General features: G+C 61.5%; 101 protein-coding genes (2 of these 101 running past the window's edge). 40 read left to right on the forward strand and 61 right to left on the reverse strand.

The window, feature by feature from the left end; genetic code table 11:
- The 7 genes from RIE53_06005 to RIE53_06035 form a co-directional block, all read right to left on the reverse strand.
- Positions 1 to 215: the 5' end (the start) of a Do family serine endopeptidase gene (locus tag RIE53_06005; GenBank protein MEQ9104233.1), read on the reverse strand. It extends 1,348 nt beyond the left edge of the window; only the first 215 of its 1,563 coding nucleotides appear in the window; it begins with the start codon at positions 213 to 215; the stop codon falls past the left edge of the window.
- Positions 216 to 311: 96 nt separating this feature from the next.
- Positions 312 to 1,781 carry a UDP-N-acetylmuramate--L-alanine ligase gene (gene murC / locus RIE53_06010; GenBank protein MEQ9104234.1) on the reverse strand — a complete coding sequence of 490 codons (1,470 nt, stop codon included), beginning with the start codon at positions 1,779 to 1,781 and terminating at the stop codon, positions 312 to 314.
- A gap of 10 nt (positions 1,782 to 1,791) precedes the next feature.
- Positions 1,792 to 5,580: an efflux RND transporter permease subunit gene (locus RIE53_06015; GenBank protein MEQ9104235.1), complete on the reverse strand. Its 3,789-nt coding sequence runs from the start codon at positions 5,578 to 5,580 to the stop codon at positions 1,792 to 1,794.
- 5 nt (positions 5,581 to 5,585) lie between these two features.
- Entirely contained in the window at positions 5,586 to 6,725 is a 1,140-nt protein-coding gene (locus RIE53_06020) for an efflux RND transporter periplasmic adaptor subunit (protein ID MEQ9104236.1), read from the reverse strand.
- Positions 6,718 to 8,364: a TolC family protein gene (locus RIE53_06025; protein ID MEQ9104237.1), complete on the reverse strand. Its 1,647-nt coding sequence runs from the start codon at positions 8,362 to 8,364 to the stop codon at positions 6,718 to 6,720. Before RIE53_06025 ends, RIE53_06020 begins: the two co-directional genes overlap by 8 nt.
- Positions 8,361 to 9,035 (reverse strand): TetR/AcrR family transcriptional regulator, encoded by a 675-nt coding sequence (locus RIE53_06030; GenBank protein MEQ9104238.1) that lies wholly within the window; start codon positions 9,033 to 9,035, stop codon positions 8,361 to 8,363. Before RIE53_06030 ends, RIE53_06025 begins: the two co-directional genes overlap by 4 nt.
- 73 nt (positions 9,036 to 9,108) lie before the next feature.
- A complete protein-coding gene (locus RIE53_06035) occupies positions 9,109 to 10,185 on the reverse strand; it encodes a mannose-1-phosphate guanylyltransferase (GenBank protein MEQ9104239.1) in 1,077 nt (358 codons plus the stop codon).
- A gap of 208 nt (positions 10,186 to 10,393) precedes the next feature.
- Here RIE53_06035 and RIE53_06040 point away from each other — a divergent pair, with 208 nt between their 5' ends.
- Together RIE53_06040 and RIE53_06045 are read left to right on the forward strand one after the other, a co-directional pair.
- Positions 10,394 to 10,900 (forward strand): hypothetical protein, encoded by a 507-nt coding sequence (locus tag RIE53_06040; protein ID MEQ9104240.1) that lies wholly within the window; start codon positions 10,394 to 10,396, stop codon positions 10,898 to 10,900.
- Between the two features lie 85 nt (positions 10,901 to 10,985).
- Positions 10,986 to 11,174: a hypothetical protein gene (locus RIE53_06045; GenBank protein MEQ9104241.1), complete on the forward strand. Its 189-nt coding sequence runs from the start codon at positions 10,986 to 10,988 to the stop codon at positions 11,172 to 11,174.
- Between the two features lie 40 nt (positions 11,175 to 11,214).
- On the opposite strand, the gene RIE53_06050 is transcribed toward RIE53_06045, so the two are convergent.
- From RIE53_06050 to RIE53_06085, 8 genes are all read right to left on the reverse strand, one after another.
- Positions 11,215 to 12,474, reverse strand: coding sequence for an endonuclease/exonuclease/phosphatase family protein (locus RIE53_06050; protein MEQ9104242.1), 1,260 nt, complete (start codon positions 12,472 to 12,474; stop codon positions 11,215 to 11,217).
- A gap of 9 nt (positions 12,475 to 12,483) precedes the next feature.
- Entirely contained in the window at positions 12,484 to 13,737 is a 1,254-nt protein-coding gene (locus RIE53_06055; protein MEQ9104243.1) for a hypothetical protein, read from the reverse strand.
- A 2-nt stretch (positions 13,738 to 13,739) separates the two neighbouring features.
- Complete coding sequence (locus tag RIE53_06060) at positions 13,740 to 14,759, reverse strand: PorV/PorQ family protein (protein ID MEQ9104244.1); 1,020 nt, start codon at positions 14,757 to 14,759, stop codon at positions 13,740 to 13,742.
- On the reverse strand, positions 14,759 to 17,668 hold the full coding sequence (locus RIE53_06065; protein ID MEQ9104245.1) for a TonB-dependent receptor: 2,910 nt from the start codon (positions 17,666 to 17,668) through the stop codon (positions 14,759 to 14,761). Before RIE53_06065 ends, RIE53_06060 begins: the two co-directional genes overlap by 1 nt.
- A complete protein-coding gene (locus tag RIE53_06070; protein ID MEQ9104246.1) occupies positions 17,665 to 19,278 on the reverse strand; it encodes a hypothetical protein in 1,614 nt (537 codons plus the stop codon). Before RIE53_06070 ends, RIE53_06065 begins: the two co-directional genes overlap by 4 nt.
- A gap of 67 nt (positions 19,279 to 19,345) precedes the next feature.
- A complete protein-coding gene (locus tag RIE53_06075) occupies positions 19,346 to 21,013 on the reverse strand; it encodes a T9SS type A sorting domain-containing protein (GenBank protein ID MEQ9104247.1) in 1,668 nt (555 codons plus the stop codon).
- 51 nt (positions 21,014 to 21,064) lie between these two features.
- Positions 21,065 to 21,535 carry a hypothetical protein gene (locus tag RIE53_06080; protein ID MEQ9104248.1) on the reverse strand — a complete coding sequence of 157 codons (471 nt, stop codon included), beginning with the start codon at positions 21,533 to 21,535 and terminating at the stop codon, positions 21,065 to 21,067.
- 24 nt (positions 21,536 to 21,559) lie between these two features.
- Positions 21,560 to 23,728: a hypothetical protein gene (locus RIE53_06085; GenBank protein MEQ9104249.1), complete on the reverse strand. Its 2,169-nt coding sequence runs from the start codon at positions 23,726 to 23,728 to the stop codon at positions 21,560 to 21,562.
- A gap of 163 nt (positions 23,729 to 23,891) precedes the next feature.
- Between RIE53_06085 and RIE53_06090 the strand changes: the two genes are divergently transcribed.
- Positions 23,892 to 24,563, forward strand: coding sequence for a class I SAM-dependent methyltransferase (locus RIE53_06090; protein MEQ9104250.1), 672 nt, complete (start codon positions 23,892 to 23,894; stop codon positions 24,561 to 24,563).
- 32 nt (positions 24,564 to 24,595) lie between these two features.
- Here the strand turns inward: RIE53_06090 and RIE53_06095 are convergent, their stop codons facing one another.
- On the reverse strand, positions 24,596 to 25,231 hold the full coding sequence (locus RIE53_06095) for a DNA-3-methyladenine glycosylase (GenBank protein MEQ9104251.1): 636 nt from the start codon (positions 25,229 to 25,231) through the stop codon (positions 24,596 to 24,598).
- A 70-nt stretch (positions 25,232 to 25,301) separates the two neighbouring features.
- Here RIE53_06095 and RIE53_06100 point away from each other — a divergent pair, with 70 nt between their 5' ends.
- Positions 25,302 to 25,973 carry a sulfite exporter TauE/SafE family protein gene (locus RIE53_06100; GenBank protein MEQ9104252.1) on the forward strand — a complete coding sequence of 224 codons (672 nt, stop codon included), beginning with the start codon at positions 25,302 to 25,304 and terminating at the stop codon, positions 25,971 to 25,973.
- A 55-nt stretch (positions 25,974 to 26,028) separates the two neighbouring features.
- On the opposite strand, the gene ccoS is transcribed toward RIE53_06100, so the two are convergent.
- Genes ccoS through ccoN form a run of 8 tightly spaced genes read right to left on the reverse strand, consistent with a single transcriptional unit; the run spans position 26,029 to position 33,771 of the window.
- On the reverse strand, positions 26,029 to 26,256 hold the full coding sequence (gene ccoS, locus RIE53_06105) for a cbb3-type cytochrome oxidase assembly protein CcoS (GenBank protein ID MEQ9104253.1): 228 nt from the start codon (positions 26,254 to 26,256) through the stop codon (positions 26,029 to 26,031).
- Positions 26,253 to 28,850, reverse strand: coding sequence for a heavy metal translocating P-type ATPase metal-binding domain-containing protein (locus tag RIE53_06110; GenBank protein ID MEQ9104254.1), 2,598 nt, complete (start codon positions 28,848 to 28,850; stop codon positions 26,253 to 26,255). Before RIE53_06110 ends, ccoS begins: the two co-directional genes overlap by 4 nt.
- On the reverse strand, positions 28,772 to 29,284 hold the full coding sequence (locus tag RIE53_06115; protein ID MEQ9104255.1) for a FixH family protein: 513 nt from the start codon (positions 29,282 to 29,284) through the stop codon (positions 28,772 to 28,774). Before RIE53_06115 ends, RIE53_06110 begins: the two co-directional genes overlap by 79 nt.
- Before the next feature lie 31 nt (positions 29,285 to 29,315).
- Positions 29,316 to 30,743, reverse strand: coding sequence for a cytochrome c oxidase accessory protein CcoG (ccoG, locus tag RIE53_06120; protein MEQ9104256.1), 1,428 nt, complete (start codon positions 30,741 to 30,743; stop codon positions 29,316 to 29,318).
- A gap of 55 nt (positions 30,744 to 30,798) precedes the next feature.
- A complete protein-coding gene (locus RIE53_06125) occupies positions 30,799 to 31,464 on the reverse strand; it encodes a c-type cytochrome (GenBank protein MEQ9104257.1) in 666 nt (221 codons plus the stop codon).
- The gene (locus tag RIE53_06130) at positions 31,457 to 31,630 is read right to left on the reverse strand and encodes a hypothetical protein (GenBank protein ID MEQ9104258.1); all 174 of its coding nucleotides are present in this window, start codon (positions 31,628 to 31,630) and stop codon (positions 31,457 to 31,459) included. The genes RIE53_06125 and RIE53_06130 overlap by 8 nt, the downstream gene beginning before the upstream one ends.
- A gap of 8 nt (positions 31,631 to 31,638) precedes the next feature.
- Entirely contained in the window at positions 31,639 to 32,325 is a 687-nt protein-coding gene (gene ccoO / locus RIE53_06135; GenBank protein ID MEQ9104259.1) for a cytochrome-c oxidase, cbb3-type subunit II, read from the reverse strand.
- Positions 32,326 to 32,337: 12 nt separating this feature from the next.
- Positions 32,338 to 33,771, reverse strand: a complete 1,434-nt coding sequence (gene ccoN, locus RIE53_06140; GenBank protein ID MEQ9104260.1) for a cytochrome-c oxidase, cbb3-type subunit I — start codon at positions 33,769 to 33,771, stop codon at positions 32,338 to 32,340.
- A gap of 188 nt (positions 33,772 to 33,959) precedes the next feature.
- On the opposite strand from ccoN, the gene RIE53_06145 reads away from it, so the two are divergent.
- Positions 33,960 to 34,631: a response regulator transcription factor gene (locus tag RIE53_06145; GenBank protein MEQ9104261.1), complete on the forward strand. Its 672-nt coding sequence runs from the start codon at positions 33,960 to 33,962 to the stop codon at positions 34,629 to 34,631.
- 5 nt (positions 34,632 to 34,636) lie between these two features.
- Here the strand turns inward: RIE53_06145 and RIE53_06150 are convergent, their stop codons facing one another.
- Both RIE53_06150 and mdh read right to left on the reverse strand, forming a co-directional pair.
- On the reverse strand, positions 34,637 to 35,395 hold the full coding sequence (locus tag RIE53_06150; GenBank protein ID MEQ9104262.1) for an FKBP-type peptidyl-prolyl cis-trans isomerase: 759 nt from the start codon (positions 35,393 to 35,395) through the stop codon (positions 34,637 to 34,639).
- A 135-nt stretch (positions 35,396 to 35,530) separates the two neighbouring features.
- Positions 35,531 to 36,463, reverse strand: a complete 933-nt coding sequence (mdh, locus tag RIE53_06155; GenBank protein ID MEQ9104263.1) for a malate dehydrogenase — start codon at positions 36,461 to 36,463, stop codon at positions 35,531 to 35,533.
- Between the two features lie 167 nt (positions 36,464 to 36,630).
- Here mdh and RIE53_06160 point away from each other — a divergent pair, with 167 nt between their 5' ends.
- The 3 genes from RIE53_06160 to RIE53_06170 are packed head-to-tail and all read left to right on the forward strand — an operon-like array spanning position 36,631 to position 41,075.
- Positions 36,631 to 38,040, forward strand: a complete 1,410-nt coding sequence (locus RIE53_06160; GenBank protein MEQ9104264.1) for an alkaline phosphatase — start codon at positions 36,631 to 36,633, stop codon at positions 38,038 to 38,040.
- 5 nt (positions 38,041 to 38,045) lie between these two features.
- Positions 38,046 to 39,728 (forward strand): DEDD exonuclease domain-containing protein, encoded by a 1,683-nt coding sequence (locus tag RIE53_06165; protein MEQ9104265.1) that lies wholly within the window; start codon positions 38,046 to 38,048, stop codon positions 39,726 to 39,728.
- A 27-nt stretch (positions 39,729 to 39,755) separates the two neighbouring features.
- Positions 39,756 to 41,075 (forward strand): hypothetical protein, encoded by a 1,320-nt coding sequence (locus RIE53_06170; GenBank protein MEQ9104266.1) that lies wholly within the window; start codon positions 39,756 to 39,758, stop codon positions 41,073 to 41,075.
- Between the two features lie 15 nt (positions 41,076 to 41,090).
- Here the strand turns inward: RIE53_06170 and glgA are convergent, their stop codons facing one another.
- Complete coding sequence (gene glgA, locus RIE53_06175; protein ID MEQ9104267.1) at positions 41,091 to 42,506, reverse strand: glycogen synthase GlgA; 1,416 nt, start codon at positions 42,504 to 42,506, stop codon at positions 41,091 to 41,093.
- A gap of 9 nt (positions 42,507 to 42,515) precedes the next feature.
- Between glgA and RIE53_06180 the strand changes: the two genes are divergently transcribed.
- Positions 42,516 to 43,502: a M14 family zinc carboxypeptidase gene (locus tag RIE53_06180; GenBank protein ID MEQ9104268.1), complete on the forward strand. Its 987-nt coding sequence runs from the start codon at positions 42,516 to 42,518 to the stop codon at positions 43,500 to 43,502.
- Here the strand turns inward: RIE53_06180 and RIE53_06185 are convergent.
- Both RIE53_06185 and RIE53_06190 read right to left on the reverse strand, forming a co-directional pair.
- Positions 43,483 to 44,025: a nucleoside recognition domain-containing protein gene (locus RIE53_06185; GenBank protein MEQ9104269.1), complete on the reverse strand. Its 543-nt coding sequence runs from the start codon at positions 44,023 to 44,025 to the stop codon at positions 43,483 to 43,485. The genes RIE53_06180 and RIE53_06185 overlap by 20 nt on opposite strands.
- A 1-nt stretch (position 44,026) precedes the next feature.
- Positions 44,027 to 44,986 (reverse strand): nucleoside recognition domain-containing protein, encoded by a 960-nt coding sequence (locus tag RIE53_06190; protein ID MEQ9104270.1) that lies wholly within the window; start codon positions 44,984 to 44,986, stop codon positions 44,027 to 44,029.
- Between the two features lie 295 nt (positions 44,987 to 45,281).
- Between RIE53_06190 and RIE53_06195 the strand changes: the two genes are divergently transcribed.
- Together RIE53_06195 and RIE53_06200 are read left to right on the forward strand one after the other, a co-directional pair.
- Complete coding sequence (locus RIE53_06195; GenBank protein ID MEQ9104271.1) at positions 45,282 to 46,409, forward strand: glycosyl hydrolase family 18 protein; 1,128 nt, start codon at positions 45,282 to 45,284, stop codon at positions 46,407 to 46,409.
- Positions 46,406 to 47,614: a glycosyl hydrolase family 18 protein gene (locus RIE53_06200; protein MEQ9104272.1), complete on the forward strand. Its 1,209-nt coding sequence runs from the start codon at positions 46,406 to 46,408 to the stop codon at positions 47,612 to 47,614. Before RIE53_06195 ends, RIE53_06200 begins: the two co-directional genes overlap by 4 nt.
- Here the strand turns inward: RIE53_06200 and mce are convergent.
- Positions 47,571 to 47,984 carry a methylmalonyl-CoA epimerase gene (gene mce / locus RIE53_06205; protein MEQ9104273.1) on the reverse strand — a complete coding sequence of 138 codons (414 nt, stop codon included), beginning with the start codon at positions 47,982 to 47,984 and terminating at the stop codon, positions 47,571 to 47,573. The two genes, RIE53_06200 and mce, sit on opposite strands and share 44 nt — an antisense overlap.
- A 28-nt stretch (positions 47,985 to 48,012) precedes the next feature.
- Between mce and RIE53_06210 the strand changes: the two genes are divergently transcribed.
- From RIE53_06210 to RIE53_06235, 6 genes are all read left to right on the forward strand, one after another.
- The gene (locus tag RIE53_06210) at positions 48,013 to 48,984 is read left to right on the forward strand and encodes a cation diffusion facilitator family transporter (GenBank protein MEQ9104274.1); all 972 of its coding nucleotides are present in this window, start codon (positions 48,013 to 48,015) and stop codon (positions 48,982 to 48,984) included.
- The gene (locus tag RIE53_06215; protein MEQ9104275.1) at positions 48,981 to 50,387 is read left to right on the forward strand and encodes an FAD-dependent oxidoreductase; all 1,407 of its coding nucleotides are present in this window, start codon (positions 48,981 to 48,983) and stop codon (positions 50,385 to 50,387) included. Before RIE53_06210 ends, RIE53_06215 begins: the two co-directional genes overlap by 4 nt.
- Before the next feature lie 4 nt (positions 50,388 to 50,391).
- A complete protein-coding gene (locus RIE53_06220) occupies positions 50,392 to 51,663 on the forward strand; it encodes a transcription antitermination factor NusB (GenBank protein MEQ9104276.1) in 1,272 nt (423 codons plus the stop codon).
- Between the two features lie 61 nt (positions 51,664 to 51,724).
- Complete coding sequence (locus RIE53_06225; GenBank protein ID MEQ9104277.1) at positions 51,725 to 52,786, forward strand: PorV/PorQ family protein; 1,062 nt, start codon at positions 51,725 to 51,727, stop codon at positions 52,784 to 52,786.
- A gap of 9 nt (positions 52,787 to 52,795) precedes the next feature.
- On the forward strand, positions 52,796 to 53,800 hold the full coding sequence (locus RIE53_06230; protein ID MEQ9104278.1) for a glycosyltransferase family 2 protein: 1,005 nt from the start codon (positions 52,796 to 52,798) through the stop codon (positions 53,798 to 53,800).
- Between the two features lies 1 nt (position 53,801).
- Positions 53,802 to 54,563 (forward strand): TonB family protein, encoded by a 762-nt coding sequence (locus tag RIE53_06235; GenBank protein MEQ9104279.1) that lies wholly within the window; start codon positions 53,802 to 53,804, stop codon positions 54,561 to 54,563.
- Between the two features lie 4 nt (positions 54,564 to 54,567).
- Here the strand turns inward: RIE53_06235 and RIE53_06240 are convergent, their stop codons facing one another.
- The 4 genes from RIE53_06240 to RIE53_06255 are packed head-to-tail and all read right to left on the reverse strand — an operon-like array spanning position 54,568 to position 60,009.
- Entirely contained in the window at positions 54,568 to 55,962 is a 1,395-nt protein-coding gene (locus RIE53_06240; protein MEQ9104280.1) for an RsmB/NOP family class I SAM-dependent RNA methyltransferase, read from the reverse strand.
- Entirely contained in the window at positions 55,959 to 57,866 is a 1,908-nt protein-coding gene (locus tag RIE53_06245; GenBank protein MEQ9104281.1) for a hypothetical protein, read from the reverse strand. The genes RIE53_06240 and RIE53_06245 overlap by 4 nt, the downstream gene beginning before the upstream one ends.
- Positions 57,867 to 57,895: 29 nt before the next feature.
- The gene (locus tag RIE53_06250; GenBank protein MEQ9104282.1) at positions 57,896 to 58,495 is read right to left on the reverse strand and encodes a hypothetical protein; all 600 of its coding nucleotides are present in this window, start codon (positions 58,493 to 58,495) and stop codon (positions 57,896 to 57,898) included.
- Positions 58,492 to 60,009, reverse strand: coding sequence for a hypothetical protein (locus RIE53_06255; GenBank protein MEQ9104283.1), 1,518 nt, complete (start codon positions 60,007 to 60,009; stop codon positions 58,492 to 58,494). Before RIE53_06255 ends, RIE53_06250 begins: the two co-directional genes overlap by 4 nt.
- 154 nt (positions 60,010 to 60,163) lie before the next feature.
- On the opposite strand from RIE53_06255, the gene RIE53_06260 reads away from it, so the two are divergent.
- The 5 genes from RIE53_06260 to RIE53_06280 all read left to right on the forward strand — a co-directional run bounded on the left by RIE53_06260 (position 60,164) and on the right by RIE53_06280 (position 66,796).
- On the forward strand, positions 60,164 to 61,573 hold the full coding sequence (locus RIE53_06260) for a sugar transferase (GenBank protein MEQ9104284.1): 1,410 nt from the start codon (positions 60,164 to 60,166) through the stop codon (positions 61,571 to 61,573).
- Positions 61,574 to 61,577: 4 nt separating this feature from the next.
- Complete coding sequence (locus tag RIE53_06265) at positions 61,578 to 63,683, forward strand: dehydrogenase E1 component subunit alpha/beta (protein ID MEQ9104285.1); 2,106 nt, start codon at positions 61,578 to 61,580, stop codon at positions 63,681 to 63,683.
- Between the two features lie 29 nt (positions 63,684 to 63,712).
- On the forward strand, positions 63,713 to 65,089 hold the full coding sequence (locus RIE53_06270) for an alkyl hydroperoxide reductase (protein ID MEQ9104286.1): 1,377 nt from the start codon (positions 63,713 to 63,715) through the stop codon (positions 65,087 to 65,089).
- Positions 65,090 to 65,156: 67 nt separating this feature from the next.
- The gene (tpiA, locus tag RIE53_06275; GenBank protein ID MEQ9104287.1) at positions 65,157 to 65,912 is read left to right on the forward strand and encodes a triose-phosphate isomerase; all 756 of its coding nucleotides are present in this window, start codon (positions 65,157 to 65,159) and stop codon (positions 65,910 to 65,912) included.
- Positions 65,913 to 66,052: 140 nt separating this feature from the next.
- A complete protein-coding gene (locus tag RIE53_06280; protein MEQ9104288.1) occupies positions 66,053 to 66,796 on the forward strand; it encodes an SDR family oxidoreductase in 744 nt (247 codons plus the stop codon).
- Here the strand turns inward: RIE53_06280 and RIE53_06285 are convergent.
- Both RIE53_06285 and RIE53_06290 read right to left on the reverse strand, forming a co-directional pair.
- Positions 66,780 to 67,058: a zinc ribbon domain-containing protein gene (locus tag RIE53_06285; protein ID MEQ9104289.1), complete on the reverse strand. Its 279-nt coding sequence runs from the start codon at positions 67,056 to 67,058 to the stop codon at positions 66,780 to 66,782. The two genes, RIE53_06280 and RIE53_06285, sit on opposite strands and share 17 nt — an antisense overlap.
- 105 nt (positions 67,059 to 67,163) lie before the next feature.
- The gene (locus RIE53_06290) at positions 67,164 to 69,977 is read right to left on the reverse strand and encodes a serine hydrolase (protein MEQ9104290.1); all 2,814 of its coding nucleotides are present in this window, start codon (positions 69,975 to 69,977) and stop codon (positions 67,164 to 67,166) included.
- Positions 69,978 to 70,090: 113 nt separating this feature from the next.
- Here RIE53_06290 and RIE53_06295 point away from each other — a divergent pair, with 113 nt between their 5' ends.
- Positions 70,091 to 71,452 carry an MFS transporter gene (locus tag RIE53_06295; GenBank protein MEQ9104291.1) on the forward strand — a complete coding sequence of 454 codons (1,362 nt, stop codon included), beginning with the start codon at positions 70,091 to 70,093 and terminating at the stop codon, positions 71,450 to 71,452.
- A 30-nt stretch (positions 71,453 to 71,482) separates the two neighbouring features.
- On the opposite strand, the gene RIE53_06300 is transcribed toward RIE53_06295, so the two are convergent.
- From RIE53_06300 to RIE53_06320, 5 genes are read right to left on the reverse strand one after another with little or no spacing between them, the layout of a single operon-like run.
- Positions 71,483 to 72,301, reverse strand: a complete 819-nt coding sequence (locus tag RIE53_06300; protein ID MEQ9104292.1) for a mechanosensitive ion channel — start codon at positions 72,299 to 72,301, stop codon at positions 71,483 to 71,485.
- A 4-nt stretch (positions 72,302 to 72,305) separates the two neighbouring features.
- Positions 72,306 to 72,518: a hypothetical protein gene (locus RIE53_06305; GenBank protein MEQ9104293.1), complete on the reverse strand. Its 213-nt coding sequence runs from the start codon at positions 72,516 to 72,518 to the stop codon at positions 72,306 to 72,308.
- Positions 72,515 to 73,573, reverse strand: a complete 1,059-nt coding sequence (rlmN, locus tag RIE53_06310) for a 23S rRNA (adenine(2503)-C(2))-methyltransferase RlmN (GenBank protein MEQ9104294.1) — start codon at positions 73,571 to 73,573, stop codon at positions 72,515 to 72,517. The genes RIE53_06305 and rlmN overlap by 4 nt, the downstream gene beginning before the upstream one ends.
- Positions 73,573 to 74,406: a heme o synthase gene (gene cyoE / locus RIE53_06315; GenBank protein MEQ9104295.1), complete on the reverse strand. Its 834-nt coding sequence runs from the start codon at positions 74,404 to 74,406 to the stop codon at positions 73,573 to 73,575. The genes rlmN and cyoE overlap by 1 nt, the downstream gene beginning before the upstream one ends.
- A gap of 56 nt (positions 74,407 to 74,462) precedes the next feature.
- The gene (locus tag RIE53_06320) at positions 74,463 to 75,398 is read right to left on the reverse strand and encodes a COX15/CtaA family protein (protein MEQ9104296.1); all 936 of its coding nucleotides are present in this window, start codon (positions 75,396 to 75,398) and stop codon (positions 74,463 to 74,465) included.
- Between the two features lie 136 nt (positions 75,399 to 75,534).
- Here RIE53_06320 and RIE53_06325 point away from each other — a divergent pair, with 136 nt between their 5' ends.
- The 6 genes from RIE53_06325 (at position 75,535) to RIE53_06350 (ending at position 82,009) form a co-directional block, all read left to right on the forward strand.
- The gene (locus tag RIE53_06325; protein MEQ9104297.1) at positions 75,535 to 75,978 is read left to right on the forward strand and encodes a hypothetical protein; all 444 of its coding nucleotides are present in this window, start codon (positions 75,535 to 75,537) and stop codon (positions 75,976 to 75,978) included.
- A gap of 135 nt (positions 75,979 to 76,113) precedes the next feature.
- Positions 76,114 to 77,967, forward strand: coding sequence for a protein translocase subunit SecD (gene secD, locus RIE53_06330; GenBank protein ID MEQ9104298.1), 1,854 nt, complete (start codon positions 76,114 to 76,116; stop codon positions 77,965 to 77,967).
- A 19-nt stretch (positions 77,968 to 77,986) separates the two neighbouring features.
- The gene (gene secF / locus RIE53_06335; GenBank protein MEQ9104299.1) at positions 77,987 to 78,889 is read left to right on the forward strand and encodes a protein translocase subunit SecF; all 903 of its coding nucleotides are present in this window, start codon (positions 77,987 to 77,989) and stop codon (positions 78,887 to 78,889) included.
- A 42-nt stretch (positions 78,890 to 78,931) separates the two neighbouring features.
- Positions 78,932 to 79,273, forward strand: coding sequence for an STAS domain-containing protein (locus RIE53_06340; protein ID MEQ9104300.1), 342 nt, complete (start codon positions 78,932 to 78,934; stop codon positions 79,271 to 79,273).
- Between the two features lie 68 nt (positions 79,274 to 79,341).
- A complete protein-coding gene (locus RIE53_06345; GenBank protein ID MEQ9104301.1) occupies positions 79,342 to 80,616 on the forward strand; it encodes an adenylosuccinate synthase in 1,275 nt (424 codons plus the stop codon).
- Between the two features lie 28 nt (positions 80,617 to 80,644).
- The gene (locus RIE53_06350) at positions 80,645 to 82,009 is read left to right on the forward strand and encodes a HAMP domain-containing sensor histidine kinase (protein MEQ9104302.1); all 1,365 of its coding nucleotides are present in this window, start codon (positions 80,645 to 80,647) and stop codon (positions 82,007 to 82,009) included.
- 12 nt (positions 82,010 to 82,021) lie between these two features.
- Here the strand turns inward: RIE53_06350 and RIE53_06355 are convergent, their stop codons facing one another.
- Complete coding sequence (locus RIE53_06355; protein ID MEQ9104303.1) at positions 82,022 to 83,116, reverse strand: hypothetical protein; 1,095 nt, start codon at positions 83,114 to 83,116, stop codon at positions 82,022 to 82,024.
- Positions 83,103 to 83,915 carry an SAM-dependent chlorinase/fluorinase gene (locus tag RIE53_06360; GenBank protein ID MEQ9104304.1) on the reverse strand — a complete coding sequence of 271 codons (813 nt, stop codon included), beginning with the start codon at positions 83,913 to 83,915 and terminating at the stop codon, positions 83,103 to 83,105. The genes RIE53_06355 and RIE53_06360 overlap by 14 nt, the downstream gene beginning before the upstream one ends.
- 132 nt (positions 83,916 to 84,047) lie before the next feature.
- Between RIE53_06360 and RIE53_06365 the strand changes: the two genes are divergently transcribed.
- A complete protein-coding gene (locus RIE53_06365) occupies positions 84,048 to 84,431 on the forward strand; it encodes a YraN family protein (protein MEQ9104305.1) in 384 nt (127 codons plus the stop codon).
- Between the two features lie 13 nt (positions 84,432 to 84,444).
- Here the strand turns inward: RIE53_06365 and RIE53_06370 are convergent, their stop codons facing one another.
- Together RIE53_06370 and RIE53_06375 are read right to left on the reverse strand one after the other, a co-directional pair.
- Positions 84,445 to 85,551: a carboxypeptidase-like regulatory domain-containing protein gene (locus tag RIE53_06370; protein MEQ9104306.1), complete on the reverse strand. Its 1,107-nt coding sequence runs from the start codon at positions 85,549 to 85,551 to the stop codon at positions 84,445 to 84,447.
- A gap of 44 nt (positions 85,552 to 85,595) precedes the next feature.
- Complete coding sequence (locus tag RIE53_06375; protein MEQ9104307.1) at positions 85,596 to 87,566, reverse strand: AMP-binding protein; 1,971 nt, start codon at positions 87,564 to 87,566, stop codon at positions 85,596 to 85,598.
- A gap of 123 nt (positions 87,567 to 87,689) precedes the next feature.
- On the opposite strand from RIE53_06375, the gene RIE53_06380 reads away from it, so the two are divergent.
- Positions 87,690 to 89,009 carry a hypothetical protein gene (locus RIE53_06380; GenBank protein ID MEQ9104308.1) on the forward strand — a complete coding sequence of 440 codons (1,320 nt, stop codon included), beginning with the start codon at positions 87,690 to 87,692 and terminating at the stop codon, positions 89,007 to 89,009.
- A 313-nt stretch (positions 89,010 to 89,322) separates the two neighbouring features.
- Here RIE53_06380 and RIE53_06385 read toward each other — a convergent pair whose 3' ends face one another.
- Positions 89,323 to 90,489, reverse strand: coding sequence for a hypothetical protein (locus tag RIE53_06385; protein MEQ9104309.1), 1,167 nt, complete (start codon positions 90,487 to 90,489; stop codon positions 89,323 to 89,325).
- 13 nt (positions 90,490 to 90,502) lie between these two features.
- Entirely contained in the window at positions 90,503 to 91,651 is a 1,149-nt protein-coding gene (gene hppD / locus RIE53_06390; GenBank protein ID MEQ9104310.1) for a 4-hydroxyphenylpyruvate dioxygenase, read from the reverse strand.
- 119 nt (positions 91,652 to 91,770) lie between these two features.
- On the opposite strand from hppD, the gene RIE53_06395 reads away from it, so the two are divergent.
- Genes RIE53_06395 through RIE53_06405 form a run of 3 tightly spaced genes read left to right on the forward strand, consistent with a single transcriptional unit; the run spans position 91,771 to position 94,460 of the window.
- On the forward strand, positions 91,771 to 92,328 hold the full coding sequence (locus RIE53_06395; protein MEQ9104311.1) for an NUDIX hydrolase: 558 nt from the start codon (positions 91,771 to 91,773) through the stop codon (positions 92,326 to 92,328).
- Positions 92,329 to 92,336: 8 nt separating this feature from the next.
- Positions 92,337 to 93,431: a hypothetical protein gene (locus RIE53_06400; protein ID MEQ9104312.1), complete on the forward strand. Its 1,095-nt coding sequence runs from the start codon at positions 92,337 to 92,339 to the stop codon at positions 93,429 to 93,431.
- Positions 93,432 to 93,467: 36 nt separating this feature from the next.
- A complete protein-coding gene (locus tag RIE53_06405) occupies positions 93,468 to 94,460 on the forward strand; it encodes an MDR family oxidoreductase (GenBank protein ID MEQ9104313.1) in 993 nt (330 codons plus the stop codon).
- 38 nt (positions 94,461 to 94,498) lie between these two features.
- On the opposite strand, the gene RIE53_06410 is transcribed toward RIE53_06405, so the two are convergent.
- Together RIE53_06410 and RIE53_06415 are read right to left on the reverse strand one after the other, a co-directional pair.
- Positions 94,499 to 94,744: a hypothetical protein gene (locus tag RIE53_06410; GenBank protein MEQ9104314.1), complete on the reverse strand. Its 246-nt coding sequence runs from the start codon at positions 94,742 to 94,744 to the stop codon at positions 94,499 to 94,501.
- A 7-nt stretch (positions 94,745 to 94,751) separates the two neighbouring features.
- Positions 94,752 to 95,477 carry a hypothetical protein gene (locus RIE53_06415; GenBank protein MEQ9104315.1) on the reverse strand — a complete coding sequence of 242 codons (726 nt, stop codon included), beginning with the start codon at positions 95,475 to 95,477 and terminating at the stop codon, positions 94,752 to 94,754.
- 143 nt (positions 95,478 to 95,620) lie between these two features.
- Between RIE53_06415 and RIE53_06420 the strand changes: the two genes are divergently transcribed.
- Positions 95,621 to 96,289 (forward strand): hypothetical protein, encoded by a 669-nt coding sequence (locus RIE53_06420; GenBank protein MEQ9104316.1) that lies wholly within the window; start codon positions 95,621 to 95,623, stop codon positions 96,287 to 96,289.
- A gap of 15 nt (positions 96,290 to 96,304) precedes the next feature.
- The gene (locus RIE53_06425; protein ID MEQ9104317.1) at positions 96,305 to 98,146 is read left to right on the forward strand and encodes a GspE/PulE family protein; all 1,842 of its coding nucleotides are present in this window, start codon (positions 96,305 to 96,307) and stop codon (positions 98,144 to 98,146) included.
- Between the two features lie 5 nt (positions 98,147 to 98,151).
- On the opposite strand, the gene RIE53_06430 is transcribed toward RIE53_06425, so the two are convergent.
- From RIE53_06430 to RIE53_06445, 4 genes are all read right to left on the reverse strand, one after another.
- On the reverse strand, positions 98,152 to 98,712 hold the full coding sequence (locus tag RIE53_06430; GenBank protein ID MEQ9104318.1) for a DUF2911 domain-containing protein: 561 nt from the start codon (positions 98,710 to 98,712) through the stop codon (positions 98,152 to 98,154).
- A gap of 25 nt (positions 98,713 to 98,737) precedes the next feature.
- Positions 98,738 to 99,487 carry a DUF6503 family protein gene (locus tag RIE53_06435; protein ID MEQ9104319.1) on the reverse strand — a complete coding sequence of 250 codons (750 nt, stop codon included), beginning with the start codon at positions 99,485 to 99,487 and terminating at the stop codon, positions 98,738 to 98,740.
- 77 nt (positions 99,488 to 99,564) lie between these two features.
- Positions 99,565 to 100,923 carry a hypothetical protein gene (locus RIE53_06440; protein MEQ9104320.1) on the reverse strand — a complete coding sequence of 453 codons (1,359 nt, stop codon included), beginning with the start codon at positions 100,921 to 100,923 and terminating at the stop codon, positions 99,565 to 99,567.
- Positions 100,924 to 102,090: a lysophospholipid acyltransferase family protein gene (locus tag RIE53_06445; protein ID MEQ9104321.1), complete on the reverse strand. Its 1,167-nt coding sequence runs from the start codon at positions 102,088 to 102,090 to the stop codon at positions 100,924 to 100,926.
- 110 nt (positions 102,091 to 102,200) lie between these two features.
- Here RIE53_06445 and RIE53_06450 point away from each other — a divergent pair, with 110 nt between their 5' ends.
- On the forward strand, positions 102,201 to 102,485 hold the full coding sequence (locus tag RIE53_06450) for an HU family DNA-binding protein (GenBank protein ID MEQ9104322.1): 285 nt from the start codon (positions 102,201 to 102,203) through the stop codon (positions 102,483 to 102,485).
- Position 102,486: 1 nt separating this feature from the next.
- Positions 102,487 to 103,539: a zinc ribbon domain-containing protein gene (locus RIE53_06455; GenBank protein MEQ9104323.1), complete on the forward strand. Its 1,053-nt coding sequence runs from the start codon at positions 102,487 to 102,489 to the stop codon at positions 103,537 to 103,539.
- Positions 103,540 to 103,554: 15 nt separating this feature from the next.
- Here the strand turns inward: RIE53_06455 and RIE53_06460 are convergent, their stop codons facing one another.
- The 8 genes from RIE53_06460 to RIE53_06495 all read right to left on the reverse strand — a co-directional run bounded on the left by RIE53_06460 (position 103,555) and on the right by RIE53_06495 (position 114,532).
- Positions 103,555 to 104,727, reverse strand: a complete 1,173-nt coding sequence (locus RIE53_06460; GenBank protein MEQ9104324.1) for a hypothetical protein — start codon at positions 104,725 to 104,727, stop codon at positions 103,555 to 103,557.
- A gap of 110 nt (positions 104,728 to 104,837) precedes the next feature.
- Positions 104,838 to 106,511 carry an energy-dependent translational throttle protein EttA gene (gene ettA / locus RIE53_06465; GenBank protein MEQ9104325.1) on the reverse strand — a complete coding sequence of 558 codons (1,674 nt, stop codon included), beginning with the start codon at positions 106,509 to 106,511 and terminating at the stop codon, positions 104,838 to 104,840.
- A gap of 108 nt (positions 106,512 to 106,619) precedes the next feature.
- Complete coding sequence (locus RIE53_06470) at positions 106,620 to 107,318, reverse strand: hypothetical protein (protein ID MEQ9104326.1); 699 nt, start codon at positions 107,316 to 107,318, stop codon at positions 106,620 to 106,622.
- A complete protein-coding gene (locus RIE53_06475; GenBank protein MEQ9104327.1) occupies positions 107,315 to 108,112 on the reverse strand; it encodes a DUF4197 domain-containing protein in 798 nt (265 codons plus the stop codon). Before RIE53_06475 ends, RIE53_06470 begins: the two co-directional genes overlap by 4 nt.
- Before the next feature lie 45 nt (positions 108,113 to 108,157).
- Entirely contained in the window at positions 108,158 to 108,580 is a 423-nt protein-coding gene (locus RIE53_06480; protein ID MEQ9104328.1) for a hypothetical protein, read from the reverse strand.
- A 159-nt stretch (positions 108,581 to 108,739) separates the two neighbouring features.
- A complete protein-coding gene (locus RIE53_06485; protein ID MEQ9104329.1) occupies positions 108,740 to 111,064 on the reverse strand; it encodes a choice-of-anchor B family protein in 2,325 nt (774 codons plus the stop codon).
- A gap of 96 nt (positions 111,065 to 111,160) precedes the next feature.
- Positions 111,161 to 112,996: an AGE family epimerase/isomerase gene (locus RIE53_06490; GenBank protein MEQ9104330.1), complete on the reverse strand. Its 1,836-nt coding sequence runs from the start codon at positions 112,994 to 112,996 to the stop codon at positions 111,161 to 111,163.
- Between the two features lie 3 nt (positions 112,997 to 112,999).
- Complete coding sequence (locus RIE53_06495) at positions 113,000 to 114,532, reverse strand: solute:sodium symporter family transporter (protein ID MEQ9104331.1); 1,533 nt, start codon at positions 114,530 to 114,532, stop codon at positions 113,000 to 113,002.
- 86 nt (positions 114,533 to 114,618) lie between these two features.
- On the opposite strand from RIE53_06495, the gene RIE53_06500 reads away from it, so the two are divergent.
- Together RIE53_06500 and RIE53_06505 are read left to right on the forward strand one after the other, a co-directional pair.
- A complete protein-coding gene (locus RIE53_06500) occupies positions 114,619 to 115,269 on the forward strand; it encodes a TPM domain-containing protein (GenBank protein ID MEQ9104332.1) in 651 nt (216 codons plus the stop codon).
- Positions 115,270 to 115,293: 24 nt separating this feature from the next.
- A protein-coding gene (locus tag RIE53_06505) for a serine/threonine-protein kinase (GenBank protein MEQ9104333.1) crosses the window boundary here: on the forward strand, positions 115,294 to 115,343 show its start. 1,729 nt of this gene lie beyond the right edge of the window; only the first 50 of its 1,779 coding nucleotides appear in the window; the start codon lies at positions 115,294 to 115,296; its stop codon lies off the right edge, out of view.

Raw genomic sequence — 115,343 nt, forward strand, 5'->3', positions numbered from 1 at the left:
ACCCGTTCGGCAACGGCCACAAAGGCATCGTCAATGGACAGATTATCGGCAATTCGGGTATCGCCCGAACCGGCAGGGGCCTCGGTGGCAAGCGACGTGAGGGCTGCCCGGTCACCGGCATCGAACCAGTTTGCCGAGGCGGTCGTGAACAGTATTCCGGCCACAAAGGCTGCGGCCAACAGGCTGCCGACAGACAGCGTGCGTCGTACAGTCATGGTGCGTCTTGTTCTGTGTGACAAAAGGTCAGGTAATGAACGGTTGGAACCGTTGCATTCGTATACCTGAACAGTCAAACAAAAACCACGCCGAATTCAGGCCGACTTCAGGGCGTCCAGCAATCGTTTGTGGATCCCGCCGAAGCTGCCGTTCGACATGATGAGTGCGACGTCTCCGGGCTTCAGATAGCGGATGAGCATGGGAAGGATGGCATCGGCATCGGATCCCTTGAACGCATCTATGCCCTCTGCCCGGATGGCGGCGAGGACCGCATCGATGTCCATGAAATTGGACGGATCATCGTTGTGCCGGAACGGTGGGGTACTCAGGAATACCGCGTGGGCATCGGAGAACGCTTCCGTATATCCGGCTTCAAAAACTTTGCGGCGGCTTGAATTGGACCGGGGCTCGAATACGGCCACAATCCGTCGGGCGGACCAGCGCTCGCGAGCGGCCTGGATGGTGGCCCGAACAGCCGTGGGATGGTGGGCGAAATCATCCACCACCACGATGTTCTGTTCCACACCGACCACCTGCTGACGCCGCTGGATGCCACTGAAGGTCCTGAAGCCCACATCCGCCTGTTCGGGGGTCAAGCCTTCCTCCAGCACGACACACAGCACAGCGAGCGCGTTCATGAGATTGTGTCGACCACTCATGCCCAGGTTCATGCGGCCCAACGGACGTCCGTCCACGATCGGCACGAAGCTTTGCCCATTCTCATCGGTGCGGATATCCGTCGCCGTGACATCCACGGATGGCGAGACCAGTCCATAGGTCCGGATGCGGGACCGGGCATGGTTGGCCAAGCGTGCCACTTCCGGTTCGTCGCCGTTCAGGACGAGCACCCCGTCCGCAGGGACAATGGCGGCAAATTCCTGGAAGGCTTCGCGGTAGGCATCCATCGAGGCATAGATGTCCGCATGATCGAACTCGACGGAGGTGACAATGGCCGATTCGGGGCGGTAGTGGAGGAATTTGGGTCGTTTGTCGAAATATGCCGAGTCGTACTCGTCACCTTCGATCACGAAATGCGGCCCGGAACCGACGGCATAGGATATCCCGCCGTTGTTCATGACGCCACCCACCAGGAAGCCGGGATCCAGCCGGTTCTCACGCAGGACATGCGCGAGCAGGCTGGTGGTTGTCGTTTTTCCGTGGGTACCCGCTATCACCAGGGATCGCCGATCCCGGATGAAGTAATGGGCAACCGCTTCCGGGAGGGATAACTGTGGAAGGTGTCGTTCCCGCGCCGCCGCTGCTTCCACATGGGTGGGTGTACAGGCGTTACCCACGACCACCACGTCGGGAGGTGGGGTGAGGTGGTCCGGATCGAATCCCTCGTGTACCGGGATACCCATGGCCGCCAGCCGCGTGCTCATGGGTGGATAGACCGATGCATCCGCACCGGACACCGTCATGCCGGCCTCCTGGAACAGCCCGGCGAGGGCACCCATTCCGGTACCACAGATACCGATGAGATACGCAGATTCCGGATGGTCCGGAGGCGGCGGACGATCGAAAATCCGGAGGTGGGCGTCGGGGTAGTCTTCGAGGCGTTTCATGCGAGGAGCATCACTCGCTGCCGACAGGCTTCAGTGCAGTGGACAGGCGAGCGGCAACGGAGTCGAATACGGAATACATGACCGGAACAATGACCAACGTAAGGAAGGTAGCGAACGTCAACCCACTGATGATGGCGGTACCCATGGGACCCCAGAACTGCGTGTTTTCCGATCCGAACTGCAAGGCCGGATCGAGGTTCACCAACAATCCGACGAAGTCGATGTTGATGCCGAATGTGAGGGGAATGAGACCGAGAACCGTGGTCATGGCGGTCAACAATACCGGACGAAGACGGGTGGCCCCGGCCTCGACGATGGCCTGCTGTTTTGCCATGCCGCGCTTCCGGAGTTGCATGGCATAGTCGACCAGAACAATGTTGTTGTTCACCACGATGCCGGCCAGTGAGATTACGCCAATGAACGTCATGAGACCGAACGGCGTACGCGTCAGGATGAGGCCGAGCATGACGCCGATGAGGCTGAAGCCCACGGCAACCATGATGATGAACGGAGCGGCCACCTGGTTGAACTGTGCAACCATGATCATGAAGACCAGGGAGACGCCCACCAGAAGGACCACAGACAGGAATCCGAAGCTCTCCTGCTGCTCTTCGTTCTCACCGGTGTACGCCATGGAATATTCCGGTGGCATTTCGGCTTCGTATTCCGCCAGCAGGGTCTGCACCTGCTGCAGGATGGCCTGACCGTTGAATCCCGGAGCGGCTTCACCGGTGACCGTGGCCACCCGCTGGAGGTCCAGGCGCGTGATGGCTCCCAGTCCACCGCTCATCCGGATGTCCGCCACCGCAACAAGCGGGACCTGGACCCCTTCCTCGAAAACGGTCAGGGACTGCAGGTTCTCGATGGCACTGCGATCTTCTTCCCGGAGACGGACCACGATATCATAATCGTTCTCGCCGTCCCGGTATTTTCCGGCCTCGACCCCGTTGATGGCGGCGCGCACCTGCGATGCGATCATCCGGGTGTTCAACGAGAATCGGGCTGCCCGTTCGCGGTCGATTTCAACACGGACTTCGGGCCGACCCTCATTCAGGTTGTCCTTCACATCCACGAGGCCGGGAATGGATCCGGATTCACTCGCCTCCTGAAGCCGCTGCCGGACATCCCGGGTTATCCGGCCAATGACCTCGAAATCGGGTCCCGTGATTTCAATGTTCACGGGTGCACCGGTGGGCGGGCCGTCCTGATTCTTGTCGATGGTGATTTCCGTGCCCGGAATGCCCTGCAGTTCGTTGCGGATACGGTCCAGCGTATCGAAACTGTCCTCCGGGCGATCCTTGTAGTCCACAAGATTCATGGTAATCCGGGATCGCTCGGGACTGGCGGCCCCACCTCCGAATGCCGCGTCCGAACTCACGCCCACATTGACCAGCATGTTCTTGACGTTGTCTCCCGAAGGCTTATGGGAGGCCAGAAGCGATTCGACGCGGTTTCGCGCCTCTTCGGCCACCCGGTTCGATGCCTCCAGGTTCATTCCAAGCGGACCTTCAACGGTTACCTGGATCTGGGACGGGGACGTGTTCGGGAAGAACTCCACGCCGGTGGGAGCCAGGACGAACATGAAGACGATGATGACCAGTGTGCCGATTGAACCATTCAACAGTCGGGCCCGGTTGTCCGTCAGGATGAACCGCTCACGCTGCACGAACAAGTGTCCCAACAAGCCACCGATCACGACGAGGACCGGGAACATGACCAGTTCCACGATGGTGGCCAGGGCCACTTCCTTTTCCGAGAGACTCATGAGTCCAAGGACGGAAAGAGAGACGATTGCAAAGCCGAGACCGAACCGGACACTACCCATCCGACCCAGGATTACGCTCTCGGCCGTATGTACGAGCACGCCCAACAAGCCTGCGATCAACAGCAACCCTCCCGGCATCAGGAAAACGGATGCCGCCGTGGTACCGAGCGGGCCCGACGCGATGCCGCCAAGGAGCAACAGCACGAATCCGAGGGTGAAGCTTCCAAGCGAAAACGAGTTGCGCAGGAGGGCCCGGGGTGCGGAATAGTCGCGTACCAGCATCCACGTCAGGAAATTGCGGTATATATCCACCAAGGCCGGAAGCCGGGTCTTGACGAAGTTGTCCCCGATCTTCTTGAAGATCCGTACATGCAGGACGTAGACCAGCGGCGCACCGACGCCAAGCACGAGCAACGTCTTCCAATTGGTGGCGGCCAACAGAATGGCCAGGAAGACGACAATGCCGAGTGTCAGGCGCTTCGCCAGCGGGGGACGTTCAGGTGCCGCTTCGCCATCCAGTCGGATGAAGATGCCCGTGAAGACCGGATTGATGATGAGGGCCACGAACAGGGAGCAGACCAGCGCGATAATAAGCGTCAACGGCATATAGGACATGAACTCCCCGATGATGCCCGGCCAGAACAGCATGGGAACGAAGACGGCAACGGTGGTCGCAGTGGACGCCACCACGGCACCGGCCACTTCCTTCGTGCCCAGCCGCGCCGCCTCGAATTTGGAGTGGCCCTCCTCGCGGAAGCGATAGATGTTCTCTACGATGACGATGGCATTGTCCACCAGCATACCCAGGGCAATGATCATCGAGAACAGGATCACGAAATTCAATGTGTAGCCCAGCACCTGCAATACGGAGAACGTAAGCAGCATGGAAAGGGGGATGGCAATGCCCACCAGAACAGCATTCCGGACGCCCAGGAAGAACAGGAGTACCACGACGACGAAGATCAGACCACTGATGATGTTGTTCTCCAGGTCGGTGATCAGGTCGCGGACGTCCTCGGACTGGTCACCGGTGACAATCACCTCGGTCCCGCTCGGGAACGTGAATCCGTCCAGGATTGTGCGCACGGCATCGACCGTTTCCAGGATGTTCTCCCCGGACCGCTTCTTGACGTTCAGACTGATGACCGGCTGCATGGCTTGCCGCTCTTCGGAATACTGCGTGAGGGATCCGTCCTCGTTCTGGACCTGCCGGATGGACAGACGGGAATAGGAGGTCCGCTTCTGGAAGCCGAAGTCCACCGTGGCCACGTCCCGGACGAAAATGGGCTGGCCACCCGGTGCCTTGATGACGATGTCTGAAATACCGGCGGGATCCTGGTAGACGCCGTCCACCCGGACCAGGTAGTTCACGTCGTCAACATCAATGGAGCCACCCGGGAGATTGATGTTCTCGTTCGAAATGGCCGTAACCAGGTCGTTGAACGTCAGATTGTAACCCTGAAGACGATTCAGGTCCACATCAATCTTGACTTCGCGCTCAAGGGCGCCAAGGACATCCACTTCAAGCACGCTCGGAATGGACTCCAGGTCGTCTTCGAGCTGTTCCGCGACTTCCTTCAACCGGGTCAGGGAATAGGGAGCGGCCAGGTTGACCGTCATGATCGGAAATTGCGAGAAGTCGATTTCCGATACGACAGGCTCTTCAACATCGCTCGGCAGTTCGCTCCGCGCCACGTCCACCTTGTCCCGGACCTTCGAGTATGCATCGTCAATCGATACGTCCGGTTCGAATTCGATGACGATCGTGGAAACCCCTTCGGTGGAGGTCGATCGGATATCCTTGATCCCCGTCACGTTCTGCACTTCCTTTTCGATGTGCTGGGTGATAAGGGATTCCACGTCATCCGGCGACGCTCCCGGGTAGACGGTCGTGACGACGATCTGGGGGATTTCGATGGAAGGAGACGACTCCTTGGGAATGGAAACGTAGCTGAACAGACCGCCAATGGTCAGCACAGCGGTCAGCACGAGGATGGACGTGCGATACGTGATGGCGGTGTCGGTAAGGCGCATTCCGGTCAGGAGTTGGAGGGAACGATGGCGACGGCATCCCCTGCGGTTACGGTGGTCTGGCCCGTGGTGATCAACTCATCTCCCGGTGCAAGACCCGACAGAATGACGGTCAATCCCTCATTCGATGGACCCGGCTCCACCGAACGCAGAACAGCCCGGCCGTTCTCGACGATGTAGACGGAGTAGCCGGTCTCGTCGCGCAGGATGGACGCCTGTGGAATGACCATCTGATCCTCGAGGACAGACCGCATGACGTACAGATCGACGATCATGGCCGGTTTCAGTGTGCCCCGTGCATTGTCCACTTCGATCTCTATCTGGAAGGTACGCGTGGACGGATCGATCACCCTCGAAACGAAGGTCACGCGTGCCGTGCGGTCTTCGCCTCCGTACGCGCGGAGGCTCATCCGGACCGGCGTCCCGATTTCGATGTCATTGGCATACCGTTCGGGAACGCCGGTGGACACCAGCAGGCGGTCTGTTGCTACAAGGCGGACCATGGGCAAACCGGGTGCGGCGGTCTCCCCCTCATTGACCATATGGGCTTCAACGCGTCCCGCAAAGGGTGCCGTGACGGACGTGAACGATACCTGGCGTTCCGCCTGCGCCAACGCGGCCTCGGCCTGGCGCAGCGCCGCACGCGCCTGATCCCGGCGCGCGCGGATGTCTTCGAATTCGAGGGCCGAAAGGATGGAATCCGCGAACAGCCGCTCCTGACGATCGAATGTAGCCTCGGCCAGGCGCGCTGCGGCCTCGGCCGCCTCCACGTTGGCAGTCGCCTGAGCCAGCGCGGCGTCCGCAAGGCGGCTGTCGAGTCGCACGAGGACATCACCCGCAGCTACACGGGCACCGAGCTCGCGGACGAACTCGATGGTTCCGGACGTCTGGGCAGAAATCGTGGCATCGTCCGAGGACTCCACGGTGCCGGTCAGTTGGATGTGTTCCTCGAACCGGGAGGGCACAAGGACGCGGGTTTCCACGCGGACTTGGCGTCCGTTGTCTGTGGAGGGCGTTGCGGCCACGGATGCATCGTCCATGGCTGCCGGGTCGCCCCCACAGGCACTGAGTCCGAGGACCAGGATGAGGACGAGTGGCAGCAGGGCGGGCACACGCAGGCGCCCGGTCAGGTTCGAAGTATCAATCATGGTTCGTTGGGGCATTCGGGGTGGTACCACTGAGGGACGACTGTCCAAGCGCGGTCATGTACGCACCCTCGGCTATCAGATAATCATGGACCGCCTGCAGCCGGTTCAGCCGGGTCTGGTCCAGTTGGTTGCTCGCTTCCCTGACTTCAAGCAAGGTGGCCACACCTTCTTCCAATCGGGCCTGGGCATAGGTGAAGTTCAGTTCGGCGCGCTCAACGTTCTGCTGTTGGGCCTGCATGCGTTTCCAGGCGCTTCGCACATTGCGGATGGCGGATTCCACTTCCACCTGGATGGACTGCTCCAGGAACTCGGTGTCCAGTTCAGCCTGTCGGACGGCTACCCGACGCTGCTCCACGCGTTGCCGGGAAGCAAACCCGTTGAAGATGTTCCACGTCAGCCGGAATCCGCCGCTCATGGCATCGTCCCAGTACGCATCGGAAAAGTACCCCTGGTCCTCCGTGGAGAAGGAGAACGGATCGTCGGGCGACGTAATGATCCGTGTGCGATTGCTGGGGACGTTGCCGATGTAATTGTAATTGAAGAAGGCATCGACGGCCGGCAGATATTCAGCCTTGGCCACTTTCAGTTGGATGCGCTCCAATTCGACGCCTATGCGGGCCTGACGCAGGTCGGGGCGACGATCCAGGGCAACAGCGGCCGCCTCCGGGATGGCTGCGAGCGTCGCCCGGGATGCGGCGTCCGCCTCCAGCGAGCCCCGGAGCGCCACCGTATGCATGACCGGGATGCCCAGCAGCAGCTTCAGATTGTCGGTCGCCGCATCCCGGGCCACTTCACTCTGGAGCAGGCCGGATTCCAGGTTGGCCAACTCGACCTCGGCAGAGAGACGCTGGAACTTGGGTGCGGTACCTTCATCCACCTGACGGGAGATCTCGCTCAGTGTCCTGCGTGCACGGGCCACGGATTCCCGACCGACAGCCACCTGTTCAGCCGCCAGCAGTGCGCCGTAGAAGGCCGAGCGCACGTCCTGGACCATGAGCTGCTGTTCCCGGTCCAGACCCGCCTGATTGAACGGGCCCAGCCACCGCGATGCACCTACCGCCCCGAACAGTACACGGCCGTCAAACAACTTCTGGGTCACGGACAGTCCAGCAGCATACTGGTTGGGGACGCCGAACGGATTGGACGCGTTGCTGGTCTCTATGCCGGCCGCCTGTCGTCCGGCCTGGACGCGCAGGAAGTACTGCTCCACGGAAATCGGGTCCGTAGAGGGGTTGTTGTCGGTCCGGGCCTGCTCATTGAAGGCCAACCAGTCGATGAATCCGAGCGTCTGGAAGAATCCGCCGGCCTGCGATCCGGCGAACGGGTTGGCCGTCCGGAAATTGCGGGTATAGGAAGACGAGACATCCAGGCTGGGAAACAACTCAGCCCAGCCTTCCCGCACCTGTGCGTCGGCTGTTTCCAGGTCAAGCCGCGCCCGCTCCAGCGCCAGGTTCCCGACCAGGGCAATCTGGATGGCCTCGTCCACGGTGAGGGTGAATTCCCGGGCGCCCTCGGATGTCTGCAACGGCGTTGCATCCTGGGCGCGAAGGGGGAGGGCACTGAACGAAAAGAGCAGGACCAGCCCGACAGCCAAGGCACGTCGTGACATGTCCGGAAGGGTGATGGATGGTTGTGTCATGAATGCGATGGGCTGGAAAATCCGTCCGTCAAAAGTGCAGTCACCTGACGGGCCAGGACCTGAAGGTCGACCGGAGCGCCGTCGGTCATGAAGGCACATTTCTGGCTCATGTAAAAACCTTTGGCCGTATGGATGATGTGGTGAGCCAGGACGTGTGGGCCGGCGGACAGCTGTGCAGCATCCACCTCACCCCGTTCCATGGCTGCCTGGACGTGCGCGGCCAGGGCCACCACGGTGCGGCTTCCATGTGCGTGAAAAAATTCCTGGGTTTCCTTGTCCTCCATGAGCGCTGCCCGCTGGACTTCACGCATGAGGATGACGAAGAGGTCGGAGCGCATGGAGAAAAACGCGAACACGTTGTCCAGGAAGGTCTCCAACTCACGCCGGAACGAAGCTGAGCCCGTGAACGATTGGTCCACCACCGCAACCATCCGGTCGAAAAGCTGCTCGAAAATCGCGAACAGGATTTCCGTCTTTCCGTCGGGAAAGTAGTTGTAGAGCGTACCCTTGCCGAACTCCGCGCGAAGGGCAATCTCATCCAACGTGGCCTTCGCATAGCCTTTTTCTGCGATGACCTCTTCCGCAGCCTGAAGGATGGCCATGCGTCGGGCAAGGCGCTCCCGTTCTTTCCGGGGCAGCGATACTGTGTCGGGAGATGACAGGATTTCCATGGTAGCGTCGAATGGTGACCGGTTGGTCAGAATGCGACTGCTACGTCACGAAAAGGTTACGGTTACATGAACTTCAGATGTAGTCGTCGATCTGGTGTGCGTAGAGGTAGTCCACGATGTGCTTCACACCCTGCGCCGATTCCCGATGGCAGACCAGGGTTGCATCGTCCGTATCGACGACAATCAGGTCATGAACGCCCACAAGGGCCACCAGCTTGTCAGACGCCTGCACCAGGCATCGACTGGAATCATGCACGATCACGTTGCCTGAAATGGAATTGCCGTGTGGTCCCTTTTCGGCCAGATCATAGACCGCTTTCCAGTCACCCACGTCGTTCCAGTCGAAGTTACCGGGAACGACGAACACCGAACGGGCCCGCTCCATGACACCGTAGTCAATGGAAATCGACGGACAGCGGCTGTAGGATTCCTTGAGCGCTTCATTCTCGCCTTCCGTGCCGAGAGCCGCTCGAAGTGGACCGAACGCTTCCCAGACGTCGGGCAGCCAGGTCTCCAGGGCGTGCAGGATGGAAGACGCGCGCCAGATGAACATGCCACTGTTCCAAAGAAAATCGCCCGAGTCAATGAATCGCTCGGCTGTCGGCAAATTCGGTTTCTCGGCGAATGCACGCACGGGCACGGCGACCAGTTCGTCGTCCACGGCCGTGGCATCGGTGTCGTACTGGATATAACCGTAACCGGTCGCGGGATAAGTGGGTTCAATCCCGATCGTGACGAGGGCTCCTTCTTCCTCCGCTTTGGCGATGCCCGTCCTGAGTACCTCCTGGAACGCACGGACATTGCCTATCCGATGATCGGAGGGCAACACGACCATGATCGCGTCCGGGTCCTGGTGGGCCAGCTTCAGCGCCGCCCATGCAATGCACGGCGCGGTATTCCGGGCGATGGGTTCCGCCAGGATGTTGCCTGGCGGTAATGCCGGAAGCTGATCGGCCGTGAGGGCGGCATAGTCACTGTTGGTCACCACGTGACATTGTGCCGGTTCCACCACACCCGAAAGCCGTTGAACGGTGGCCTGGATCATGGTGTCGTCTCCGAACACATTCAGGAATTGCTTGGGCGTAGCCCGACGGCTTCTCGGCCAGAACCGGCTGCCAATGCCTCCGGCCATGATGACGGCGTGGACCATGATGCTGAACTGTGGGGTGGATAACGTTGGGGCGGGGACTGCCCTCGCCAACCGTACAGCCGGGGGCATGTTTCGGCGGAGCTGTGTCCATGAATGTGGACATATGTATGCCCGGAGCCAGCACGGATCGGGCAGAACGCACTGGAATCGCCATGTGGCGCATCTTTTGATGGACCCGGTGCATCTGCATCACCATCCCGAAAGAACCATGAAAACCGTCAGACTGTTCGGAGCCCTCTTCCTCCTGTCCACCCTTGGAGGCTGTGTCATCGAAGAGAGCGTGGGTCCCCAGGGACCGCCCGGAAACGCGAATGTGTTTACACTGAACATCCCCTTTGACCTGGACAACGCATCCTTCAATGGGAGCGTGGCATCCGTCCAGTACGATGTCCCGGACCTGACGGCGTCGGTCGTCGACGAGGGAGCCATCCTCATGTTCTTCCGCGACCAGGGGACCTGGACCGCCATGCCCTACACGTTCGGCGTCGAGTCGCCCGACCTGCCTGCCGTGGATTACACCATTTCCCTTGGATTCGGATATGAAGTCGGTTTCCTGGAGGTGTTCTACGAGGCATCCACGGAGGCCGTGGATCTGGGCGCGCTGCCCGATCGTGACCTGAAGTTGGTGGTCATCGATGGATTCGCCTTCGGCAAACGCCACATTGACCTCACCGATTGGGAAGCCGTGAAGGCGGCCTACGGTCTGGCCGACTGACGGGCGTTCCGCTTCAGAAAGGCGTCGGTGTGTCGATACCGTGTGCAGACACGATCCATCTTCACACCGACGCCCATCCTGACGCATGAAAGACCTCAATTTCGATCGGAGACCGACCCGCCGCCGCGCACAGACCCCCACCATGCGACGCATTGTCGGTGGATTCATGCGGACCGCCATGGAAGACTATCGGAGGGCGGGCTACCCGTTCGGAAAGAACCTGGAAGGACTGCTGGTGTGGTTCGAATACGATCAGCGCACGACGGACAACTGAGAACCGATCTCTCGGGCCGTCTGCCGGGGAAGGCTCTGGCTCAGCGCACCAGGACGGTCGTGCGCCCGGCCATTCCGGCGTCCAATAGGTACAGCCCCGCGGGCAGCCCCGACAACGACAGGGTGGTCTGACCGGTGCCCGTGCCCATGTCCAGGGACCGCACCGTCCTGCCGAGCGCATCCACCATGCGCACATGGATGCTGCCGGAAGCTCCTGTCGTCTGGAGCGCAGCCCGCAGGCGTGCATTGTTCAGGTCCGAAAACCGGAGATTCAACGTCGTTCCGGCCGGATTCGGCCAAACGTCCAGCGTGCCTGTACGCGATTCATCCGGATCCGGAAGATGCGTCACGTTGGTGCCGCTCGCCGTCGGGAGCAGCCGCGAATAGACCGGGACGTGGTCCGACGTGGTTGAAAGGAAGCCTGAAACGCCCTGGATGACCGAGCTGTGGCGATCCGTGGTGCCAGCCGATGCGGCAGAGAAGAGCTCATTGGAGACCAGGATATGGTCAATGGTCGACGTCTGGCTTCCTCCGCAGAAGGTACACGTGCCCGCATCCTCAAGCGGAAGCGACAGGATCTGCCAACGGTCCGGGTCCTCCAGGAAGTTGGTGTACGGGGACGGTTTTCCCGGCGTGATGGAGTCGCGGATGGTGTCGTTCAGGTCGCCCAGGATGATCACGTTGTCGTCGGCTTCCAGGAAGTCCAGGCGGGATTTCAGTCGGGAGGAAGCGCTGGTTCGCCGGGTGTGGCTTTCCGAGTCGGAGCAACACTTCATGTGGACGGTAACCAGGGTCGCCACGAACGACGTGTCCGGCAGCGTGACGGTCGCCTCCATGCTCAGCGGGGGACGAAAGGCATATTCGTAGGCGAACGACTCCAGGATATGCTCCACGCGACGCGGTTGCACGACGGCCGTCCGGTACACGAACCCTATCCGTTGCTGACCACTGTTGGTGGCCAGCGTTCCGGCCCAGTCATCGCCGAGCCTGGCCAGCAAATCGTCGAACGTGCCCGCATCGGAAATTTCCTGCAGGGCCCAAAGATCGATGTCGGAGTTCTCCATGACGTCGACGACGTTGTCCATCTGGCGCGATTCATCGGACGGACCATTGGATGTGCTGCCGAACCACTCGATGTTCCAGGTAGCCACGTCGAATGTCGCATTGCTGCCCACGGACTGGACTTGCCGGGCGACGGCCACGGACGACGACACGGAGAATGCCATGGTCAGGGCAAGCGCCAGGGCCGGTGTTGAGACCGCATTGAGGAGGGGCGTACGAAGCCGGAAATGGAATTGCACGGAGCGGCGTCAGTCCTGGATGTCAGTGTTCAGGCTGTACCGGGCAATCCGGTTGTTGCCGGTATCGGCGACGAAGACGACCTTCTCGAAGTACGCCACACCCTGTGGGTTGCTGAACTGTCGCGCGCCGTCGCCGAAGCTGCCGAACGAGACGTTTACGGGTCGGGAGGACGTGGCGCCGGGAGGTGGAGCGACGCCTTCTATACCCGTGGCCGTGAACACGTGGAGCCGGTTGGCGCCGCCGTCCAGGACGAAAATGTAATTCGTGCCGTCGGCGGCCGTGGTCATATCGCTGACCCGCTCAAACTTGAACTCGTCGTAGAAAAACGATTCATCGGGCTCTGGATCGACGGTCGCCTGGAGCATGGCGGCATCGGGGACGAACTCGGTTCCGTTCACGGTTTCCACCACGCGGATGGAGAGTGCGCCGAATCGCAAAGGGGCGCCCCCGGAAGGACCGGAGGATTGTCCCACCAGGAACCGCCGGTCCGTCCCGAACGATTCGCGTTGCGGCGGGTGCACGAAGGTGGCGACATCGGTCGGCCATACGGCGCTCCGAAGGCTCGGGACGACGGGACTCAGCGCAACCAGGGCCTGCAACGGATTCCCGTCCGGACGATACTCCAGGATGATGTTGTGCGGGAAGAGGATGCTGTTCCGGTCATTCACCGGTCCCTGACGACTGACGTAAATGTTATTGTCGGGCAAGACCCCGACGCCCGTGAAGGCGACCTGCTCATCCGTTTCCTCCGGATCCGGCCGATTGAATCGCCGCGAATCGTCATCGAAGGGGTGCCAGATCATGTCGGCAATCCGCGGCGTGCCTTCCGGAATGCCGTCAAACCGCATGACAACGGGTAAATTCCAGGTACGTCCACCCAGCGTGGTATCCCGGCGAGCCGTCACGTAGACGTGCATACGCCGGTCCTGGACGACCGATGTCGCACCTCCGGCAATCGGAATATGGGCGGCAGGACGGCCGGAAAGGTCCAGGATGTGCAGCCCCGTGGCGTCGGTCACGTACAGCAGTTCATCGTAGCCCACATAGACGTCCGTGGGTTCGACAAGCGCCCCGTTCCCACCCTGCGAAAAGAAGGGAAACAGGGGGATGTAGTCGACTTCCTTGAGCGCCGTCGGCTCCTGACGCGCCGCATCGAAAATCTCGTCCGTCGTCGCATCGGACTTCGAACCGAAAACGGCATCGCATCCGACCAACAGGACCGGGGTCAGGATGAGCAGGGCTATGGCAGGGAAACGGGTCACAATCACAGCGTCAGGTTCAGTCCAATCCGGTTTACGTTGCCCAACCGTTCCAGCCGGTTGAATCCATAGTCGAAACGGAGATCAGGGCCACCAACGGGGACCCGGAGACCCACTCCGAAACTGGGGGTCGTGTACTCCTCGATTCCGAAGCGGTAGCCGGTACGCAAATACAACATCCGGTTCCAGCCGTACTCCAGACCGACATTCCAGTTCTCGGCATTGTCATTGGGGTTGTTCAACTGTGCCGAGATATCCAGCGACTGCGAGGCATGATCATCCAACACACGGTAGACGACCGCCAGATGGAAGGTCGTGGGCGGAGTGAGCGCTTCGAACTCCGTCTCGATCACCTGGGGGTTCGGTGCAATGACCCGCCGTTCCAGTTCTCCCTCAGGCGTGCCGTCCAGTCCGAAGTTGCGGACGCTGACGGCCAGGTCAAGGCCGGACGTGCCTACCGCGTAGAAGAATCCGACATCGAACACCACGGTCGAGGCCACCAGTCCCGCTACACTTTCCCGTACGTATTTCGACGTGACCCCGTACGAGAAGAGGTCCGTCAACTGTTGGGAGAAGGAAAGACCCACGGCCATGTCCCGCAGGCGGAACGTCTGACCGGTCCCGAAAGGCTGGAATTCCGTGGTGACATCCATCTCTCCCGAGTCCATGGTCTGGATACTGGCACCCACCACCATGTTCGTTCCGGAAATCGGATACACAAGTCCAGCGAAATCAAGGGATACGTCCACGAAGTAGGCCGTATGGTAGAAGCCTGCCTGGATTCCCGGCGAGCGGGCAATCAAGGCCGGATTCCAGTAGAGCGCCCCGACGTCAGACGCACTGGCGACAACCGTCTGACCCAGCGCGGCGGAGCGGGCATCGACGGGAATCTTCAGGAACTGGAAACCGGACGTGCCGGCCCGTTCACCTCCGAGGGAAGGCAGGAGTTGGGCGTGGAGCGGTCCACTGGCCAGGAAGGCAAGGCCGAAAAACACGACAAGTACAGGCAGGAATCGCTTCATCATCAGAATCGGAAAGCCACCCCGAGCATGATATGGCGCTGAGGCAGGAATCGGGCCGGATTCAAGGGCGGAAGTCCGGCCGAATCCGGGTCATCATACCGGAGGTCACGGGTGCCGGAGGAGACGTCGTATTCGGGATTGCCCCGAAGCGATGCCATGTTGACGGCGTTGGGGTCGATGTCCGGATAGGCTTTTCCGGTCACCGGATTCACGATGATGCTGTTCTGCTGGTTGAACAGGTTCGTGACAGCAAGGGAGAAGACCACATTGGTACCGGCCATGGGCACCGTTTTCTGCACGTTCAGGTCGAACCACCACCAGGCTGCTCCGATTTCGGAGTAGCGCTTGGCAGGATCCTGGACGGTTTCATAGATGGGGCGCCAGTCACGCTCACCCGTGAACGGATTTACGTCGTTGCCCTTGAACTCGACCGGGGTGTAGCGCTGGCCGCTCCGATAGGTCGTGGACACATACGTGCGGAGGTTTCGCGTCCCCGGAATACCGAACAGTCGCTCATCGGCGCCGCGCGTAAGCGTCACAGAGGCCTTCACGTCCAACGGGCGATCCCAGGCCAGCGGCGTTTCGAAGGTATTGTCGATGTTGCCGTTCTGCAGGAATTGGCTGAGCGCCTCGTTGTTGGTGGAACTCAGGCCGGTTGCACGGGACCAGGATGCGGACAGTTGTCCCAGGAACCAGGTGCCAATGCGCTTCTGGTAGCTTGCTTCGAGTCCCCGGACGCGGGCGAAGTCGGCATTGATCCGGAATGCCCGACTCACGGGTTGACCGGTCGGCCCCGGGATTTCGAGGTTCTGGACGGTGATGAAGTCGTATTTGTCCCTCCAGAATCCCGTGAGCGTCAGGACATCGTTGCTGGAAAACTGGGTCCGCAGTCCGAGTTCATAACTGATGTCGACTTCCGGGTCCAGGTTCGGGTTGCCCAGGTCGGCGAAGAAGGACCGGTCCTGGAAGAACGGATCGAGTCCAGTGTAGACGAACGTGGGGTGGGGCAGGATGGTGGAATGGCCGTAGTTGAAGAACAATACCCGGTTTTCCTGGATCGGGAACGACACACGGAGCTTAGGCAGCATCCGGAACTTGGTCCGGAGACCGAACACGTTCACGGTGGCGTCCTTGTAATCCTGTCGGACCGACTCCAGGATGGGCGCCTGGGGATCATCCACCAGGCGGTCCACATAATCGCCCGGTGACCAGTACTCGAGACGGGTGCCGACGTTGGCAATCAAACCGCGGAACCGCACCTGATGGGTCACCCACAGGCCACCGCGCCTTGGCTTGACGCGCCAGATGTCCGACGACGTACCGAGTTCATTGGTGCTCTGCGCGTCTTCGCCCGATCCGATGGGGGCACCGTACCAGGGACGGATGATGTCAATCCACTGGTAATCGTTCAGCTTCAGTTCGAAACCGAGGTTCGTCTGGTGATTCTTCGATTCGGAGAACCGGGTGTAGGTTATCCGGGTCGTCCACTCCTCGGCGAAGTGGTCATGGAAGCGCGTGGCAATGCCGCCGTTGTTGAACAGCCCCGGTCCCGGCAGCACGAACAGGACATTGGGATCCACCGGCTGGCCGTTGTTGTCCAGGAACAGGTCGACCGGATAGGTGATGACCGATGCCGGGTCCAACTGGGAATCCACGACCGAAGGTCGCCACTCACGACCGTTCGCATCGGCCCGGAGCCGGGTGAACAGACGCGACACCTGGATGTCATAGAACGAGCTCTCGTTCAGCACGTGCGACCATTTGACGTACGAAATGACGTTGTCATGGGCGTAGGTATTGCCGTTGTCCGGTTGCAACGAGAACGCATACTGGAAGCCGGGCGAGACGACCGATTCATTCCCCGTCACCTGCAGCATCCGCGTATTCTGGTTCACCGTCAGGCTGCGCTGCAGGGAGGCCTGGACGCGCATGCCAGGATTGACGAGCCAGGTCAACTTCGAGATGCCATTCCACCGGTTGCCCGTCCGGGGCATGAAGAAATCCGTGTCGACCAGCGAACTGCGGACCTGCTCCGGATTGGAAATCAGACGGGTGAAGCCGTCCGACAACTGGACCTGGCCGGACAGGAAGAACCGGAGCGTGCCCTTCTTTATGGGCCCGCTCAGGTTGAATTCGTAGATCTCTTCCTTGAAATTGGATTCGGCGTCCTTGTTGAACCCGAGATGGTCCCGCTTGTGGGTGAAGAAGCCCCGGAATTCGTCGGTACCATCCTGCGTCTGGACGCTGACGACCCCCGAGGTGACGTCTCCGTATTCGGCACCCACGCCACCGGTCGTGACCTCAACCTCCTCGAAGGCATTCGATCCGAGATCCAGTCCGAATCCGGTTCCGGCCAGCGGGTCCTTCGCGGAAACGCCGTCCACGATGAATCCCGTTTCATTGGCACGCCCGCCGCGAATGTACAAGCCCGTCGGGTCGCGGGTCACGCCCACCTGGGAGGCCACGGCAGCCTGGACGTCCCGGAGGGGAGCCGCATTCATTTCCTCGCGCGTAATCCGTGAGGTGGAAGCCGACTCCTCCACATCAACGAGGGGGCGGTCGCCCACGATGACGACCTCGTCCTCGGTGGACAGGACGGCTTCGCCGAGTTCCACATCCAGCGTCGTGGTTTCTCCATCCCGGATGACAATACCGGTGAAGAGCTTGGTTTCGAATCCGATGTAGGACACCCGGACCGTATACTCTCCGGCCCGCACGCCGGGCACGGAATACCGACCGTCGGTATCCGTGGCCGCGCCGCTCGACGTTCCGACGATGATGACGTTGACGCCGATCAAGGGGTCCCCGAAATCAGCATCGATGATGCGTCCTGCCAGGGTACCCTGTGCCCATACGGCAGGCACCATGCCCGCCAGCAAAAGCAGGGAGAGGATGTGCTTCAATCTCTTCATCGCTTCGGGAATTGCAAGGCATCCAGCAGGGCCCGGACGACGAGTACACCGGCCGGATCGGCCGAGCCCGGCGCCACGAAGTTCTCCTGGTTGTTCAATTCATTCACCAACGGCAGGGAGAACAGGGCAATGCGCCGGTCCGAACTGATGGACGCCACGGACGTCGGGTTCGTCCAGGTTCCCGACGCGCCCGTGGACGAACGGTACGTGAACGCGCCCTGGTACAACGCGTCGATATTGGCGCCCGTCGTGATGTAAGGGCGGATATTGATGAAGAACCGGGTGGACTCCAGCGGAGGCAGTCCCAGGATTTGGCCGACCGACGTGGGCGACACGGCTGCGCCATTGGCCAACTCCAGTCGTCGGACCGAATCGGGAACGACCAGCGGTTCATTCAACGGGAGCAGCAGGATGGCTGCGTTGTCCGTGAATTCCGTATCGCCTGCCGGAACAGATATGGGGCTGTGCACGAGCATCTTGCCGCCGGCATCGAAGAAATCACTCAGGACGGGGGCCACGAACGGCAGATTGTCCGTGCCGATGTTTCCCGTCGTGCTGGTGGACACCCAGTAGATGTACTTGAACAACGACAGCGTCATGCGCAGGGCTGGCTCCGCAACGGGGGGCAGGGCAAAGGCGCGCGGAACGGTTCCAGACGAACCGGTGGTGAACGGTTCACTGATGTCCCAGACATCCACACCATATCCACCGGGCATGTACGCTTCCAGGATGTCGATATGGTAGTCCCGGACCAGCTCATTACTGGCCAATCGGAAATCGTTCACGTACAGGACGTCCGAGGTATTGCGACGCACGCGCCACGTATGGCGCTCGATCGTGCTCGTGGTATCGGCCTGGTCGGTGGTCCGGATATAGAAGGTGTTTTCGCCGTCCATCAACAGGCCGGGTACGGACAGGCCGGAGGGTTGGACGCCGCGCCCGAAGAAGACCGCCGCGTTCACTTCGGAGGCTCCGGAACGGATGGCGTCCTGGTCTCCGAACAGGGTGACGTAGTCGATCTCGGGGGGAATACTGACGAACGATGTACTGTCGTTCAGGCTGATGCCGACGGATTTCAGATTCTGGATACCGTCAGGATCGTTGGCCCGGAAGGCGAACGATACGACCGGAAACGTTTCTTCCGGAGGCAGTTCGAATTGGCTGAACCGAATGGACGGCGGAGAATTCCGGATGGGAAAGATGCTGCGCGCCGGGGTCGGGTCCCGGAGGTCCGCGTCGTCCACGGCGCGGACTTCGACCACCACGTTGGCAATGGATTCGCCCGATGGCAGGGGCAGCAGCAGCAGGGAGTCGTTGGAGGTGGTGAAAATCCAACCATCGTCACCCGACGGGGGTTCGGTTTCAGGATAAAGCCGGATGTCAAATCCGGCCACGATACCATCGGGGTCGTCGCCCGTCCAGGACAGTCGGATGGTGCTCAACAGCCGGTTATCCTCGTCCAGATTGTCCAACAGCGATTCGTCGCGGACACTGAGCGAGGTTTCCGGAGGCTGGTTCCCGAGGGGTTCGCCGGAGAAGCCGCTGTCGCAGCCTGCAGCCAGCAGAATCAACAGGATTCCGGGAAGGAGGGTATGACGGATGGATCGCATGATGCGGGATAAGGATGGATGTGGGGGCGGGCGCGCGAGCGCCCGCCCCCATCATGCCATCACGGGGTTACTTCAGCAGCGTCATGGTCCGGGTGACCACCTTGTCTGCCGTCTGGAGACGGTAGAGGTAGAGACCACTGGACAGACGTGCGGCGTTGAACTGCACGGCGTACGTACCGGCCGGCTGTTCGCTGCTCACCAGGGTTTCGACGTGACGTCCCAGCGCATCGTACACGCTCAGCGTGACCTGGCCGGTCGTAGCCACATCGTACTGGATGGACGTCGTCGGGTTGAACGGATTCGGGAAGTTCTGGTGCAGGCTGGTGGTCTGCGGCAGGACATCCGATTCCGTGGCCACGTTGGTCACGGGGCCGATGGCGTCGAAGGACTCGGGCTCGAGCTTGAAGTTCGAGAAGGAGTACCAGAGGACGCCTTCGACGAATGCCAGTACCTGGCCTTCTGCGAAAACCGTACCCGGATCGTTGCCTTCGTAGGACATGAAGTCCGACTGGTCATCCACACGGAGAGAGCCTTCGCCGTTCGAAATCAGGAACTCACCGAATGGACCGCTGGGGGCGTCGGCGTTGGTCGCAACGACCGTGGCGTTCTCCACGCGCAGCAGCATGCCTTCCAGCGACTCCGCGATGTCCGCGTCGGCCAGGAGTTCGGTGGTGACCACGATGGCGTTGTAGGGCGCGCCACCCTGGCTCACGATTTCGAACTGGTAGTCGCGGATCATGGTGAGACCGAAGTTCTCGACGATCCGACCACTGGTAATCCGGATGACATCACCCTTGGCCACACCGGCAGCCGTAAGCGGGTTGCTGCTTGCGCGCAGGGCAATACCGGACCAGGGGCTCGTGCCGTCCTGGACCGTCATGACATCGGAGGAGCCGTTGGCGCTTGCCGGATCGGTCATGACCGTGACTTCAAGGTCCATGGTGGTGGTCACGTCACGGAACGGGGAGTCACCGCTGCCGGGGGCCGGTTCCTGGATGTCCCGGACCGCAGTGATGCCACCGAACAGCACGCGCACGAACCGCTCGGCCGACGTGGATTCGCTGCCTTGGCTGTCCGTTGCAGAAATCGTGAATGTTACGAAGTCCCGGTTCGGCTGGGCCGGGATCTGGAAGGACCAGGTGTCGCCGGTGGTCTTGGTGCCCGTGACCGTGCCGCCCGTGGGGTTGCTCGTCGACGTCCAGGTCAGCGATGCGCCCGTGAGGGTACGGCTCTGATCGGCCGTGATGGAGGCGGTAATGGTGATCGGGCTGTTACCCGGGATGCTGGTCGGCGGCGTGATGTCCGTGATGTTCGGCGGGGACTGGGTCACGACCAGGTCCGTGGACTCCCAGGGTACAATGCGCATCATGCCAATCGACGGTGCGCCGATCTCATGCGGATCGAACGAGCTGCGGGACAGGAGGGCGAATCCCTGGAGGTTCACCGTTGCACCGACGGGAGGCGCTGTGAAGTCGTTCGTGGCGCGGAACGGGCTCGGGTAATCCGTGCGGTCGTTCCTGAAGGCCAGCGAGATGTCATCGTTGTCGATGACGGCACCCGTAGCGACGTCACGCAGGGCCCAGTTCGGACGCGAGGCGGTCCTGTTGGGGGACGAGAAGACCTGAAGGCCTTCAATCCGCACGTACTGCTGGTTGAGCGCCACGAAGTTGTCCCAGTTGACACGGGCCGTGTTGTTGCCTGGCGCCACGTTCAGCTCGTCCAGTGTAATGGTCACCGGATCGAGGATGCTGGCATCCAGACCACGGTCGGTGTAGGTGCCCAGGAACTACACGGCTGACGGGGAAAACTGCATGCCGGACCCGAAGTAGGCGACGGTGCCCGTGAACCGGACGACATCACCCACGAACAGGTCAATGGAGCCGGTCGTACGGAAGTTGCCATCCACGACCTGGATGACCTGGCCATCAAAGCCAGCGGTGGCAGCAGCTTCGTCACGAACCCAGAAATGGATTCGGGAGGGCTCGTTGGTCGACGAGTTGACGCTGGACAGACCCGAGAGGAGCGGATCGGACAGCACAACGGCGGTGAACTGGACCGATTCTCCCGTGAACGGTGAACGGATGTGCGTCGTCAGGTCGGAGGTCGTCACGTTTTCGCCGAGGGCGGCGACCGCATCGATTCCGGACTGGGGAATGGCGTTGATCTCTGCGACGGTCGTGACCGTCTGTGCGTGTGAGGTCTGGATCGTCAGGGCTGCCGTCAGCAGCAGGATCCAGGCAGTAACCAGTTTTTTCATGGGTTCGATGTCAGGTGGTGGTGGTTATTTGATGATGACGAATTTCCCGCGCTGCGTGCTTCCGTCGTCCAGGTCCTCGACGGTGAACAGGTACAGGCCTCCTGCGAGGCCCAGCCCGTTCTCCGACAACAGGTCCCAGGAATGCTCCCCCCCGGGCTGGAGGCCATTTTCGGCACCGAATTCCGTATACCATCCGGTATCCCCGGTGTACGTGTCAGCGTCGTGATACAGGGTCTTGACCGGTTCGCCGGCCAGCGTATAGATCCTGATTTCCGACTTCGGTGGCAAGTTGTAGAAGTTCAGTTTCCGGCTTCGGTTGGACGTTCCGTCCCAGGCCGCGTTCACACGATACGGATTGGGATACACGCCGACTTCCCGGCTTCCGTCCGTATTGGCCGGCGTCCCGGGAAATACCCGGACACTGTTTGCGACGCGGGACGATTCGAACGGCTCCAATCCGGCATCGGGGTCTCCCGAGTCGAAGGCCGTGACGGCAAACAGGTATTGCCAGCCGTTCTTCAGGTTGGGCGCTTCGAAGCGGTACCAGTACTCGGTTTCGTCCCCTTCGAACAACGCCGGTTCCTGGAGCGCGATCTGGCCGAATCCGTTGTTGAATCCGATGGTGTTCCCGGGCGTGTCGTACTGGGCCACGAGACCGGCAGCGCCGGCCAGGTTGCCGCCGCGATCATCGCCCGGATCGGAACGGTAAATCCGGTATCCCTCGAAATCCTCGATGCCGGTCACGGGGTCCCTGGATTCTTCGGCCGTCCGATCCCAGTACAGGGCAACGACGGGTTCATCGGTGATCGCGTTGCGTTCGAATTCCACGCGGACACGTGGGGAGGCGGGCGGCTCGGGAATCAAATAGCGGTCCAGTACCCCGTTCCCGTTCACGTCTTCACCGGGGTCCAGGCGACCATTGAAGTTGTTGTCCTCGCCGGAATATGTACGTCGGGCCCAGCCCAGATTGGTAGCCAACAACGTCCGCGATTCGGGTGTATCGATGGCTTTTCCGGCTTGTCCCTGGAATTCCTCAGGCTTCAGGGCCGCCACCAGGGCGAACGTGACCTGGAGCGTATCGCCCGCATTGACCCGTGGGAACGGCCCAAGGGGGGTCAGGCCAATCCAGTTTCCGGTCGAAATCTGACCGTCCGTCCGGAGCCGCGTATACCAGGCTTCAAGTGCCGCTTCATAGGCGTCCTGAGTAGGATATCCGGCCGGGTCGGGATACGGGGTCGCCATTCTGCGATACCGGTCGGCGTCGGTGTTCGGACGGTTCAGTTCGTCACTTCCACCGGAGAACAGCCACCAGCGGGGGTTAACGGTCGGGGCTGTATAGCCATCGGCCACATACTCGTCAGCCACGGCCGGATGGAAAAATCGTTTTTCGCCCCGGGCCGGATCGAACCATTCGGCACCCAGCACCTGGACGGCGCCATAGGTATTGAGCGTCTCTTCCAGGCCACCGGCGTTGAAGGCGTACATGGCCTGGAGGGAGTCCACGTATCCCAGGCCGCCCTTGTTGAAGAAGGCCCCGCCCGTATCGTTCGTGGTGTTCACATTCCGCACCACCAGGTCATGGAACAGCCCGACGTAGACCGAATCCCAGGGCTCGGACGAGATGTTCACGATGTCCAGGTTCACGATGGCAAAGGCTTCCGTGAAGGGGAAGCTCCAGGCGTGGGTGGTCACGTGCACCATGGCACCCAGGCGTCCGGACTGGTCCGGCATCTGGATGTTCGTGTTGGGCAGCGTTCGGGAGGTGTCCTCGAAGGCGGTGAGGAAATCCTGATGGGAAACGGCCGACCGCGAATACTCTGCCGATGTGGTCAGGGACGAGCGGCGCGTGAAGCCACTGAACGACGCAAATTCGTATCCGGGCGCGCCCGGGGCATAGCCGCCTCCGGACGTGACGGCTGCCGTCCGGACCGTTTCGGTACCGTCGGAACGGGTGGCCCCGATCCATACACCGGCCTCGAACAAGTGCTCCACCCCTTCATTGAGCGGATATTCGAACGAGGGCGGGCCGCTCGGATTGTTCCGGATGCTGGATCGGCCGAAGAGTCCCGCGTTCGTGATGGTTATCCCAACGTTTCCGACGTCGATGACCGCTTCCTCGAAGGATGCTTGTCCATGGGCTGCAACGGGTAATCCGAGGAGGACCGCCAGCAGACAAAGAAAGCGTGGACGCATGGGAAAAATTCGGGTCAAAATGGGTCGCCAGCGTACGGCCGGACCGTACACAGGTCCCGGGCAGCGCGAACAGAGAACATAGCGGATTTCCGCCGGTTCGTAAAGGGTATTTTATACACATTACACGATGTTAACTGGAGTTTCAAGGTGGATCGGCGGGCCCTTGACGGCCGGGGTCCTGTTGTTGACCCTCTCGCCCGGTTTCGGCTGCGGGGAGGGTCCCGATGCGCCCGGGTCCTACATGGGACGGGACATTGCCGACGTCATGGCGTCCGAGCATGGCGCTCTTTGGCTGGACCGACCCTCCCGGGACGAGGAGGAGTTGCCGGCCCGGCTGTTGAATGCCCTGGAACTGAACCCGTCCGCGCACGTGGCCGACATCGGGGCCGGCACCGGCTTCTTCACGTTCCGCCTGGCGGACATGGTCCCGCACGGTCGGGTCTATGCCGTCGAAGTCCAGTCGGCGCTGGTGGACACACTGAACGCCCGCGCCCATCGCAGCGGCTATCGAAACGTGTTTCCCATCCAGGGCACAGTGGATAATCCATCCTTGCCGGATGCCCGTATTGACCTGGCGCTCATCGTATCGTCCTACCACGAATTCTCCCAGCCGGAGGCCATGATGCGACGCATCTTCCAGGCCATCCGACCGGGCGGCTCGCTGGTCATCGTGGAATACCGGAAGGAAGATGCGACCATTCCGATACCGGACGATCACCGGATGACCGCCGAACAGATCCGCCGTGAAATGGAAGCGGTCGGATTTACGTGGCGGGAAAACCGTGAAATCCTGCCGCAGCAACACGTGGTGGTGTTCCAGCGGCCCATCGAATAGGCCCCGGCGCCGAGTATGGGACGCAGTCGCGCTCAGCCATCCACGCTGCGCCACAGATACCACGATGCAATGGTCCGGTAGGGTTGCCAGGCGGCGCCCCGGGCCTCCACTTCGGCGGGTTTGGGAAGATCGGGGAGCCCATCCAGTTGCTGGATACCCTTCTGGATGCCCAGATCGGTGGTCGGCAGGATGTCCGGTCGGCCCAGGCCGAACATCAGGTACATCTGGACCGTCCAGGGGCCGATGCCCCGGACCTGCGTCAGTCGCTCGATGATTTCCGCATTCTCCATGGCGCGAAGGCGGGCCGCGTCCGGAACCGTACGGCGCCCGGTGTGCAGCGCGAGGTCTTTCACGGCGGCTGTTTTCGCACGGGACAGACCGCACGCGCGGAGTTCGTCGTCGGTCAGGGCCAGAACCGCCTCCGGGCGGGGCGGGTCGCCGGTGATGTGGAGCACGCGGCCATGGATGGTGCCGGCGGCTTTTCCGGAGAGCTGCTGGTAGACGATGGATCGGAGCAGGGCCTCGAACGGCTCTTCATGGGCCCGCGGCGCGATGGTGACGGGGCCGGTCCGATGGATGAGGGATGCGAGGCGTGGATCCTGGTCGGACAGATGCTGAACGGCTTCATGCAGGTCAAACGGCCATTGGGAGGACGGGTCGGGAGTCATCGATGCGGTGCGGTATCTTGGGTCCGGCAAACTTACGTAAACGACGATGGATGGTTGGGGCTGGGTCTGGATGGCGTCGGGGCTGGCACTTGCGGGCGCCCTGCATTGTGCAGGCATGTGCGGCGGCTTCGCGGTTCTGGCGCGGGGTGGTGCGCGCTCGGCGGGTGGCGGTGGGGGGCGGTTCGCGCTTTACGGCGCGGGAAAGACGCTGACCTACGTCGTGCTGGGTGTCGTGGCGGGCGCTGCCGGGGCGTGGCTGGGGGGCTGGTCGCTCGGAAGTCGGGTATTGGCAGTGTTTGTGGGAGTGATCATGATTGGCGCGGGGTTGCAGCTGGGGGGCTGGTTTGCTCTGTCGGGCTGGTTTTCCGGGCCGCGTTCGGTGCCTTTATTGGGACGGGTTTCCGCCCGCGTGGCCGATTGGCTCCGATCATTCATGGGGCAGCGTAGCCGGTTCTCTTTGGTCGGACTCGGAATGGTGAACGGCCTGTTGCCGTGCGGTCTTCTCTACGCCGCGCTGGCGGGGGCCGCTGGTACAGGCGGATGGTGGCAGGGAGGTGCGTTCATGGCCATTTTCGGTGTCGGCACGCTACCCGCTCTCGGCCTCACGGCGTGGTTTGCCAGCCGGCTCAGCCCCCGCCGCCGCGTCCTGGCAGCCCGCGTTGGCGGCGTCCTGCTCATCCTGTTCGGGGTGTTCACCCTTTTTCGCGGATTTCCGGCCATGCCAGGCCACTCGATGCACTGACGTTCTGTAATATATTAGTTGTATACAGCTAATATATTACAGGTTTTGCGCTGGCTCAGCCTGTCGGATCAGGAGGCTGAGCCTTCCCCGAGGGTTTTCGTCGGGTAATCCCAGTCTTTGCGTTGGGGTCGTCGTCCGAGACGCGCTCCTCTCCAAAAAGCACCCGCATACCAGGCGTCTCGAGGTCGTCGAACTGGCCGGAACGAACAGACCAGATGAAGCCGGCAACGCCGAGGGCCGCCAGGAACAGGGCGACGGGCACGAGTACGAAGAGGATGTTCATGATGGATGCTCCGTCCGGAACGTTCGCTGGAAAATGGATGACAGCACCACGGCGAAGGACGACAGGGGCATGGCGACGGCGGCGACGAGGGGCGTGACCAGGCCGCCCATGGCCAGGCCGGCGCCGAGTACGTTGTAGGCGAGGGACATCCCGAGATTGCGACGGATGATGGCGGTCACGCCCCGTGACTCCACCAGCAGTTCGCTTACGGCGGCCAGTCCCGGTCGGGTCGTGAACACGTCAGCGGCCATCTGGCTCGCGGCAGAACCACCGGCCACGGCCAGCCCGATGTCCGCAGCTTGCAGGGCACCGGCATCATTTACGCCGTCACCCACCACCAGGACGCCGTGGCCGCGGGACTGCAGATCGCGGACCAGGTTGCGTTTTTCTTCGGGCAGGTATCCGCCCAGGCACGCCGCGTCGGGGAGACCCAGTCGGCGGCCAACATCCCGGGTCGTTTGCGGGTCGTCCCCGGAACACAGGATCATCCGGTAGTGGGGCGAGAGGCGCGCAATCAGGGAGGCCGCATCGGGCAGGATGGGATCGGCAATGGCCACTACGGCCACCGGACAGCCGTCCACGGAAATACCGACCGGTGAGCGTCCGGAGGTCGCCATCCGGTCGGCGGCCTGCCGCAGGTCATCGGGCCAGGCATCCGGGGGGGCGACCCAGTCGGGGCGGCCGACGCGCAGGGACCGTCCTTCGACGGTCCCTGACACCCCTTGGGAGGGCGCCTGGCGGACCCCCGTGGCTTCGGGCAGGTCCAGTCCGTCGGTGGCGGCGGCGAAGGCCCCGGCAATCGGATGCATGACATGGGCTTCCAGGGGGGCCGCCAGGCGCACCGCGTCGGCCGCCCCGACGACCTCCTCGATGGTCATGCGTCCTGCCGTGACCGTACCCGTCTTGTCCAGGAGGACGGTATCGATGGTGCCGGCCCGCGACAGGGTGGACTCATCCTTGATGAACAGTCCCCGCCGGGCTGCGCGGCCCAGACCGATGGCCGTGGCCAGCGGTGTGGCCATGCCGAGGGCGCACGGGCAGGTAATGACGAGGAGCGCTATCACATGGGAGATTGCGGATGCGGGTTGCAGGACCGACCACAGTACACCCGTAACGGCCGCGAGCGCGAGGACGGTGATGGTGAACCATCCGCCAATGCGGTCAACCCACTCCATCCGCGACGGGCGACCCGGGTTGGCGGGCCGTTGCGTATGGGAAGATGCCAATGCGTCCCGCTCCGTACGGCGGTCCTCTGCAACCCATGCCAGCAAGGAGCCGATCCGGGTGGCGGCACCGGTGGCCCGGACCTGGATGATGAGGGTTTCGGTCTCATTCGTGGTACCGGCGAAGACCGCCGATCCCGGGCCGACCCGGACAGGACGACTTTCTCCCGTCAGGACGGCGTTGCCCAGCAGGCTTTCCCCACGTTCAACGAAACCGTCAACGGGGATGAGCTCTCCGGGACGGACCCGGACCCGATCGTCCACGGCCAATCCGTCGGCCCGGACGTGGCGCGTGGACCCGTCCGGGTCCACGCGCCACGCCATGGTCGGCAAGAGGGCAAGCAGTTCCTCGGATGAATTGCCGGCCAGGCGCCGTGCACGCAACTGCAGCCAACGAGCGGACAACAAGGCGGCAATCAGGACGGCGATGGAATCGAACCATATTTCGCCGGAACCCGAAACCGTGGCCCAGGCACTGGCCATGAAACCGGCCAGGATACCCACGGAAATGGGCGTATCCATGTGCAGGTGGCGCGGTGAGCGCGCGGATACCGCCAGCCGCACCGAAAACCAGGCACGCTTCAGGAAGACACTTCCGCCGTAGAACACGGCCGGGATGGCCAGGAGCAGGCTCAACCAGCGAGCCGACGTGAGCAGGCTGCCCGCGTCGGTGCTCAGGCCGCTGTACAGGGCGAAGGCGATCAGCATGATGTTGCCGGCCAGCGCCCACGAGACGCCCATGCGGATGAGCAGGCGCCGCTCCTCGGCCGATTCCGGCGCCTGCTCGCCGTCCACCCGTGGCAGCACCGGGTATCCGAAACGGGACAGCCAGCGGGCCACATCGGAAAGCCGCACGCGTTCCGGATCCCACTCCAGACTCAGCCGTCCCCGAGGCAGATTCAACTCGGCATGGGCAACCCCGTCGACGTGGACGGGCAATTGCTCGACCAGCCAGACGCAGGCGGCACAGTGCACACCGTCCAGATACAGGTGCGTCCGGAACTGTCCGCCGTCCAGCCGTGCCGCATGGGACCCCATGAAGTCCGGAGCATCCAGTTCGTCCAGGAGCGCGGCCTGTCGGGAAGGATTCGGCGCGGTACCGGGGCTGCGTCGCGAGGCGGGCGTATCCGGAGCCGATTCCCTGAGCCGGTAGTACGTCGCGTCCAATCCGGTCTCAGACAGGATGGCGTGCACGGTCCGGCAGGACGAGCAACAGAAAGCGGGGGAGGTATCCTGCAGCCCAGGGGGGACCGGAAGCCCGCAATGATGGCAGGCAACGACCGTCGTCCGGCTCACGGCAACTGCCAATCCCGGCGAACGGTACCGACGAATCGGGTTTCCCCGGTGCGTACGTCCACTTCCACGTCCCACAGTCCCCGCCCGGACACCGTGGGAAACGCGCGAAGGGTGAAGGCGGGAGTGGCACCGGGAGTGGTGCCTGGGGTCGGGTAGGGCTCAAGCGGGAGTCGCTCGAGCACGCCCGTGGATTGTGGGCGACTGAGACGCATTTCACCCGAAAGTCCGGATATGGGGCGACCATCGCTGTCCACGATCCGGACCTCCAATTCGGTCTGTCCGTCCGTCCTGGAGCGCGAGACATCCAGGACCCAACCCAGGTCCACGCTGGCCTGACGGACGGCAGCCGTGGAGTCCCACGCCACGGCCTTTTGGTAGTACTGCTTGATGACCCTGGGGCCACCGTCGCTCCGGGACGCAATCAGTACTCCGAACGTGGACGTCATGCCGAGGAGAATGAGACCGACGACGGCCATGGGCCACGCGATCTGTGCCGGAATTCTGTTCATGGCCTTTTGAGGAGCATCAAGTTCGGGATGATCATGAGTCGGGACCGAGCAATGTATAGGTGGTCGGGATGACCTGTCCGTCAGAGAAGACGACGTCGAACCGCGCAGGAATGGACGTCGTATTGAACGCACTGACCGGTGTGACCACCCAGATTTCGAGGCGCGCCATCTCTCCCGGTTCCAACGCCATGGGCATGGCTCCCACCGCCCGGACGTCGGCCGCGGCCGGCATTCCGGCCTTCACCTCGAACGTCACCGCCGTAGGCGTCTGGTTGCGGACGCGGAAGCGGAGACGGTTCGCGATGCTGCCATCGGGAAGAACGGTGTATGGTGCATCGACCACACGACCCACATTGATGTCGTAATCGTTCCGGTTGGTCAACACGAGCGTGAATGCCGACAGCACGAACACCATGGCTGCTGCATAGATGGCGGTGCGTGCGCGGAAAATGCGGGTGGGTTTGCCCTCCAACTCACGCTCCGATGTGTATCGGATGAGACCACGCGGCCTGTCGATCTGGTCCATGATGTGGTCGCAGGCGTCAATGCACTGCGTGCATGCCACGCATTCCATCTGCAAGCCGTCCCGGATGTCGATTCCTGTCGGGCAGGTCCGGACACAGGCAAAGCAGTCAATACAGTCCCCCTTCGCCTCGATTTCGCCGGCCGCTTCCAACTCCATGGTCTTTTTCGACCGACGGGCCCGGGGTTCACCCCGGGTCGGGTCATACGACACGATCAGGGAATCGGGGTCGAGCATGATGGACTGCATGCGGGCATACGGGCAGGCGATGGTGCACATCTGCTCCCTGAAAATGCCGAAATCGAACAGGATGAGGCCGGTCGTGCCGGCCATCACGACGAAGAAGCCCCAGTGGGCGGTCGGGGGCTCCGTCATCCACTGCAGCAAGGTTGGCCAACCCACGAAGTAGGCCACGAACGTATTCGCGAGAACGAAGGCGATGATCGAATAGAGGCCCCATTTGAGCGCTTTACGCCACGTCCGGTCGAACGTCAGGGGACCTTCATCCCGTCGTTTGCGCACGTGTTCCTTGCCCTCTATGAGACGCTCGAGCGGCCGGAATACGAATTCCAGGTAGATGGTCTGCGGGCATGCCCATCCACACCAGACCCGTCCCAGCAACGCGGTGAACAGGATGACCGTCACCATGATGGCAATCAGGAACAGCATGAGCAGGAGCGTGTCCGTGGGATAGAACACCGCCCCGAAAAGCGCGAATTCCCGGTGTACCACGTCCAGCAGCACCGCAGGCCGACCTCCGATCGGGATGACCGGCAAGGCCAGATACGCCACAACCAGGATCCACGCCGTTATCCGGCGGCGATCAAGGAACCTGCCCGGACTGAGCGTGGGGTAGAGCCACCTCCGTTTTCCGTCCTGTCCGAGCGTGGACAGGACCGCTTCGGGCGATTCAAGAATGCGTGGAGCGTCGGACACGGAACGGTGGAGTCAGGGTGGTGGCAGATCATGGGAACGGGTGCCGGAGTCGGGATCAGACATCCGCCCGTTCGGGCGCAGCGGTATCGTCATCGTCGCCATTCTCCTCATCACCATAGAACTCGCCCTCGGCCGCTTTGGCATTCTCGGGCTCGGTTCCCTCTATGGAACGGATGTAAGCGACGAGCTGGGAACGTTGTTCCGGAGTGAGCACGCCGCCCCAGGGAGTCATGCCCTTGTCGAGCACTCCGTTCGTGATGACGTTGAACAGGTCCACGTTCTGGTTGCCGTGGATCCAGTACGCATCCGTCAGATTGGGACCGATGAGTCCTTCGCCATCATTCCCGTGACACATGGAGCAATTGGCGGAATACACCTGGGCACCGGCCTGGATGTGTTCATCCACGCCGATATATGCCGCAATGGCCTCGTTCGAAACCTCGAACGTCGGGTTCTCGGCTTCCCACGCATCGCGGACTTCCTGGATGGCCGCCTGACTGTCGGCCAGGTCATCCTCATATGTGTTGATGAAACCGAAAAAATGGACACCCAGGACGTAGATGGGGGCGAACAGGACGCAAAGCCAGAACAGCCACAGCCACCATCCGGGCATGGGGTTGTCATATTCTTCGATTCCGTCGTAGGAATGGCCGCTGATGAGCGGCTCATTGTCGGGGTCGGAGGCACCGGACTGGGACGGGGGGATGTGTTGGTCAGACATGGGGATTCTCGTCGTCCTCAAGGGGAAGATTCTTGTGGGCGGTACGTTCGGATTTTTTCATGGATACGACACGTGCAACGATGAGCACGAAAGCCAGGATGAAGGCGACCAGGCCCACGATGGCCAGGCTGCCGGTATCCAGACTGCGGACTACGTCCTTGAACATGATGGGCCTCAGCGGGGGTTGATGTCGGTTCCGAGACGTTGCAGGTACGCGACCATGGCCATGATTTCCTTCGATTCGAGATCCGCCGGCCCACCGCTGGCGGCCACACCATCGGCTATCATGCTTGCCTGTGATCGGGCATCGGATACGGCACGTGCGATGTCGTCATCCGAATACGGGACGCCGACCCGCTTGAGTGCCTTCATGCGTGCCGGGATGGATTCGAAGTCGAGGTCCCGGGACAGCAGCCAGGCATACGGAGGCATGAGCGAACTCGGGCTCGTGGAACGCGGGTCTTCCATGTGCCGGACATGCCACAGGTCGGGGTATTTGCCACCAATCCGATGCAGGTCCGGCCCGGTTCGTTTGGAACCCCACAGGAAAGGGTGGTCGTAGACGTGCTCCCCCGGCTTCGAATACTCGCCATACCGCTCCAACTCGTCCAGGAAGGGACGGACTTGTTGGGAATGGCACCCGACGCATCCTTCCCGGATGTACAGGTCACGACCGATGACCTCAAGCGCCGTGTAGGGCTCGACCGTTTCGATGGTCGGAATGTTGCTGTCGACCAGGACAAGCGGCAGGAATTCAACGACACCGCCCACGAGGACGGCTACGGTGGTCAGCACCGTGAACACGAAGGGCCATCCCTCCAGTTGCCGGTGTTTTCCGTCGGTTTTGATAAATGGACTCATGATGGGCAGGGGTCAGGAAACGGAAATGGATGGATCTTCAAGCGTGTCCGGTGCGGTCCGCATGGTCCGGTAAATGTTGTAGAGCATGAGGATGACGCCGGTCAGATACATGAGGCCACCGATCAGGCGGACCCAATACATGGGCACGATCTGGATGACGGTCTCCATGAAATCCGGATACAGGAGGCGCCCGGCATCGTCGAATGCCCGCCACATGAGGCCCTGCGTCACGCCGGCGGCATACATGGACATCACGTAGAGCAGCATGCCGATCGTGCCGATCCAGAAATGCGCATTGGCCAGACGTTCACTCCACAGTTTCGTCTGCCAGAGGCGGGGGAGCAGCCAGTAGATCATCCCGAAGGTCATGAACCCGTTCCAGCCGAGTGCGCCGGCATGGACGTGTCCGATGGTCCAATCCGTGTAGTGGCTCAAGGCGTTCACGGTCTTGACGGACAACATGGGGCCCTCGAAGGTCGACATGCCGTAGAAGGTGATTCCGATCACGTACATGCGCAGCACGACGCTGTCCCGGAGCTTGTGCCAGGCCCCACGCAAGGTGAAGAGCCCGTTGATCATGCCACCCCAACTGGGCATCCACAACATGATGGAGAAGACCATGCCCAATGTCGCCGCCCATTCGGGGATGGACGTGTAGTTCAGGTGATGCGGGCCGGCCCAGATGTAGATGAAGACCAGGCTCCAGAAATGCACGATGGACAGGCGGTAGGAGAACACCGGCCGGTCTGCGGCCTTCGGCAGGAAATAGTACATGAGGCCCAGGAAGGGCGTCGTCAGGAAGAAGGCCACGGCATTGTGACCGTACCACCACTGCACGAAGGCATCCTGGACCCCGGCATAGATGGGATAACTGTTCAGGAACGATGCCGGGACGGCCAGGCTGTTTCCGATATGCAGGATGGCCACGGTGACGATGGTCGCGATGTAGAACCATATGGCCACATACAGGTGCTTCTCCCGGCGCACCTTCAGCGTCATGAAGAAGTTGATGGCGAAGATGACCCAGATGATCGTGATCAGGATGTCAATGGGCCACTCCAACTCCGCGTATTCCTTGCTCGTCGTGTACCCCAGGGGCAGCGTGATGGCGGCACTCACGATGATGGCCTGCCAGCCCCAGAAGTGGATGCGACTCATGAGGTCGTTGTACATCCGCGCTTTCACCAGCCGCTGGGTGGAATAGTAGATGGCCGCAAAAATGGCGTTGCCGGCAAACGCGAAGATGACGGCGTTGGTGTGGAGCGGACGCAACCGCCCGAACGTCAGATACGGGCCCAGGTTGGCCTGCCACCAGGGCAGTTGAAGGGCAATGAGTGCGCCGACCAGCATGCCGACAAAGCCCCAGATTGCGGTAGCCAGGACGAACATGCGGACCACCTGGTCGTCGAAATGGATACGACCAGGAGTGATTTGGGTGGATGCCATGTACCGTGAAGGATGAGTTGAGCGAATCGGTACACAATAAACGTCAAAGGAAACGATTGCAATATCGGGGTTTCCCCCACGCCGTTGTGGGTGGTCACCTGCCATGTTGCCTCTGCGCGGACCCGTCACGGACCCATGCCGGATCATGCTATTGTTGATTCAGACGAACCCAACCTGGACGCATGATCATGGAAAACAGGAAAGAGCGACTTATAGGGCTGGTCGACGATCACCCCCTCATGCGCAAGGGGCTTCGGCTGGTCATCGAGGCAGAGGACGACCTTGTGGTATGCTGCGAAGCCGAGACCGCCGAGGCCATGCTCGAGCGAATCGGAGACCATCCGCCGGACGTGCTGGTCGTGGACGTTTCCCTGCCCGGAATGAGCGGCATAGATCTCATCAAACACGTACACGCCTTGAATCCCGACATCCGGGTCCTGGTGGTTTCCCGGCATGACGAAACCCTCTATGCCGAGCGGGCCATCCGCGCCGGTGCACGCGGGTATCTCATGAAAATGGCTGCGGGGGATACCGTCGTGACGGCCATCAGACGCATTCTCGCGGGGGGCATCTACGTTTCCGCGGAAATCAACGAACGGCTGTTGATGGGAATGGCGACAGGACAGAATTCGTTCAACCGCTCTCCGCTGGAAGTCTTGTCGGACCGGGAGCTGGAGGTTTTCGAGTTGACCGGACGGGGATTCGGCACCCGGGACATTTCCGAACGGCTCGGTCTGTCCATCAAAACCATAGAAAGCTACCGTGCCCGGATAAAAACCAAGCTGAACCTGGGCAGTGCGGCCGAACTCATGCAGCACGCCGTGCAATGGGTCGAGAGCGAAGCGGTAGTCAGCTCCTGACGGGGCTATTCGCCCGGCTTCACGATCCGGACCAGTTCGATATTGAACTTCAATACCGCCCAAGGGGGTACGGCCGATCCTGCTCCGAATCCACCGTATCCCAGGACGGGAGGGATGAGGATTTCCCGGACTCCGCCCACGCGCATGCCGATCACGCCCTGCTCGAATCCTGAAATGACGCCGCCGCCTCCTATGGTGAAGAAGAAATCTTCAGGGCGGGAATTCGATGCATCGAAAACCTGGTCGCCGTACGCAGGAAGGGTGCCGACATATTCCACGAACACGATATCCGCGAATTCGGCAATCCGACCGTCACCCGGTTGCACGTCCTCTATCCGGACATAGTCGAAAATCTCCAGGACGGTGACGTCGTATGTGACGTCCGTGTTGGGAGGGACGGCGCAGGATCCATCGGAAAAACATTGACCCTGGCGCCCGAAGGCCATGTGCGACGGAATTTCAAGGCGCCGTTCGCCCCCGACCCGGATGCCGGTGAGGCCTTCATCCCAGCCTTCAAGCACCTGGCCCACCCCGAACGTGAACGTGAAGTTCTCACCCTTTTCGGCCGTGGAATCGAAGATGGTACCGTCCGAGAACCGGCCGACGTACGATACGGTGAGTGTCTGACCGCGCTGGACGACCGCCCCGTCTCCTTCTGCCAGGTCCGTTACAATCAGCTCCCCCTTCTCTTCATTGCTGTCGCAGCCACCCAGGAAGGAGGCCATGACCAGGATTGGCAGTATCAGGAAAAATCGCGTGCGCATGGAAGGTCGGATCGGGATGAGGAACGGAAGAAAAAGGCAACGCCCCGCTCCGGCCGTTGTTCTGACCGGAACGGGGCATTTATTACGCCCCCGTGCGTTGGGGTTGAAGGGGCGGGGACCGACGCCGATGTCGGCTCAGGCCTGCTGCAGGCGGCTCAGCGTTTCGAGGTTCTTGACCACATCCTCGGCCGATGCATTCATGAGGGCCTGTTCGTCCTCTGAAAGCGGAACTTCGATGATGTCCTCGACTCCGTTCCGACCCAGTCGGCAGGGGGCGCCGATGAAGATGTCCTTGACGCCGTATTGACCGGTCAACCAGACGGCACACGGAAGCACGCGTCCGGAGTCCTTGATGATGGCTTCCACCATTTCGGCAGCCGCTGCACCCGGGGCATACCAGGCTGAAGTGCCCATGAGCTTCACGATTTCGCCGCCCCCGAATTTCGTACGCTCGACAATGCGGTCGATGGTGGCACTGTCCATGAGTTCAGGCAGCGGAATGCCACCGACGGTCGTGAAGCGGGGAAGCGGGACCATCGTGTCGCCGTGTCCACCCATGAGCAGGGCCTGGATATCGCGAACCGACACGCCCAGCTCCATGGCGATGAAGGCGCGGTAGCGGGCGGTATCCAGTACGCCGGCCATGCCGAAGACGCGCTGGCTGGGGAAACCCGACTTCATGTAGGCCACGTAGGTCATCACATCCAGTGGATTGGAAACCACGATGATGATGGCATTGGGGCTGTGCTTCGCGAACTGCTCGGTGACCGATCCCACGATGGATGCGTTCTTGGCGAGGAGGTCGTCGCGGCTCATGCCCGGCTTGCGGGCCAAGCCGGCCGTGATGACACAGATGTCCGAACCGGCCGTGTCGGCGTAGTCGTTCGTTCCCGTTACGCGGGTGTCGAACAAGTGGATGGGGGCCGACTCCTGCATGTCGAGCGCTTTTCCCTGGGGCAGGCCTTCGACGATGTCGATGAGAACGACTTCATCGGCCATATCCTTGCGGGCTACACATTCTGCTACGGTGGCGCCTACGTTTCCGGCTCCGACTACGGTGACTTTCATGACGGTATGGACTGTGATTTAAAGGGACATCGGAACGTACGGAACAGGAGGGCGCGGCGGGATCCGGGGAACGCCAAGTTTTGGCAAAATCATAATGTGCGGGCCGCACGGGTTCCGGTATATTGGAATCGTTCCTGATACTTGACCGCCCTTTTGTGATTCCCGCCATGAAGCTACCCACCATCCGATCCTCGTCCTTTGACCGGTGCGCCGCGCGGATCCTCGTCGCGTTTATGCTCGTCGTGTTCATCCATCATCCATCTGCGGTAGGCCAGACCAGTGATGATCGGCCTGACAATGTGGTCTTCATCGTGGCCGACGGCATGAGCGTCGTCGGAATGACACTCGCCCGGGACTATCTCCGGGACACGCAGGTCGAATCGAGCGGCCTGGCCCTGGATCCGTACCTGACCGGGACCGTCCAGACGTTTGCTGCGGATTCCCGGATTACGGACTCCGCATCGAGTGCGACGGCGTACGCCTCGGGCGTCAAGACGTATAACGGAGCCATCGGGATGAATGTGGACCGGCAGCCGGTCTCGACCATTCTGGAGCGGGCCGAACAACGGGGATTCCATACCGGACTGATTTCCACCGCCCGGATTACGCATGCCACGCCTGCGGCCTTCTCGGCCCACGTACCGGCCCGGGCCCAGGAGCAGGAGATCGCCGACCAACAAATCCGCCAGGGTATTGAGATCCTGCTGGGGGGTGGACGCCAGTTCTACGTCGGGCCCATGGAAGGGGGCGTCCGGACGGACAGTGCCAATATCATGCAGGACACGGGGTATCACCTGGTGGCAAACCGGGCGGAATTGCTTTCCCAGCAGGAATTGCCCGTACTCGGGCTGTTCAGCATGTCCCATATGGCCTACGAAATCGATCGCGCCCGGACGGCGGAACCGAGTCTGGCTGAAATGACCACGTGGGCGCTCGACCGGCTGGCGTCGCAGGACCGGCCCTTCTTCATGATGATCGAGGCCGGACGCGTGGATCACGCCGGTCACGGGAATGACGCTCCGGCTTTCCTCCACGATATGCTGGCTTTTGATCAGGCCGTCGCGGCTGCCCTGGCTTTTGCCCGCAAGGACGGTCGTACGCTGGTCGTCATCACGGCGGACCATGAGACGGGCGGACTCACCCTCGGAGGGGAATTCGAAGGGGGCGGATCGGGGTACCGGTACGACCCCACGGGATTGGCCGCTGCGCGCTCATCCATTGAGGATTTCGGTCGCCGTCTCACCGAAGTCCTTGCCGATCGTCCGGCATTGCCGAATTGGATTGCGGAAACATTGATGGCCGACTTCCAACTGAGCCTTTCCGAACCGGAGCAGTTCGAGTTGCGGCGCATCCTGGCGACCAACAACGATGCCCGGTTGCAGTCCTTCCTCCGGTCCACGCTGCAGGACCGTCTGGCACGGAGGGCATCGGTACACTGGTCCACCTCAGGGCACACCGCCGTGGACGTTCCCTTGTTCGCCTTTGGTCCGGGAGCGGGTGCGTTCAACGGATCCATGGACAATACACGAGTGGGCCTGTTGTTGGCGGAAATGATGGGTGTTCCGCTGGCGGAGTAGCGGACATGTCGGTCTTCACACGGTTCCTGGAAGGGGCACGGCCCCTGGTCGTGACCGATACGGAGACCACCGGTACATCCGCTGCCCAAAATCGAATCATCGAAATCGGGGCGATCGCCATACATCCCGACGGGACGCGAACGTCGTTCAGTCATCTGATCAATCCCGAGACGGCCATCCCGTACCGCATTACGCGGATCACGGGTCTGACCACCGGCCACGTGGCCAACAAACCGCGCGCGGCCGACGTCCTGCCGGACTATCTGTCCTTCCTGGGGGACGGGATATTCACGGCGCACAACATCGGGTTCGACCGGGCATTCATCAACGCGGAACTGGCGCGTGCGGGATTGCCGGAAATGGACCATGCCGGACTCTGCTCACTGCGGTTGGCGCGACGACTGCTTCCCGGACTGCGCAGCAAGAGCCTTGGCAATCTCGCAGCATTCTTCAAGTTGGACGGGCAAGGACGGCACCGGGCCTTGCGCGACGCCGAGGTCACGGTTGGCGTCCTTGAGCGGTTGCTGCTGATTGCCGAGGAAGAACACGGCATCCGTGAAATCGGGGAATTGCTGGAACTGCAGCGGAAGACCTACGCAAGTGTCCGACCGGCGTCGCCGCACCTGGACCGGATCCGCATGGACGTGCTGCCCCTCGTTCCTGAAGAGCCCGGTGTGTACTTCATGAAGGACGGCCAGGGGAAAGTGCTCTACGTGGGCAAGGCGAAAACGCTGGCCAGCCGTGTCCGGTCCTACTTCACGGCCGTGGAGGCCCATCCGGGACGCATCCGCAACCTGGTGGCCAACGTACGGATCGTCGACTGGGAGACCACGGAAACCGAGCTGAACGCACTCATCCTGGAGTCCCGGCTCATCAAGGACATCGATCCCCCGTACAACCGGGCGCTGCGCCGCCATGTATCGCGTCCGTTCCTGCGGATTGACTGGAACGAGCCGTTCCCGAGAATCACCGCCCAGGTCATTGTCCGGGACGACGGGGCGGAATGGTTCGGTCCGCTGCGATCCCGGGCCGAGGCCGCTTCCGTCATTGAGCTGATAGAACGACTGTTTGCCGTCAGGAATTGCTCAACCGCCGACCTGGAACGCGGTCGACGATGCCTGAGGGGGGACATCGGACGGTGCACCATGCCGTGCGAAAACACCGACCGGGAGGCGTATATCACCGAGGTCCGGCGCGTGGAAGCTTTCCTGAGGGGCGACGCCGACGAGGTGGAGGAACGGCTCATGGCCGACATGGCCCACGCTGCCGCAGAACTGGATTTCGAGGAAGCCGCCCGGATCCGTGACTGGCTGGCCTGGATTGCCCAGGGACGGAATCGGATGGGAGCGGTCGTCCGACCCATGGACAGTCCCGATACCGTGTACTGGTTGGATGCGGATTCGGTGACGTGTGCGGTGGTCCGTGGGGGGCTGGTGCATTGGACGGGGCGCATGCCGTCGCCGGTCGGGGCGGGCAACCTGCAATACATCTGCGAGCGCCTGGAGACCGTGCTTGCCCATTCCGATGTCGACCGCGATCCTACGCATCCCACTGAGGCCGATGCGCGTCGCATCCTGGAACACTGGGTGCAGGCCAACCGGGATGACCTCCTGGTGGTCCAGCGCCTGGATGGGGAATCGGTTTCTGCCTATCTGGATCGTGTCATGGATGCTATCTTGACCGACTGATCCGACCAAGTCCACCCCTTGCTACCCATGTTCCGTTCCGCACTCTCTGCCGGCATGCTGGTTTTCGCGGTCGGGTGTACGCAGCATCCCGAAGCACCAGCCTACCCTGACCGTCCTTCATCGCCCGACGATATCCGTCGTTCGAATGCGTTCGTGGCCGAAGCATCGGCAGCGCTTGGCGAGGGAGACGTCGAGGGGTACCGCGTGCGCATGGACTCGGCCCACACACTCCGGCCCCAGCAGGCGGTGTATCTGTTCCATGCCGGCCGATCCCGTCTGGCAGCGGGTGATACCCTGCAGGCCATGACGTTGCTGGATGTATTCGCAGGTATGGGAATGACGCGCGACCTGGCGGCCGATCCGGTATTTGCCGGTCTCCTGGAGCGTGACCCGTTCCGGCGCGTTTCGGAGGCGCTTACCCGGAATGCTGCGCCGATCGGAGTGGTCTGGACCGTTGCGGAGGGGGGCAGCCCCGACCTGGTCCCGGAGGGCGTTGCCCGGGATGAGACGGGTCAACGTTGGTTCATCGGAAGCGTACGCGAGGGCGTCATCCTGGAGCTGGCGGAGGACGGCATCCGCACCCTTGTTGAAGGTCTTCCTTCGGTCATGGGCATGACGTGGGTGGAGGGTCGGCTTTATGCTGCGGTTACGCGCGGCCCGAATCTCGCCTCGGAAACAGAATGGGAGTCCGGTGTCGTGGTTGTGGATCCATCCAGCGGGGAGGTGGTGCATCACATCCGGATTCCCGATGCCGAGCCGGTGGTTGACGCCGATGGAACAGCGCCCGGCGCGTGGCCGGGCGACCTTGTGGTAGCGGCGGACGGAACGGTCTATGTATCCGATTCACTGCGAAACGTCATATGGCGTGCCCGGCCGGGCATGGACGTGTTCGAGGCGGCCGTGTCGTCGCCGTGGTTTGCCTCCTTGCAGGGGCTGACGTTCCTGGAAGACGGGCAGACGCTGGTGGTGGCCGATTACACCGCCGGACTGTTCCGTGTGGATCCGGAAGAGGGTACGGCAACGCGCATGCGGGTTCCGTATGGGCAGACGCTCCTGGGCGTGGACGGCCTCTACCGCGGAGGTGGGGGACTCGTCGCCGTACAGAATGGTACCGCACCCCAACGGATCCTGCACGTTCGGCTGTCGGACGATGCGCGGGATGTGGTCTCCATCACGGTCCTGGCGGCCAATCAACCGGAATTCGACGAGCCCACGCTGGGCGTGGTCATCGATACGTCCTTCGTGTTCGTGGCCAACAGCCATTGGGGGCATTTCACGGACGGGGCGCAGTTGGACACCGACCGGGATCGATCGGCGCCGCGCCTGATGGCCGTCCGATTGCCGTAGCATTGTCCTGGCGCCTTACGGGCGCGATTGGGCGAGGGCCCGACGGTACACGTCCAGCCAGGCCTGTGACGCGTGGTCCCAGGAGAAATCCTTCTGCATGCCCCTCCGCATGGCAGCGGCCCATCGGTTCCCGTCGCGGAATGCCTGGACTGCTCGCGTGAGTGCATGGGCCATGGCTTGCGGTTCGGGTTGCCTGAATATGAATCCGGTGCCGTTTTCGGGGTGCTCGTCAAGATCGATGACCGTATCGGCCAATCCACCCGTGGCGTGTACGATGGGCAGCGTGCCATAGCGCATGCTGTACATCTGATTGAGTCCGCAGGGTTCGTACCGGGACGGCATGAGGAAGGCGTCAGCGCCGGCCTCAATCCGGTGGGCCAGGGCCTCGTCGTATCCAATCCGTAATCCCAGTCGTTCCGGGTGGCGCTGCCGGGCGTACCGGAATCCGTCCTCCAGCACGGCGTCCCCGCTGCCCAGAACCACGAAGGTCACCGGGGACCGAGCCAGGACATCGTCCAATACGGCAAGCAACAAATCCAGTCCTTTCTGTGTGGCGAACCGGGAAATCACGCCCACCACCAGCGAGTCGTCCCCGGCCGGCAGGCCGAATTCCTTGAGCAGGGCACTCCGGTTCTGCTGCTTTCCCCCGGGCGCTTCGGCTGAATAAGGGGTGGTGATGTGCGGGTCGCTGGCCGGATTCCACACCTCGGTGTCCATTCCGTTCAGGATTCCGTCGAGATCCCAACCCCGGGATCGGAGCCAGCCGTCGAGGCCTTCCCCGAATTCATACGTCTGGATTTCGCGGGCATAGGTCGGAGACACCGTGACAATCCGGTCGGCATGGCGGATGCCGTCCTCCAGGCAATTCCCGACCCCGTCCAGCCGGAGGGAGAGCCACTCCGGGACGTGACCCTGGTAGGCCAGATTGTGGATGGTCAGTATCGATCGGGTCCGTCCGAACAGATGGTCCCATGCGTATTCCGTCCGGATGAGCCGCGGAAGGAGGGCGGTCTGCCAGTCGTTTGCATGGATGATGTCCGGGGACCATGCGTATTGCTGGAGGATGCGGATGGCCGCGTGCTGCAGGAAGACGAAACGGAGCACTTCATCCGGGCGGTTCGTATAGATGCGCCCTCCATGGAAGAATCGTGGACAGTCCACCAGGTACACTTCCACCTCCGAGTCAGGAAGGTGCCCGTACCACACATTGAAGGGGATGACCTCGTCGGCCACACTGACGGATTGACCGTGGAACTCCGTGGCATGGATGAAGCCGTGATCGAAGACCCGGATGGAATCGTATAATGGGAGGATGAGCTTGACGTGTACACCCAGCCGGGAAAGGGCCACGGGAAGCGCGCCCGAGACATCGGCCAGACCGCCGGTTTTCACGTATGGCACGCACTCGCTGGTGACGAAACAGACATTCATGGACATAACATGACTTGGGACGGCATCCACATTCCCGCGGGCTTTCTGGAAGCATCGGAAGCGGACGGTGAGGTGATCGGATTTTCGGAAGAGCAGCGGCCCATCCGCGCTCGCGTACTGGGTAGTGGTCCGCGCCGGATCTTCCTGATGGGCGGGGCACACGCCGACGAGCCGGTCGGCCCCACGACGCTTCGGGCACTGGTCCGGGCCGACCACTCCACGCCCTTCTTCCAGTCCCTTTTCTCGGAATGGACGCTGTGCGTGGTGCCGCATGTGAACCCCGACGGCGAGGCGCGCAATGCCGGGTGGCGAGATGCTTGGCCGGATCCGGAAGCGTACATGGCCGGTGTGCGACGTGAGCCTCCGGGCAGGGACCTCGAGTTCGGGTTTCCTGACATGCGTCCCGAAAACGAGGTGGTCGCAGCGTTCATGCGGAAATACGCCCCGTTCCGTGTCCACGCCAGCCTCCATGGCATGGGGTTCTCTGAGGGCGCACTGCTGTTGATAGAGAAAAACTGGGCGTACCGGACCGAAGCCCTGCAACGCGCCTTTATCCGGGCGGCGAACACCCATGGACTCGGGCTGCACGACCACAACCGGAAGGGAGAGAAGGGGTTCTTCAGGATTGCCGCCGGATTCACGACGACCCCGGAGGGGGAGGCCATGCGCCGGTATTTCCTGTCCCACGACGAGCCCGAGACGGCTGCCCTGTTCCGGATGAGCTCCATGGAATACGTCCGTTCACTCGGAGGGGACCCGCTCTGTGCCGTGACGGAGCTCCCGCTTTTCCTGGTGGACGGGTCGGCGGGGCAGCCTGAGCGACCGGAGGCGTATCTGGCGTTCCGCGAACGGCTGCCGGCCATTCGCTCGGGACTGGCAAACGGCCGGTCCGTGCGATCGGAATGGACGCCATTCGGGCTGCCCCCCGTGCCGGTGACCTCGGCGGTGGATATCCATCTGCAGACGCTTGCCGCACTCATCCAAACAGCCACATGACCACGTAAACGCCCAGGAACATGGCTACGATGTCGGCGGCCAGTCCGGCGGGCACCGCATGGCGGGTTTTCTTCACATTGACCGCCCCGAAATAGACGGCAATCACGTAAAACGTTGTCTCCGTGGATCCGAACATCGTGGCGACCATCTTGACCAGGATGGAGTCCTCTCCGAACTGCTGGATCATGTCCAACACGATGGCAGCCGATCCTGAACCGGTCAGCGGCCGGATGATCATCATGGGCAGGACCTCGGGAGGTACGCCTATCCAACCCAGGACGGGTCGGAGGCCTTCCACCATGAACTCCATGGCGCCCGAAGCACGGAACATGCCGATGGCAAACAGGATGGCCACGAGGTAGGGGATGATGGTGACCGCCACCTTGAAGCCGTCCTTGGCTCCTTCCACGAACTCCTCATAGACCGGGACCCTCTTGATGAGTCCATACAAGGGAAAGCCGACGATGAGCAGCGGAAGGACAAAGACGGAGACGATTTCTATGATCGATCGAACGGTATCCATGTCAGGCCTCCTCCTTTGCGGGTATGCGGTAGCGCTTCAGACCGGACAGGAACCGGGCCGAAAAGATGGCGACCGCCAGTGAGATGGTCGTTACGATGATGATGGCAAAGATCAATTCATTGATCTGGAGTCCCATGAGCGCCACCAGGATGACGGGTGGCACCAACTGCACGCTGGCCGTATTCATGGCCAGGAGCATGACCATGGAGTTCGTGGCGGTATCCGGATCCGGATTCAGGGTCTGCAGCTCTTCCATGGCCTTGATGCCGAGCGGCGTTGCGGCATTGCCCAGGCCCAGCATGTTCGCCGTCAGGTTGAGCACGATCATGCCCAGAGCGGGATGGCCCTTGGGAATTTCCGGAAACAACGGACCGAAAATGGGCTGGGTGAACCGCACCACGGCGTGGATCATGCCGGATGCCTCGGCAATCTTCAACAAGCCCATCCAGAGCGCTATCACGCCGATGAGTCCCAGGGCCAGCGTGACCGCGGTTTCCGCCATGGAGAAGGCCGCCGACGCAATGGCCTGCATCTTCACGAAACGGACCTTCTCGAACCGGATGATGGCCGTCGCGGTCGAGTCCGAGGTCGGCGTGAGGGACAGCACCGGGCCCCGAAGGTCGTTGTCCCGCGGCGAGGTCATGTCCCGGATGGTTGCGAGCGGCTCGGGGACCGAGGCGTCGGCGGCGAACCGGAGTTGCATGCCGTCGGCTGTCCGGACCAACGTACCGCTCCAGGGACCGCCAGAGCCGTGCTCCACACCATACAGTTGCCGGAAACGATCGTCCGGAATAGTCACCGTGACCGGCTGCCGTCGCAGGTCGGATTGGCTGTCCATTCCGATATCCAATGCGACTTCCGCATTATTGCGATACGTGTCCCGGGCCAGGTCACGGGTATCGTAGACAAGGGCGAAGACGAGACTGATGATGATCAGTCCGCCCCAGATGTAATTCAGCATGGCACCTCCTGTGTCCGCTGGGTCCTGAATCTCCGGTCTCCATTCCCGGATTGTGATGCAGATGATACGAAAAAACGGTCGGGGCGGATACGAGCCACCCCGACCGTCTTTACATCAGACCAGAAGGTACGGTGAGTGTATCGGCTGGCCGAAGTCCGATTTAAGGTCGTCACGTGAAGGATGCGTGAAGCACGGGGCGGGCCGTATTAAGAATCAACCGGTGCGGACGACACTTCCCGTGGAGTCCTGGCATCCTTTTCCATTGTTCAGAACCAACCGTGTCCGAGTGACGCCCATGATTCGCGGCATCCTGCGTATGGTCGCCCTTACTGCCGTGGTGTACGTTTCGGCGTGCTCCACGGCCGTGGATGTGGATCCGGGGCCGGATGATCCCGGGCTTCCGGATGTGCCGTCGGTCCGGATGGAAGTAGCTGCCTATCATCCATACTGGGCCACGTCCGCATGGTCGCAGTACGACATGGATCTGTTGGATGTCCTGTTTTTCTTCGATCTTCCCATCTCGCCGACAGGCACGATCGAGGACCGGCGGGGCTGGCCCCACGCCTGGTTCGATCTCATTGCCGCCGCTGAATCCGCGGACACCCCCATCCATGTCACGGTCAGCATCCTTGAGGCACATGTATTCCGGAGTGTATTCTCGACGCCGACGTACGTACAGACGCTCGAAGAGACGTTGGTCGACCTGTCCGCTTCCGGATCGGTTTCGGGCCTGCACCTGGATGTTGAACTGTTCGAGCCGGTATCCGATCAGGAACGGAATGCATTCACGGACCTGGTACGCCGGTTGTCGGTTCGCCTGAAGCAGGGCCGCCCGGATTTCCAGCTCAGCATCTTCCTGACCGCCACGGACCCGGCCGAAGCCTATGACGACCAGGCTCTCGCTGCAGCCGTGGACTTCGTGGTCATCCAGGCGTATGATCTGCATTGGTTGACGAGTCCGACGGCCGGGCCGGTTTCACCGCTCCATGGCTGGGGTGATCGCAACTGGGGGGCCATCCTGGCCCGCGCCGAGCAGAACGGGATCCAGAGGGAAAAAATGTTGTTTTCCGTACCCTACTATGGCTATGAATGGCCCACCGTGGACAGTCTCTCGGGTGCTGCGACGCGCGGTCCCGGGCGGCTGACGACCTATGCGCCTGCGCTCGTCGGCGTGCCGGCCGCCCGGGACCGCGCAATCCTGAACGGCATGCAACGGGATCCCGTATCGGGCTCGCCGTGGTACGCAATCCAGGATTCGACGGGATGGACGCAGGGTTGGTATGAGGATGCCACGTCACTGGCCCTGAAATACGACTTCGTCCAACAGGAAGCGCTGCGGGGTGTGGCCATTTTTCCGTACGCGTATGGCGATGCCACCCTCGAATCGGCGCTTCGGGACGCCCGGATGACCCCATTGCCATGATGTCGACATCTCCATCTGGATTCCTGCGTGCCGGTCCGGGCACCCTCGTGCGATCCCTGGCCGTGTTGGTGGTCTGGGCGCTGTTTTCCGTTGGGGTCGCCCGCGCACAAACAGACTCAACCCGAGCCGACACGACCCAGGCTGACAAAATTCAGGCTGACTCCTCCGCGTGGCGTCCCTATGTGGCCGGGTACTATGCGCACTGGATGGGGGATGCCTGGAAGGACATGGACCTCACTCTGTACGACCGCGTCCTGTTCTTCACCACACGGGTGGATTCACTCGGACTCATTCTGACCCGGAATGGCTGGCCCGAAGCGTGGACCGGGCTGGACAGCGCCGCCACGGCTGCCGGAGCCGATCTCATTCCGACCGTCGCCATGATGGAGCGGGAAACCATTTTGCCGGTCTTCGCGGACTCCGTCCGGTGGACGCGTCTGGTGGGTGAAATCGAACGGTTGGTAGCCGAGTCCGCAAGTCCGGGTGTCCATCTGGACATCGAACTCTTCGAGCCTGCTCCCGACAGTGTCGTCGCAGGCTTCGCGTCGTTCCTTCGATTGTTGAACGGCGTCCTGCCCGACTCGGTGGATATTTCGGTATTCGCGCCGGCCTTCGATGTCAGCCGCATGTTCGATCTCCCGAGCCTGGAACCGCTCGTGGACGATTTTTACGTCCAGGGATACGATCTGCATTGGCTTGACGGGCCGTCGGCCGGACCGGTGGCCCCGATGGACGGGTGGGGTGGGGCCAACTGGCAGACCATCCTGGCGCGGTACCGGGAGGCCGGCATCCCGGACGAGCGGATTGTCATGACGCTGCCCTACTACGGCTATGAGTGGCCGGTGGCGTCGACGGCGTTCGGTGCCGCAACCACGGGCAAGGGGCATATCCTGACCTATGCCCGCGTGGACAGTACCCGGCTGCCGGATATCCAGCGGTCCGTGGAAGGCCGCCTGGAGATCCTGGGGCTGCTGCGCGACGACATTTCAGGCAGCCCGTTCTATACCTGGATGGATTCGACCGGACTGTACCAGGGCTGGTTCGAAGATGAGGAGAGCATTGGAACGAAGCTGGACTTCATCCGACGCGAAAGCTTGGGTGGAGCGGCCGTGTTCCTGATGGGATACGACCGGGGCCTGTTCAATCCCGCGATCAGAGCATTCAGGAGCCAGCCTGGGGATCGTGGTCCGAACAAAACTCCATGAGGACGCCCCCTGTATCCTTCGGGTGGACGAAAAAGATCTGTTTGCCGTCGGCGCCCGGTTTCGGCGCATCGTTCAGCAGACGCAGGCCCAGCGCAGCGGCGTGGGCGTGCATGGCGGACGCATCTTCCACGGCAAACGCCAGGTGATGCATCCCGGGACCCTGGCGCGCAATGAACCGCGCGATGGGGGAATCCGGCGAGGTGGCTTCCAGCAATTCAATCTTCGTGCCCCCGGCGTCCAGGAAATGGGTACGGACGCCTTCCGAGACCACTTCCTCGGTCTTGTAGGGCTCGGCACCGAACAGGCGACGGAAACGGTCCAGTGCGGCGTCAATATCATCGACGGCAATGCCGATATGTTCGAGTTGCATGGGTTTTTTCGGTAGATTGAAGGCAGCCATGAAAATAGACCACTCCCAGGAACATACGCCGCTTACGGACTCCGATTACCAGCGACCGGTCATGATCGCGAGCCTGGTGATCGCGGTCCTCATGCTGGGAGGCAAGACGACCGCGTTCGTGATTACGGGCTCGGCGGCCATCCTTTCCGATGCGCTTGAGTCGGTCATCCATCTGTTCGCCACGGGGTTTGCGGCCTACAGCATGTGGTATGCATCGCGTCCCGCCGATGCGTCGCATCCGTACGGACACGGGAAGATCACCTACTTCTCGTCCGGTTTCGAGGGCGCACTCATCATGATCGCGGCGGTGGCCATTCTGCATACGGCCATCCTGGATCTCATCCGGGGCCCCCAAATCCAGCATCTGGGCACCGGTCTCTGGATTACGGGCGGGCTGGCGGCCGTGAATGGCCTGCTGGGATTCGCCCTTGTCCACACCGGTAAGAAGCATCGGAGCATTATCCTTCAAGCCAATGGCCACCATGTACTTACGGACATGTGGACAAGTATCGGTGTAATCGCCGGCCTCATGCTGGTGTATTGGACGGGCATCCTCTGGTTCGACCCGGTGCTGGCCATCATCGTGGCCCTGAATATCCTCTGGACGGCCTTCCGGTTGATGCGGAACTCCGTTCGCGGGCTGCTCGAGACGGTCGATGCGACCGAAACGGAGCGCATCCGTGCGCTGCTCCAGGAAGCCGCAGACAAGGAGGTCGTGAGCGGATTCCATCAACTGCGGCACCGGCGCATCAACAACGAAGTCTGGATCGAGTACCACCTGTTGTTTCCGGAAGACCTGTCCGTGGCCCTCGCGCATGATCGGAGTCATCGCGTGGAGGACGCCGTACATCGGTTGTTTCCGGGTGATGTCGTGGTCGTGACGGCGCATCTGGAGCCCGAACTGCACGATGAAGCCCATTCGGACCGGCAACCCGAGCCGTTGGACGTGCTGGGAGGGGGGGCGTCATGAAAGCCGATATCCTGATTGTGGGAGGAACGGCCGCGGGGACGGCGGCAGCCGCCGAAGCGCGAAGGCGCAACCCGGATGTCCGGATCGTTCTGGTGGACAGCAATACGGACGTAGCCTACAGCACCTGCGAAATGCCCATGTATGTGGGCGGGGACGTGGCGTCCGCGGCGGACCTGACGCGGTTTTCGCCGGCTTCGTTCGCGCAGGAATACGCCATCGATGTGCGTTCCGGCGTGCGGGTCCTGTCGGTGGACCTGAAATCGCGCGTGGCACGGACATCGGATGGCGACCTCCGTTTTGACCGGTTGATCCTGGCCACGGGAGCGCGGGCGACCGTGCCGGCGGCCCTTGCGGAAGATCCGGGCACATGGACCGGTTCGGACAGGCGTGCTCCGGATGTACATGTTCTCCGGAACCTGGATGACGCACGGGCCATCCGGGGGTTGTTCGACGAGCGAGCCGGACAGTCCGACGGGGGTGTTCATCATGCCGTCATCGTGGGGGGCGGGTTCGTGGGCCTGGAAGTGGCCCATGCGTTGCGTTCGCATGACGTCCGGGTGACGGTGGTCCAGCCGGAGGGCCACGTGCTTTCAGCGGGCCTGCCGAAGGAGCAGGCCGACCGGATGGTTGTCGCCATGCAACACGCCGATGTGGCGGTCCGACCGACGCGTGCTGTCGGCATGGACAGGGGTCCCGACGGACGCATCCTGGCCTTGCGCACGGACGACGGGGAGCAAATCGGCTGTCAGTTCGTGCTCGTGGCCACCGGCATTGTGCCGACCTCGGAACTGGCCGACGGCATGGGCCTCGCCTTGACCCCGGGAGGGGCGGTCCAGGTGAATGAACAGATGCGGACGTCCAGGTCGGACGTCTGGGCATGTGGGGACGTCGTGGAACTGCCGGACGCCATCAGCGGGGGATCCATCTGGGTCCCGTTGGCCATGAACGCGTTCCGCTCGGGGCGCGTTGCCGGGGCCAATGCCGCACGCAGACCGGGGACGCGCCCCGAGCGGATGATGCCAGTCGTGCCGGCCTTCGCGGTACGGGCATTCGGATTGGATGCGGCCTACGCGGGTCTCCGCTTGGACGAGGCGCGGGCCGCCGGGTACCGGGCGAAGGCCGTGGACATGACGGGCGCCTCGCATGCCCGGTTGTTGGGGGGACAGGATGTCCTCCTGCGACTCGTATACGATGAACCCTCGGGGCGCGTACTGGGGGCGGCGACCGTAGGGCCACCGGGCTCCGCCCTGCGAATGAATACGGTCGCCGCCCTCATCCGCCTTCGCGGAACGGTGGACGACCTGGAAGCGGCCGATACGGTATATCACCCCCATGTAGCTCCCATGCACGATCCGCTCAAGGTGGCGGCTCGCCTGGCGCAAAAATCAAGAGAGGAACGATAGACGGATGGGACTACGTGCACGCATTGAAGCGGCCAGGCAACTGGAGCAGGATGAGGACCGTCGGTCCTACACCGGTCATGCCCGACGCGGCGGAGGGGGCGATGCGGGCGACGAGCGCCAGATCACGGACCTGGTATCGGGCGTAACGCGCTGGCGCCGCTACCTGGACTTCCTCGTGGATCATTTCTACAGCGGCGATCCGTCCAATCTGGACCGGAAGGTGCGTACGGTGCTGCGCATGGGGCTCTACGAACTCGTCGTCTCCGGGACCGCGTCCCATGCGGCCATCAACGAGAGCGTGGAACTGGCCAAGAAGCACGCCCACCGGCGCGTCTCCGGGCTGGTGAACGGCATCCTCAGGGCTGCCCAAAGGGCTGTCGAATCGACCACGTCGGGCTTGGCCGATGGTGGACCCGGGTTGCCTGAACCCCGGACAGGGGACCGGGCCGCGGACCTGGCCATCCGGTATTCCCATCCGGACTGGATGGTCCGCCGATGGCTCGCGCGCTGGCCGGAGGAAGAGGTGATCGCCCTCCTGCAGCACAACAATGCGCCTCCGACGTTTGGCGTGCTCGACATGTCCACCGGTGCGGTGGAATCCGTGACATCGGTGCAGGGACTCATCCGCAGCGGGGCGCTGGCCCGGGGAGATGTCCGCATCCAGGATGTGGGTGCGGCACAGGTGGTGGATATCCTGGCACCCGAGCCCGGAATGACCATACTGGATGTGTGTGCCGCGCCGGGTGGGAAGGCCATTGCTTCGGCCCTCCGTCTGGGTGGTTCGGGTCGGATGATCGCCGCGGACATCCATGCCGACCGTCTGGGGTTGGTCCGCGACGGGGCCGCGAAAGCCGGACTGGATGTAGTGGAGACGCGGGTCATGGATGCACGCCACCCGGACAATGACCTGGTCGATGCGTGCGATGCGGTGCTCATAGATGCGCCGTGCTCCGGTCTGGGCGTGCTCTCCAAGCGAGCCGACATGCGTTGGCAAAGAACGGAAGGAGACCTGGAGGAACTGATTGCGCTGCAACGGGAAATACTGGGCGCCACGGCGCGGTGTGTCCGACCGGGAGGGATCCTTGTATACAGCACCTGCACCACGGAGCCGGAGGAGAACGAACGCCAGGTGGAGGACTTCCTGGCCGCGCACCCTGGTTTCGTACGGGATCCCATTGAAGCGAATGTGCCGCTGACGCCGTCCGGCGACTACCTGGCGTTGCCGCAGCGGACCGGACACGATGGAGCCTATGCCGCCCGGTTGCGTCGGCTGTGACGGGAAATTGAAACCTTGTGGAACCGGCTGGCATACGTCATCCTCATCATTCGCGGATTCCATGCGCCTGAACGTCGTTATTCTGGTCATCATCCTGGCCGTTCTGTCCCCGGAGGCGCACGCCCAGCGTGTGGCCAAGTACGGGGCGGATTTCCTTGCGGGTGGCGTCGGTGCCCGGGCGCTCGGCATGGGAAGTGCCTTCACGGCATTGGCCGACGACGTATATGCCGGGTACTGGAATCCTGCCGGGCTGCGGGGGGTTGCGGGGCCGGAAATCGCCTATATGCACGCCGAGCGGTTTGCCGGAGTCGTGAGCTTTGATCATGCGGCCTATGCATGGCCGCTTTCGGATCAGTCCACCGTGTCGGTTTCGATGTTCCGGAGCGGTGTCAATGACATCAAGAACACGCTCGATGCCTGGGATTCCGTGCGTGACGTGCCGGTCCCGGAAAACATCACGACCTTTTCGGCCGTCGATTGGGCGGTGTTTTTCGGGTATGGCCGGGATGTCGGCGAACGCCTGCGTGTGGGTGCGACGGCGAAAGTCATCCGCCGCTCGATCGGCGACTTCGCGGAGGCCTGGGGCTACAGTTTCGATGCCGGTGCCCAGTACCGCTCGGGATCATGGCGCTTGGGTGTGAATGTCCAGGATATTTCGTCCATGCTACAGAGCTGGACCGTGAATGAAGGGGCGCTGACCAATCTGGTGGAAGTATTCGGGGACGACATGCCGGAAGGGGGTACCGAACTGGTACTGCCTGTGGTTCGAATGGGTGCGGCCCGGTTGTTTGCCACCGGATCGGGAGTGGCCACGGTGTCCGCAGATGTCGATGTGGCGTTCGACGGGCAGCAGGCCAACGCCTGGAACGCGGGCGACGTATCGTTTCATCCCCGGGTCGGGGCCGAGTATGCCTATCGTGACGCCGTCGCCGTGCGGGCCGGGTTGAGTCGCATCCAGCATATTGAGGGAGATGGGCTCGATATTGTACCGACCATCGGAGCCGGATTGCACGTCCGCCGCATCCGTATCGATTACGGATTCGGAGATTTCGCCGGTCTGGTGGCGGATCTGGGGTGTTCGCATCGTATTTCCGTCAGTTTCCTCATCCGCGCCACCGAGTAAGGCCACGACATGGAATCGGGCGACAACGGTACGATCTCATTGATCATTCCCCTCTTCAACGAGGAGGACATGATACCCGTGCTCATCCGGGAGATTGAAGCTTTCCGGGCAGCTAGGGCTGCATTGGGGGATGCCGTTGATGTCCTGTTGGTGGATGACGGCAGCCGGGACGGGACTTTTGCTCGTGTCCAGGAGCGCGTCGCGGCCCTGGAAGGCTACACGGTCATCCGGTTTTCGCGGAATTTCGGGCACCAATTGGCCGTCACGGCAGGACTGGAACTGTGCCGGGCTGACGCGGCCATCATCCTGGACGCGGATCTGCAGGATCCGTTGGACGTGGCGGGTGCCATGATTGACCGCTGGAAGGAAGGATACGATGTTGTCTATGGCATCCGCCGGGCGCGTGTGGGCATGACGTTCATGGAACGGTGGACGGCGCGGTGGTTCTACCGGTTTTTCCGGTCCTTCACGGCGGTCGATGCCCCGGTCGACGCGGGGGACTTCCGCCTGGTGTCCCGCCGCGTGATGGACGCCTACGCGCGCCTCGGGGAGCAGCAGCCCTATGTGAGAGGGCTCATTGCGTGGTTGGGCTTCAATCAGACAGGCATTGAATATGACCGGCCGGGGAGGGCAGCCGGAACGTCCAAGTATCCCATGCGGAAACGACTCCAGTTGGCCATGGACGGTGTGGCATCGTTTTCCACCCAACCACTCAAGTATGCCGTCCGGTTGGGACTCCTGATCGCGCTTGGATCGGTGGCCGGGCTCATCTGGGTCCTGCTGACCAAATATGTGTTCGGTACGGCCATCACCGGGTGGGCATCGTTGATTTTTGCGGCGTTCTTCTTCGGAGGTCTCCAGTTGTTCTTCCTGGGTATCGTCGGATCGTACCTTGCCCGGGTCTACGAAGAGGTGAAGGGTCGTCCCCGGTACGTGGTCCAGGACTCCTGGATGTCCGGTGACACGGTTCAACATGGTTCAGGAGCAAAAGCGGATGTCCGTGGTTTGACGTGATATGAAGCGGTTTACGGAAGCAGACAGAACAGGATTGGTGGTGAGCCTGCTGGTTCACGCCGCCGTTCTGCTGTTGCTCTGGTTCATGACGCCGACACCGATCGAGAAACAGCCTATCGGATTCCTGGAGGTCGAGTTCGGCCCGATTTCCGAAGGCCGACCCGTGCAGCAGGCGCCCGAGCGGCCCGTACCGCAGGAAGCAGATGAACCGGAGCCTGAGGAATTGGAAGAGACGCCACCGGCCGCTCCGCCGGAGGAAGCCAAACCTGTGGATTTGCCCGAACAAACCGACGATATCGCATCGGAGGATGTGGTTGAGAATGTCGAAACGGACGTGATTGCTCCCGAACAGGCGACGACACAGGAGGAAGTGGTGGACGAGGAGCCTCAGCCTGAACGGGAGATCGTGCGGCCGCTGGGCAGCGGTGCCCTTACCGATGAATCCGCCGATGCATCCGGTGATGCGGGCACCGGCAGTGACGAGCGGGTGTCCGCTCCGTTCCAGATCGAAGGCTTGAACCGGTCGCCGGTCGCCACGCCACTTCCGGCGTATGCCGAACAGGTCAACGCGCTCATCCGGGTGCGGATAACGGTGAATCCACAGGGACGGATCATTGAACGGATCCCGCTCATCAAGGGTAATCCGACGCTGGAACAGTCCGTGATGGATGCGCTCCTCCGCTGGCAATTCAACCCACTGCCCCCGAACGCGCCCCAAGAGAACCAGACCGGTGTGATTTCCTTCCGGTTCCGGCTGCAGTAGGCGTTCAGCGGCCACCCCAGATTTTCGGGAAGCGGCTGCGCACCCGATCGGTTTGCTCCTCATTCCTGAATGGCTCCGCCAGACCCAGTCCGATCGGGCCCGAACGGGCCACGAGTACGGCCAGCTGATCGGCCGATGCCGAAGCACGTGTGACGGGTACGTCCTTCCGGTCCAGGAACCACTGGATGGCCGATTCCGGTATGTCCACCCATCCATCGGTCACATGGGGAGCCAGGAATTGGACCGCTGCCGTGGACAGCCGGCGGTCCCCGTACTTCAGGTTCCGTCCCGGGAGGCCGACGGCCGAGGGTTCAATACCGACCGGAAGGCGGATTGCCGCATTCACCAGCCGATCGTACTTGGAGCCGGCCAGGCATCCAAGGCTTTCCGACACCGACGCAGGAAGACCGAGGTGGACCCACGGGCTTTCCCCGGATGGCAGGCCATGTATGCGCGGATGGGCGGGACCCGGTCCGGAGGGAGCGGTCCGGTCCGCGTGCGGACGGGAGGGGGCATCTGGTTTGCGAAGGAGGGCGGCAAAGAATCCGCCCGTGTCGTTCCTGTGGGGCCACAGCCGCAGGGCATTGCGGACGTCAGGGTGGTAGGTTGCGCCTTTCCATTGGGTGATGCCGGGGTCCGTCCGGAGGCCGGAAATCGATGCGGGCTCCACGGTCACGCCCGGATGACGGCGGAGTACGCGGTCCAGGACGGCCTCGTTTTCCTCGGGAGCAAACGTGCAGGTGGCATAACAGATGCGGCCGCCGGGACGGACCAAGCGGACCGCTTCGGACAACAGGCGGACCTGAAGGGCCTGATGGGCCTCACGATTCTGTTGGGCGACAAGGACATCCGGGTTCTTCCTGCAGGTACCTTCACAGGAGCACGGTGCATCCACCATGACGGCGTCGAACGCGTTCGAGGGCCCTGGCCAACGAGTCCCGTCCTGGATGGTCATGACGACATTCACCAGGCCCAGGCGATTGACGGTGGTCTGGATGATGCCGGCGCGGGCCCGTGAAATGTCGTTCGCCACGACCGTGCCGGTCAGGCCGACCGATAGCGCCAATTCGGCCGTCTTGTTTCCCGGAGCCGCACACAGATCCAGAATGTACTCTCCCGGTGCGGCATCCAGCAGACGCGCGGCCAGCAACGCGCTCTCTTCCTGGAAATGCCAACCGCCCAACAACCAGGAGCGGGTGAATTCCTCATCCCGCTCGGCCCGGAGTCGCCAGGCATGCTGTCTCCAGGAAACGGCATCGCGGTCCAGATGGCTCAATGCAGCGGCAGCCTCCCGCAAGGGATGCATCCAGACGGTCTCGGGAAGGGGCTGTGAGCAGGCATCCGTGAAGGCCGAATGGTCATCCACCAGGCCCGTGTATCGTTCAAGTATTGAGTTCACAGGCGTATGTCAAGACGAAGTCGCACAGCGAGTTGTTCATTGGCTCCCTCGGGGTGCATGCGCAGATCCACATCGGGCAGGTTCAGGATGCCGAAGGACACCGACCCATGGTCACCGACGACCTGTTTCGTGACCGTCGCTTCGGTACGCAGGGTCCAGGGACGCTGCCACTGGTCCCCCGACTGGAACGTTCTGTGCTGGTACCAGGCATGCGGGGCACGCAATGAGGCAAACAACCGGAATGCGACACGGGGACGGATGCGACGGTTCAGATGCAGGTCCACGATGTGCATGGGCAACCCTTCCATGGCCAGCCAGAACGGCAGACTGCCGTCAGCAATGCGCCGCGTATACCGGTAGGACAGGGTTGTCCAGATGTCCTTGGCGGGTCGATGGTCCACCTGGACGGCTGCCGTGGCCATCCGGCCATCAATACCCGTCCGGATATGGGTTTCCCTGAACACCGGAGAGGGCCGCTCCACATGGGTCCGGGCCAGCGCGGGCACGGTCAGCCCGGCGGATTCGCGTACCGAAGCGGTCGTCCGGATGCGCCAGTCCGGGGCCAACCAGGTCCATTCAACGGATGCGTCCACAATCCGTTCACGCGTGGAATATCCCGGATCGGACAGGATTCCGGTATCGTCGGCCACCGGTATGAAGTCGGCAAAGGATACACCGGCGCGGTGCATTTCCAGGAAGGTCGTACCGACGGACGGGCGCCGCGACTGCATTCCGATACGAAGTTCCAAAGTGTGACGCGTGGTCCGGACGGGTCGTACGAAGGCCGTCGCGGCGCCCGAATGGGGCGATGACGGGGCCGGGGACGACCGGCGTTCCACGGCTTCCGTCCAGAACCTGACGGATATGCCCCCGTCGGGCGATTCAATACCCAGGCCGGTCGACGCCGTCAGCGTCCTTGGTACGGACAGCGCCGCCTGACGGATATCCTGCGCGAAGGCTCCGGCGTCGAGGCGGGCCGACCACCCCGGCCACTCGCGTGACAGCCAGGCCGCGAACCGGCCCGTCCGGACCGAAATCGGCTCTGGAGGCGCAATCCGGAGGGAGCGCGAGCCGACGGTCCGGTCGTGAGCGGAAATCCGCATGCCGGACTGCCACGGCCCATGGGCGGCGCGTTCCACCTGGATGGTCAGCGATTGCTCCTCCTCCCGGGTCGGCCACTCGCGCCCCAAAGCCGCCACGTACCGGAAGTCCCGGATGCGCGTCAATGTGGCCAGTGACTGGATGCGGAGGTTGGACCGGTCCACGTGCGCCCGTATCCAGGGGGCATGGATGCGTACGCGAGGTCGATCCTGCTCCGCATAGGAGTTCCAGACGCGATCGGCATAGGCCGGGTCGGTCATATGATGCTCGTCAAACCGGTATCCGGCCTCCATGAACGTATCCGATTTCCGATAGGCCACCACGGACTCCACAGCCGGTCCCGAGCGGTCCACGTTCCGGGCATCGGCACTCCTGAACAGATCCGGACCCGGATCGCCTGTTTCATTCACCGGCATGACGGAAGTCCTTGCACTCCATCCTTCAGCGTGTCGCGTGCGCACCACGATCGCACCGTCCGACGGCATGCGGTCGCCGAAAAAGACCCATCCCGAACGCGCGTACAGGGTATCCAGGGCCACTGTGGCCACGGGCAGGGCGTTCCACTGCACGGCACCCAGGAACGACTCGCCGATGGGCATGCCGTCGAGCATCACTACCGTGGGGCCGCTCATGGCCCCGGACAAACCCAACGCACCGCCCAGTCCTTGTCCGGCCAGATGGGTATGGAACCGGTCCAGCGTCGTGGAATGCATGCCGGGCAGATTACGCAGTTCGTCGGACAGTCGTGTGGACGCGTGTTGCGCCGCGGACGGCGTGACCAGGCCCAATCCCGTCAGCAGCAAGAAGACGGACCTGAGCGTCCTGAACCTGATCATTCGAGGACCCTCCCAAGCCAGGTCGGCATGTCAACGGGGAGGGACAACCCGACACTGGCCTGCACGGCATCCATCCGGTTCATGGTGAAGGTCCGGATCCACATGGCTTCGGCGACGACGCGCCAATCCTGCCACAGCCGGACCTGGAGCCGGACCACCGGCGCCACGGCGAACTCACTCTCCCGCCGTTGGCCTGCAACCGCATCCGTATCGAATACCATGAAATAGTTGCCCATCCGCACGCCGCCGGCGAGGTCGGTTCTCGGCCCCATGCGGCCTTCAACGTGGGCGCCCACGAACGCATAGACCGAAACCCACCAGGGAAGGGGCTGACCGTTCAGTCCCGTGGCTCCCTGGTTCGGTGACCATCCTTGGCCATGCAGACCGGTTTCGAGGAATCCTTCGTAAAACGGAGTCCGAGCCGTCACTTGGCCGGCCCAATCCTGTCGCCAATCCTCCGTACCGGCAAGCGACAGCGGAAGGGACCCGGCCACATGCAGGTCCAGTCGATCGAAACCGGACTGGGCCATGGCTGGATGCAGTCCGATGAGCCCCATTGCCAGCAGGGCCGCAGTACAGCGGAGAAGCAACTTCACGGTGAGAGGGAGCCGCCCCGGTTCATCAGCCACCCGAGCAGTACCGTGCCCGTGAACCGTGTCCCGGTCGTACCCGAAGCATCAACCAGGGAGCCGTGGGCGATACCGGCATCCAGCCGGGCGTACAGGCCGCGCGCATGCATGGCCGACACCCGAACGGACGGGCGGACCACGGACCGGACCGTCCCCGCAAGCAATCCGGACGTGCCCGACGACGGGAATGGTTGACGGAAGTCGCCCTCTCCCTGCCACAGCACGTCAAGCGCAGCCTGAGTGCGTACCAACCAGTTGGAGGGCATGAGCAGACGCTCCACATGAACACGTCCGTGGACAAAATCGGCATACTGGGTTCCCAGCCCCCGCATCAGATACAGATATTTGCCCTCCGACTGCAGTGCGTTGTAGGTCCGGGCCGTCACGACGGTCCCTTCCATTCCGGAGGTCCAGACATCCGACCATGCTCGCTCGGCCACGGTCGTGACAGCCAAGGACGGGGGTTCCTGACCGTTCAGGATATCAACATCGTCCAGCATGACCTGCATGGTAAACAGACCATTTGGACCGGTATGCCGCACTTCGGCACCCAGGAAGCCGTTGTTCTCGTCGTTCTTGGGCCGGTTGTCCACGGAGAACAGGGCGATATTGAACGGATTGATGTATTTCAGCGACAATCCTGACCCGGGTCCGGAGTACAGCGTGGCGTGCATGAGGGCCACGGACCATGCCGCATTCAGCCGGATGTCGACCCGGTGGGCGGCGAGCCAGCGCCGATCGCTTCCAACGGCCACGGAGTCGTCTCCCGCCACGCCGGTGAAACGCCCGTCGGACGTTGCGCTGTCCAATTCATTGATGCTGGTGCGGACGGACAGCGTCCGCGTGCCGAACCGCATGGACATGGCATCCATGGGTCTGGGGTTGTCCGACAACAGCAAACCCGGTCGTGAAGGGGCACCCCAGTGTTGTACCACGCGCCCCAGCATGGCATCCAGGTACCGACTCGAGTACCGGACATAGGTATGCTCCGGGCGGATAGCCCACCGGAGCGCGGCATCCAGACCATCCGGATCGCGATCGTACCACCCGTCGTGTCGCCAGCCGAATCCCGCCGTCCATTGGTCCAGACGGAGAAAGGAGCTGTACAGGACCGTCTGGTAGACAGCCGCATCGGACGGGGCATCCGGACGCAGGGGATCCTGGCGGGCATGCGGCGTGGCCAGGGCCTGGGCGCGCAGACGTATGCCCCAGGCTCGTGAACCGGACGGGGCTGGGAGTGCCCGGAACGACTCCAGACGTCGGGCCCAGACGCCGGGAGAGGCTGAAAGGAGCTCATTCAGTGCCGCCTCTTCCTGCGGTCCGACCGTCCAGTCGGCTTCCATTGCAACGCCCCGTACGAGCAATGGCCACGCCATGTCGAGGATCGGGTCGTCCGCAGGCAGGACCTGGCCGGCGACCGGTGCCACCCGGCCTGCAAGCGGGACCAACACCACTACCATCACGAAAAGCGAGCGAATCATGGCAGAGTCAGGGAAGAAGCGGAATACGAACGGGATACAAACGGGAGCGTACGCATTCTTGGATCGAAAGATCAACACCTTGCAGGGCGTGGCACCGCGCCCTAAGTTTCGCCCACCTGTTCCTGTCTGACGACATCCCCATGGTACCCACGCGGTGAGCCGACGTATAGAACTGATTGTGCTCGTTCTGGTCGACGCCCTGGCCGTGGCGCTGGCCAATCTCATCTGGTATCTCGCGCGGTTCGAGTGGGGCTGGTTGCCGGCACCGGTGTTCCAGCCCGCGACCGAGGCATTGACGGTGATCGTCGTGCTCCTGACGGCTTTCTGGCTCGTGTTCTTCCTGTTCCTTGGCCTGTACCGGGAGCGGTATGCGTCGTCCCGGTTCGATGAGCTCGTGCTCATCCTGAAGACGGTCACCATGGGAATACTGGTGTTGTTCTTCGTGCTTTTCATTGGTCAACTCGACGCCATGAGTGCGCGGACCAACCTGGCTGCGTATTGGATGGCCATCGTGCTCTTCGTGTCAGGCGGGCGGATTGCCGTGCGATCCGTCCAGAAGCAACTCATCCTGCGTGGGAAAGGCCTGCACAGAGCGCTCATCGTGGGGTGGAGTGACTTGTTGGAGCAGCTGCACGCCGAGGTGGCCCGATATCCGGAGGCGGGTCTGGACATCGTCGGGGCCGTCCGGCTGACCCGGGGTGACGGGGATGTAGCCCACGATGCATCGACGGGTGCCGTGCCCACGCATGAAATCGAGGATCTTCCACGCCTGATTGACGAACTCGGCATCCAGGATGTCTTGATCGCGCTGGGATCGAGCGACGCCGAATCCCTCATGCGGGTCCTTACGCTTTGCGACGGTAAGAGCGTATCGCTCAAGCTTGTGCCGGATTTCTACAGCATCATCGGGGGCATGGCCAAGACCGAGCACATGTACGGCCTGCCGCTCATTGAAGTGCAACCAGAACCCATGCAGGTGTGGGAATATGCACTCAAACGGCTGATTGACTTCACGGTGGCGTTCTTGGTGCTCGTGGCCGGTCTGCCCTTGTGGTTGTTGACGGGCCTGGCCATCCGGTTGACCAGTCCGGGGCCGGCCATCTATCGCCAGACCCGGATTGGACGACACGGGAGGACATTCACGATGTTCAAGTTCCGGACCATGATGGAGAATGCCGAGGCGTCCACCGGACCGGTCTGGGCCACGGAATCGGACCCCCGGTACACCCCCATCGGGCGGTGGCTGCGGAAGACCCGCCTGGACGAGATACCCCAGTTCTGGAATGTGCTCAAGGGTGAGATGTCCCTGGTAGGACCACGTCCGGAGCGTCCGTATTTTGTGGAGAAGCTGGCGAAGGAAATTCCCCTGTACAATCGACGTCATCGTGTGAAGCCGGGCATTACCGGCTGGGCACAGGTCAAGTGGAAATATGATTCCAACCTGGACGACGTACGCCAGAAGGTCAAATACGATTTGTTTTACATCGAGAACATGAGTCTGCGTCGTGACCTGCAGATCCTGTTCCGCACCATCCATACCGCGCTCCGGGGCGCGGGTCAATAAGTCGATGCCCGCCAGAAAACCCACGGCCTCTTCCGCTTCCTCCGACGCTGCCTCTGCCTCTGCCGCTTCAGCCGGCACTGCTTCGTCTTCGGCCAAGTCCACGGCGGGCGACATTGCCCCTGATCTGGATCTGGATCTGCCGGCGTTGTACCGGGCCATGATGACGCCCCGCCTGATCGAGGAAAAGATGCTCCGACTCATCCGTCAGGGCCGTCTGTCAAAGTGGTTCAGCGGATATGGTCAGGAGGCCATCGCCGTCGGAACGGCGTTTGCCCTGGCCCCGGAGGACACCATTCTGCCCATGCACCGGAACCTGGGTGTCTGGACCACGCGTGGCGTACCCCTCCGACCGTTGTTCTGTCAGCTCATGGGCAAGGAGGGGGGCTTCACCAAAGGGCGTGACCGGACATTCCACTTCGGGATACCCGAATACGGCATTGTAGGCATGATTTCCCACCTTGCGGCCATGCTGCCGGTAGCCGACGGTTTGGCGCTGGGCGCCAAACTGGATGGCGCGGATCGGGTTGCGGTCGCTTTCACGGGCGAAGGCGCGACGCGGGAAGGGGATTTCCACGAGGCATTGAGCCTGGCGTCGGTCTGGAAGTTGCCCGCCATATTCATCGTGGAGAACAATGGATACGGCCTGAGCACGCCCACGTCCCAGGCCCTGCCGGAATCGGACTTGTCCAAAGTCGGGGCCGGGTACGGAATGGTTGCCGAAACCCATGACGGAAACGACGTGTTCGCCGTCATCCGTGCCGTCCGTGCTGCGCGGAGACGTGCCGTAAACGGGGAAGGTCCCACGCTGCTCAACCTGGTGACGTTCCGGATGCGGGGACATGAGGAGGCATCGGGTACGAAATACGTACCCCAGGCACTCATGGATGAGTGGGCCACGAAGGACCCGGTGCAGCGCCTTGAACGCGCCATGGCCCGGACCCTGCCGGACTCCGAGCGTGCCCGCGTACGGAAGGAACTGACGGCGGAAATCGACGCCATCGCGGAATGGGCGCTGGAGCAGCCCGAAGTGACCAGCACGGCCGCCGCGGAGCGCGGGGACGTATACGCACCCGCCAGGCCCGACGAGCGGACGTCCGGAACGCGTGCCGGATCGGGTGCGTCGGGAGGCGACGGGGCCGCTGTATCCCGGGAAATGCGGTTCATCGATGCCGTGTCGGACGGGCTCAGGACGGCGCTCAGGGAGGATGTCCGAACCGTGCTCATGGGTCAGGACATAGCCGAATACGGCGGCGTATTCAAAGTGTCTGCGGGTTTCCTGGAGGAGTTCGGACCGGATCGCATCCGGAATACCCCGATCATCGAGAACGGCGCGGTCGGGGCCGCGATGGGCCTGGCGTTGGCGGGGTGGAAGTCCATCCTGGAAATCCAGTACTTCGATTTCATTTCCTGCGGATTCAACCAGATCGTGAACAACCTGGCGACGACGCATTATCGATGGGGGGCTCCGGTCAACGTGACGCTCCGCGCTCCCATCGGTGGGGGAATCGGTGCCGGTCCTTTCCACAGCCAGTCCATGGAGGCCTGGTTCTGTCATACGCCCGGGCTGAAGGTCGTTTTCCCGTCCGATCCGGCCGATGCCAAGGGTCTGTTGCTTTCTGCGATTGATGACCCCAACCCGGTCCTGTTCCTGGAGCACAAGGCGTTGTATCGCTCGCTCAAAGGTGAGGTCCCGGAGCATGCCTACCGGACGCCCATCGGAAAAGCACGCTGTGTCCGGGAAGGGACACGCGCCACGGTGGTGACGTGGGGAGCGTCCGTCCATTGGGCGGTGCAACTCGCCGAAGCCCATGATCTGGATGTGGAGATCCTGGATCTCCGGACCCTCATTCCATGGGATCGTGACGCCGTCGTGGCGTCGGTCCGGAAGACGCACAGGCTGCTGGTCGTCCATGAGGCTCCCCGGACCGGTGGATTCGGTGGAGAGGTCGTCGCGGAAATGATGGAAGCCACGTTCGAGCACCTGGATGCTCCACCGGTGCGGATTGGCGGCGAGGATATGCCCATTCCGTTCTCGAAATCGCTCGAAGAAACCATCTATTCCGGAAAGTCCCGTCTTCCTGCCGCCATGCGGGACCTGCTGGCCTACTGAACGGTTCACCCCGAAAACCAACATAATTGATGAAGAAGGCTTTGATTACATTCGCTTTCGCCCTCTCGATCCTGGTCGGATGCGGCGGTGGGACACCGCCTGGTGTGACCAGTCACGTGGAAGGCACCCTCCGGGTCCGCGGAGACGTGGAGACGACCGGTGACTATCGGGATTTCATCCTCACGGTGGTCAACCAGCGGGACGGGGATGTGGACACGCTGGCTACGGCCATAACCGACAGCCTGGGTGCGTTCTCCATGACCGTGCGTGCTCCCGAGGCCGGCATCTATCCCCTCATTGTGGAACGGGCCGGACAGCAGCTCGCCCTGGAGGAATTGGTGGTCGTGGAAGGGGATTCCGTGAGCATAAGCGGCACGTTTCCGCTCGGCAACCGGAGGCTCATCATCCGTTCACCCGAGAACGCGGCGTGGGCAGCCTATCGCAATACGCGCGGTCAGCACAACCAACAAATGAATGCCCTGGTGCAAGGGGGGGCCTATACGGCCAACCAGCTTCGCCAGCTCATGGAACAGTCATCGACCATCCTGTGGAGTGTCGCGGACACCTATCCGGGAACCATGGGCGCCAAGACAGCCCGCGCCGAAAGCGTGATCATGCTCGAGGGATGGAACGATTCGCTGGTTGTGGCCCGGTACACGGACGTGCCGCTGGACGCACCCATCCTGGTGGACATGGTCCGAGCCGCGCGTCGTTCGGTTGCCCGGGTTGCGGGGCAGGATTCCGCTGTTGCGGTCATCCGTTCCTATGTGGCCAGGATGGACGACGGGGAGCGTCAGGCCGCGCTGCGCTCCGAGTTGGTGATTGCGCTCGCTGACAGCGGCCAGACGGACCTCGCCGTGCAGGAGGCAGCCGAGTTGCGGCGGTTGCATCCGGATTCCCAGTGGGCGGAATGGGCCAGCCGCGCATCCTACGATCTGGAAAATCTGCAGCCGGGCATGCCGGCGCCGGCATTCAATCTGGTGTCCCGGACATCGGAACCCGTTCGGCTGGATGACCTCGTCGGCACGTTTGTCATCCTCGAATTCTACGATCCGATGGACGACGGCTTCCGTCGCAACCTCGCCGCACGCAATGCGCTGTTCGATGCCCTTCCGGATGAGCTGTTCTCGAAGGTATCGGTCTCTGTTGAGCCGGATTCGGTACTGAATGACGGCATGTTCGATGAAGGCGATCATCCGGGCGTCTTCATCTACGCTCCCGAAGGCCTGGCCTCCGACGTTGCGGTGGCCTATAACGTGAATGTCGTGCCGACGCGGTTCCTGATTGATCCGGACGGAAACATCATGGCCAAATATGTCGGAGCAGCCTTGTCTGGATTGGAACAGGATCTGGTCTCGGTCATCAACGGGCTCAACGAACTGGCCCGCCGGAATCAGGGGCAATAGGCGCTGCCGCTTTCGTCGAACCCCCACCGCGTCATACACTCACCGCACAGATAAATCGTCGTTTGCCATGTTGATCGCTGGAAACTGGAAAATGAACATGGATCTCATTGCGGCCCGCCAATTGGCCGGTGCGTTGAGAAACAGTGTGGAAGCGTCGGAAGGCGTACAGGTGGCGATTTGTCCACCCTTCGTGGCGCTCGATGCCGCGTACGGAATCCTACACGGATCGGCCATCCAACTCGGCGCCCAGAACATGCATGCGGCCGATTCGGGAGCGTTTACGGGAGAAGTCTCTGCCGGCATGCTCCGATCCGTCGGCTGCCGATATGTCATCCTGGGGCACTCGGAACGGCGGACGATCTTCGGTGAAACGGACGCCGATGTGAAGGCAAAAGTGGCACAGGCCCTGGCACACCGTCTCGTTCCCATTGTCTGCGTAGGGGAACAACTCGAGGACCGGGATGCCGGTCGGGAAGAGGCGGTGGTGGCGGACCAACTTCGCGGCGCCTTGACGGACGTGCGTCTTACGGTGCCGTCTGATATCGTCATTGCCTATGAACCCGTATGGGCCATTGGAACCGGCCGTACGGCAAGTCCCGAGCAGGCTCAAACCATGCATGCCTTCATTCGGAAGGAACTGACCAACCTGTTCGGGGCTGACACGGCCGCTGCTATCGACATCCTGTACGGCGGCAGCATGAAACCGGACAACGCCGACGAACTGCTGTCGCAACCGGATGTGAACGGGGGGCTCATAGGTGGGGCCAGTCTGGTCGCCGAATCGTTTGTTGCCCTGGTCCAGGCCGCCGTGCGCTGTCAATAGGGTCAACACGCCCTGGGCTGAACAGGTCCTGACGCACCCTGGCTGAAAAGAGCCATCATTTCGGCGAAAGGTTCATCCAGAACCGGTCAATAGCCCTTTTTCCGTTGGACCGAAGGCAGGGAAACCGCATTCAACGAAGCATGCACCAAGAAAAAATCATCTGGATTGTGGGAGCCACGGGTGGCATTGGCCGTGAGTTGACCCGTAGACTCGCTTCAGGCGGTCATCGTCTGGTCCTGTCCGCCCGGTCGGAGGCCGCGCTCCTGGAATTGGCTGCCGAATTCCAGGCGACCGCCGTTCCGTTCGACGCCACGGATTTCGACGCGACCGTGGAGGCTGCCCGGAAGGCCTCTGCGGAGGGTCTTCATGCCGTGGTCCACCTTCCCGGGTCCATTCTTCTTCGTCCCGAACACCTGACATCCGAGAACGACTTCGACGAGGTGATTTCGCAGAATCTGAAGAGTGCATTTTCCGTGGTTCGAGCGGCCACGAAGATCATGTACAAGGATGGGGGACGCATTGTGCTGGTCAGTACGGCGGCCGCGACGACCGGCATGAAGAACCATGGGGCCATTGCCGCGGCGAAGGCCGGGGTGGAGGGACTGGTCCGATCGGCTGCCGCGAGTTATGCGGCGCGGGGGATATGCGTGAATGCCGTGGCGCCAGGCATGGTGGAGACACCGCTCTCCGAATCCATCCTGTCCAACGCGCAAAGCCGGGCCGTTTCCGAGGCACTGCATCCCCTGGGCCGGATCGGACAGCCGTCGGATGTGGCTGCTGCCATCGAGTGGCTGGCGGTCGGCCATGCCGACTGGGTGACCGGTGCGGTCATACCCGTGGACGGCGGACTCGCGAATGTACGGTCCGTCAATCCGACTTCGTAGTGTCGGCGGTCTTGGGTGCGGGAGTGGACTCCTTCGTGGATTCCTTTGTGGAATCCGATGAGGGTGCAGCGGGCGATCCGCTCTTGCGGGCATAGTCCGTGAGGTAAAACCCCGATCCCTTGAAAACCAGGCCGGTTCCACCACTTATGAGCCGCTCCACGGGCTGGCCCGTCGTAGGGCATTCCGTGAGGCGCGGTTCGGACATCCGTTGTTCAATTTCGAACGTCGTGCCGTCCTGGCGACGATAAACATAGGTGGGCATGGTCGTACAGTGCTGTTCCAAAAAGCGGCAGGCCTCTGAAACGCCGGAGCCATGCGGGGTTCCCGTGTACGCGGTCGGGATCGGGTCGGCCGGGCTCGGCGCGGATTACTCCAGCGCCTGGAATGCACGGTTTGCTACGGCAGGTCGGACGGGTACGTGCCCGGAATTGTTGCGCGTGGGGTGCACGCGATTGGTGAGCAGGATGACGTACAGGTCCTGATCCGGGTCAATCCAGAACGACGTACCGGTAAACCCGGTGTGTCCGAACGAGTGGGGGCCGAAATGGGCTCCGGCCGACGAATAGCCGATCCGGCTTCGCGTATCCCATCCCAGTGCACGGGTGTGGCTGCCTTCAGGGTCGACTGGTGTCGTGAACAGCCGGATGGTCTCCGGCTTGAGGAATTGACGTGTGCCGACACGGCCGTCATTCACATACATCATGGCAAATGTGGCCAAATCCTCGACGGTGGAGAACAGTCCGGCGTGTCCGGCCGTCCCGCCGAGCAACCATGCGTTTTCGTCGTGGACTTCGCCATTCAACGTCCTGTACCGGAAGTAGGTGTCCACTTCGGTCGGGATGGTGCGTGGGTCCTGTTGGCGCCGGGCCGGGCGGAATCCCGTGTCGTACATGCGGAGCGGCCGGAAGATGCGCTCCTGCACGAGCTCCTCGAACGGCCGTCCGGATATGGTCTCCATCACCCAGGCCAGCGTGATGGGCCCGAAGTCGGAATAGCGCATGTTCTGGCCGGGTTGATAAACCAGTGAATCCGCCAGGATCCGTCGTCGCACTTCCCGGGCCGTTCGCACGCCGTCCGCATGGAATGCCCGGAAGGGGATGAGTCCGCCCGTATGCGTCAGGAGATCGCGTACGGTGACCATTTCCTTGCCATTCTGGCCGAATTCGGGCAGATATTCCGCTACGGGCCGATCAAGATCGAGCGTGCCGTCCTCGACCATGAGCATGACCATGGTCGTGGTGGCAATCACTTTCGTGAGCGATGCCAGATCGAAAATGGCGCGGGTGTCCACGCGCGCCGTGCTTTCCCAGTCCGGATGCCCCCAGGCACCGAGCGTGGTGAGCGTTCCACCGCGGCCCACGGCCGCGGTGGCCGCCGGAAAGGCGCTGTCCGCGATGGCGGTATGGATGACCCGGTCGATGGCCTGCAGCCGGTCAGCGTCCATTCCGGCGGTGTGGGGCGGGCCGGTGGACGGGGCCACCGGCAGCATATCGAAGCCTGAGCCGCGGGGGAACCGGTCCGACACGTGGACGGGCAACCGACCCGTCACACCGGCCCGCCCCACGAACGCTCTCGCGAGCGCGGTGAGCGTCGACCCGAGGGCGTCATAGGCCACCAGGAGGGCATCGGTGGATGGCGCCATGGAGGGAACGGCCCAAGGAGAGCCGACCGACATGCCGACCACGCGGTCGTGCAACGCATCCAGACGCTCACCAAAACCGGCCATGTCCCAGCCCGCTACCGGCGTCACACCCGTTGCCTCGAGCCAGATGACCGTATGAGCATTGCGGATGGTGCTTGCCGCCCGGTCCAGATCCCGCCGCCATGTCCGGGGTGAGATCCGGACGACATCGACGGCATCCGGCATGAGCGGGGCCAGATGCCGCCCAAGGACCGGCCCGGGTCCGGCATCCGGCGCGTGTATCCTGAAGTCCGTTTCGAGTACGACGACCCGTCCGGAACCGCGGTCACCCGGCAACACGTCGTCGGCCCGTTTGAGCAGGGTCAAGGCTTGTGTGGCCACATGGACCGACATGAGACGCTCCCGTTCGGCCATGCCCATCAAGGCCACCAGATCGGGAGGGGATTGCCAGGCACGACGGGCGTCCAGGATCCGGCGAACGGACGCGTCTATCCTGGACTCCGGAATCAGACCCTCGCGCACCGCACGCACTACGGCCGCGCGGGCCGCGAACGCATCGGGGGACATGAGGAGGATGTCCGCACCGGCAAGGATGGCCCGTATGGCAACGTCCTCGGCCGTGCCCGTGGATGTGACGCCGGCCATGTTCAATGCATCTGTCACGACCAGACCGCCATAGGCCAGGCTGTCCCTGAGCAGAACCGTCAACAACGTGGAATCCAGCGTGGCCGGGGTCCGGTCCGATTCGGAATACAGCACGTGCGCCGTCATCAAACCGGCTACGGAATCGGCCACCAATGTACGGAAGGGTACGAGGTCCACGGCAGACAGCAGGTCGGCGTCGTGCCCGGAACGCGGCAGTGCGACGTGCGAATCCAGGACCGTCGAGCCATGTCCCGGGAAGTGTTTTGCGACCGCCGCGACGCCGGCCGAGCGCAAGCCTGCAGCGAAGGCCGCCGCGTGTACCTTCACGGTGTCCGGGTGGTCGGAGAATGCGCGGGTTCCTATGACCGGATTCATGCCCTCGGTATTCACGTCAGCAACGGGTGCGAAGACCATGGATATTCCGGTGGCCCGTGCCGCGAGCCCCGTCCGAAATCCGACGTCGCGGGTCAGGCTGACATCGCGAGTAGCCGCCAGCCCCATGGCCCGGGCATACACGGGCATGTTGTCGTGCCGCATGCCGGTACCCCATTCGGCATCGAGCGCTTTCATGACAGGGAGGTCGGTCTGGCTGTCCAGCCAGGCTGCGATAGCCGCATGTTGGAGTGGATCGCCCCCGAGGAACACCACGCCACCGGCGCCGAAATGGGTAATCTCCCGTTCAAGTCGCTCGCGATCGGCCGCCATCCGTGGATCCAGGCCATCCGGTACGGACACCATGAAAAGCATGGACACCTTTTCAGTAAGGGAGAGCGAGGCAACCTCTGACTCCGGGGGCATCGTCCTTGAAGCCGGTCCCGTCACCGGTCCTTTTCGGCATCCGGTCGATGACGCCAACAGGAGGACGAGAACAATGGTGAGCGTGCGTGTATCCATACCAAGAAGGTACGGCCCGTCGGTACAATCCGAAATGTCCGTTAAGGCCGCCACAATGCGAAGGTCGAGGGGTACATTGCAGATCCAGCCAGCATCACCCCGTCCGACTCACCTTGGGAAAGATCCTCACCGTACTGTTCCTGGGCGTCCTGATGGCGGCCTTGGATATCGCCATCCTGGGTCCGGCCATTCCGGCCATCCGTGGACAATTCAGCCTGTCTGAAAGGGAGGTGTCCTGGGTCTTCACGGCTTGGGTGCTGGCGAACCTCGTGGGCGTTCCCATCATGTCCAAGCTGGCGGACCGGTTCGGACGGAAGCGCATGTATCTGGTGGTGGTCAGTCTGTTTGCTGCAGGGGCTACTGTAGTGGCGGCTGCTCCCTCGTTCGATGTCCTCCTGCTGGGACGATCCATGCAGGGGTTCGCCGTTTCCGGCATCTTCCCGGTCGCAGGTGCATTCGTGGGCGATACCTTTCCGCCGGAGCGGCGAGGTCGGGCTTTCGGCGTCCTCGGCTCGGTTTTCGGTGTGGCTTTCCTGATCGGTCCCATCTTTGCCGGCATGATGCTCATGGTCGGCTGGCGTTATCTGTACCTGTCCTTCCTGCCGTTGGCGGCACTTATCCTGGTTCTCGGCGTGCTCTTGCTTCCGCGTTCGAAACCGGCGGCTGCGCGTCCTTTTGACGTGATCGGCCTGCTGTGTCTTGGCGGGTTCCTGTTGCCGCTGGCCTACGGGATATCCTTGCTCAACACGTCTGATTTCGCGGCATCGCTCGCATCGCCCCGCGTGGTGTTGTCGTTTCTGGCCGTGGCCGTGTTCCTGCCCTTGTTCATCCGGGCAGAACGTAGCGCAGCAGACCCCATCCTTCGATTGGATCTGTTCCGCAACCGACAGGTCCGATTGGCCTGTTTGTTGGCAACGGGAGCGGGGATCAACGAGGCGGCCTTCATTTTCTTTCCGACGCTGGCTGTGCTTGCCTACGGCGTTTCGACGTCGGAAGCCGCGTTCATGTTGATACCACTCATGTTATCCGTAGCCATCGGGTCGCCCATCATTGGCCGGATACTCGACGTCACGGGCTCCAGGACAGTGGTCGTTGCGTGCAACATCCTGCTGGTAGCCGGAATGGCCGGGGTAGCATGGGCACCCGGAATCCGCGTCGTATTCTATGCATCGTCCGTTGCCATCGGGCTCGGTCTTGCCGGGCTTATGGGTTCTGCCCTGAGTTATATCCTCATCCATGAAGCAGCCCGGGCAGAACGTACCGTATCGCAAGGACTCATCACGCTCTTCATCTCGTTGGGCCAGCTCATGACGGGTGCAGCCGTGGGTGCCGTTGCCGCATCATCCCCGGACATCCTGACGGGCTATGCCTCTGCGTTCCTGGGCATTGCCTTGGTCTCTGTGGTGATGATCGCAGCCGCTGCCCGGCTGAAGGGCCGGACGAGTGAACAGTCGGTCGTCAAGGCCGCCGGATAGAGCGGATCCGGACGAACCGGGTTGCCAGGTTCACCGGTCGATCTTGCCGTCGATGTGCACGTCCATCTGAGGGAACGGGATTCCGATTCCGGCCTCATCCAGGTGCTCTTTCACTTTCTGAGTGAGTTCTTCCTTCACGGCCCAATAGTCCGACGTCTTCGACCAGACGCGCACACTCCAATCGATGGAAGACGCCCCCAATTCCGTCAGGATGGCGACAGGCGCCGGATCGGCCAGGATGCCATTCACGCTGCTGGCGGCCGTGATCAGGACCTTTCGCGCATCGGCAATGCTGGCCGGGTAATCGGTACCCACAGCGACATCCACACGACGGGTATCGTGGAAGGTCATGTTCTCGATGGTGGATCCATAAACCGAACCGTTGGGAACCGTGAAACGACGATTGTCGAAGGTGTCGATTTCCGTCGAGAACATGGCGATTTCAACCACTTTTCCGGTCACGCCGCCAATGTTGACCACATCACCCACTTTGAACGGACGGAACGCCAGAAGCATGATGCCGGCCGAGAAATTCCCCAGCGTCCCTTGCATGGCCAATCCTATGGCCAGGCCGGCGGCACCGATGACGGCGGCGAAACTGGTTGTTCCGACGCCGAACATCTGAAGACAGCTCAAAATGGCCATCACCAGGATGCCGTATTTGGCAAGGCTTCCGAAGAACGACGCGATGGTCGGGTCCAATCTTCGGCTTATGGACTGACGGATACGCCGTCCGATCCACCCGGCAACCGTCCAGGCGACGACGAGCAGCAGGATCACACCGACGACTTTCGGAAGGAATCCGGTCAGGAATTCAACGAGCGAGGCTTCGATGGTGGACACGTCCATGATGTCAATCTGTTCGTTTCGGGTATGGGTATCGGGAAATCCAGTGGAACAGGCGCTCCGCAATGAGACCGGCTGCCAATACGGCGACCACGTCCCGGAGGGAAGAGAGTACCACCCGCTTGAGCAGCATGCCCAGCGTTCTGGGCAGCAATGCGCCAACGATCAAGGCGGCGAAAAAGCCTGCGAGCGACTGTATGAGAGGGCTTTTGAGGTTCATGACTCACTTGCCAATTGACCACATGCGGCCGCAATGTCCTGGCCGCGGCTCCTTCTGACGGTCACGGTGACGCGGCGTTCTACGAGACGGGCAATGAAGGCATTCAGGTCGGCATCAGAGGTTCGCGTGAATCCGAGGCCATCGACGGCATTGTACATGATCAGGTTCACTTTGGATGGTGCACGATCCACAAGATCCGCCAGGGCCGTGGCATCTTCCAGGGTGTCGTTGAATCCTGCGAACATGCAGTACTCATAGGTCACGCCTCGTCCGGTTGTCCGACAATAATACTCAATGGACTGCAAGAGGGATTCCAGGTCCGTGCGCTCATTCCGGTTGACGGGCATGATGGAGGAGCGCTTGGCATCGATGGGGGCATGCAGGGACACCGCGAGATTCGAGCGGAAACCATCATCAGCCAGTCGACGGATTTGTTTGGCGAGACCGACCGTTGAGACCGTTATCCGTCGCGCGCCCATGCCCAGCCCGTCCTCGGACGTGATCTTGTCGATGGCATCCGTGACCGCATCGTAATTGAGCAGGGGCTCGCCCATGCCCATGAAGACAATGTTCGTGAGTGCGGCCTCGTATTCGGTTCTGGCCCGGTCAGCGGCCAGCCAGACCTGATCAAAAATCTCGCCGGATGTCAGGTTCTCCTTGAAGCCCATCTGGCCTGTAGCACAGAATGAGCAGCCCAGTGCACATCCCACCTGGGAAGAGACACAGACGGTCATCCGCCGGGGGGTGCCGTCATCCTCGAAGTCCGGAATGAGGACCGTTTCGTAGCGCTGTCCGGTGACGCGTTCCACCAACCACTTCAGGGTGCCATCCGTGGCCCGTTGCTCGCGGACGACGCGGGGGGGAGAAAGCGTCGTGTTCTCCTTGAGGAAGTCACGGACGGAAGCCGGGACATTGGTCATGGCATCAAATTCCCGTACCCCTTTGTTGTACAGCCAACGCCATACCTGATCCGCACGGAACGACGGGCCTACGGGTGCCAGAAAGGCCCGCAGGCCGGCTCGGGAAAGCGACGTCAGGGGGAGAGCGGCTTCCATCAAAGCAACCGATCCGCTACGATCGCCCCCAACAGCAATGGGATGTACATTACGCTCGCCTTCAGGACCACGCGAGCCTGAACGGCACTTCGATCCATCCTGAACTTCAGGACAGGACGCAGGAACCAGACGCCAAGCACCAGCGCGAACCCGGCGTACCAGACCCCCACTGCTCCGAGCGCGAACGGCAGCACGGAAAAACCGATCATGGCGAGTGTCCACGCCAGCATATGGAAGGCTGTTTTGCGTCCGGATTCATCTGCGACCGTCAGCATGACATAGCCGGCCCGATCATAGTCCTTCCTGTACATCCAGGCCAGCGAGTAGAAGTGGGGCATCTGCCAACAGACCAGGACCGCGAAAAGCGCCCAGCCGGCCGGTCCAAGCGTTCCTGATGCAGCCGTCCACCCGCCGAGCACCGGAAGCGCACCGGGCAGCGTGCCGACGAGGGTGTTCAGCGTGGTTTTGCGCTTCAGCGGCGTATAGACAAACAAATAGAGGACGACGGTAATGGCGGCCAATACACCCGTCAGGGGATTTGTCAGCGGACACAGGATTCCCAACCCGGCGCCGATGAGAAGCAGTCCGAACCACGCTCCTGCCTCCGGACGTATCCGGCCCGACGGCAGGGGACGTCCGGCGGTCCGTTTCATTTCCCCATCCAGATCGCGTTCCAGCCAGTGGTTCATGACGCATCCGCCTGCCGACGTAAGGGGGATGCCGATCATGGCCCAAAAAAGTGTCCAACCGTCTATGCCGTCGGGAGAGGCCAGCACGAAGCCCGCCAATGCCGAAATGGTCACGAGGAACGTGATTTCCGGCTTGGTCAGCATGAGCCAATCCCGAAAGGTAGCCTTCGGGGCGGTAGCTGCAAGGGTTTGGATGGACATCAAATGCGATGGTTGAGCTGAAAAAGGGTCCTGGACACGAAGACACTGGTGACGACGGTCAAGGCGAACAGGAGGGCCCCCGTGACCATGTGGGCGGTATTCGCAATGACCTGGACGTTGCTGGGTTGGACCAGTCCGTGTTCATCCAGAAGGACAAAATACGCAAACAGGCCGAGCGCGACCTGGAAAGACAGGACACCGGCCATCCAGCCAGCAGACCGCCTTGCGGCATGGCCGACCGGTAAGGCGGAGCGGATCCGGGCGAACCACACGTACACGAGAACCGTGGCCACGAACGCCCATGTCAGATGCAAGGCCACCAACAGGGTGTCAATTCCGGCACCCGGATGCCTGAGCAAGGCTCCAAGGAAGATCTGGATGTATACGACCAGCGGGACAATCCACCGAAGTCGCATGAGGGGGCCTTCCGTTCCGCGGAGTGCCAAGGGGGGAGGTGTCCGCCAGGCCCGCGACGTGAATACCATCATCGAGGCCAGCAACGCGAAGAAAATCTGGGCCGTGAGTGCGTGGACAACCGCCAGGTCCAAGGAGACCCACACGACGCGCAGTCCCCCCAGCAGCCCCTGCAGGATGACCAACACCAAGGCGAACCAACCCAATCGGGTCATCCAGCGGCGGGATTCGGAGCGCCATGTCCAGAAGGCCAGGACCACCGTCAACAGGCCAAGGACCGCGCCCAGCAACCGATGGCCGTGTTCGGCGAGTACCGGCGTGATTTTCCACCATCCGGGCCACGGATTGAAGGGATCGTACGAATTGAACGAGGTCGGCCAATCCGGGACCGCCATGCCCGCATTGATGCTGGTGACGAACGCGCCCCACGAGAGCAGGCCGACGGCAACGCCCAACGTGACCGCTGTGAAGACGAAACGCGACCGGAGTGTCGCCGGGTACCCTGTCGAGAATGGATTCATACTCAGGACCAACCCGTGCACCGCACGGGCGTTCTGGCCGTGGTGTAAAGAGCGTGAGAAATGAAGACCGGCTGTCGTGGAACAGGACCCGTGCCCACGTTTGCTGAAAGGGGGTATTCATGCGTATCTTACTGCCTTGCGCGGCGATATTCAATCGCTCAGGTCCATCCATTCCACCATCTGCGTGTCTCCTCTCCGTTCCCATCACCTGCAACAGGGCCTGGCGGTCCTGCTCCTGGTCAGCTCGACGATCTGGATGGTCGTACCCCAGGCGTTCGCGGGATCGGCAGGAGCGGCTGACGGCGGGTGGTTGACGCATTTCCTCGGCCAGTCCCCGGTCCAAACCTCGGGGAATGGTTTCCAGGATGCCTCTGCCCCGGATGCGCTGATCGTCCAGCCTGTAGTCGTTGCAGCACAAGTTTCGGCTCCGACGGTCCAGAAACGCAACGTTGCCACGCGGTCGGCCCTTCCTTCACTGTCCGCTCCCGGAATTTCACGTTTTTCGGTTGAGCGCGATGCCGGTACCGCCGTTTCATATGCCCGGTTGCTGGGTTCCTCCATCCAGGCACTGGGTCCATAGCCCCCATTTCTCTCAGTTGGCCGCGTCCGACATGACATTCTCTCGTCGCGACGCCAGCCAGACCCGGATTCCTTCGCGTCGTCGGCACAGGCCCGCCGACGCATCCCACAGTTCATTCAGTTCATCACTACCATCATGCAAGGAAATGGAATGAAAGTCGGTTTGACGATCTTTTTTCTCGTCCTGTCCGGCTACTACCTGTATCCCACATTCCAGGGGTATTTCATGGACCGCACCGCCAACAATCTCCCGGAAGCGGAGCGTGTTGAATGGGAGCGGGAGAATGCGGCCAAGATCCGCACCGTAAATGAGAAGGCCCTGAAGCTGGGTCTCGACCTTCAAGGAGGCATGCACGTCACGCTCGAAGTCCGCGTCGACGCCCTCATTGACGCCCTCGCAACGGATCAGGATGAGGTATTCCAGACCGTGCTCGTCGAAGCGCGCGACGAAGCTTTCGCATCCGGTGGGTCCGTCATCGATGCATTCGTCGCCAATTTTGAAGCACGTGACCCCAACATGCGACTTTCCCGGTACTTCCGGAACGAGCCGGCGGGAATTACCCGTCGTTCGACCAACGCGGAAGTGGCTGCCTGGCTTTCCACGGAGGCCGACGCGGCCGTGGCCAGGGCCATTGAAATCATCCGGGACCGTGTGGACCGCTATGGCGTGACCGAACCGGCCATCCAACGGCAGGGAAGCCGTCGTGTCATCGTGGAGCTGCCGGGTATTGATGATGAAGAACGCATCCGTGGTCTCCTCCGCGGTACAGCCCGTCTGGATTTCCGTTTGATGGCCGAGCCGGCCGAGTTGCTCCGTTCGTTGCAGCGCATCATTGAATATTATGAAGTCGAGCCGGACAGCGCCGATGTGGCAGCCGCCGACACTTCGATGGATGTGCTGGACTTGCTGGACACCGGTGAGGACGGAACGTCGGGAAATCTGCTCCTGGACAAGTTCCAGCCCATCGGGCAGGGAGTCATATTCGGCAGCTCCGTGGCGGCCGATACGGCGGCCGTGAATGCCATGCTCGACGCACCCGATGTACAGGCCATGTTGCCTCCCGGCGTAACGCTCATGTACACCTCATCCCCTGAGGGCATGACAGCCGATGGCGAAGAAATCTATTACATCGTCGGCGTGCTGAATGAAGCCGATCTGACGGGTGAGGTCGTAACCGATGCCCGCGTGGAATTCGATCCCTTCACGAACGTCCCCGAAGTGTCCATGGACATGAACTCGGAAGGGGCACGGACCTGGGCCCGCATGACGGGTGCGAATGTCGGCAAGCAGGTAGCGATTGTCCTGGACGGCGTGGTCTATTCGTTCCCGACCATCCAACAGCGGATTACGGGTGGGCGCACGAAGATTACCAATCTGGCCTCGCGCGAGGAAGCGGCGGACATCGTGACCGTATTGAAATCCGGTGCGCTGCCTGCGCCAGTGGACATCGTGGAAGAACGTACCGTCGGACCAAGCCTCGGTGAACGGTCCATCAAAGCCGGTCTCAACTCGGTCATCCTCGGCCTGGTGTTGGTCGCCCTCTTCATGATTTTCTACTACCGCGGTGGGGGAATGATTGCCAACCTGGCACTCATCCTGAACCTGATCTTCGTGATGGGCATCCTGGCCGGCTTCAATGCGACGCTGACCCTGCCGGGTATTGCAGGTATCGTGCTGACCATCGGTATGGCAGTCGACGCCAACGTGCTGATCTTCGAGCGCATCCGGGAAGAACAGTCCACGGGCAAGACGCTCAAGGCCAGTATTGACGGGGGGTATTCGAAGGCGTTGTCCGCCATTTTCGATGCCAACATCACGACGTTCTTCGTCGGTGTCATCCTGTACTCCTTCGGCCTCGGCCCCATCCAGGGATTCGCTGTGACACTCATGGCCGGCATCCTGTCGTCCCTGTTCACGGCCATCGTCTTCACCCGCATCATTTTTGACTACTTGATCACCGAGCGCCGTCTGACGGTCAGCGTTGGTTGAATCAGAGCACACTACTACCATGAGAATTTTCGAAAACGCGAATTTCAGATTCGTAGAGAGCCGCAAGATCGGCTACATCATTTCGGGCGTGCTCTTGCTGCTGAGCATGGGCTCGCTGTTGTTCAACGGTCTTGAGTTGGGTATCGATTTCCGGGGCGGCATGGAGTTCGTCGTCGAAATGGATGAACCCCATTCAGCCACGGAAATGCGGTCCGTCCTGGGCGCTGCCCTTGGCCAGGAGCCGGAAGTCAAGACCTTCGGTACGGACGGTCGCGCACTCCTTATCCGCGCGGCAACCACGGAGGAAATGCGTACCGTCCAGGAACAGATCATTTCGGCCATCCAGGCCGAATACGCGGCAAGCAATCCGCGGATGATCAAGACGGACGTCGTAGGTCCACGGTTTGCCCAGGACCTTCAGCGCGGGGCCATCTACTCCATCCTGGGGTCGTTGCTCGTCATCTTCGTCTACATCCTCATCCGGTTCGAATGGCGCTTCAGTGTGGGGGCCGTCGCGGCGCTGTTCCATGACGTCGTCATCGTTCTGGGGATGTTTTCGCTGCTTCGTTTCGTCATGCCGTTCTCACTGCAGATTGACCAGACCATCATTGCGGCGTTCCTGACCATCGTGGGCTACTCGCTCAACGATACCGTGGTCGTGTTTGACCGCATCCGGGAGTACACAGGTCTGTTCAAGTCCGAGAAATACGAAAACGTGGTCAACCGGTCCATCAACAACACACTGAGCCGGACCATTGTCACCTCCGGAACGACCTTGCTCGTGGTCGTCATCCTGTTTATATTCGGAGGCGAGGTACTTCGAGGCTTCACGTTCGCTTTGATCATGGGTATCATGATCGGAACGTACTCCTCTGTTTTTGTGGCTTCTCCGGTGGTTTTGGCGCTTCGCCAACGGTCCTGATCAGCCATTCCAGCCCGCATAAACCATTTTTCTGGAGGAATAATGAACTACAACGTCGAAGAGCGATACAACAGTGTCGTCATCACGCTGAAAGGCAACGTCATGGGGGGGCCGGACGGCTCCAAGCTGCATGACACCCTGCATGACCTGAAAGAGTCCGGCAAGACCAACATTGTCGTAGACCTGTCAAAGGTCAAGTTCATGAATTCCAGTGGTTTGGGCATGCTCATCAGTGCGATGACCACCATGCGGAATGCAGGAGGAGATCTGCGTTTGGCCAACGTTGCCGATCGGATCCAATCCCTGCTCGTGGTGACAAAGCTCATTACCGTGTTCAAGCATTTCGAGTCCGTCGACGAGGCTGCCAAGAGCTTCGACGCCTGACGTCCATCCGCAACGAATGAAGGAAAGGCGACGGGTGGATTACCCGTCGCCTTTCTTGTGTAAAAACCATGCCAGTCAGTGTAGTCATCGGAAGTCAGTGGGGCGATGAAGGGAAAGGCAAGATTGTCGATCTCATCAGCCAGGACGTGGATATCGTAGCCCGATACCAGGGGGGGGCCAATGCGGGTCATACCATCTGTTGGGGCGACGAGACCTTCGTTCTCCACCTCGTTCCGAGCGGCATCTTCCAGAAGAATGTGACGTGTGTCATCGGCAACGGGGTCGTCATCGATCCGGTGGCCGTGATGGACGAGATCCGGATGATCAAGGAGCTTGGGTACGACGTGGAGGGACGTTTACTCATCTCCCACAATGCGCATCTGATCATGCCGTACCACAAGAAAGTGGAAGAGGCCCGGGAGCGGTGGCGGGATGCCGGCGCCATCGGGACGACCGGCCGGGGTATAGGTCCGGCCTATGTGGACAAGTTCGCACGGACCGGCGTCCGGGTCGTGGACCTCCTGGACCGGGACACCCTGCGCAAGAAGCTTCTGCTGTCGCTTGAGGAGAAGAACTCCATCCTGAAGAATGTGTATGGTGCCGCAGAATTGGATGTGGACGCCATGATCGAAGAGTATGTCGAGTTCGACAAGCAGATCGATCCTTACGTCACCGATACCACGCACTTCCTGTGCCGCTCCCTGAAGGAAGGCAAGCGTGTCCTGGCCGAAGGCGCCCAGGGATCGTTGTTGGATGTGGATTTCGGAACGTATCCGTTTGTCACATCCAGCCATCCTACGGTGGGTGGCTGTTGTACCGGCCTGGGTGTCCCGCCGACCGAGATCGATCGCGTCATCGGGATCGTCAAGGCGTACTCCACACGCGTGGGGAACGGACCGTTTCCGACGGAACTGCTGAATGAGGAGGGGGAGCAGCTTCGGAAGAAAGGACATGAATTCGGAGCCACGACCGGTCGTCCGCGGCGGTGTGGCTGGCTCGACCTCGTGGCACTGGGTTACACCAGCATGATCAACGGATTCACGGAATTGGCCATTACCAAAATGGACGTGCTGTCCGACCTGGACGAAATCCAGGTGTGCACGGAATACGATATCGACGGCAAGCGGACCACGCGATTCCCCAGCGATCTGCGCACGCTTGAGCGCGCCGTCCCGGTCTATACCCGACTGGACGGTTGGAAGCAGGACATCACGGGTGTCACGGACTATCAGGCATTGCCGGCTGCGGCCCGGACCTACCTGACGTTTATTTCAGATCAACTTGATGTTCCCATCCGGATTGTCTCGTCGGGTCCGAAGCGGGAACAAACCATCCTGACCTGACGCATTCATCCCTTTCCGGGAGTACGGCATGAAGGCATATCGCGTATCCGTCAACCTGAAACTGGGTCTGATCGGGTTCGCCATGGTCATTGCGGTCTCCTCGCTGTGGTACACCAACAGCTTGGTCGAACGCCTGAAGGAACGGGAATTTGCCATGGTGGAGATGTGGGCACGGGCGCTTGAGGAATTGCCCGTGTCTGCGCAGGCAGGCAATACGTACCGCCAGGAGTTCCGTGAACTCGAAGGGCTGGTCCCGGAATTGAAGCCGTTTGTCGGCTGGACCGATGCCAAACTGAGCCGAATGGTGCGCTCGCTGGCTTGGGCACAGGGCATGCCTTCCGGACAAAGTGTGTCCGTGATCCTGGATGCGTTCCTGACTCCGAATGCCTTCACGATTCCGGCGCTGGTCTACGATTCAACGGCGGGCACATACACCATCTGGAATAATCTGGATGTGGAGGAACTCTCGTTCGCCGGGCTGGATGAAGACGAACGCATGGATCTTGAGGCCCGACTTTCGGCCATCCAGGCGGATCTGGAAGCCCAGTACGACCCGATTCCGATCGTGGTTGAATTCGACACCGATCCACCCCAGCGCCTGGTCCAGAAGCTGTATTACGGCGAGTCGGATCTCGTCGCTGCGCTTCGCTGGTTTCCGTACGTCCAATTGGTGTTCGTGGGCCTGTTCGTGGTCGTCGGCTACGTGGGCTTCTCCTACGTGCGTCGGAGCGAGCAGTCCAGCCTGTGGGTCGGGATGGCGAAGGAAGCCGCCCATCAACTGGGGACGCCCATCTCAAGTCTGATGGGGTGGATGGAGATGCTCCGTCTACAGCCCGACCCGGACGGATCCATCGGGCAAACCGTGAATGAGGTGGAACAGGATATTGCGCGGTTGAATCGCGTAGCCACGCGCTTTTCGGACATCGGATCCATGCCCAAATTGGAGCGACAACCTCTTGGACCCATCCTGGAGGCGACAACCGATTACATGCGACGCCGGATTCCCCGCAAAGGGGCGTTCCTTCGGATAAGTGTGTCCGTTCCTACGGACCTGGCGGCACCGGTCAATGCAGAACTGTTCGAATGGGTCATCGAGAACCTGCTCAAGAATGCCATGGATGCCATGGAAACCGAGCGCGGACGGATAGATATCGTTGCATCGGAGCACGACGGATTTGCCCGGATTGACGTCATGGATACGGGCAAGGGCATCGACCGTCGGCAATTCAGGAATATTTTCCGACCGGGCTATTCGACCAAGAAGCGGGGATGGGGTCTCGGGTTGAGTCTGGCCAAACGGATTGTCGAAGACTATCACGGCGGCACGCTTACGTTGCACGCGTCCCGACCAGGTGAAGGGACCACATTCCGGATCCGGATTCCCGTGGACTGATTCCTCCCGGAATCAGGGATAGACGAAGCGGGACCGGATGCCGGCGGGGTCGTCTGCCGTCGTGAACACGGTGTAGATGTCGTCCCTGTAGCGCCAGCTTGCCCGGGCCACATTTCCGTTGACCGTGATATCCACGCCGTCCGGAGCGGCCAACTGTGTCATGGACGCGGGATTCAGCGCAAAGTCATACCGGAACTCGTCCAGGAGGCGGTACGATATGACGAACACTTCCAGATCCGGCCCCCCATCCATTTCATAGTGCAGGATGGGGACGTCCACCTGCCCGGCCAGATCCATGGATGAAGCCCCTTCCAATCGTCCGTCCGTGATTCCGGGGACGGTAATCCGCGCACCGAATTGGTCCAGGAGGACCCGCTCTGCCTGCACTGGACTCGGTCCCGTATACAGCACGGTCTTTTCCGATCCTGAGGCGAGCAAATCAAACAGATTCGGGGGGGCACTCGCCGCGGGGTCCGTCGGATGTGTGGGACGACCAACCCAGATACCTATGAGCGACACAATCAGGATGACTGCGAGTGCCCCCCCGAATCGAACGGCTGGATGTATCCGTTTCGGATGAACGACGGGGCCGCCCGGACCGGGATGGCGTGTACGGAGTGCGGCATCAATACGGGTACGGAGTTCACTGGGAACGGGTGGGGCGGAAGATCCCAGGACCCGGAAAAGGGCATCCCTGATTTCCGTATCGTCCAGCTGGCGTGCGGTCCCATCCGCCATCCTGCGGCGAACGGCATACGTAAACACCGTCCGCTCAGTCTGGGTGGCCTCGCCTTCGGGATTGACGGGCATCCATGCGCTCAAGATGGCCAACCTGCGTTCGGCCGGCAAGGATGCCAGCAACTCGCGTACGGTGCGGTCCAACGCGTCGCGGCGGACGGAAAGGGTCCAAATCCCGTGAGGGCGACTCCGGACTCCCGACGTCATCCGCTCCAGTCTCGTGATGACGTCCAGTTCGTTGGTCGGCTCGGCTTCGGAAAACAGCCGCTCGACCAAACGCACGGCATCCTCCCTGGAGTCGGCCACGAGTTGCGCCGCCGCCCAAGCGACCTGAATGAGGTCCGGTGCATCGGAATCAGGATTTGTCATCGGAAAACAGAACGTTTACAGGAGCACCCTTGTGGATATTCAGCATTTCGGATGCATTCCCGTTGTTTATGGCAATTTCGACGAGTCCGTTGCTGTTGACCAGCAGTGTGGCATCGCCGGGTGAGACATCGGCATAGGTGGCACTGAAACTGGGAATAATGGCATTGCCGGCATAGCATTTCACCGGTCGGCCCCTCCTGCGTGATTCCAGTTCCTGTGCAGAAATATTGGTCACGCAGTTCCCGAACCGGTCTACGTGTACGACCCATCCCTGTGTCCCTTCATCGTCCGAGATGGGGAGGGCCCAGTGCATGCGCATGACCGAATCCACCGGCGTGCCGGCTGCCGTCATCGACAGGCCGGCAGACATACGTGCAGCAACCGGCCCAAAGATGTCACGGCCATGGAAGGTGGGACTGGGTGTGGGCGTTCCCCAGAAACGAGGTTTGTCCAGGAGCACGACGTGCTCCGGTTCATCTCCACTGAGTACCAGGGAAAACAGTCCATTGTCGGGTCCTACGAAGGTATGTCCCCGGTAACGCATGGCAATGGCCCGGCGCGTCGTTCCCACTCCCGGGTCCACCACGGCGAGGTGCACGGTCCCGACCGGAAAATGCCACCACACGTTGCGGAGCACGAAGGCTCCACCCATGACGTCCTGCGGGGCGATGTCATTGGATATGTCAACCAGCCGGACATCCGGGGCCAGCCCGAGCATGACACCTTTCATGGCCGCAACATACCCGTCGCTGGAGCCGAAATCGGTCGTCAGCGTAATGATGCCGGAGGTTACGTACACAGGGTGGATGGGTTTTGGTACTTGCACAGACAGTATAGAACACGCATCCGTTCCCTGCGTTCTTCGGAATTCCTAAGAACCCTCCCCGGGCGTGTTGCTGCGCCCATTCACCAGCCCCGACAACCTCAACCGATGCCATCAAGGAATCAGCAAACCGGAGCCCGTGGCGAGGATTTGGCCGCGACGTTCCTTGAAGAGAAAGGGTACATCATCCTGGACCGGAACTATCGATTCCTGCGTGCCGAGGTCGATTTGGTGGCCTTCCTGCCCACACGTGACTACGAGAGGGGCGGTGACTTGGTCTTCGTGGAGGTGAAATGGCGACGGACCGGTACGTACGGATCGCCGGAAGCCGCCGTCGGTGCCGCGAAGCAGCGTAACCTGATGTCCGTGGCCGAGGCCTGGCTCCATGAACGGAAAATGGAGGGTACACCGTGCCGGTTCGACGTGATATCCATCCGCGGGGACGCGTCAGCTCCCAGGATTGAGCATTTCGAACACGCATTCGTGGGATAGCGCCCGGAAGGCATCAGGATCCCGGTCTGTACTCCCGTGGGACTTCATCGGCAACGCGCTGCCATGCCAGGTATCCACGGAACGTGATTCCATACGGGTTCAGGATGTCGCCCTTGTAGTCCATTACGGTCGGACCGTCTTCCATGGTCAACCAGGACGTCTGGAAGGAGGGGCGTCGTCTGCCGTCCCGGGCTCCCGGATTTCCCTGTGACAGGTATTCCGGATGCTCCATTTCGCCCATGAAGGCAATCTCGACCGCGCCTTCGAAGTGGAGATGGTATTCTCCGGGCGAATCACCGGGCGTTATCAAGCTTGCAGGATCCAACGGAAACCGGGTATCTCCCTGTATTCCCTGGCCACCCGCCGTGGGACGGGACCACGTCTTGAAGCCTTGCGCCTCGACACGACCGGCAAGCAGGGCCAGTGCGAAATGTCGGAAAGAGCCCATGAAGGCAACGCGACGGTTCTCGTCCCACAACCGGGCCTGTTCCGGGTTGTCCGTCTGCATCTGTTCAAACAGGGGCTCCCCATCGTACTGAACACGGGTAGGCGTAATGGCAAAATCCGACAGGAAATACTGTATCCGATACCCGAGTGCCAGGTTTTCAATGATGATGGGCGCTTGTGCGGTGGCGCGGAACGTGCCGCGATGCTCCTCGAAATCAAGTACCTCCGGATTCACGATGGTGGTCTGCTGCGCATTGGGCGTCTCACCGATGAAGGCGCGCGTGAATCGTTCCAGTCGTGACAACCACTTGTCGTCCCGCTCAGCCTCTACGACAATTTCTCCGGCATCCAGGACCACCTCCGAGAGTTCGAAGTCGAACGTAAGGACCTGCACCGACCGGATGAGGATGTCCCTGAAATCCGGCTGGTAGCCCAGCATGGACACGTACAGGCGATGGGCGCCTGCAGGCAGTCCACTCAGCATATAGCGCCCCTGTCGGTCCGTGACGGTCCCCGCCATGGAACCGGCAATGAAGACGTGCGCGCCCACCAGGGGAAGACCCGATTCCGCGTCGATCACGGTTCCTCGCAATTCCGCACGCGGAGGGGACTGCGCGCGCAGATCGGGAGGAAGCATGGACAGCGCCAGTCCGAGAAGAAGCAACGGCAGCATGACGGTGCACGGCCGGCGACGTGGGGATGAGGCGGTGGTTTCCGTCATGAGGCACTCCGGATGGCGTCGAGGGCAGTCGGATCCTCCAGGCTGGACACGTCACCGGGATCTGCACCCAGGTAGGCCGCGCGGACCAGGCGACGCATGACTTTCGCATTGCGGGTTTTGGGTAACTGGGTGGTGAAGCGGACAAACGCGGGGCGCAAGGGTTTGCCCAATTCCGCGGCGATGGCCGCGGAAAGCGCGTTCCGGAGATCCGTGGTCGGATCGGAGCCGGGATTCAGCACGCAGTACACGCCAAGCGCTTCGCCTTTCACGTCGTCAGGAATACCGATGGCTGCACTCTCCGCGACGGCCGGATGGGCATTCAAAATGGCCTCGGCTTCGGCTGGTCCAAGTCGCTTGCCGGCAACTTTGATGGTGTCGTCACTTCTTCCCAGGATGAACCAGAGTCCATCGTCGTCCACGGCGGCAAAATCACCGTGCAACCACACACCGGGAAACGTCTTCCAATAGGATTCGATGTATCGGGGGTTGTCGTTCCAGAAACCCCGGGTCATCCCGATCCATGGGCCACGGATGACCAACTCACCTACGGCACCGCGAATGGAGGAACCGGTTTCATCGACGACATCTGCGGCCATTCCGGGCACCGGACCAGAGAACGAACATGGTTTGAGCGGCCGGAAAAAATTCCCGCACAGGATTCCGCCGCTGATCTCGGTTCCGCCCGAATAGTTCAGGATGGGCTTCCGGCTGTCGAGTACGTTGCGGAAAACCCAAAGCCAGGAGTCGGGGTCCCACGGGCTGCCCGTGGAAGCAATGGCACGAAGGGAAGACACATCCCGGCTTCGGATGGGCTCCGTTCCGTGGGGCATGAGGGCTCGCACCAGGACGGGGGACAAGCCCAGATGTGTAACGCCATGGGAGGCCACGGACTGCCAGACCCGTCCGGCGTCCGGGACATCCGGTGCCCCGTCATAGAAAACCATGGTGGCACCCAACGCGAGCGTTCCGAAAACGAGCCAGGGTCCCATCATCCATCCCATGTCCGTCATCCAGTAGACGACGTCCCCCGGCTTCACATCCATGGCCTGGCGCATGTCCTGGGCACTCTTTACCGGAAAACCGCAATGCGTATGGACGGCACCCTTCGGCCGGCCGGTCGTTCCGGACGTATAGATGATCATCAGCGTATCCTCCGCCGACGTGGACGCCGTGGGAGCCACGGCTCCGTGTCCGCTGACAAAAGCCGACCACCAGACATCCCGACCGCTGGTCATGGGCGTTCCGTCGCGGCCGGTTGCGTCCTGGACAATGACGTGGCGTACGGTGGGAGCCATCGTCAGGGCCTCATCGGCCGTCTCCTTCATCGGAATCTGCTTGCCCCGGCGCATGAATCCGTCGGCCGTGAAGAGGGCTTTCGCACCCGCATCATTCAGTCGCGTGGCAATGGCTTGCGGGCCGTATCCGGAGAAGAGCGGCAGGATGACGCCTCCAATCTTGATGATGGCCAGGAAGGCCACCGCCAGTTCCACCGTCATGGGCATGTAGAGCCCCACGGCATCGCCTTTTACCAAACCCAAGGAGTGCAGGGCATTCGCACACCGGCAGACGGCATCGTTCAACTCTGCGTAGGTAAGCGTGTCCACCGACCCGTCTTCCGATTCCTGGATGATGGCAGGCCGAAGACGGGTATCCGGGTCCTCTTGCCATTTGTCCAGCAGGTTGTGGATGATGTTCATGCGGCCGTTCACACACCAGACGGGGAACTCCACCCCCTTGGACAGATCCATGACGGAGGAATAGGGCCGCTCGAAGCGGATATCCAGATCCTTCAGGACAGCGTCCCAGAACCACTCGGGTTGGGAAACCGAGCGCTCCTGGAGGGCATCCAGACTCGGTATCCCGTATCGATCCATGAATGCCTGGAGATTGGATCTGGAAATCCAGTCCGGATTCGGGCTCCAGGCCACGGATTGATCGAAGGGAAAGGTCGTGGAAGGCAGTGGCATGAACGGTTGCAGGGTTGGAACGTACGGTTTCAGTCGGTTGTCTTTTCGCTAAACCAAATTGCGGGACGTTCGTTCTATTGGACCTTGCGAAATACCCGGAACCCCCCAAATCGTTCAGAACCCATGCCCCGTCTGCCCCTGGTTGTATTGTTCATGCTCCTCGTGGCCGGTTGCTCAACCGAGTCGACAATGGAAGGATTGATTTCCGACCATTTGCCCGGTCCGGACTCGGGCAATCCGAATGAGATGATCCTGTTTGACGGGGCCCTCTATATGCAGATGGCCGATCCGGCGTATGGCGTAGAAGTGTTCAAGTACGATGGTACAGGCCTGGAACGCGTTACGGATATTGAACCGGGTATCGGCAACGCTGTGCCTTCCCGGTTCACCATCTGGCAGGATCGACTGTATTTCACGGCCAGTCGAATGCCTTACGGCCGGGAGCTCTTCCGGCTGGAAGACGGCCGTGCCCGTCTGGTCAAGGACATCGGTGAAGACCGGGGTGGCTCGGATCCCCGCAGCAAGACGGTCATGGGCGATGTCCTCTACTTTTCCGCGAATGACCACAAGATCGGGTTCGAACTCTGGCAATACGACGGTACGGAAGCCACGTTGGCCGCGGATGTGGAAGCGGGGCCTTCCAGTTCCAATCCGGTCGGACTGACGGTATTCGAGGACGCGTTGTACTTCATGGCGACCGTATCGACCACAGGAAGTGAACTGTATCGATTCGTCCCCGGATCCGGGGCTGAACTTGTTGCTGACATCAACCCCGGAACGTCGTCCAGTCGGCCGCAATTCCTGACGGTTCTGGGCGATGCACTGTATTTCTCTGCATTTGCCCCGGAAACCGGCATCGAACTGTATCGACTCCGAGACGGTGTGGTTGCGTTGGTCTCCGATCTGAACGAAGGCACGGCCAGTTCCTCGCCGACGCAGTTGACTGTGGTGGACAATACACTCTACTTCGTGGCATCGACGGCTGAAATGGGCCAGGAACTGTATCGGATCAACCCGGAAGGGTCCATCGAACTGGTGGTCGATATTGCTGAAGGTGCGCAGGGAAGTTCGCCGTCCAATCTGTTCGCCAGCGGGAATCGCCTGTTCTTCTCGGCGGATGATGGCAAGACCGGTGCAGAATTGTGGATTGCCGACGGGGCAGGCGTGCGGATGGTGCGTGATATCCACATGGGCCCGGAAGGCTCAGGGCCGTTGCATTTCGCGACCTTCAACGACGAATGGGTGTGGTTTACGGCGCGTACGGCGGCGCACGGTGCCGAAGTATGGCGTTCCAACGGCACGGACGCCGAGCTGGTCCGGGACATACGCCCCGGACCGAATTCCAGCTCTCCGACCGACTTCGCCGCCATCGGCACGCAGATGTGCTTTGCGGCAAACGAAGGGGGGACCGGCCACGAATTGTGGTGCCTGGAGGCCCTTTAGAAGGCTGTTGAAAAAGTGGAGGACCCCTCGTTCGGAGCGCCATGACATCAGATTCCAGGCGTTCCGACGTTTGCGTAGCCGTAGCTACTCATAGGAGGAACAACACCGAAGATGATGTCATGCCGCCCGAACCCTTTGGGAGCGAGGGGGTTACGGGCGGATACTTTGTCATGGCTCCTCCACGATACTACGGCATCGCGTCGTCGCCCTTCCTCGTCTGCGCCTCGTAAGACCCTCGCTCGAGGGGCCCTCCACTTCTTCAACAGCCTTCTAGAAGGCTGTTGAAGACGCGGAGGACCTGTAGTAGAGCCTTTCAGTCGTACAGTTCCGGTCGCCAGGAGAGCATGTAGCCCGGGTCCTCGTTGGCAAGGGCGTGTTTCGTAAGCTGCAACGGCTTGAACGTGTCGACCATCACCGCCAACTCCTCCGTGGCCTCCTTTCCGATGGACGCTTCCACGGTGCCGGGATGCGGACCATGGGCAATGCCACCGGGATGGAGCGTAAATGAACCCCGTCCAACACCACGGCGGCTCATGAAATCCCCTTCTGCGTAGTACAGGACCTCGTCCGAGTCGATGTTGGAGTGGTTGTACGGTGCCGGTATGCTTTCGGGATGGTAGTCGTATTTACGCGGCACGAAGGAGCAGATCACGAAATTCCGCCCTTCGAAATGCTGATGTACCGGAGGTGGCTGATGGATGCGTCCGGTTATGGGCTCGAAATCGTGGATGGATGTAGCATAGGGATACATGTATCCATCCCAACCGACGAAGTCAAAGGGATGATGCCGGAAAAAGAGACGATGGAGATAGTCGTTCTTGGCAATGCGGACCTCGAACTCCCCGGTCTCGTCAATCGTGACGAGTTCCGTCGGCGGACGGATGTCCCGTTCGCAGTAGGGGCTGTGTTCCAGCAACTGCCCGAACGCATTGCGATACCGCTTCGGGGGATGGATTTCCGAGAATGACTCAATGACGAGGAATCGGCAGGCGGGGCTTGTGACCTTCCACCGGTGGGTGATGGTACGCGGGACGTGGACGTAGTCGCCCTGGCGGAAGGGCACTGGACCGAAGGGGCTTTCAAGTACGCCTTCGCCGTCGTGCACATAGACCATCTCATCGGCCACCGCATTCCGATAGAAGTAGTCCATGGGTTCACTCGGCGAGCACACGGCAAGCCGGACATCCGAATTGCCCATGATATACCGTCTGGATGCCAACCAGTCCCCCGAGGACGGAACGTCATAGCCATGGATGTGGCGATGCCGCAGGAAGTCCAGGTCGGCAAATTCCACCCGCCATGGGATGGGGTCGGCCACCCGGTCCACGATGGTGGGTGGGTGGATGTGATAGGCGATGGATGATATCCCGCTGAATCCTTCTGCACCAATGACTTCTTCGCTGTAGAGGGAGCCGTCAGGCTTCCGCATTTGCGTATGCCGTTTGTGGGGAACGGAACCGAGTCGTGTATAGTGTGGCATGGCTGTAGGCGTATCAGAGGTTTCCGCGGCGTTCCTGCTCCCGTTCGATGGCTTCGAACAGTGCCTTGAAATTGCCTTTTCCGAATGAACGGGCACCCTTCCGCTGGATGATCTCATAGAACACCGTTGGACGGTCCTGAACCGGTCGAGTAAAGATCTGCAGCAGGTAGCCTTCGTCGTCGCGGTCCACCAGGATGCCCAGTTCCTTGAGAGGAGCGAGTTCTTCGTCTATGGTGCCGACCCGGTCCGGCAGGATGTCATAATAGGATTCCGGTACCTGCAGGAATTCCACACCGCGTGACCGGAGGTCACGTACCGTCCGGATGATGTCATCGGTGGCCATGGCCACGTGCTGGACACCGGCGCCGTGGTAGAAGTCCAGGTATTCCTCGATCTGGCTTTTCTTCTTGCCGGCAGCCGGTTCGTTGATGGGAAATTTGATCCGGTCATTGCCGTTGGCCATCACCTTCGACATGAGCGCCGTGTAATCCGTTGAAATATCCTTGTCATCGAAGGATAGCAGGTTCCTGAATCCGAGTACGTCCGAATAGAAGTCCACGAAGCGATTCATGTCACCCAGGTGGACGTTTCCTACGCAATGGTCCACATACTTGAGGCCGACCGGAGCCGGTGCAAAGTGGGGATTGGACCACGCCACGAAGCCGGGCAGGAATACGCCGTCGTAGGCCCGGCGCTCCACAAACGTGTGGATGGTGTCACCGTACGTCTCGATGGCCGCCACGACGACTTCTCCGTATTGATCCTTGAGCACTTCAGGCTCCCGCACGGCCGTGGCCCCACGGGACATGGTCTCCTTGAAGGCTTTCCGTGCATCATCGACCCACATGGCAATGTCCCGGACACCGTCTCCGTGCAGGTTGACATGTCGTGAGACAGCGGTGTCCGGCTGCATGGATGACGTGAACACAAACGTGACCTTGCCCTGGCGCACGACGAAACTCGTACGATCCCTGAGACCGGTTTCGAGGCCGGCATAGGCGAGCGCCTGGAAACCGAACGCAGCCATGTAGAAGTAGGCGGCCTGTTTCGCGTTTCCGACAAAGAACTCGACGTAATCAGTTCCATTGATGGGAAGGAAATCATCCGCGACGAGAAGCGAGGATGACGGAGCGGAGGTGGTCAGGGTCGGTTCGGTCGACATGCGTTGGATTCCAGCTGTTTGCAGTTTCATTTACACGGCAAGATAGTCCTCCCGTTCCACGGGATCACGCAGAAGCGCCTGTTGTATTTGTCCCCTTTGCCACCAGATGAACCCGCACCATGTCTGATCGCCCGGCGCCCTGGACCGTCCTGTCCCGCAGCTACCTGCTTGAACGGTGGTGGATGAAGCTGCGTGTGGACGAGGTCCGATTGCCCGACGGCCAGGTCTTGCCGGAGTACCACGTTCTCGAATATCCCGACTGGACGCTATCCATGTGCCAGGACGTGACCGGCAAATTGATTCTGGTGGAGCAGTACCGTCACGGTACCGGCAAGTTATCGCTTGAATTCGCGTCCGGGATGTTGGACGAGGACGAATTGCCATTGGAGGGTGCCTGTCGAGAGTTGCTGGAAGAAACGGGGCACGTGTCCGAGTCCTGGATCCGACTCGGCCGATGGGCCCCCGACCCATCCCGGCATGACAATGTGGGACACGTATTCCTCGCCAGACATGCGCGCAGTGTAGCCCCACCTTCACCGGACAGCACGGAGGATTTGCGTGTGATCTCGTTGTCAGTCCGGGAAGTGGATGCTGCCATCCGGGACGGTCGGATTACCCATGGTCTGCATGTGGCCGCTTTCTATCGGGCTGCAACAGATGGGCTGTTGGAAGGGTAACAAGCACCATGAACACCATCCGCGCTTGTTTGGTCTCCCTGGTGGCCGTCGGATTCCTTGCTGCCCTCGCCGGCTGTCGTTGGAATGCCTCACTCGAGGTGGCGGAATTGCGCGTGGAACGCACCTCATGGGACACCCTTGCGGTCTCCACGACGTTCCGGCTGAACCCCTTGGTGGGAGGCACGGAGAACGTCCAGCCCGACTCCGTCATGGTGACCCTGTTCCGTGCATCCTATGACACCCTTTACCGTGGATCTCCCGGCACAATCGCCATCGACGATACCGGATTGTTGAATCGCGAACGCCTGCTGGTGGACGTGTGCGGGTTCCACGCGGCCGGCACGGCGTGTGACCAGTACGCCGTTTCGGCATCCCCGAAGCGAATGATTCCACAAGCCGATATTGCCTTCCCGACGGAAGATCGTGGATACGAGCGTGGTTCGTACACGCTCCGGTACACATTGCACCGACAACGCTTCGGGACGGACGATTGGGAACCCCTTTTACGCTCCAGTCGAACGGAAACCGTTCTGTCCATCCGCGTAGCTGGATCGTCCAACCCGTCGGTGGAGATCCCGGTGAAGCAGGGAGACAACCGTCTGATCCTGGCGCGTCAGGACAACTTCCGCTTGCTCCGCTATGACATCCAGTCCGCGATGCTGGATGCCGACTCCGCAGCCGTCGTGTTCGATCTCCGGGCCCGATTGGGACAGACGCTGGAATCCGTAGCCATCGATACCGTCGTGGTCCGGAGCAAATCGACGCTTGAGCGCCGGGAGGAGGTGGCACGCCTGGTGGAATTGGCCGGCGAAAAAATCCTGGACGAACTCAAGGGGCGATTCGGGTTACGACGAGCGTATGTATTCATTGACGAATGGTCCTATGAACCGTTGGATCGCATGTACGTGGCCACCATCGACTTGCAGTGGCAGGACGGGCTGCGCAGCAACTGGTCGGACCTGAGCGCCCAGGTGTCGGTTCGGTTTGACGGGACCATGGGCCAGGTGGTACTCTTGGGAGCAAGCGAGGGCGCCCGCGAACGGTGGGACCGGGCCTACGGCACCTCGACCATGTTTCTTGAACCGCTTTACGATACTCCCTGAGCACTGTACAGCCTGTTAATCCCTGGTTTTTCAATCATGCATTTCCAAGCCCTGTTCGTGGACGACACGACGACTCCCCGGGCCCGACTTCGGTCCCTGTCCCCCGACGACCTCCCCGAAGGGGGCGACACCCTGGTCCGGGTCCACTGGTCGGCCATCAACTACAAGGATGCGTTGGCGGTGACCGGGAACGGGAAAATCATCCGTGGGGCGTATCCGTTCGTCCCGGGAATCGACTTGGCCGGTGAGGTCATCGAGACGTCCTCGGATCGCTTCCAGTCAGGTGATCGGGTCCTCTGCACAGGCTGGGGGTTGGGTGAGAACGTTTGGGGTGGATACAGTCAACTCCAGCGCGTCCAATCGGAGAACCTGCTTCCGCTTCCGACGGATATGGATCCACGGGCAGCCATGATTGCCGGTACGGCCGGACTGACCGCCATGCTCGGAACCATGGAGATAGAGGATGCGGGCGTAAACCCGGATGCCGGTGATGTCCTGGTCACGGGGGCGAGCGGCGGCGTGGGCTCATTTGCCATCATGAGCCTCGCTGCAGCAGGCTATCGTGTCGTGGCCTCGACAGGCTCCATGAACCATCGGGATTGGCTGACCGATCTGGGGGCAGACGCCATTATTGAACGTTCCGAATTGGAGACCGGTGCCAAGCGACCTCTCGACTCTGCCCGGTGGGCCGGTGCCATCGATTCCGTTGGAGGGACCACGCTGGAGCACATCATCAGTACGACCGCGCGTCATGGATGCATTTCGGCGTGCGGACTGGTGGCGGGTGCGGATGTCCACACCACCGTGTTTCCCTTCATCCTCCGGGGCATACGTCTGGTCGGAATCGACTCGAATACGTGTCCGAATGACGTTCGGGAAGTCGCATGGCAGCGGATAGCCGAACTCGCCCGCAATCGGGATTTCACCTCGCTTGCCGAAACCATTCCTCTCGACGCGGTTCCGCAGATGTGCGAACGCGTCGTTCGCGGCGAGACGCGCGGGCGTGTCCTGGTCGAAGTAGGAACGTAGCCGGGGCAGGCCGTCCGGCCCGCCCCGGCCACATCCGGTCATTTCTTGTCGTCCGGGTTCTGCCGTTTTCGCCCGAGCCAGTAGCCGAGGCCACAAACGAACAGGGAAACAAGCAACATCCCATGGGACCCCAACTCCATCCACCAATGGGGCTGGATGCTGTAATCGCGGTATAACACCCATTGAAACCAGCCTCCCACGGCTGCAGCGACAATGGCGAGTCCTATGAAGAGCCAGCGATAGGGAACGAGGGTTTCTATGGCACGCGTCAGTTCGTCTTTCATGGCAGTTTCAATTGTTTTCCCGGCATGCGTCAATGCATGCCGTGTAATCAAGTGTCGAGGTGACCATGGCAACGGTTTTTGCCGCCGTTACGCCGCCGAAGCACAGGAGTACACCGGGTCCGGTCGCTGTGCAGCCGAGGAGACCACCGAGATAAGCCAGCTCGATTTGGGTAACATTGTTTATGTACGCTGTTGTACACGCCCGATCGCAGGGGCCGGTTTTCGACAGTGAGCCTTCAACTTGAAGTGATTTCGTCAATGCAGGCACGTCCGCTGGTGAAAGTCCGAGTTCGTCCAGTCTCCGCGCAACGGCTGACAGATAGACGGCATCCTCCGCATTGAAGAACGGTTCCAGTGCCATGTTCGCCTGCTGTACCATGTTGTCCAGCACGTCGGGTGTCACGTTTCCGTTCAGGGCAATAACCTCCTCGGCGGCTTCGCGGGCAAGCACCAGGGCGCGGATCTGGTCGGGTGTCGCCGCAGCGGCGCGCGCACGGGCCTTCACCAAGACGCGATCATCCAAGGCGCGCACCAGCGTTTTCGGGGATGTGACCGTTGGAATGGTCTCGACCGGAATGTCTACGGTCTCAATGTGGTTGTCGGGCGAAACCGGCGATATCACGTCGGCATGATCCACCACGGACGACGAGTCGCAGGCGGCCAGCAGCATGGCCAGGACCAGCGTTATCGAGCCTGGAATGCCTGCCTTTTGGATTTTTGGGTAACGGTTCATGATCCTTCTCCTCAATTTCCTCGGGTTCAGTGAGACCCCAAGACCCGGAATGCAGGACTTCGTAACCCGTCGAGCGGCCGTGCCCGTCAAAAACGCATGTTCAATGCCCTTAACGGACCGTCAAAACGACCGATACGATAACCATGAAGATCCTTGACGCCATACGAACCTGGAGGGTCCAACCCGAAGAGGAGTTGGATTCCATCCTGCTGAGCGGTTTCAACCCGGAGGAGGATGCGGAATTCGGCGCTCTGGTGCAATCCATGGGCTTCGATCGCGTCCTTGACGTGGCCCGTCGGGAGCAGGTATTGCCCCATTATATCGTGGCGCGCATGGACCCGGATGCCACGTGGAGGGACATTGCACAGGCGCATCCGACAATCGCCGACACGCTCCATCGTCTGGCAGCACGCATCTACGGGTATCGACCCATACTGATCTGTGAAATGGGTTCGCTGGTACTGGCCGATCTGCTCGCATCCCATTTTCCGCGCATGGACTGGAAGCGGCTGTTCGATGCCGGACTGGTTCCGGTCGTGGAGCACGGTGATCATCCGCATCTTGCCACCAGCATCCGGTTGGCCTCCCACGATCCGTCCCGGAGAGAGGTCAGGGCCACGGCAGAGTCCATCCCGTCCTTGCGTCCGGACATCGTTTATGCGGACCACGCGACGGTCCTTGACCTCCAGCGGGACATGACTGCATGCATTCCGGCCGTTCGACGCGCCATCGGCGAAACGCGCGCACAGGAACGTCCCCGACTGAAGAAGGTGGTGCTTCCGGACGATACCGGATATGGCAAAGCCGCCTGATCCAGGAAACAGAACATGAGCCATACGGCCATCCAGACCCCACTTGAGCCCGAGCTGCAGAACGTTGCGGACCGGGATCGCGTAGTCGTTCGCCTGCGACGCAAGGGCGTCCTGGACGATGCCACGCTGCGTGCCGCCTGGGGAGAATGGCAGGCCACCCGGAACAAAGGCATCCGTGTACCCCTGTGGCGCATGCTCGCGCTGTCAAACGATCTCGACTCGAATGAGGTTTTTGCGGAGGCGGCCAGGGTCTATGCGTTCACCTTTGCCAAGATAGACGAGGAGCGGGCCATCGCGTTCGTGAACGCCCAGCGGGAATCGTTCAGCGATGACGCTTGGGATGATATGGTCGAACACTATGTCATGCCTGTCGGAAAGGATCGTGATCCCGCGACCGGGGAGCCCCGTTGGCTCTTTGCGACCCACGATCCGACGCGTCCAGAGGTCCATCAACTGGTCCAAGGCATGCGCCTGAGACGATTCGAGGTGCAATACGCACCCGAGGACGTCGTAGGGCGGTTGGTCAGCCAGACCTTCCTGCAGCGCAACCTCTTCCTGGATCGGTTGGAGGACGAGCCGGCGACGTTCGACATGGGGTCCTCGTTCGAATCCGAGGCTGGTCTGGTCGACGAGGATGCCCTGGAAGCTGAAATGAGCCGTTCGCGGCTCATCAATTTGTTTGAAGCCGCTCTCATTGAGGCCGTCAAGCGCGGAGCGAGTGACATCCATATCTACCCGAACCAGGACGGATTCATTGAAATCCACATGCGCATTGACGGCGAATTGCAATCCTGGCACATGGAGGAATCGGTCCGCCCGGAATCATTCCTGGCTGTGGTCAAGGACAATGCGACCAATGTGGACCGATTCGACCGGGACACGGCACAGGATGGATACATCCAGCGCTGGGTGGACGATACCATGATCCGGTTCCGTGTCTCTGTCCTGCCGATTGCCAGTCGGCAACAGGGGCTGCATGCGGAAAGTGTGGTTATCCGGGTGCTGGATGACCGGAAGGTACTCACGGACCTGCGCAAGATCGGACTGGCCGAGGACGCTTACAGTCGCTTCCAGGACGCTATCCGTCAACCGCATGGAATGGTCATCCTGACCGGGCCGACCGGCTCGGGAAAAAGCACGACGCTTGTTGCAGCGTTGCATCAGGTCATCACGCCCAAGGTCAACGTGCTCACGGTGGAAGACCCTGTCGAGTACCTCATGCGGGGCGTCCGCCAGATCAAACTCGGACCGCGGCTTGACCTGGAAGGCGCCCTGCGCGCCATCCTGCGTCACGACCCGGACGTGGTCATGGTCGGGGAGATGCGCGACCGCCCGACCGCTGAGTTGGCCATCAAGCTGGCCAACACGGGTCACCTCACGTTCTCGACCCTGCATACGAACGATGCGCCGAGCGCCGTCTCCCGTCTGTTCAAGATGGGGGTCGAGCCGTTCCTGATTGCCTATGCCATCAACATCGTGGTCGCGCAGCGACTGGTTCGCAACCTGTGCCCGACGTGCAGGATACCGGATCCCAATCCGGATTTCGTCTTCCTCGAGCACGTCGGATTCAAACCCGACGACATCTACGGAGCGACGTTCTACCAGGCCGGCGGTCACGCGAACTGCAAGACCTGCAAGGGAGCCGGTTACAAGGGCCGGCGCGCCATCGCTGAGACCATGTTGTTCAACCAGAAAATCCGCTCGATTATCATGGCCTCGGAAGACATCGTCGACGAGGACGGTTTGCGCGACGCGGCTGTGGCCGACGGTATGGTCACTCTGGAACAGGCGGCCCGGCAGCTGGTCATCACCGGGGAGACCAGCGTTGCCGAAGCCATCCGCGTAACGGGTACCTGAGCCGGTCAGTGGGCCATGATCGGAATCCTGACTTCCGTCCGGTCCCAATTCAGGATCATTTCCGTACGGCTGTCCGTGCCTTCTGCGAACCCGATGGTAAAGGCCTCATGCATCTGGTTCACCGTCGTGGCCGGTACTTCAATCCGGTGTACATCGGCTTCCGTGTCGTGTGAGAAGGCGCCCCACTGTCCGACCACGCTGTTCAGGATAACGGTCCAGGAGTCTTCGGTCGGGATGGTGAACACGCTGTAGATCCCCGGCTGAACATGGGCGCTCCCGAACATAACAGGGCCGGTCAGCAGGATTTCGGTTGCCTCATTGGCCCCGGTGCGCCATACTTCCCCGAATGGAACCAGGCCCCCGAAGATTTCGCGATCGCGCTTTCGTGGCGATCCATAGACCACCTTGATGAACGTGTCACCCAGCGAGGTGGCCGCCATCTGGATGGGGCTGGGCCGGGCGTCTGGAGCAGGTACAACTTCCACCTGGGCATGGACCGTACCGGGCGTCCCCAGGAGCAGGGTCAGCAACAGGAGCGAAGAACAGGAAAGGAATAGGCGTTTCATGGTGTTCAAGGGGTTGGTAAAGGGTTCAATAGGGTTCGACCTGGACATTTGAGATCCGGACCTCCGATACGAGCCGGAGGCTGTCGGCGTTGTACAACGCATCGTACCGGTTGATGGAATCAAAATCGAGACCATCGTAGGCAAGGTTCAGGTAATCCTGCAGGCGGACTCCGGCAACTTCGTGCACGCCATCCACCGAGCGGAAGCGCGACCCGGTGTCGTCCGTGAAATACCAGTAGGCGAAGTAGTCCATGGTGTAGCGGTCCGCGTGGATCCAGAACAGGAACCGGTCCTGGTAATCGCGACCGCCGCCATCGGGCGTGAAGGTGACTCCGATCTTGCGGTACGGTTCTCCCTTGATTTCAACGCGACCAAGGTCCTCCTTGATGACCGCAGGATCATTCAAGGGGATGGGCAGCAACGTGAAATAGGCCACGGTATTGACGTTGTTGCCAATCCGTCGGTTCGTGAGGGAATCCACCGGCATGGAACGGTCATCGTGGTACAGGAAGGTCCCGTCGTTGTTGATGACTTCGCGGATGGCTGTGCCCGTTGTGTCTGTTCGGTGTCGCTCGTAGGAAAAAAGGCCGTCATGGCGATCCAGGACGAACCGGTCGCCGCGGAATTCAAAGGTGATGCGGGATGCGTCGATGATATCCCCGCCGTGCGCCAGGATGGCACGATCCACGACATCCTGGGCCGTTTCGGGCGCAGAGGCACACGATGCGAACAACAGACCGGCCGCGAGGAGACCGGGAAGAGAGCGTCTGGGCATGGGTACTCGGGGGGGGGCGCGGGTGGGACTCGGGCTAATGCAGAAGATGAACGGTCATTCAGGTCGCGGCGTTCCAATCAGGTCCGGGCTCGGGACCGGCTGAACAACCACCATGCTCCGGTCAGCACGACGAGATACGCGACCAACACGCTGATCAACACAACAAAGCCGGTACGGGATCCACCATACATCGTGTAGGGCAGGTTGATGGCCAGCAGCAACGGGAACCCCAATCCCATGGCCATGCCGCTGGACAGCACCAGCTCCTGGGCAACGGGAGTCCGGTATTCCGGATCGGTGACCCGAAGTAGGGCCAGCCCGGAACTGATGTTGCCCGTCATCTGGGCGAACATGCCGATGAATCGCTCAAACAAGTGGGTGCCGAACACGCGCCGGATAGTGAACCGGAGGAACATGTAGGTCCCGAGCGTTCCCGCCACACAAACGGCCAGTACCGGAAGCGCGAACTGCCACGCAATGGTCAGGCTGATACCCACAATGGAGGCCGCAATCAGGTAGTCTGCGAAGGTCCCGGTCATGCGGTGCACCATTCCGTCGTCCATCCAGCTCCCGGCCCAACCGCGCAGTACGAAGCGCCGGGCGCCCATGGCCACGAGATTGGCCAGGATGAAATGGAAGGACCAAAGGATGGGGATTTCCCGTCCCAGTCCCGCTGATTCCAGGATTCCGGCCAGGCCGACGGTAATCAGGTAGGTCAGGTAGTATAACCCGCCGACGAGCGCAACGTGGACGGCCAGCGGTTCGATAGCCGCTCCCGAAAACGACAGTCTCGAGCCTACGGGGCGGTCATGGTCCGGAAGGAAACCGGAACGGAGCCCGGGGATGTCTGTGGTGTCTGCTCCGGATCGATTGACCAGGAACATGCCCAGGAAATAGGCCACAAGGAACCCGATGGCAGCAATCGTGAGGCCGATGTTACCGCCGTCCACGAAGCCGAACGCGTTCCAGGATTGGCCCACGGAATAGGCGATGCCCGGACCCATGGCGAACCCAAGGGGAAGGAGCAGTCCAACGCCCGGGTTCAGATCCGGGAAGATCATCCAGGCCGCTGTCAGGGTGATGCCCAGGCCAAGAATGCCCTGGATGAGCATGATGGAAACCTGCATGAATCCGAGGTGGACCGCACCGACGGTGTGCCGATCGGAGGAACGCTGCAAGCCGATGCCGATGAAGGTGATGGCCAGCAGATGATAGACGTAGGCGCCCATCCGGGATGCATCGAGGGGCAGGACGTTGAACAGCTCTGAACCCAGAAACAGGCCAAGGAAGCCGGCAATCAGGCTGTTGGGCACGAGGTATCGCTGGAAGAACCCGACCTGGCGCCGCAGGACGGTGCCCGCCAGCAGCAAGCCTCCCAGGATGGAAATGTCCAGCAACAGGTCTCCAACCGTCAGTTCAAGCGTCCAGGCGTCCATTCAAGCGTTGATATGGGGGGCGAGTCGGAGGAGCGTATCGTACCAGGCCAGCACGCTGAACGGCTCCGGGAAGTGGCAATATACGCGCGGCCCGGCCCCCGAGAGCCAGATCCGGTCGCTGCGCTCCAGGGCCATGTGGCGAATGTGCTCCAGAGGCAGGATGTGATCGTCCATCTGCACGTGGTCCACGTGCAGCGATGCCATGCCCGTTCGCCACGGAGACCAGGCTTTTCCCCGGCTGGTGTCGTGTTCCGTCCGGATACGGGCGGGATGAGACAGGATGCGGCCATCCGGTGCGGGAATCAATTCCAGGTCACGGATCCGGGCGTACAGGTCGGCGGAGTTGGATACCTGCCCGTCGGGCTGGATCAGGTGGCTGTCTGCACGAACCGTGAACCGGTGCATGCCATGGCGGTCCATGACAGTCCTGCCGTCAGGGGAGGAGAAGACATGGAAAGCGCCGTTGTCCGGATCGCGATAAAGAAGCCGCTCAATGCCATCGGCCGGCCGCCAGGCCCATGCGGGCTGGATGCTCTGGTCCACCCGGTTTTCATCGGCCGATATTGGTTGGGCAAGTCGTTGGATGGCCTGGTCCGTCGTTCGGCAGTCGGTCAGGTCGACCGCAGGAAGGGGTTCTACGACGACGTGTGCCGGTCGGGGCCATCGGGCCCACCGCGGCCAGGAGACGTAGGACCCATGGATGAGGACGGGATGGACCGGGACCCCGGCGCGCTGGAAAATCTTGGCCGTTGAACGGATCCAGGGGGCGGGGCGTCCATCCCAGCGGCGACCTCCTTCGGGGAAGATCACGACCCTCCGGCCGTCCTCCAGCATCCGGTAGATGCGTCGGATGAGGTGCGGTTCGGGTTCATGCTTGCGCGTCCCCTCAATGCCTGCTGACCGGAACAACCAACCCACCAGGCCCCGCTCCACGTGCTCCATGGTCATGACGCCGGCCGTGGACTGGCCCAACTCCGTGAACAGGTTCAGGATGAATGGGTCATAGTTGTTTGAATGATTTCCGTAGATGAAGCAGGGGCCGTCCGGAAGCCGGTCGGCACCCTGGATCCGGACATCCCAGAAGGCCCTGGACCCGGCACACATGGTGGACCGGAAAAGGAGCTCGGCACCAATCCGGCGCAGGGGTGGAGGGGAAACGGTGTGCATGAGGGTGTGCGGATCGACTTCGTGAATATAGCCGATTCAGTGGATCATGCCGCAAAAGATGGCGTAATCGGTTGAACTGCAATCACATACGCTGTACGGAGGTGTATTTCGTGACGAAAGCCGACATCATTGACAAGATTTCTGAAGGAACGGGATTGACCAAGATGGAAACGGAGGCCGTGGTCAACGGCTTCATCACCGTCGTCAAGAACGAGATGTTGCGCGGCGGACGCGTGGACCTTCGAGGGTTCGGGGCCTTCACGGTCCAGCACCGGGCTGCCCGGACGGCCCGGAATCCAAGGACCAACACTCCGGTCCACGTTCCCGCGAGCACGATTCCTGTGTTCAAGCCGTCCAAGGAATTCCGTAAGGAAGTAGACGAATCCGTTGCCTGACATGGCCTTGAGTTGTGAATCCTGTGGCGCCCGTCTGAGTGATGGGGCCGTCCGCTGTGACATCTGTGGCACGGCGGTCGGAGGGGTCGATGCCGGAACGGAATCGGTGCCCGGAACGGCCGCGCCTGAAATGGAGGCGCCGTCACCCGTACCTGCGCCTGAGCAAGGGCCGTGGTGCACGTCTTGCGGCACGCGGAATCCGTTGAAGGCCCGATTCTGCTTCGCTTGCGGATCGGCACTGGTGGCCGTCACACGCGCCGTGGATGAGGCTCCCGTCATTCCTGCAGTCTCCGAACCCCAGTCTTCCTCGGCATCGCCTGCTCCGGACGCGCCCATGGGGCGGCAAGTTGCCATCGTTTTGACGGCGGCCATCCTGGTGGTCATCGCCCTGTATGTGATTACGACCATGTCCCGGGATGAAGCGGCCTCGCTCGTGCCCGAGGACAGCGTGGTGGCCCTGTTGGACGAGGGACCGCTTCCCGAACAGTTCCAGTCCAGGGAGGCGGAGTTGAATGATCAACTCGCGGCCGCCGCAGAAGATGTACAGAAAGTGCTGGTCCACAGGGAGCTGGTGGACCTCTATCTCTCAGCCGCGCGTCTGGACCTGGCTGCCCGGGAGACCATCCGCCTCGCGGAGTTGACGGGTCGCGAAGCCGACTGGGTTGCGGCCGGCAACATGTACTACGACTGGATGGAAACCAAACCCGTCGCGGAACGGGGACCTTGGGCGAAACAAGCCATTTCCGCGTACCGGCAAGCGCTTGAGCTGAACCCCTCGAATACGGATGTGCGTACCGATATGGCCATCGCCTACATGTACGACCCGGATAATCCCATGATGGCCATTCAGGAGACGAATGCGGTCCTGGAGCAGGACTCCTTGCACATCCAGGCCAATTTCAATCGCGGGATCATGCTTATGCAGATCAACCGGGTCGATCAGGCGCGGGCGCAGTTCGAAAAGGTCCAGAGCCTGATAGGCGATCCGGAGAATCCCATCTGGCAGCGCGCCGCCGAGGCCCTGGCGCGGCTGGACGACCCCCAACCCCAGTGACGAGCCTGGTTTCGTTCAGCGGCCCCGGGTGTCTATAACGCGTATCCGCACGTGCGCCACATGCGGATACGGAGATGATCGGGTGATATAGAATTCACCGGGTGCCACGACTGCCGCCGAGCCCAACGACGAAATATCAAGGGCTTCGGCTTCTTCGTTTTCGACGGAGAACAGGAGCTGCCAGTTCTCATCGTAGACATCGAACGTATGGTGGATGATGGGGTCAGGCGGGTTCTCCTGTGCAAAGGACTGCCGGGTGTGTTCGTTGGGATCGTCGATGTTGGTGGGCCAGCTGGCCCGGACGAGTTGGAATCCACCTTCCAGGGGTACTGGAAGCGACAGGATGCTGTACACCCGGGCCCCCATGCCACCACTTCCGAACGTGGCAAATCCGGGACGTGTGAAGTCTGCTACATCGCGTCGAACCACGCGGACGGTGTCACCCTCCAGCGTATGTAACACGAATTCGTACCGGGACGGGTGGCCGATGGCTACGTGATCATTGACGAATCCGACGTTCCCGCCCAGTGCCATGCCGGCCAGGACCTCTCCGCCGTCGGACAGGTCCACCGAGAAGGAATCGACCATCGCCCAGTTGTTTGCGGCATCGACCCGCATGACGCGTGCGCCCATCATACCGGGCACACTCGAGTTGAACAGCACGGTCGAGTCCGGAAGGAAGGCAACGGGCCGGGGAAATCCGGGCAGTCCCAGGGCATCCCGTGAGACCGACGACAGGAGATTGCCCCCCAGGTCGTAGAAATCAAACCGCTGACCGGCTTGATTGGAAATCATGAGGGCGCCCTGGGCCGTCATGATGACCCCGAAAGCCCGGTTGAACTCTCCCGGGCCTTCGCCTTCACGGCCGGTTTCCCAGCGCAGGGATCCGTCCGGGCCGAAAGAAACCAGGCGCGTACGATCCATGAAGTAGATATTGCCAGCGTCATCGAACTGTACGCCCGATGCCGATGTCAGGACTTCTTCGTCCGGCGCTTCATCCGCGCCGAACCGGGCCAGTTCCTCAACCTCCAACCGGTATCGTCCATCGGATTGATGGGGACCGTGGAACGGGTTGTCGACCATCGGCCCGTCGGTTGCGGGCGTGCCGCGGCCACAGCCGGTGACGGACAGGAGGAGGGCAGCGGCGCCGAGGAGGAGAGCGGCAGGGAAGGGTCGTACGATGGACATGACAGGCAGGCAGGCAGGTTGGACATCCAGGTTACAGTCCGATAGGACACGTGCTGCCTCGGAAAGTTGCCGTCGTGCAAACCACCCTGCCGGGCAGGTCCAACCCGGTCCTACCGCGTCAAATGCCGATACTTGATCCGGTGGGGTTGGTCCGCGTCGATGCCCAGGCGCTGCTTCCGGTTTTCCTCGTATTCCGTGTAGTTGCCGTCGAACCAGTAGACCTCGCTGTTGCCTTCGAATGCCAGGATATGGGTCGCCAAACGATCCAGGAACCAGCGATCATGGGAGATCACGACCGCGCATCCCACGAATTCCTGGAGCGATTCCTCCAGGGCCCGCAGGGTGTTCACATCCAGGTCGTTCGTGGGTTCGTCAAGCAGCAACACGTTCGCACCTTCCTTCAGCATCTTTGCCAGATGCACGCGGTTGCGTTCACCGCCCGACAGTTCCGTGACCAGTTTCTGCTGGTCCGAGCCACCGAAGTTGAACTTGCCGACGTAGGCGCGGGAATTGATCTCGCGGTTGCCCAGCCGAAGCACCTCGGCTCCTCCCGATATCTCCTGCCAAACGGTCTTGGACGGGTCGAGAGGTCGGTCCTGGTCAATGTAACCGAGCTTCACGGTCTGGCCGATGGTGAACGTGCCGGCATCCGGTTTCTCCTGTCCGGTGATCATCCGGAAGAGCGTGGTCTTACCGGCGCCGTTCGGTCCGATGACCCCGATTATGCCACCCGGCGGCAAGGAGAAATCCAGGTTGTCGTACAGCAGACGATCTCCGTATCCCTTGGCCACACCCTCCGCCTGGATGACCACGTTGCCGAGGCGAGGGCCGGGCTGGATGGGGATCTCCATGTCCTCCTGGCGCTTCTCCTGCTGCTCCTCGACCATTTTCTCATAGGAGGTAATACGGGCCTTGCTCTTGGCGTGACGTCCCTTGGGGGACATCCGAACCCATTCAAGCTCCTGCTTCAGCGATTTCTGGCGCTTCGACTCCTGTTTCTCTTCCAGTGCCAGGCGCTTCTGCTTCTGTTCCAGCCAGGACGAATAGTTGCCTTCGAACGGAATACCGGTGCCCCGGTCCAACTCCAGGATCCAGCCGGCCACGTTGTCCAGGAAATACCGATCATGCGTAACGGCGATGACCGTGCCTTCATAGCGGGCCAGATGCTGTTCAAGCCACGCCACACTTTCCGCGTCCAGGTGGTTGGTGGGCTCGTCCAGCAAGAGCACGTCGGGCTTTTGGAGCAACAGGCGGACCATGGCAACCCGTCGTTTCTCGCCGCCGGAAAGGACTCCGATCTTCTGGTCGGGCGGGGGACAGCGGAGCGCATCCATGGCCATCTCAAGCCGGCTCTCCAGATCCCAGGCGTTCATGGCCTCAATCTTGTCCTGCAACTTCTGCTGCTGCACCATGAGTGCATCGAAATCGGCATCGGGCTCGGCGAATTTGGCGTTTACCTCGTTGTAGGCATTCAGCAGGCGGACAGCCTCGCCAGCACCTTCTTCCACGATCTCCAGGACCGTTTTTTCCGGGTCAAGCGCCGGTTCCTGCGGCAGGTAGCCGAACGATATGCCCTTCTGGGCGTCGATCTTCCCGGAATAGTCCTCGTCCAAGCCCGCAATTATGCGCAACAGGGTGGATTTTCCCGATCCGTTCAGACCGAGGACGCCGATCTTGGCACCATAGAAGAAGGAGAGGTAGATGTCCCGCAGGACTTGCTTGTTCGTGGATCGGTAGGTCTTGCCTACACCGACCATCGAGAAGATGATTTTTTGATCGCTCATGGTGCGCCAGGGTCGCCGGAAGGGCCAGGTTGTTGTGCGGCATGTAGTCCGCTGGCGGGGAATTGTTCTGACTTGGTCAGGTTTCCACAATCAGGGACGGTCGGCATGCTATGGCCGACGGCCCAGGCTGGTCGATGCGCCGAGTACGGCAGCCCAGGCCGGGGCGTACCATGCAATGCCTTCCATGCCGAACACTGCGGCGAGCAGGAGCCCGAGGACCAGCACGAACACCTGGGCGCGGCGGACCGCCTGCGGAGAGAGGGGCGTTCCGGTATCGTCTCCGACGCTGTCCACCTCAACCGAGGCCTTGTACACCGGAAGGAACGCCAGCGACAGGGCCATGGCGATCCCGGCGGCGAGGAGCGGGCGGGATGGATGCAGGGGAAAGAACGTCGCGGACAGATCGTAGGCCAGCCACAATCCGAGCCCGATGAATCCGACCCGATCCAGCGCCGTCGGCTTGATTCCCGTGGATCCATTCAAGAAACGCGTGGCCATGATCAACCAGAAGCCCGGCAAGAGGGGAGGAGCTTCCTGGAAAACAGCCCACAGCAGGGCAGCGGCCGATGCCACGAAGGCCGTGCGTTGGTGGTCCGGATCGATCTCCCGGCAAAGGGCCCATGCCAGGAATACGCTGCCTGCCGTTCGGACAGCCGTCCAGGCCATTTCTGTGGGGGGCAAATCATTCCAGATGCCGGATGCGGCGGAAAGGATACCCACGGCAATCGTCACAAGGAAAATGGCCACGTTCGTGGGCCAGGCAAAATCGAGCGGTCGGCCGATGCCGGAGAATTTTCGGACGTTCATGGCCCCACCCCGCCGGATGGCATGCGTACGGCCCCTTCCCGGAACACCCGTTTCAGCAGGTCGGTGGTGCGGGCGGCAGGATCTTCCCGTATGCGCCGCTCTTCAACGGCAAGCTCATTGAACAGGACGCCCGTCGTCCGCTCGACGATGTGACCGACCAGGTCGACGGATGGCGGGCGGGTGAAGGGAAGTGCGGCATAGCGCTCCACCAGGTCCTCGTAGACCCTGAACACACCCGCCTCCTCCATGACTGATTGGACGACGGGCGTGAACGCCTCGGTCAGCGCCGCGGTTGTCCGCTCCTGGAAGTACAGGGTGGCGGCATTGTCCGGACCGTCCAGGATGGCAAAGGCGTCCGCTATCGTCATTTGACGTACGGCCTGCGCAAAAACAGGAACGGCACGGGCTGCCGCCTGTTCGGCCGCCCGGTTCATGCGGAGCTCGAAGTCATCCACCTGAGGGCCAAGTCCCAGCGTCCGCAAGCGGGAGGCAATGGTTTCAAGTTCGTCGGGAATGCCAATCCGTCGCGCAGCGACGCCGGCAAATGCATCGGTCACCGACAGGCGTCCGGAGGCTCGCTCCGTTCCGGTCTGCAGGGCCTCCCGGAGTCCGGAGGCAACCGTCTCCTGGGTCAGCGGCGTCGATCCGGAGAACAGATCGTTCACGTCCTGCATGGACAACGAGGCGCACGACGCCAGGAGAAATGCCGGCAGCATGGCGAACGTCACGCCGGACCGTGCCTGGCGAAACATCCGTACCGGATGGAAGACGGCTGGCGGAAAGAGCGTTTTCATGGGTGCGGGGTTGCGATCGCGATGGGATGTCGGCTGTCAGGGACGCTACGAATGCGGAGCCTCCGCCCAAACCGCCAATTCATTGCCGGCCGGATCCGTGAAATGGAAGCGTCGTCCACCGGGAAAGGAGAATATGGGCACCGTGATGGTACCGCCAGCCTTCCGTATGGTTGCTTCCGCGGCCTCCAGATTGTCTGCATGCAGAATGACCAGTGCACCGCCACGTCCCGCGGAACCGGAGTCCACCCCCGACCCTGTGGCTTCCTCAGGTCCTGCTGCGTCTTCACGGTCCTCCGGTTTTCCAGATGGGCCCGTCTTTCGGAATCCACCCTCTACGCCGGCGCCGGAGAAGGAAATGTACTCGTCTCCCCACTGCTGGAAGGTCCAACCACACGCAGCCTCATAGAAGGTCATCGTACGGCTAAAATCAGAGGATTCGAATTCGACGTAATTGATGGGGAGATTCATGGCGTTCCTGGCGTCAATGAGAATTCCTGTTCGGTCCGTCTGCTCGGTCAGGACAAAAAAGTGGGGGGCGGGGCCAAAGCCCCGCCCCCCACAATCTATCGTTTCAGCTGCCTCCACACCAAATGTGCGGAGATGCGTCGATGAAGACGCGCCAGAGGATCAGAGGTCCAGCTCTTTCTTGCGCAGGATGAACAACCCGTTGGAGCCGCCCGTTACCACGATGGTACCGCTTTTGAAGTAGGGGTAGTTGCTCCAGGAGCCGCCACTGCCACCGACCGGCGAGGTATCGAAGTACGCGACCTCCACAGGAGCGGTCGGATTCGTGACGTCCAGGACGCGGAATCCAGCGCCATAGTTGGACTGGTACATCATGTTGCCCTTCACGTAGAGGTTATGATCCGTCTCCGTGGTCGTGGCAATGTACTCGCCCACCAATTGGGGCTCATCCAGATCCACCAGATCCCAGATCAGTGTCCGCGTGCCTTCAACCAGACCCTGGGGCTCATCGCCCTCATCGTTCATGTAGAAGTAGCGATGATCTTCGGTCAGCCAGCCCTGGTGGGCATACGCGACCTTCGGATACGTCGCATATGCGATGGCCGTGGGATTGGATTTATCCGTAACGTCTGCAATCGAAAGAGCGGTTTCGTTCGATCCGAGGCAGATTTCACGACCGGAATAATCCGAGTCGGGACCGCGGTAGACCACGCACTGCGCATCGTGTGAATAGCCGGTACCACGACGTCCGGTGTTGTTGTCCTGGAAGCATCCTGCAAACGTAGGGTTGGCTGGATCCTCGAGACTGATCATGTGCAGGCCACCACCACAGGTCGTACCGCCTGAACTGCTGCCCACCGAGTAGGCGAAGCCCGTCTCCTCATTGATGACAATGTTGTGCGCACTGGCAATCTGGTCGTAGTAGTTCGTCATTTCGAACACGACGGGCGGATTCTGGACGTTGCGAAGTTGGCGCAGATCAAAGACCTGCATGCCGTGCTGTCCGGCGCCGTCGGCGACGATATACGTATGATCCTTGTACACCTTCATGTCCCGCCATACGCTTGGACGCGCGGTTTCGGTCAATGGAAGTGTACCCAGCATGATCGGATTTTCGGGGTCCGTGACATCCACGAAGGATGTCGCGTTCGTCAATCCGACGAGCGCATATTCGCGGCCCGTTTCCGGGTCTTCCCAGCCCCAGATGTCATTCGTCCGGACGCCGCGGTCGGCGCCGAGGTCATCCATGTCCAGGAACGAGACCATATTCACGTCGCGACAGGGGAATCCGGCAGCTTCGTCATTCTCACACTCGACCATGCCGCCGGTGATGGAGGTGTAGCCATCCGGGTCACGGAAGAAGGACATGCCCTGGGACCACGATCCGTCACCGGCGATGGCGAAGGGTACAATGCGGCCCGAACGATTGTCCATGCCTGTTGCTGCGATGGCTGCGACCCCGCTGCCCACGGCAATATTGGCACCGAACGACGCACCTTCCGGCAGATCCCTGGCCCACATGGCCATGGTCGCCGTTCCTGCCGTGGAGAGCGATGAAAGCCCGATGGCATGGATGACACCGTGGCCTCCGGTTCCGGGTGCACCGATGAACAATGCATCTCCGTGTGTGGAAAGTGACGAACCGAAGGAGTCGCCGCGCTGCGCCGTACCCGGAGCAATGCGACTCTGGAAGGTCCACTCACCGGAGTCGGCGTCCATGTCGAAAACAGCGACGGCGCCCATGCGTCCATCATGTCCGGGAGCACCGACCACCAGGTGGCCGTCGGTCAACAGGATGCTGGATCCGAAGGAGCCGCCACCCGACGAAAAGGCCGGCGTGGGCGATCCGTTGGTGACCCAGGAATTGGCCATCGTGTCGAATCGGAACGCATAGGCAGCACCGGCGCGCTCGCTCGCGAACGGGGCACCTACAACGGCATGTCCGTTGTGCAGGGCCACAGCGGCGGCGTAGGAAGGGATTTCTTCTTCGCTTTCCACGGCCAGGGCGCCTGTTGACATCCATTCGCCGTTCTGCCAGCGATAGGCGTGTACGGAGCCCGCGCCCCGGAATCCACCCGATACGGACACCAGCAGATGCTCTCCATTGAGCGCAACGCCGCCACCGAATCCTTCAATGTCGGATTCGGACAGGTGGCCGCTTCCGGACCAGGCGCCGTCCGCACCTTTCTCGAAGAAATGAACGGTGCTCGCACCCGGGGCCCCGACGGCCATGCGGTTGCCGTCCACGGAAATGGACCGGCCGAAGCCGTCATTCATGTCGGTTGCCTTGACGACGGACGATTCAACCCAGGCATCACCAGCCCCGGCCGTGAACACGTAAACGGAGCCGGACGAGACCGGGCCGCCAGCCACGCCAGCCAGGATCTGATCGCCGGAAACGGCCATCGTGGATCCGAAGGACTGACCGAGGACGGGCGCCACCGCCAGGAGGGCCAGGGTCAGGAAGGACAAGAAAATTCGATTCATGGTATCTCGAAAGGGATTGGAACAGGTAAATCAGGGGCCGGTGAGGCCGCGGTCAATCTATCGTGCTGGACGCACAATTGCTCATGAACGAGCATTTCAAGGCAAGCGCACCACCGGCATTGACCGACGGCCGGTCGCGCCTGCGACAGTGACTACATAGACACCCGGGGGCAGGGAGGAGGTATGGATCCTGCCCGGCTGCCCCGGCGGCAATGTTGCTTGCAATACGATGCGGCCCAATACATCTGTAAAGACGACGTTCACCGGACCTTCATTCCATTCGATGGTCAAATAATCGGTGAACGGGTTTGGATACGCCGTCAAAGTGGGCGCTGCCGGAAGCGTCGCGGCCCCTTCCGTGGCCACCGGACCCGGGCCGAAGCCGAACGATACCGCGAGCACTCCCTCCGTTCCGGCCGGAATGATCCATGCGTCCTCGAACGATCCCGGACGACCAATCGACTGACCATCGAGGGTCACATCCAGGATGCCCATGTTCCGCCCGCCGTCCTCCCACGGTGCGAACACCTTCTCGGTATCCCGGCTCACCGGCCATGCCCGCCAATACAACGTGATGGCATGGCCGCCGATCCACGCGTCGTACAGGAACGTGTACCACGCCAGTTCCGTGCTGTGGTATCCGGCCTTGAATCCGTCGCCCTTGTGGTCGCCCCACTGCGGAATGGCCCCGCCCCGGCGCGTCCGGTCGGCATAGACCTCCCCGTACACGTCATCCACGAAGAAGTCCTCGAAAAAGTCCAGTGTCTCGTCGGCAATCCGGTACCCGTCGTCGTGGTCCCGATTGGTCATCCCGGCCATGACGGCCTGCTGCATCTGCCACCAGGCCTTGGTGGTATCGGCCAGGCCCCAGAGCTGCATTTCGCCCGTCACGCGGTCGTAATCCTTGTACGGACCGCCGAATTCGTGATCGTACCCTCGTTCCAACACGTGCTCAAACAACACGTCGGACGCATCGGTCAACGCACGGCCAAACAGTTCGGCTGCGCCACCCCCGTTCGGGCGGGCGGCATCAATGCGGAACACCGCATCGAGCCGCTCCAGCACCCACGCGGTCTTCAGTACATGCCCCATGATGGACAGTCGCTCATTGGACAGCACCTTCCAGTCCGAATCGTATTTCTCGGCGAATCCGATGGCGTTGTCCGCCATGGTTGGCAGGAACCGGTCCAGGATGTTCTGCGCCAGCAGCTCGAGCCGGTCGCGATTCTGACCGCCGTACATCTGCGACTCCTGCAGGGCGTGGGTCGTGAGCGCATCCACGGTGGCGTTGAAGCTCTTGCCGGTCGGATTCTGGCTGCGCCAGTCCACGCGGTCGTAGTAACCTTCATGGCCGGGCCGCGCATCCCAGAGCACCGTGTTGTTGTACTCCAGACCGCGGTGGAACCAGACGGAATCGACTTCGACGCCGACCGTGGCTTCCATCATGGCCATGGGTCCGAGGAGCGCATAATGATGCAGGAAGGCCGTCTTGTCCTGTTGGATGTTGTAGGGGATGCCCAGCGACGAGATGTTGTTGCGCCATCCGCCGTAGGTGTGGTCCCAACCATGGTCGTACATGAAATCCAGGGCGCCGCGGGCATACTCCAGATACGTCTCGTCTCCGGTCATCTGGAATGCGCGGATCATGCCATACGCGTTGCGGCTTTGCGTGAGCACATCTTTGTTTGTACCGCGCGACGACAGCACCTGCCCTTCCCGCCCGACGTTGGTGTAGAAACCGCCCCGGTCCGGATCGTACGTAGCCGCCCAGAAATCGGCGTTGGATCGGGCAAACGCAATCAGCCCGTCCGGATCCTGCAGCCATGCGGACTGCTGCGCCCGCGCCCATCCAGGACACGTGAGTACGCACGCCGCCAGGAGCACCAGCAGCGCAGGGAGATGGAAGGAAGACACCGAACGGAGATTGCGCATGGGCTACCAGAATATCACGTACATGACCAGGGTCACCGCCACGATGCCCATACCGAGTTTTTTCGCGGCCGGACTGGGCGTGACATCAATGTCCTGGTTGACCGGCATGACGACGGGTTCGGAGAGGGGCTTGACGAGGGTGATGACGGCCATCAGGGCCACCAAGAGGAGGAAGGTAATGGCCATATGGTTCAGGAACGACTCGTCGGGGAGCGTCCACAGCAGAAGCCCATAGATGACCACATTGCCGAGCAGCGCGGCAATGGCCGCCGCCGGGGGCGCCTTCCGCACAATGAGCCCGAAAAGGAACGTCGTCACGATTCCGGGGGAAATGAAGCCCTGGAACATCTGGATGTACGTGAAGATGCCACCGAATTCCGGATTGGACAGCAGGGGAGCTATGAGACACGCAATAAGGACAAAGACGCCGGTCGCGAACTGACCCGTGCGGACCAGTTTTTTCGTGTCTGCGCCGGGGTTGAGGTGGCGTTTGTACAGGTCCATCGTGAAGATGGTCGATGCCGAGTTGAGCATGGAATCCAGACTACTGAGTACGGCCCCGAACAGCGCAGCGAACATGATGCCCCTCAAACCGCCCGGCAGGATTTCCCGGATGAGGGTTGGATAGGCCTGGTCAGGATTGCTGATCTGGTCGGAGTACAGCTGGAACGCCATGATGCCCGGCAGGATGATGATGAAGGGAATGAAGACCTTGATCCCGGCTGCCAGCATGATGCCGAGTTGGCCATCCCGCAAGGACTTGGCCCCCAGGGTTCGTTGCACGATGAACTGGTTCAGCCCCCAGTAGAACAGGTTGGGGATCCACAAGCCCAGGACCAGCGCCGTCCACGGGATTTCCGGATGATCGGCCGGGAGGATGACGTGCAGTTTGTCCGCATTCTGCTCGAAGAACGCCGCCGGACCACCGACCGCCACAAAACCGAGGACCATGACCACGAGGCCCCCCACCAGCAGCGCGCCGCCCTGGAACAGGTCGGTCCACACAACGGCCTTGAGTCCGCCATAGACCGTGTACAGACCGGCCACGATCCCGATGGCCCACACTCCCGTGGTGAGGTCCAGGTCGAAGATGGTGGCGAGTCCGATGGCTCCCGAGTACAGGATGGAGGCCAGCGCAACGGCCACGTACATGATCATCATGAAGATGGCCATGATGAGCCGGCTCGTGGCGTTGAACCGGTACTCCAGGTACTCGGGAATGGTATAGATGCCGGACCGGAGGAACCGGGGCAACAGGTACAACCCCACGAAAACGAGGGTGATCGCCGCCATCCACTCGTAACTGGCCACCGCCATCCCCACGGAGCCGAATCCCTGGCCGGCCATCCCCACGAAGTGCTCGGTGGAGATATTCGAGGCAATGAGGGAGAAACCGATGAGTCCGAATCCCAGACTGCGTCCGGCCAGGAAATAATCCGCGCTGGACGACTCGTCCCGGGCCTTGTACAGTGAAATGCCGATGACGACGGCGAAGAACCCGACGAAAGTCAGGATGTCGAAAGGGGAAAGTGACATGGTCCCGGCGGGTGAAGTGCGTGCCAGAGTATACGATACCCGGACGGACGTGGAAACGCGACGGAACGTAACAGCGTACCACTGACATGAATCTGTTTACTGATGCCGATCGCGATCGGATAGCCGAAGCCGTCGAGGCCGCCGAATCGCGGACCTCCGGCGAAATCGTTCCTGTCATTGTCCAGCGCTCGTCCACATACGGCGTTGTGGCCTACCGTCTTGCCATCAGCGGGGCCGTCTTCGGAGCGTTGTTGCACGAACTGGTCAAGATCGGCTATGACGGATGGGGCCTGCCGCTGCTCTTGAGCGATACGGCATTGTTTTTCTGGATGCTGGTGTTCGGTTTGCTTGCTGCGTGGCTGGGTCCCCGCGTGCCCGCCATACTCCGTCTTTTCGCTGGATCGGAAATGCTCGACGAACGGGTCCACATGCGTGCGCAAATGGCCTTCCTGAGTGAGCAGGTCTTTGCCACGAGGGATCGGACGGGCATCCTGCTGCTGGTCTCGCTCGACGAGCACCGGGTGGAAGTGCTGGGTGACAAGGGGATCAATGAGCGGGTGGAGGCCAGCGACTGGGCCAACGTCGTGGAGGACGTCGTATCCGGTATCCGGTCCGGGAGTGCGGTGGACGGTCTGGTTGCCGCCATCGAGCGATGCGGGCACCTGCTGGAGGAAAAAGGGGTGGCGCTGCGCGGCGACGACACGGACGAACTGTCCAATGCTCCGCGAATCCAGTAGGATCGCGTATCTTGTGGCGAACAATTGCCGGAGTCCACGTTGGTCGGTCAGCAGGTAGCCCACTATATCATTGA

Source organism: Rhodothermales bacterium, assembly GCA_040221055.1.
GTDB lineage: Bacteria > Bacteroidota > Rhodothermia > Rhodothermales > UBA10348 > 1-14-0-65-60-17.

What these genes read in the sequence shown, in the direction of transcription:
- murC (MEQ9104234.1), bottom strand. Translation starts at nt 1,781, where the DNA reads ATGAAACGCCTCGAAGACTACCCCGACGCCCACCTCCGGATTTTCGAT.
- RIE53_06015 (MEQ9104235.1), bottom strand. Translation starts at nt 5,580, where the DNA reads ATGCGCCTTACCGACACCGCCATCACGTATCGCACGTCCATCCTCGTG.
- RIE53_06020 (MEQ9104236.1), bottom strand. Translation starts at nt 6,725, where the DNA reads ATGATTGATACTTCGAACCTGACCGGGCGCCTGCGTGTGCCCGCCCTG.
- RIE53_06025 (MEQ9104237.1), bottom strand. Translation starts at nt 8,364, where the DNA reads ATGACACAACCATCCATCACCCTTCCGGACATGTCACGACGTGCCTTG.
- RIE53_06030 (MEQ9104238.1), bottom strand. Translation starts at nt 9,035, where the DNA reads ATGGAAATCCTGTCATCTCCCGACACAGTATCGCTGCCCCGGAAAGAA.
- RIE53_06035 (MEQ9104239.1), bottom strand. Translation starts at nt 10,185, where the DNA reads ATGGTCCACGCCGTCATCATGGCCGGAGGCATTGGCAGCCGGTTCTGG.
- RIE53_06040 (MEQ9104240.1), top strand. Translation starts at nt 10,394, where the DNA reads ATGAAAACCGTCAGACTGTTCGGAGCCCTCTTCCTCCTGTCCACCCTT.
- RIE53_06045 (MEQ9104241.1), top strand. Translation starts at nt 10,986, where the DNA reads ATGAAAGACCTCAATTTCGATCGGAGACCGACCCGCCGCCGCGCACAG.
- RIE53_06060 (MEQ9104244.1), bottom strand. Translation starts at nt 14,759, where the DNA reads ATGATGAAGCGATTCCTGCCTGTACTTGTCGTGTTTTTCGGCCTTGCC.
- RIE53_06065 (MEQ9104245.1), bottom strand. Translation starts at nt 17,668, where the DNA reads ATGAAGAGATTGAAGCACATCCTCTCCCTGCTTTTGCTGGCGGGCATG.
- RIE53_06070 (MEQ9104246.1), bottom strand. Translation starts at nt 19,278, where the DNA reads ATGCGATCCATCCGTCATACCCTCCTTCCCGGAATCCTGTTGATTCTG.
- RIE53_06080 (MEQ9104248.1), bottom strand. Translation starts at nt 21,535, where the DNA reads ATGAAAAAACTGGTTACTGCCTGGATCCTGCTGCTGACGGCAGCCCTG.
- RIE53_06085 (MEQ9104249.1), bottom strand. Translation starts at nt 23,728, where the DNA reads ATGCGTCCACGCTTTCTTTGTCTGCTGGCGGTCCTCCTCGGATTACCC.
- RIE53_06095 (MEQ9104251.1), bottom strand. Translation starts at nt 25,231, where the DNA reads ATGACTCCCGACCCGTCCTCCCAATGGCCGTTTGACCTGCATGAAGCC.
- RIE53_06100 (MEQ9104252.1), top strand. Translation starts at nt 25,302, where the DNA reads ATGGCGTCGGGGCTGGCACTTGCGGGCGCCCTGCATTGTGCAGGCATG.
- ccoS (MEQ9104253.1), bottom strand. Translation starts at nt 26,256, where the DNA reads ATGAACATCCTCTTCGTACTCGTGCCCGTCGCCCTGTTCCTGGCGGCC.
- RIE53_06115 (MEQ9104255.1), bottom strand. Translation starts at nt 29,284, where the DNA reads ATGAACAGAATTCCGGCACAGATCGCGTGGCCCATGGCCGTCGTCGGT.
- RIE53_06125 (MEQ9104257.1), bottom strand. Translation starts at nt 31,464, where the DNA reads ATGTCTGACCAACACATCCCCCCGTCCCAGTCCGGTGCCTCCGACCCC.
- RIE53_06130 (MEQ9104258.1), bottom strand. Translation starts at nt 31,630, where the DNA reads ATGTTCAAGGACGTAGTCCGCAGTCTGGATACCGGCAGCCTGGCCATC.
- ccoO (MEQ9104259.1), bottom strand. Translation starts at nt 32,325, where the DNA reads ATGAGTCCATTTATCAAAACCGACGGAAAACACCGGCAACTGGAGGGA.
- ccoN (MEQ9104260.1), bottom strand. Translation starts at nt 33,771, where the DNA reads ATGGCATCCACCCAAATCACTCCTGGTCGTATCCATTTCGACGACCAG.
- RIE53_06145 (MEQ9104261.1), top strand. Translation starts at nt 33,960, where the DNA reads ATGGAAAACAGGAAAGAGCGACTTATAGGGCTGGTCGACGATCACCCC.
- RIE53_06150 (MEQ9104262.1), bottom strand. Translation starts at nt 35,395, where the DNA reads ATGCGCACGCGATTTTTCCTGATACTGCCAATCCTGGTCATGGCCTCC.
- mdh (MEQ9104263.1), bottom strand. Translation starts at nt 36,463, where the DNA reads ATGAAAGTCACCGTAGTCGGAGCCGGAAACGTAGGCGCCACCGTAGCA.
- RIE53_06160 (MEQ9104264.1), top strand. Translation starts at nt 36,631, where the DNA reads ATGAAGCTACCCACCATCCGATCCTCGTCCTTTGACCGGTGCGCCGCG.
- RIE53_06165 (MEQ9104265.1), top strand. Translation starts at nt 38,046, where the DNA reads ATGTCGGTCTTCACACGGTTCCTGGAAGGGGCACGGCCCCTGGTCGTG.
- RIE53_06170 (MEQ9104266.1), top strand. Translation starts at nt 39,756, where the DNA reads ATGTTCCGTTCCGCACTCTCTGCCGGCATGCTGGTTTTCGCGGTCGGG.
- glgA (MEQ9104267.1), bottom strand. Translation starts at nt 42,506, where the DNA reads ATGAATGTCTGTTTCGTCACCAGCGAGTGCGTGCCATACGTGAAAACC.
- RIE53_06180 (MEQ9104268.1), top strand. Translation starts at nt 42,516, where the DNA reads ATGACTTGGGACGGCATCCACATTCCCGCGGGCTTTCTGGAAGCATCG.
- RIE53_06185 (MEQ9104269.1), bottom strand. Translation starts at nt 44,025, where the DNA reads ATGGATACCGTTCGATCGATCATAGAAATCGTCTCCGTCTTTGTCCTT.
- RIE53_06190 (MEQ9104270.1), bottom strand. Translation starts at nt 44,986, where the DNA reads ATGCTGAATTACATCTGGGGCGGACTGATCATCATCAGTCTCGTCTTC.
- RIE53_06195 (MEQ9104271.1), top strand. Translation starts at nt 45,282, where the DNA reads ATGATTCGCGGCATCCTGCGTATGGTCGCCCTTACTGCCGTGGTGTAC.
- RIE53_06200 (MEQ9104272.1), top strand. Translation starts at nt 46,406, where the DNA reads ATGATGTCGACATCTCCATCTGGATTCCTGCGTGCCGGTCCGGGCACC.
- mce (MEQ9104273.1), bottom strand. Translation starts at nt 47,984, where the DNA reads ATGCAACTCGAACATATCGGCATTGCCGTCGATGATATTGACGCCGCA.
- RIE53_06210 (MEQ9104274.1), top strand. Translation starts at nt 48,013, where the DNA reads ATGAAAATAGACCACTCCCAGGAACATACGCCGCTTACGGACTCCGAT.
- RIE53_06215 (MEQ9104275.1), top strand. Translation starts at nt 48,981, where the DNA reads ATGAAAGCCGATATCCTGATTGTGGGAGGAACGGCCGCGGGGACGGCG.
- RIE53_06220 (MEQ9104276.1), top strand. Translation starts at nt 50,392, where the DNA reads ATGGGACTACGTGCACGCATTGAAGCGGCCAGGCAACTGGAGCAGGAT.
- RIE53_06225 (MEQ9104277.1), top strand. Translation starts at nt 51,725, where the DNA reads ATGCGCCTGAACGTCGTTATTCTGGTCATCATCCTGGCCGTTCTGTCC.
- RIE53_06230 (MEQ9104278.1), top strand. Translation starts at nt 52,796, where the DNA reads ATGGAATCGGGCGACAACGGTACGATCTCATTGATCATTCCCCTCTTC.
- RIE53_06235 (MEQ9104279.1), top strand. Translation starts at nt 53,802, where the DNA reads ATGAAGCGGTTTACGGAAGCAGACAGAACAGGATTGGTGGTGAGCCTG.
- RIE53_06255 (MEQ9104283.1), bottom strand. Translation starts at nt 60,009, where the DNA reads ATGATTCGCTCGCTTTTCGTGATGGTAGTGGTGTTGGTCCCGCTTGCA.
- RIE53_06265 (MEQ9104285.1), top strand. Translation starts at nt 61,578, where the DNA reads ATGCCCGCCAGAAAACCCACGGCCTCTTCCGCTTCCTCCGACGCTGCC.
- RIE53_06270 (MEQ9104286.1), top strand. Translation starts at nt 63,713, where the DNA reads ATGAAGAAGGCTTTGATTACATTCGCTTTCGCCCTCTCGATCCTGGTC.
- tpiA (MEQ9104287.1), top strand. Translation starts at nt 65,157, where the DNA reads ATGTTGATCGCTGGAAACTGGAAAATGAACATGGATCTCATTGCGGCC.
- RIE53_06280 (MEQ9104288.1), top strand. Translation starts at nt 66,053, where the DNA reads ATGCACCAAGAAAAAATCATCTGGATTGTGGGAGCCACGGGTGGCATT.
- RIE53_06285 (MEQ9104289.1), bottom strand. Translation starts at nt 67,058, where the DNA reads ATGCCCACCTATGTTTATCGTCGCCAGGACGGCACGACGTTCGAAATT.
- RIE53_06290 (MEQ9104290.1), bottom strand. Translation starts at nt 69,977, where the DNA reads ATGGATACACGCACGCTCACCATTGTTCTCGTCCTCCTGTTGGCGTCA.
- RIE53_06300 (MEQ9104292.1), bottom strand. Translation starts at nt 72,301, where the DNA reads ATGGACGTGTCCACCATCGAAGCCTCGCTCGTTGAATTCCTGACCGGA.
- RIE53_06305 (MEQ9104293.1), bottom strand. Translation starts at nt 72,518, where the DNA reads ATGAACCTCAAAAGCCCTCTCATACAGTCGCTCGCAGGCTTTTTCGCC.
- rlmN (MEQ9104294.1), bottom strand. Translation starts at nt 73,573, where the DNA reads ATGGAAGCCGCTCTCCCCCTGACGTCGCTTTCCCGAGCCGGCCTGCGG.
- cyoE (MEQ9104295.1), bottom strand. Translation starts at nt 74,406, where the DNA reads ATGCTGACCAAGCCGGAAATCACGTTCCTCGTGACCATTTCGGCATTG.
- RIE53_06320 (MEQ9104296.1), bottom strand. Translation starts at nt 75,398, where the DNA reads ATGAATCCATTCTCGACAGGGTACCCGGCGACACTCCGGTCGCGTTTC.
- secD (MEQ9104298.1), top strand. Translation starts at nt 76,114, where the DNA reads ATGCAAGGAAATGGAATGAAAGTCGGTTTGACGATCTTTTTTCTCGTC.
- secF (MEQ9104299.1), top strand. Translation starts at nt 77,987, where the DNA reads ATGAGAATTTTCGAAAACGCGAATTTCAGATTCGTAGAGAGCCGCAAG.
- RIE53_06340 (MEQ9104300.1), top strand. Translation starts at nt 78,932, where the DNA reads ATGAACTACAACGTCGAAGAGCGATACAACAGTGTCGTCATCACGCTG.
- RIE53_06345 (MEQ9104301.1), top strand. Translation starts at nt 79,342, where the DNA reads ATGCCAGTCAGTGTAGTCATCGGAAGTCAGTGGGGCGATGAAGGGAAA.
- RIE53_06350 (MEQ9104302.1), top strand. Translation starts at nt 80,645, where the DNA reads ATGAAGGCATATCGCGTATCCGTCAACCTGAAACTGGGTCTGATCGGG.
- RIE53_06355 (MEQ9104303.1), bottom strand. Translation starts at nt 83,116, where the DNA reads ATGACAAATCCTGATTCCGATGCACCGGACCTCATTCAGGTCGCTTGG.
- RIE53_06365 (MEQ9104305.1), top strand. Translation starts at nt 84,048, where the DNA reads ATGCCATCAAGGAATCAGCAAACCGGAGCCCGTGGCGAGGATTTGGCC.
- RIE53_06370 (MEQ9104306.1), bottom strand. Translation starts at nt 85,551, where the DNA reads ATGCTGCCGTTGCTTCTTCTCGGACTGGCGCTGTCCATGCTTCCTCCC.
- RIE53_06375 (MEQ9104307.1), bottom strand. Translation starts at nt 87,566, where the DNA reads ATGCCACTGCCTTCCACGACCTTTCCCTTCGATCAATCCGTGGCCTGG.
- RIE53_06380 (MEQ9104308.1), top strand. Translation starts at nt 87,690, where the DNA reads ATGCCCCGTCTGCCCCTGGTTGTATTGTTCATGCTCCTCGTGGCCGGT.
- RIE53_06385 (MEQ9104309.1), bottom strand. Translation starts at nt 90,489, where the DNA reads ATGCCACACTATACACGACTCGGTTCCGTTCCCCACAAACGGCATACG.
- hppD (MEQ9104310.1), bottom strand. Translation starts at nt 91,651, where the DNA reads ATGTCGACCGAACCGACCCTGACCACCTCCGCTCCGTCATCCTCGCTT.
- RIE53_06395 (MEQ9104311.1), top strand. Translation starts at nt 91,771, where the DNA reads ATGTCTGATCGCCCGGCGCCCTGGACCGTCCTGTCCCGCAGCTACCTG.
- RIE53_06400 (MEQ9104312.1), top strand. Translation starts at nt 92,337, where the DNA reads ATGAACACCATCCGCGCTTGTTTGGTCTCCCTGGTGGCCGTCGGATTC.
- RIE53_06405 (MEQ9104313.1), top strand. Translation starts at nt 93,468, where the DNA reads ATGCATTTCCAAGCCCTGTTCGTGGACGACACGACGACTCCCCGGGCC.
- RIE53_06410 (MEQ9104314.1), bottom strand. Translation starts at nt 94,744, where the DNA reads ATGAAAGACGAACTGACGCGTGCCATAGAAACCCTCGTTCCCTATCGC.
- RIE53_06415 (MEQ9104315.1), bottom strand. Translation starts at nt 95,477, where the DNA reads ATGAACCGTTACCCAAAAATCCAAAAGGCAGGCATTCCAGGCTCGATA.
- RIE53_06420 (MEQ9104316.1), top strand. Translation starts at nt 95,621, where the DNA reads ATGAAGATCCTTGACGCCATACGAACCTGGAGGGTCCAACCCGAAGAG.
- RIE53_06425 (MEQ9104317.1), top strand. Translation starts at nt 96,305, where the DNA reads ATGAGCCATACGGCCATCCAGACCCCACTTGAGCCCGAGCTGCAGAAC.
- RIE53_06430 (MEQ9104318.1), bottom strand. Translation starts at nt 98,712, where the DNA reads ATGAAACGCCTATTCCTTTCCTGTTCTTCGCTCCTGTTGCTGACCCTG.
- RIE53_06435 (MEQ9104319.1), bottom strand. Translation starts at nt 99,487, where the DNA reads ATGCCCAGACGCTCTCTTCCCGGTCTCCTCGCGGCCGGTCTGTTGTTC.
- RIE53_06440 (MEQ9104320.1), bottom strand. Translation starts at nt 100,923, where the DNA reads ATGGACGCCTGGACGCTTGAACTGACGGTTGGAGACCTGTTGCTGGAC.
- RIE53_06445 (MEQ9104321.1), bottom strand. Translation starts at nt 102,090, where the DNA reads ATGCACACCGTTTCCCCTCCACCCCTGCGCCGGATTGGTGCCGAGCTC.
- RIE53_06455 (MEQ9104323.1), top strand. Translation starts at nt 102,487, where the DNA reads ATGGCCTTGAGTTGTGAATCCTGTGGCGCCCGTCTGAGTGATGGGGCC.
- RIE53_06460 (MEQ9104324.1), bottom strand. Translation starts at nt 104,727, where the DNA reads ATGTCCATCGTACGACCCTTCCCTGCCGCTCTCCTCCTCGGCGCCGCT.
- ettA (MEQ9104325.1), bottom strand. Translation starts at nt 106,511, where the DNA reads ATGAGCGATCAAAAAATCATCTTCTCGATGGTCGGTGTAGGCAAGACC.
- RIE53_06470 (MEQ9104326.1), bottom strand. Translation starts at nt 107,318, where the DNA reads ATGAACGTCCGAAAATTCTCCGGCATCGGCCGACCGCTCGATTTTGCC.
- RIE53_06475 (MEQ9104327.1), bottom strand. Translation starts at nt 108,112, where the DNA reads ATGAAAACGCTCTTTCCGCCAGCCGTCTTCCATCCGGTACGGATGTTT.
- RIE53_06480 (MEQ9104328.1), bottom strand. Translation starts at nt 108,580, where the DNA reads ATGAATCTCCCCATCAATTACGTCGAATTCGAATCCTCTGATTTTAGC.
- RIE53_06485 (MEQ9104329.1), bottom strand. Translation starts at nt 111,064, where the DNA reads ATGAATCGAATTTTCTTGTCCTTCCTGACCCTGGCCCTCCTGGCGGTG.
- RIE53_06490 (MEQ9104330.1), bottom strand. Translation starts at nt 112,996, where the DNA reads ATGCGCAATCTCCGTTCGGTGTCTTCCTTCCATCTCCCTGCGCTGCTG.
- RIE53_06495 (MEQ9104331.1), bottom strand. Translation starts at nt 114,532, where the DNA reads ATGTCACTTTCCCCTTTCGACATCCTGACTTTCGTCGGGTTCTTCGCC.
- RIE53_06500 (MEQ9104332.1), top strand. Translation starts at nt 114,619, where the DNA reads ATGAATCTGTTTACTGATGCCGATCGCGATCGGATAGCCGAAGCCGTC.